Source organism: Dyella sp. PARNA 12/25, from assembly GCF_055702865.1.
In genome coordinates, this window is the sequence record NZ_JBVQCI010000002.1 from 57,672 (window position 1) to 169,689 (window position 112,018).

Sequence of the window (112,018 nt, forward strand, 5' to 3'; positions counted from 1 at the left end):
CGGAATCGTTGCGCGCGTGCGTGCCTGGCTGCGGCGCAGACCAGCAAACCAGGAACCGGCGCCCAATTCGCGCAACGCGCGCTGCATGGGTTCCACCTTGCGCAGCTGGTTGTAGCGGTCGATGCCTGACACGCCCTGCTCCCACAGGCGCCCTTCGCGAGCCTCCAGCCAGGCAGGACTCTGCGGTGCGCTGTAGACCTTCAGGTTCAATGCCAGGCGCTCGCGCAACGTATCGATGAAGTGATACGTCTCGGGAAACAAGTAGCCGGTATCGATCAGCACCACCGGAAGGTCCGGCCGCTGTCGAGTCAACAGGTGCAGCGACACCGCCGCCTGCGCACCGAAGCTGGACGAAAGCACATGCGTGCCGGGTGCGTAGGCCAGTGCCCAGATCACGCGCTGCTCGGCATCCAGGGTGCCCAGCCACGCGTTCAGCACCTCCAGCGCATCGGCATCGTGCTGCGCGTCCTCGAGCAACGCCTGCTTCATGCCACCACCTCTGCGGGAATCCGCCGCGTGTTGGCGGTGATCACACCAGTGCGCACCAGGAAATCGCCGAAATGCTCGCCTTGCGCGCGGCCCGCGGCGTAGTTGGCAAACAACGGCTCGAGCGCTTCGAGTATCGCTGCTTCGTCCACGTTCTCCCGGAATACCTGGTTGAGGCGCTGCCCGCGGAAATCCGCGCCGAGGCGCAAGTCGTATCGGCCGGGCGCGCGACCGACCAGTGCTATCTCACCCAGATACGGACGCGAGCAACCGTTTGGGCAACCGGATAGGCGCAGCAGGATCGGCGCATCCCTCAATCCGTGCACGTCGAGTATTGCCTCCAGCTTGGGAAGCAATGCCGGTACGTAACGCTCGCTTTCCGCCATGGCCAGCCCGCAGGTGGGCAAGGCTACGCAAGCCACTGCATGGCGACGGATGCCGCTCTGTGTGCGATAGCCGTCCAGACCATGCGCCACCACGATGGCATCGATGCGCTCGCGCTGGTTGGCCGCCACGTTGGCGACGATCACATTCTGGTTGCAGGTAAGGCGGAAATCGCCTTGGTGCACGTTGGCAAGCTCACGTAGACCAGTGAGCCAGCGGTGGTCGCCGGTGTCGGCGAGGCGACCGGACTCGATCTGCAGCGTTAGGTGCCAGCGGCCGTCACTGCCTTCGATCCAGCCATAGCGATCGCCGTTGTGATCAAACTGGTAGGCGCGTTCGGGCTGCAGTGCGAAACCCAGCCGCGATTCCAGTTCGGCCTTGAACGCATCCAGGCCGCGATGATCGATGGTGTACTTCAGCCGCGCATGTTTGCGCTCGCTGCGATTGCCCCAGTCGCGCTGTACCGCGACCACCGCTTCGGCAACGGCCAGCAGGCGCTCGGGTTCGACGAAACCGATCACGCTGGCCAGGCGCGGATAGGTGGTGGGATCGCCATGCGTAGCGCCCATGCCGCCGCCGATGGCAACGTTGAAACCCTGCAGCTGGCCTTGCTCGATAATGGCAATCAGGCCGAGATCCTGCGCGAAAACATCGATATCGTTGAGCGGCGGAATCGCCAGCCCGATCTTGAACTTGCGCGGCAGGTAGGTGGTGCCGTACAGCGGCTCCTCATCCTTCGGTTCGCCCACTAGCGCCTCGCCGTCAAGCCAAATCTCGTGATAGGCCCGCGTGCGTGGCGAGAGTTCAAGCGACAAGCGCGTAGCCCATTCATAAGCGAGCGCGTGGGCCTCGGACTCCACTGGATTCGTCGTGCTCACCACATTGCGCACGACGTCGCCGCACGCAGCGATAGTGCTGGCCAGCGCGTCATGGATGGCCGCGATGGTGGGCTTCAGGTGATGCTTGATGATGCCGTGCCACTGAAAGGTCTGGCGCGTGGTAATGCGCAGAGTCCCATTGGCGTGCTCGCGCGCCAGCCGATCAAACACCAGCCACTGGGCGGGTGTGACCACGCCGGATGGCAGGCGCGCACGCAGCATGAAGCTATAGGCCGGCTCCAGCTTCTGTTTGCGGCGCTCCTCACGCAGGTCGCGATCATCCTGCAGATAGCTGCCGTGGAATTTCAGCAACTTGTTGTCATCGTCACTGATGGCGTTGGTGACCGGATCGCGCAAGCCTTCCACGATGGTGCCGCGCAGATAGCGGCTGTTGGCCTTGATGCGTTCGAGATCGGAAAGCGGTGTCGTCATATCAGTACACGTCGCGGGCGTAGCGGCCCTGCTGCAGAAGCCCGGACAGCCATTCCTTGGCCTGTTCCGGCGTTTGACCACCATGCGTCACGGCCACGTCGATCAGCGTCGCGTGCACGTCCTTGGCCATCTGGCTGGCATCGCCGCAGACGTACAAGTGCGCGCCGTTCTGCAGCCAGTCGTACAGTTCGCGCCCCTGCTCGCGCAGGCGCTGCTGCACGTAGATCTTTGAGGCGCCATCGCGGGAGAAGGCCAGATCGATACGGTGCAGCGAGCCATCGCGCAACGCCGCCTGCCATTCGACCTGATAGAGGAAGTCGTTGGTGAAATGACGGTTGCCGAAGAACAGCCAGTTGCGGCCGCTTGCGCCGGTTTCGCGCCGCTCCTGCACGAAGGCACGGAACGGCGCCACGCCGGTGCCGGGACCAATCATGATGATGTCCCGGTCGTTGTCCTTCGGCAGGCGGAAGCGCTCGTTCGATTCAATGAAGATCGGCAAGCGATACTCGTCACCCGCCACCGCAACGAACGACGACGCGGCGCCCCAATGGCGTTCGCCGTGCGCCTGGTAATCGACGACCGCCACGGTGAGATGCACTTCGTCGCCAACAGCCTTCTGGCTGGAAGCAATCGAGTAAAGGCGTGGCGTTTGCGGGCGAAGCGCCGCAACCAGTTCCTCCGCCGACCACATGGCGGGGTGGCGACGCCACAGATCAATCGGCTGATCTTCGGCGAGCAATGCGGCCAGACGTGGGGACTGATCCGGCCGCAACAGACCTGCCAATGACTCGTCGCCGCTGGCATCAGCCACGGCGGCAATCAGTGGCCGGCTCAGCCGCGTCAGCTCACGCTCATGGGTCAACCATTGGCGCAAAGGCAGCTCCCTGCCCTCGTGGCGTACGGCCTGCTCGCCGTCCAGTCGCAGCAACGACAGCCATTTATTGACCAGCACGGGCGGGTTTTCCGGCCACACGCCCACGGCATCGCCGGGTTCGTAACTCAAGCCGGAACCGTCCAGCGAGAGTTCGACATGGCGCACATCCCGCCCGGCGTCGCGCGCGACGATGGTCTGGTTGTCCAGCACCGCCGCGGCGTAGGGGCGCTCTCGCGTGTAACTCACGCGTGACGGTACGGGTTGCAAAGTGGTGACGCGCGCAGGGGTTGTCGTACCCAGCGCTTGTCGTGCTTGTTCGAGCGCGCGCTCTGTCCATGGCGTCGCGACGGCGTCGACATCGACATCCGCTTCGCCCAACGGTGCCAGGCGCGACGCGCCCAGTTCCGCAAAACGTTCATCGAGCTGGCGACCGATGGCGCAGAACTGGGGATAGCTCGAATCGCCGAGACCAAGTACGGCATAACGCAGGCCCGGCACTTTGGGTGCACGCTTGCCCAGCACAAATTCCACCCATCCGCGCGCATCATCCGGCGGCTCGGCGTCACCCTGGGTGCTGATCACCACGACGAGATGGGTTTCTTTGGCCAGATCCCGCTGCGGATAGCTGTCGGCGCGCACCAGGCGCACGGCAAGGCCGGCCGCCTCGGCACGCGCACTCAACTGCGTAGCCACGCGTTTGGCCTGGCCCGTCTGGCTGCCATAGAGAATAGTCAGACGTTCGCCAGCTGCCTTGGCAAGCTGCAGCGGTAGCTCGCCGCGCTGTACCTGTTCCGCTCGTGCGGCGCTCCAAGCGGCAATCCAGTACAGCTCGGCGGGACCCAGCCCATCGGCCAGCCGCTCCAATGTCGACAGCCTTTCGCCGCTCAGCACTGTCAACCTGGTTTCTGTTGCGGCGACCGCATTCACATCGATGTCCTTTGGACGTCCATCCGTCTGAACACCGAAAGTAATCTTCGCGTTATGCCGTGTGAAAGGACGTGTTGGCATAACCTTATGTCCGAGCGCTTATTTCCTATAAGGAGTGCCCCTCCCTTACACTGGCCCCATGCCCACGGATTTTCTTACGTCCGCCGTCATTGGCGTCCTTGCCCAGCTCGTCGATGGCGCGCTGGGCATGGCCTATGGCGTCACCTCGGCGGCGTTGCTGCTCACACTGGGCGTGCCGCCTGCGCTAGCGAGCGCCAGCGTGCATTACGCCGAGACGTTTACCTGCGGCGCTTCCGGCATCAGCCATCTCGCAGCGGGCAATGTGTTGCGCAAGCTGTTCTGGGCCCTGGTCATTCCAGGCGCGATCGGGGCCACCATCGGCGCCTACGTGGTCAGCCACGTGCCGCCGACCTGGATGAAAATGGCCCTCACCCCGTACCTCATCGGCATGGGGTTGTTCCTGCTGCTGCGCCCGGCCCGGCGTCAGCGGCTCCACGACGAGACGCCGCGCTTGACCCGCCCGCTGGGCCTGGCTGCCGGTTTCGCCGACGCAGTTGCAGGTGGTGGCTGGAGCGCGCTTACCGTCACCGCGCTGGTGGCCCGCGGGGTGCGGCCGCGCATGGTTATCGGCACGGTGCATCTGGCCAAGTGCGTGGTCAGTGCTGTGGCCTCCATCAGTTTCTTCATCCAGGTGGGGCTGCCACATGGCGCATCAGTGCTCGGCCTGATCGTCGGCGGTGTAGTGGCCGCCCCCTTCAGCGCGCTGCTTGCCCGCAAGATGCCGCCGCGCGCGGCCACTGTCCTGGCCGCGCTGGCGGTGCTGGCCATTGGGTTCAATAACGTGGCCCACGCGTTCTTCACGCACTGACGACGATCAAACGGGAGCATCGCCACATTCGCTTAGAATGGGCGAATGACGACATCACGCTCCCTCCCCATCGAAGTCCGCGGCAGCGCCAAGCAGCCGCTGGGCATGAGCCCCGTGCAATTCCTTCGCGACTACTGGCAGAAACATCCGCTGCTGATCCGCCAGGCCTTTCCCGACTTCGAACCGCCGATCCAGCCAGACGACCTGGCCGGCCTCGCGCTGGAGGAGTCGGCGCTGTCACGCCTCATCATCCATAACGAAAGCCGCGACCGCTGGAAGGTGAAGAGCGGCCCGCTTACGGAAAAAGACTTCGCCACCACGCCGGACAGTAACTGGACCCTGCTGGTGCAGGATGTCGATAAGTGGGACGCGGATGTCGCCGGCCTGCTCGAGCACTTCAACTTCCTGCCGAGTTGGCGGCTGGACGACATCATGATCTCGTACGCCGAGCCCGGCGGCGGCGTGGGGCCACATGTGGATCAGTACGACGTATTTCTGCTGCAAGGCATCGGCCAGCGCCACTGGGCCATCAGCACCGACCCGGATGCGCCGAAGGATTTCCGCCCGGATGTGGAGCTGAAGCAACTGCAGGTGTTCGAGCCTACCCATGAGTGGTTGCTGGAACCTGGCGACATGCTTTACCTGCCGCCCGGAGTGCCGCATGACGGCATCGCCTTCGGCGGTCCGTGCATGACCATTTCGGTGGGCCTGCGCTCCCCGTCACAGGCCGAGCTCACCGGCGATCTGGCCGACTATCTGGCCGAACGACTGCCGGATGAGCTTCGCTACAGCGACCCCGATCTTGCCCCGGCCAAGACCGCCGGCGAAATCGACCGCGCCGCGCTGGCCCGCCTCAAGCAGGCCCTGCCGTTTGCCGCCGGGATGGACGAAGCCACCCTGATCGACTGGTTCGGTCGCTTCATCACGCGCTATCGAAATGCCCGGCTGCCGGTACCGCCCGAGAAGGCCTCGACCGAGGCAGCCCTGCGCAAGCAACTGGAAGGCGGCGCTCAGCTGCTGCGCCACCCGTGGGCACGCATGGCATGGGCCAAGCGCAAGGGCGGCGCCACGCTGTTCGTCAACGGTCACGCCTACCCCACGTCGCTCGAGCTGGCCGAGCGCATCTGCGGTGAGCGCTCTTTGCAGCCGGGCAAGTCAGTTCCGGCGGCGGAGGCCGAACTGCTGGTCGCGCTGGTCAATGACGGCCACCTGGTGGCTCACAAGAGCAAGCGCCGATGAGCTTGCCGGACGACAGTACCGAGCACGCTGATCGGGCTGCGCCCGACAGTGGGCTGGCGTCGTCCGCTCACGACTCCCCGGCCTTGCCGGCCGCCAGCCGCAGCGAGATCGCGGACGCCCGGCTGCAGTTGCTGGCCGGGGCGACCCGCCGCGTCGCGATCTACCAGCCCGTGCTGTCCAGCGACACGTACGCCAGCCCGGCCGAGCTGGACGAACTGCGCCGCATCGCCATTGCCGGTCGCGGCGCGGAGATCCGGCTGTTGCTGCATGACCCCGCTAGCGCCCTGCGAGAGGGACATCGCCTGATCGCCCTCGCCCAGCGCCTGCCCAGCAGCGTTCTGGTGCGTACGCCGATCGAAGAGCTGGACCTGGCCTACGCCTCGTCCTTTTTGCTCACCGATCAGGGCGGCTACCTGTTTCAACCGGACGCGAGGCGCGCCGAGGGTCGCGCTTCGCATCACAACCGCGCCGCGCAGGCGCCACTGCTGCAGTACTTCAACGAGGTCTGGGAACGCTCGGCACGCGCCACCGCCTGGCAAGCGCTCGATATCTAGCGATCGACGGCGTGACCTTAGCCCGTGGCTGAACGGCTAGTCGCGCGTCGACGCCGTGACCGTCTCCTTACAAAACACCACGTTGCCGCGAAAAAACCGCACCCTTCGACGATGGTCGGTACCTTTGAGGTCGAAATTTCCTGTCGAGACCCCATCTCAAGGGAGCTTTTTGGGTTGCCGCGTCGCAGCACCCAAGGGCTATAATTAACGGGATTTTTCTCAGCCAACCGGCCATCCCCGGCCGGAACCGCTGCAAGCCTCCCTTCCTCACCGGTGGTGACGTGAGCACTAATCTGATCCGCGAGTTTTTCGAATCCTCCCAACTCGCCGGCGGCAACGCCGATTACGTTGAACAGCTCTATGAATCGTGGTTGGCAGACCCTTCGTCGGTCGACGCTACCTGGAGCAAATATTTCGAGACTTTCAAAGGCCGCGAGTCGGGGGATGTGCCCCACTCTGCGGCCATTGCGCGTATAGAGGCCGCGCAAAAGCAGCGCCGTAACGGCGTCGCCGTTGCAGGCCCTGTCGATGACGCCCACGCCCGCAAGCAGGCCGGCGTACTGCGCATCCTTACCGCGTACCGTTCGCGCGGCCACCTGGCCTCGAACCTCGACCCGCTCGGCCTGGCCGAGAAGCTGCCGGCTCCGGATCTGGAACCCTCGTTCCACGGTCTGTCCGACGCCGACCTGGATACCGAGTTCGACTGCGGCAACTTCGCCGGTGGCGGCCAGCGCCTGAAGCTGCGCGACCTGCTGGCTCGACTGAAGAAGGTGTACACCAACACCCTCGGCGTCGAGTTCATGCACATCAGCAACCATGAGCAGCGCAACTGGCTCTATACCCGTATGGAGCAGGCCGCCGGCAGCGCCGGCCTCGACGCCGCAGGCAAGAAGCGCGTGCTCGCCGAGCTGACCGCCGCTGAAGGCCTTGAGCGTTACCTGCACACCAAGTACGTCGGCCAGAAGCGCTTCTCGCTGGAAGGCGGCGACAGCCTGATCCCGATGGTGGATGACGTGGTCCGTGCTGCCGGCGACAACGGGATCAAGGAAGTGGTGATCGGCATGGCCCACCGTGGCCGCCTCAACATGCTGGTCAACATCCTGGGCAAGCCGCCGCGTACGCTCTTCAACGAATTCGAAGGCAAGTGGGACCATCCGGACGATCCGGCGCACTCGGGCGATGTGAAGTACCACATGGGCTTCTCCGCCGACGTCAAGACGCCGAACGGCGGCACCCACGTGGCGCTGGCGTTCAACCCATCGCACCTGGAAATCGTCAACCCGGTGGTGGCCGGCTCGGTGCATTCGCGCCAGATCCGCCGCCGCGACACCGAGCGCAAGCAGTCCATGGCCGTGCTGGTGCACGGCGACGCAGCGCTGGCCGGCCAGGGCGTGAACATGGAACTGTTCAACATGTCCCAGGCCCGCGGCTTCAAGATCGGCGGCAGCCTGCACATCGTGGTGAACAACCAGGTGGGCTTCACCACCTCCAACCCGCAGGACACCCGCTCCACGCTGTACTGCACCGACATCGCCAAGATGGTGAATGCGCCGGTGTTCCACGTGAACGGCGATGACCCGGAAGCAGTGATCCAGGCTACCCGCCTCGCCTACGACTTCCGCAAGCAGTTCCGCAAGGACGTCGTAATCGACCTGGTGTGCTACCGCCGCCACGGCCACAACGAGGCCGACGAGCCGTCCGCCACCCAGCCGGTGATGTACCAGATCATCCGCAAGCGCCCGACCACCCGCGACCTGTATGCGCAGGAGCTGGTCAAGCAGGGCGTGATCGCCGATGGCGACGCGCAGAAGATGTTCGAGGACTACCGCAGCCGCCTCGAGGCTGGCGAGCCGATGACCGAGCTCACCACGGCCCTGATCAAGGACATCGAAGTCGACTGGGACAAGTTCATCGGTGGCAAGCTGTCTACCGAGACCAACACCGGTATTGCCAAGCAGCGCCTGGTCGAGCTGGCCAACCAGATCCTGGTGGTGCCGAAGGACATGACGCTGCAGTCGCGCGTGGCCAAGATCTATGACGACCGCGCCAAGATGGCCGCTGGCGAACTGCCGGGCGACTGGGGTTTCGCTGAGAACCTGGCCTACGCCACGCTGATCGACGAAAACTACAACCTGCGCCTGGTCGGCCAGGACGTGGGCCGTGGCACGTTCTTCCATCGCCATGCCGTGCTGCATGACCAGAAGACCGGCTACACCTACATGCCGCTCGCCGACGTGCGTTCCGGCGCCGACGTCGAAGTGATCGATTCGCTGCTCAGCGAAGAAGCAGTGATGGCATTCGAGTACGGTCACGCCACCACCGACCCCTACACCCTGCACATCTGGGAAGGCCAGTTCGGTGACTTCGCCAACGGCGCGCAGGTGGTGATCGACCAGTTCATCAGCTCGGGCGAAGCCAAGTGGAATCGTCTGTGCGGTCTGGCGTTGTTCCTGCCCCACGGCTACGAAGGCCAGGGTCCGGAGCACTCCTCCGCTCGCCTTGAACGCTTCCTGCAGCTGTGCGCGCTGGACAACATGCAGGTCTGCGTGCCGACCACGCCGGCCCAGGCGTTCCACATGATCCGCCGCCAGATGGTCCGCCCGACCCGCAAGCCGCTGATCGTGATGACGCCGAAGTCGCTGTTGCGTCACAAGCTGGCTGTGTCCACGCTGGACGAGCTGGCCAATGGCAGCTTCCAGCTGGTGATTCCCGAGCACCGCGAAGTGGCCGCCAAGAAGGTCAAGCGCGTGGTGTTCTGCTCGGGCAAGGTCTACTACGACCTGCTGGAAGACGCCGAGAAGCGGGGCCTCAACGACGTCGCCATCGTGCGCGTGGAACAGCTCTATCCGTTCCCGCGTCCGCAGGTCACGGCCGAACTGGAAAAGTATCCTTCCGCCAAGGAAGTGATCTGGTGCCAGGAAGAGCCGATGAACCAGGGCGCATGGTTCCAGATCCGCCACCACCTGCAGGCCTGCATCGGCAGCAAGCAGAGCCTGTCGTACGCGGGTCGCTCGCGTTCGCCAGCACCGGCAGCGGGCCATCTGAATACCCACGTCGCCGAACAGGCGGCTCTGGTCGAGCAGGCACTGGTCGCACCGGTCGGCACCGACCACGCAGCCGAATAAAAAATCCTGAAAAGTGCGGCCATGGACGGCCGCTTTTCCACTTTTGCGTTCAGGGATGAATGCGCTAATCCAAGGAATCCACATGTCGATCGAAGTCAAAGTTCCCGTCCTGCCCGAGTCCGTCTCCGACGCCACCATCGCTACCTGGCACAAGAAGGCCGGCGAAGCGGTCAAGCGCGACGAAAACCTGGTCGACCTCGAAACCGACAAGGTTGTGCTGGAAGTGCCCTCGCCGGTTGACGGCGTGCTGAAGGAAATCAAGTTCCAGTCCGGCGACACCGTGAACAGCCAGCAGGTCATCGCGGTGATCGAGGAAGGCGCCGTGGCCGCCGCACCGGCTGCTGCTCCTGCCGCAGCCGCTCCGGCTCCGGCCGCTGCTGCCCCGGCCGCTCCCGCTGCCGCCAAAGCTGGCAACGCCGATCTGTCGCCGGCCGGCCTGCGCGTGGCCACCGAGCAGAACATCGACGCATCCAAGGTCGCAGGCACCGGCCGCGATGGCCGCGTGACCAAGGAAGACCTGGTCAACTACGGCAAGGGTGGCGCTCCCGCCGCCGCTGCGCCGGCCGTCAAGCCGACCCCGGGTTCGCGTCCGGAAGAGCGCGTGCCGATGACCCGCATGCGCGCCCGCATCGCCGAGCGCCTGATGCAGTCGAAGAACTCCATCGCCATGCTCACCTCGTTCAACGAAGTGAACCTGGCCGAAGTGGTGAAGATGCGCAAGGCGCTGGGCGAGTCGTTCGAGAAGACCAACGGCGTGAAGCTGGGCTTCATGAGCTTCTTCGTGAAGGCTGCCGCCGAAGCGCTGAAGCGCCACCCGATCGTCAACGCCTCGGTCGACGGCAACGACGTGATCTATCACGGCTACCAGGACATCTCTATCGCCGTGTCCACCGACAAGGGCCTGGTGACCCCGGTGCTGCGCGATGTGCAGGACATGGGCTTCGCCGATGTCGAGAAGGGCATTCTCGATTACGCCAAGAAGGCACGTGACGGCAAGCTGGGCCTGGACGACCTGCAGGGTGGCACCTTCACCATCACCAACGGCGGCACCTTCGGTTCGCTGCTGTCGACCCCGATCGTGAACCCGCCGCAGAGCGCCATCCTGGGCATGCACGCCATCAAGGAGCGCGCCATCGTCGAGAACGGCCAGGTGATCGCCGCCCCGATGATGTACCTGGCGCTGTCCTACGACCACCGCATCATCGACGGCAAGGACGCGGTGCTGTTCCTGGTCGACATCAAGAACCAGCTGGAAAACCCGCAGCGCATGCTTCTTGGTCTCTGACGCATGTGAGCGCCCCGCTCACATGCATTAAGTAACGAAGCTCTGGCGGTGAGCGTTGGCATTGAATCCGCGCTCGCCGCACACATCTCCCGCTTTACATGTGACGCGCTCCCCTAGCGCGTCGCACAGCCAGGAACAACCATGAGCGAAAAATTCGACGTCATCGTCATCGGCGCAGGCCCTGCCGGCTATGTGGCCGCGATCCGCGCCGCGCAGCTGGGCCTGAAGACCGCCTGCGTCGACGCCTTTGTCGGCAAGGACGGCAAGCAGGCCCTCGGCGGTACATGCCTCAACGTGGGTTGCATCCCGTCCAAGGCGCTGCTGGACTCGTCCAAGCAGTACTACAACATCGCGCACAACCTGCCGGTGCACGGCATCACGGTGGAAGGCGCCAAGGTTGACCTGGGCACCTTCATCGGCCGCAAGGACAAGATCGTCAAGCAGTTCACCGGTGGTATCGGGCAGCTGTTCAAGGCCAACAAGGTCACCCCGTTCTTCGGCAAGGGCAAGCTGCTCAAGAACAACGAAGTCGAAATCACCGGCAATGATGGCGCCAAGCAGACCATCAGCGCCACCAACGTGATCCTGGCCTCGGGTTCGGTGCCGATCGAGCTGCCGTTCGCCAAGTTCGACAACAAGTTCATCGTCGACAACGCCGGCGCGCTGGACTTCACCGAAGTGCCGAAGCGCCTGGGCGTGATCGGCGCCGGCGTGATCGGCCTGGAGCTGGGCAGCGTGTGGAAGCGCCTGGGTTCGGACGTGACCGTGCTTGAAGCCCTGCCGGACTTCCTCAGCGTCGCCGACGCGGACATCGCCAAGATCGCGGCGAAGGAATTCGCCAAGATGGGCTTGAACATCAAGCTCAGCGCCAAGCTGACCAAGGCCGAAGTGAAGGGCAACGAAGTCGCCCTGACCTATGAGGACAAGGACGGTTCGCACGAACTCACCGTCGACAAGCTGCTGGTGGCCGTGGGCCGCCGCGCCTACACCGACGGCCTGCTGGCTGCCGACACCGGCGTGAAGGTGGACGAGCGCGGCCGCATCGTGGTCGACGAGCACAACCACACCGGCGTCAACGGCGTGTGGGCCATCGGCGATGCCGTGCGCGGCCCGATGCTGGCGCACAAGGGTTCCGAAGAAGGCGTGGCCGTGGCCGAGTGGATCGCCGGCAAGGCAGGCCACATCAACCTCGACACCGTGCCGTGGGTGATCTACACCGAGCCGGAAATCGCCTGGGCCGGCAAGACCGAGAAGCAGCTGAAGGAAGAAGGCGTCCCCTACAAGGTCGGCACCTTCCCGTTCGCCGCCATCGGCCGCGCCGTGGCCATGAACGAGGCCATCGGCCAGGTGAAGATGCTCGCCCACGCTGAGACGGACCGCATCCTCGGCGTGCACATGGTGGGCCCGGGCGTGTCCGAGCTGATCGCCGAGTGCGTAGTCGCGATGGAGTTCAAGGGCTCCTCCGAAGACCTGGCCCGCATCGTCCATGCGCACCCGACGCTGTCGGAAGCCGTGCACGAAGCCGCTCTGTCGGTCGACAAGCGCGCGATCCACAAGGGCAATTGATCGAGATCAGGTCCACAACGGCCCGCTCGTGGCGACATGAGCGGGCCGTTTTGTTTTATGGCACGTGCCGAAGTACAACACATAGTCGTCATTCCGGCGTAGGACGGAATCCAGTAGCCACATCGTATGCTTGTCGCGAAAGAGCTAAATCAGCTTGCCGTATCGCGACAGTCCCATCGCGCGGTTACTGGATTCCGGCCTACGCCGGAATGACGACCGTCTCAACCTCCCGTCATTTTGTTCCTATGCCCAAACCCACCGCCCTTTGCGTCTACTGCGGCTCCAGCAGCGGCAATCACCCGGAATACATCGACCAGGCTCGCGCCTTCGGCACGGAAATGGCCCGTCGCGATATCGCGCTGGTCTACGGCGGCGGCAAGGTGGGCCTGATGGGCACCGTGGCCGATGCCGTCATCGCGGGCGGCGGGCGCGTCATTGGCGTCATTCCTCGCCAGCTGGTTGACCTGGAAGTGGCGCACGTCGGTCTTACCGAACTGGTGGTGGTGGAAACCATGCACCAGCGCAAGACACGCATGTATGAGCTCTCCGACGCCTTTGTTGCTCTGCCCGGCGGCTTCGGTACCATGGACGAAATGTTCGAGATGCTGACCTGGGCACAGCTCGGCCTGCATCGTTATCCCTGTGCCTTCCTCGATGTACGCGGCTATTACACCCAGTTGCGCGCGATGATGGATCACATGGTGGCCGAGCGTTTTGTGAGGCCGGAACAACGCGACTGCATCTGGTTCGGCAAGGATATGCAGCAGCTGTTCGACTGGATGGAACAGTACGAAGGCGTCTATACGCCCAAATGGATCGATCGCAGCAGCGTCAAGGCCTGAATCCGGCCCCGCGTGCACTAAGACAGGATCTGGCATGAACACTCCCCAAGCCTTTCGCGCCTTTCGCATCCACAACGACGACGCGGGCTACCGCGGTGGCATTGAGACGATCAGCACCGACGCGTTGAGTCCCGGTGAAGTGCTGGTTCAGGTCGCCTACTCCTCGGTCAACTACAAGGACGCACTTGCCGGCACCGGCAAGGGGAAAATTCTCCGGCAGTACCCGCTCAATGGCGGCATCGACGCCGCCGGCCGGGTGGTCGCCTCGACCGATCCAGCGTTCAAGGAAGGTGACGCGGTGTTGTGCACCGGTAGCGGTCTTTCCGAAACCCGTGACGGCGGCTACGGCGAGTACATCCGCCTGTCGTCAGCCTGGACCATTCCGCTGCCGAAGGGTCTGAGCCTGCGCGAAAGCATGATCCTGGGCACCGCCGGATTCACCGCCGCGCTCGCCTTGCTGCGCATGCAGGACAATCGCCAGACGCCGGCACTGGGCCCAATCGCCGTGACCGGCGCTACCGGCGGCGTGGGCATGCTGGCCGTCGATATCTTTACTCGCGCCGGTTATGCCGTGCATGCGATCAGCGGCAAGGCGGCGCATTTCGACTTCCTCCGCGATCTCGGCGCCGCCGAGTGCATCGACCGGCATCAACTGGGTTTCAGCGGCAAACCGATGGACTCGGTGCGCTTCGGTGGCGCGCTGGACAACGTCGGCGGTGCCATGCTCGCCGGCCTGCTGCCCTTGATCGCGCCCTACGGCAATATCGCCATCTGCGGCAATGCTGGCGGCATCACTTACGAAAGTACCGTGATGCCCTTCATCATTCGTGGCGCCAGCGTGCTGGGTATTGCTTCCGCGGGCACGGCGCGCGACATTCGTGACCGTGTGTGGCAACACCTTGCCACCGACTGGAAGCCGCAGCATCTTGAGCGTATCGCCACGCGAGAGGTGACGCTGGAACAGCTGCCAGAGGTGTTCAACCGCATGCTTGAGGGCGAGTCGTTCGGACGCACCCTGGTGCGTGTGAGTGAGGCGGTGTGACCGCTGTGCTTGGAAGCGCCGCAACAGCGTCATAGAATCCATGGGAAACAACAAGGGGAATTCCACCTTATGGCACGCATCCTGATCGTCGACGATTCGCCGTCGCAGTTGCTGGGCATCAAGCGTATCGTCGAAAAGCTCGGGCACGAGGCCTTGACCGCGGAAGACGGCGCGGCAGGTGTCGAAGCGGCCAGGCGTGAACGCCCCGACCTGATCCTGATGGACGTGGTGATGCCGAACCTCAATGGTTTCCAGGCTACTCGCACCATCAGCAAGGATCCGGATACCTCGCACATCCCCGTTGTGCTGGTCACCACCAAGGACCAGGAGACCGACAAGGTTTGGGGCCTGCGCCAGGGTGCAAAGGCTTATGTCACCAAGCCGATCAAGGAAGAGGAACTGGTGGTCACCTTGAAGGAACTGCTGCCGGCGTAACGGTCAGCGAGCGGTTTCACCAAGAGAAACGGCGCCTTTCGGCGCCGTTCTTTTTTTGCCGCGCGATGATGGTCAGCGCCTCGGATCGTAACCGTCGAACTGTTCGCGCAACGCCTCATAAGCCTGGCGCTGCTCGTCGGTATCCGCCAGTGGCGCGCGGATCGAAAGCTCCACCAGTTGATCACCGGGATGGGCGCCCGGCAGGCCACGCCCCTTCAGGCGCAGCTTGCGCCCCGACTGGGAGCCCGCAGGGATACGAAGGTCCACCGTTCCCGCCAGGGTGGGTACTGGCACGGTGGCGCCCAATGCCGCCTCCCACGGGGCAAGCGGCAGCACATGCAGCACGTTGCGACCATCCAAACGGAAACGCGCATCGTCGCGAATACCCACTTCCAACAGCAGGTCGCCGTTCGGGGCGCCACCCGAACCACTATGGCCCTGCCCTCCCAGGCGGATGACCTGTCCTGGCTGGATACCCGCAGGGATCTTCACCTCCAGCACGCGCTCGCCACCGCTGCCATCCTGCAGGGCAAGTCGAGTCTTGCCGCCGTCGAAAGCGGTCTGCAGATCGATCTGCACGTGCGCATGCACGTCGCCACCGCGACGTGCCCGCGGCGCGCCGCGGGGGCCGGCAGCGCCGCCACGCCCGAACAGACTCTCGAAGAAATCGCTGAAGTCGCCGCCGCCATCGCCGCCAAAATCGAAGCCATGGCCCTGACCCCAGCCCGGCGGCGGCCGAAACTGCTCGCCGCCGCGGTATCCGCCAGCACGCAGCTCGTCGTAGGCACGGCGCTTTTCCGTGTCACGAAGCACTTCGTTGGCTTCGTTGATTGCCTTGAATTTGTCTTCCGCCCCGGCGTCCTTGTTCTTGTCCGGGTGATATTTCTTGGCCAGCTTGCGATAGGCCGCCTTGATCTCAGCCTCGGTGGCCTCCGGCTTTACGCCAAGGATGTCGTAATAGTCTTTGAATTCCACAGCTACTCCCCGGCGAACCGCCCGCCCCCGCCAGCATGCGGGAAAACATCGTCCCCGCAAGCCCGCAGGCAAGGCAAGGCCCGCCCAGTACGATACGGTCATGCATGGCGACGCGGCGCCACCCTCTCTATGGTGTTGCAAATGGGTGCGAAAGCCGCGTGATTCAAGGCGACAAGCGCCCCTCACCAGCGCTAGCATTTGTAATCCCTTCCCACTCTTCAGGCACCCACCCATGACCATCCAGGTCGGCCAGACCCTGCCAGACATCGAGATCCGCACCATCGGCGCCGACACCGCATCGGCCCAGACCGGGCAGCTGTTCGCTGGGAAAAAGGTGGTGATGTTTGCCGTGCCCGGCGCCTTTACCCCGACCTGCTCCAACCGTCATCTCCCGGGCTACGTGGAGCACTTTGCGAAGTTCCGCGAACGTGGCCTCGAGGTGATGTGCCTGGCTGTCAACGATGCCTACGTGATGCAGGCCTGGGCCGCATCGCAGAAGGTACCGCCCGAACTGCTGATGCTGGCTGACGGCAATGGCAGCTTCACTCGCGCACTGGGGCTGGACCTGGACGGAAGCGCCTACGGCATGGGCCTGCGTGCACGACGCTTTGCCTTGTATGCCGAGGATGGCGTGGTGAAGCTTTTGCAGGTGGAAGCACCCGGCGAGTTTCGCGTATCGACCGCCGAGGCAATACTCGAAGCCATCGGTTGACGATGATCGGCTGTGATCGGAATGCGCGCTTTGCGTTCTGCACCATTCCTTACCACGCGCCGTAGTACGGTCTGGGCTCGCGCATCCATCCATCGGGAGCCACTGCATGTCCAGCCGAGAACAACGCCTACCCGGGCCTGACCACCCCATCGACATCACGCCCAGCCGTGCGCACATCGTGGTGCGCGTGGCTGGACGCATCGTCGCTGATACGCGGCGTTCCCTGAGCCTGAGTGAAGCCTCCTATTCGGCCGTGCATTACATCCCTCGCGACGACGTGGACATGTCGCTGCTGGAGCGCACTGATCACCAAACGTACTGCCCGTATAAGGGCGAGTGTTCGTACTTCAGTATTCCCATCGGCGGCGAGCGCTCAAAGAACGCCGTTTGGACGTATGAACATCCGTACGATGCCGTTGCTCCGATCAAGGAGTATCTGGCGTTCTATCCCACACGCGTCGACGCCATCGAAGATTCTGAGGGCTGACGTCACCCAAAAAAAACCCGGCATAGCCGGGCTTTTTTTTTATTGCTCTACAACGAGGCATCACTCGCCGTCGGTCGGCGTTTCCACAGCGGATTCGGCGGAGCCTTCTTCGCCCTCACCGTTCTCTGCTTCAGCATCCAAACGCACCACGCTGACCAGCTTCTCATCCGCTGGCAGACGAATGAGCGTCACGCCCTGAGTGTTACGGCTCAGCTGCGAAACTTCCGCCACACGCGTGCGCACCAAGGTGCCCTGATCCGAGATCAACATCATCTCGTGGGCTTCCGTCACCTGCGTGGCAGCGACCAATGCGCCGTTACGCTCGGAACACTGGATGCCGATCACGCCCTGCGTGCCACGCCCCTTCTTCGGGAACTCCTCAAGCACCGTGCGCTTGCCGTAGCCACGCTCGGTTGCGGTGAGGATGTCACCCTCGGCGGCCACGATCAGCGACACCACTTCAGCGTCATCGGCCAGCTTCATACCGCGCACGCCGGTGGCGGTACGGCCCATCGAACGCACTTCGGACTCGTCAAAACGCACCGTCTTGCCGTTGGAAGCGAACAGCAGCACATCGCTATTGCCATCGGTCAGCGCAACATTGACCAGTGCATCACCCTCATCGAGGTTGATGGCGATCTTGCCCTTCTGCAGCTGGTACTCGAACTCCTTCAGCGGAGTCTTCTTCACCGTACCCTGCTTGGTGGCGAAGAACACGAAACGGTCTTCCGTGTACTCGCGTACCGGCAGCACGGCCTGCACCTTCTCGCCCTCGCCCAGCGGCAGCAGGTTCACCATCGGCTTACCGCGTGCATTCGGGCCGGATTCCGGCATCTGGTACACGTTGAGCCAGTACACGCGACCGGTGCTGGTGAAGGTGAGCAGGGTGTCATGGGTGTTGACCACCCACAGCTGCTCGACGAAATCCTCGTCCTTCAGTGCGGAAGCCGAACGGCCCTTGCCGCCGCGACGCTGCGCGCGATAGGTGCTGGCCGGCTGGCGCTTCACGTAGCCGGTGTGCGACAGCGTGACCACCACGTCTTCCGGCGCGATCAGGTCGAGAACGTTGAGGTCTTCCTGCGAGTGCTGGATCTCGGTGCGGCGATCGTCGCCGAACTCTTCCTTGACCGCGATGAGCTCATCGCGAATCACCGCGAGCAGACGCGCAGGATCTTCCAGGATCTCGATCAGGCCACGAATGGTTTCGAGCACCTGGCGATACTCGTCCGACAGCTTGTCCTGCTCCAGGCCGGTGAGGCGATGCAGGCGCATCTGCAGGATTTCCTGGGCCTGCACTTCGGACAGCTGGTAACCGTCGGCCTTCAAGCCATCACGCGGATCCATGTCTTCCGGACGCGACGCCTCGGCACCAGATGCAGCGAGCAGCGCGGACACCATGCCCGGCTCCCACTTGCGGGCAAGCATGCGCTCGCGTGCTTCCTGCGGCGACGGCGAGGTGCGGATCAGCTCGATCATCTCGTCGATGTTGGCGAGCGCTACCGTGAGACCTTCCAGAATGTGGGCGCGGGCGCGAGCCTTGCGCAGATCGAAGATGGTACGGCGCGTCACCACTTCTCGGCGGTGACGGATGAACGCCTCGAGGATGTCCTTGAGGTTCAACAGACGCGGCTGGCCGTCCAACAGGGCAACCATGTTGATGCCGAAGGTCACCTGCAGCTGGGTCTGCTGGAACAGATTGTTGAGCACCACATCGGCCATCGCATCGCGACGGATCTCGATGACCATGCGCATGCCGTCCTTATCGGACTCGTCGCGCAGTTCGCTGATGCCCTCGAGCTTCTTTTCCTTGACCAGCTCGGCGATCTTCTCGATCAGGCGAGCCTTGTTCACCTGGTACGGCAGCTCGTGGACGATGATCGTCTCGCGGCCATTCGACTCGGTTTCGATCTCCGCACGTGCACGCACCAGGATGCGGCCGCGACCGGTGCGGTACGCCTCGACGATGCCCGACGAACCATTGATGATGCCCGCCGTCGGGAAATCCGGACCGGGGATGTAATGCATCAGGTCGTCGATCGACAGCGACGGCTCGTCGATCAGCGCGATGGTGGCGGCGATGACTTCGTTGAGGTTATGCGGCGGCACGTTGGTGGCCATGCCCACGGCGATACCGGCCGAGCCGTTCACCAGCAAGGCCGGCACGCGAGTGGGCAACACCAGCGGCTCGTGCTCGCTCTCGTCGTAGTTGGGACCGAAGTCGACGGTTTCCTTGTCGATGTCGGCCAGCATTTCATGCGTGAGGCGCGACATGCGCACCTCGGTGTAACGCATGGCTGCAGCGTTGTCGCCGTCGACCGAACCAAAGTTACCCTGGCCATCGACCAGCATGTAGCGCAGCGAGAACGGCTGGGCCATGCGCACGATGGCGTCGTAAACGGACGAATCGCCGTGCGGGTGGTATTTACCGATGACGTCACCGACCACGCGGGCCGATTTCTTGTAGGGCTTGTTCCAGGCGTTGCCCAGTTCGTTCATGGCGAACAGGACGCGGCGGTGCACCGGCTTCAAACCATCGCGGACATCCGGAAGGGCGCGTCCCACGATCACGCTCATGGCGTAATCGAGGTAGCTCTGGCGCATCTCGTCTTCGATGTTGACGCGGATGACTTCTTTGGCGAGTTCTGCCATCAATCGGCTTCCCTGATGATGAAAAGGGTCGCTCGGCACGCGCGATTCAGCACGTGCACCGGCGACCTAAAGACAACCCACGAAGTGTAACACGTTTGGCGCCGGATTCACACTATTTTCACATGTAAAATCAATGGCTTACGTTATCGTTTTGGCGCGATTGAAAAGCACGCCGCGCGCTGTCGCAAAATTGACCAGCGAGGCTGCCGCCGAGCTTGCGGCCACAGCCAGTGAGGGCCACTCGTGCAGCCACGGATAAAGGAAAAGAATGGCCGCGTAAGCGCCGTAGTTGACCACGGCACCCACGCTCATCAAGGCGATCCAGTGGGCCCACTCGGTCAAGAGCGAGCGCCCACTGTGGCGATGCGAGAAGGTATAGCGGCGATTCCACAGCCAGGTCGACGTGGCAGCGGCCAGAAACGACACGACGCGCGCCAGGTACGGGTTCCAGCCACCCCAGCTGACCAACGCCTGCACTACGCCCGCATCGACCACCAGGCCGATGACGCCGCCGACACCGAAAAGCAAAACCTGGCGACGAAGACTCATCGACCAAACATCGCCTGCATGGCCAGCGTGGTCGGGCGCTCGATCACTCCGCGCTCGGTGACGATGGCGTCGATCAGGTCGGCCGGCGTCACGTCGAACACCGGATTCCACGCATCGGCCCCATCCACCACGGTACGGCGGCCAGCCACCGACAACAGTTCGGCCGATTCGCGCAGCTCGATCTCGATGTCTTCGCCCGAGGCAGTCGCCATGTCCACCGTCGAGGACGGTGCCACCACCATGAACCTCACGCCGTGATGGCGTGCGGCAATGGCGAGCTGGTAGGTGCCGATCTTGTTGGCGGTGTCGCCATTGGCGGCAATACGGTCCGCGCCCACGATCACCCACTGCACTGCGCCCGAACGCATCAGGTGCGATGCCGCCGAGTCGGCAATGAGCTTTGCGGGAATGCCGTCACGAACCAGCTCCCACATGGTGAGGCGGGCGCCTTGCTGCCACGGACGGGTCTCGCCTGCGAACACGTGCTCGATGCGGCCACCAGCCACACCTGCTCGGATGACACCCAACGCGGTGCCAAAACCTGAGGTGGCCAACGAACCGGTATTGCAGTGGGTCAGCACACCCGAGTGGGGCGCGATCAGCGAAGCGCCCAGCTCACCCATATGGCGATTGGCGGCCAGATCTTCGTCCTGGATGGCTTGTGCTTCGCGCTCCAGCGCTGAAGCGTCGGCACCCGCGTCGATACGCGCCTTCATGCGGTCCAGCGCCCACATCAGGTTCACCGCAGTGGGGCGCGCGGCACGCAACATGGCCATGGCCGGCACCAGCGGCTCGCCTTGTTTGGCGGCAAGCACCACACCCCATGCGGCTGCGATACCGATGGCGGGCGCACCACGAACTGCCAGGTCCTTGATGGCCTGGGTCACATGGGCGGCGTTGCTGCAGTCGATCCAACGCTCTTCCTGCGGAAGGAGGCGCTGATCAAGCAGGCGAAGATAATCGCCCTGCCACTGCACGGCACGAATGCGGTCGTAACGGTCGTAATCCATAAACTGCTTTGCTACTCGATGAAAGCGGAAAGCGACGGGACGTTGTGCCCGTCGCGGAAATCAAGGGCCATCAGGCATCACGAGCCAGAGCACCAGGTAAGCAACCACACCGGAGCCACCGAGGAAGGTAAGCACTAACCACAGGATGCGCACCAACGTCGGATCCCAGCCGAGGTACTCGGCGATACCGCCACAGACACCGGCAATCTTCCGGTCCGTGAGCGATCGGTGCAGACGCTTCTCCATAACCCTACCCTCCAGTGGAATGGCTCAGTTTCGCGTACTAAGCCACTGATGGATAGCCGGCGGGACCTCACGCTGCGCGCGCCCGGACACATAAATGCCAATATGGCCGCCCTTGAAGGCCAGCTGCGTGTAATCGGTGGTGCCGACATGGCGGCCCAGTGCGCGCGAAGCGTCCGGCGGTACCAGATGATCCTGCTCGGCGAAGATGTTGAGCACAGGCTGCGTGATCATGCCCAGGTCGACTGGCTTGCCACCGATCACCACGTCGCCCTTGATCAGCTTGTTCTGCTGATAGAACTCCTTGATGAACTCGCGGAACGCTTCGCCTGCCTGATCCGGGGAATCGAAGATCCAGCGTTCCATACGCAGAAAGTTCTGCAGCTCTTTCGGGTTGTCGAGAATGTCGACCAGGCCCACATACTTTTGCTGATTCAAGCGCACCGGCTTGAGCGTGAGATACACCCAGTTGAGCAGCTCGGCCGGAATATTGCCGATAGTGTCGACGAACAGATCCACGTCGATGGCCTGTGCCCAGCTCGACAGCATGTTGTCCGGCGTCTGGAAATCCACCGGCGTCACCATGGTGATGAGGTTCTTCACTTTCTCCGGATGCGTGGCCGCATAGCACAGCGAGAACGTACCGCCCTGGCAAATACCGAGCGTGTTGATGGCCTCGACGTCGGCATGCTTGCGCACCGCATCCACGCAGCGGTCGAGATAGCCGTTGATGTAGTCGTCCAGCGTCAACCAGCGATCAGTGCCATCGGGATAACCCCAGTCGAGCAGATAGATGTCTTCGCCCTGCTCCAGCAGATTACGCACCAGCGAACGATCGTCTTGCAGATCCGTCATCCACACCGTGTTGACCAGTGCGTAGACGATCAGCGTCGGTGTTTTTGCCGTGGGCTTGCCCTGCCCCTTCATGTGCCAGAGCGTGAGCTTGTCTTCGCGATACACGACTTCGCGCGGCGTGTTGGCGTACTCGGGCTCACGCTGGTGCTTGAGGTTGCCCAGGCCAGCGGAAAGCTTGCGCTGGAAGGCAGTGATCTCGCCCATCAGTGCAGCCGGATCGAGGCGTAGCGGTGAGTACATGATCGCTCCTTACTTGCGCGTGCGCGTGGCGCCGCGAGAGACGGACTTGCGGGCAACCACGGCCGCGGCCGGCTTGGCGCGGCGCACGCCAGCCTCTTCCTCGTGTTCGCGCTTGCCGCTGCGCGCCGGTGCCTTCTTGGCGGCTTTTGCCTCATCCGGCTTACCAGCCAGCTGTCGTTTCAGCGCTGCTACTTCCGCGCGCAGGGCCGCCACTTCATCTGCGCCGCCTGACGCTGCGTTGGCGCGCATCTCGCGACGCAGTTCATGCATGCGCTTGCCGAGAGCCGTGACTTCGCTGCGAGTTGGGATACCCATCTCGCTGCACATCGCCTCCAGCTGCTCCTGCTGCAATTGGCGTACGCGACTCTGCGCGTTGACCATGTCGCCGTAGGCCTGACGAAATTCCTCGGACAGCGCGATCTGTGCGTAGGCTTCTTCCACACCGTCGACCCAAAGATCGTAGAGCCCCTTGAGCGACTCCACTTGTCGCTTCGCATCGGCAAGCTCGGTCAGCTTGGCCTGCAGGCGCTCGAAACCTTCGTTGTTGGCACGTTGAATCAAGGCCTGATACTTGCCCGATCGCGCGACGTATTCCTGCATCGCGGCCATCAGTGCCTGATGCTGCAGCTGGCGTTCGCGTGTGTAGCCAAACGCCGCCATGTGTTCCACATCGAACTGGAAGCCACCCGCCACCGACGGATTGGCCTGCAGCCACGTCTGCCACATCTGCGTAAAACTGCGCGCCGCTTCGCTGTCGATGCTGGCAAAGGCGTGACCGAAAGGTTGGCCACCAAGGTTGGTGAACAGGTGTTGCAACGACTGTTGCCAGTCTGTCGGCGTCTGCCCCAGGCCGCTGCCGACGGCACCTTGCAGCCATTCGCCGTAGCCCTTCAACGCCGCCATGCTGCGAGCGAGCACATCGTCTCCCCCGCCGTAGTGCGGGGTTGATGTGGCGAACGGATGGGAGGGGGGAGTTTGCTGTTGCAGATAACGGGTCCAGGCATCCCAGGACTGCTGTGCCAGTACCTGGTAACCCTTCAAGAAATCACTTGCCTGATCGGCCATACCCACGCCCTCATCATGTCCGGGCATCCTAGCAAAAGCAGGTTGCAGCGAACGCAAAAAGCCCATTAGGGCGTCCCGATTCGGTGTGCCGGAAGTTGATGCAGTGCGGAAAAACGAAAGCCCGGCACAGGGCCGGGCTTTCGCGACTTCTTGCAGCCTTGGAGGCTTAGGCGTTGGCGCCTTCGTCCTCGGCCACGGCCTTCATGGACAGGCGGATACGGCCCTGCTTATCCACTTCCAGCACCTTGACCTTGACGATATCGCCTTCCTTCAGCTTGTCGGAGACCTTCTCCACGCGCTCGCTGGAAATCTGCGAGACGTGAACCAGACCGTCCTTGCCCGGCATGATGGTGACGAACGCACCAAAGTCCATCAGCTTGGCGACCTTGCCCTCGTAGATGCGGCCCGGCTCGACGTCGGAAACGATCTGCTCGATACGCGCCTTGGCGGCGTTGGCCGCTTCGCGGTTGACCGAGGCGATCACCACCGTGCCGTCATCGCTGATGTCGATGGTGGTACCGGTCTCTTCGGTGATCGAACGGATGGTGGCGCCACCCTTGCCGATGACTTCGCGGATCTTGTCCGGATGGATCTTGATGGTGAGCAGGCGCGGGGCGAACTCGCTCATCTCGGTGCGCGCAGTGCTGATCACCTTGGCCATTTCGCCGAGGATATGCAGACGACCACGCTTGGCCTGATCCAGCGCCGTGCGCATGATCTCTTCGGTGATGCCGTCGATCTTGATGTCCATCTGCAGCGCGGAGATGCCATCGGCACTACCGGCCACCTTGAAGTCCATGTCGCCGAGGTGATCTTCGTCACCCAGGATGTCGGACAGCACGACGAAGTCGTTGCCTTCCTTCACCAGGCCCATGGCGATACCCGCCACCGGAGCCTTCAGCGGGATGCCGGCGTCCATCATGGCGAGCGACGAACCGCACACCGAAGCCATCGACGAGGAGCCGTTGGACTCGGTGATTTCCGAGACCACGCGGACCACGTACGGGAACTCTTCGATGGTCGGCTTGACAGCCTGCACGCCACGCTTGGCGAGACGGCCGTGGCCGATCTCGCGACGCTTCGGCGCGCCGAAGCGACCAGCCTCACCCACCGAGAACGGCGGGAAGTTGTAATGGAACAGGAAGGCATCCTTCGATTCGCCTTCCGGCGCGTCGATGATCTGCGCATCGCGGGTGGTGCCCAGCGTGGTCACGACCAGCGCCTGCGTTTCGCCGCGGGTGAACAGCGCCGAACCGTGGGTGCGCGGCAGCACGCCGACACGGACGGTGATCGGACGGATGTCGTCCAGGTTGCGACCGTCGATGCGGACCTTGGTCTTCAGCACGCCGTCGCGCATGGTGCGGTACTCGAGCTCGGCGAATTCCTTCGACAGCTCGGCCTTGTCCCAGCCCTTGGCTTCGGCATCGGCAGCCAGCGAGGCCAGCACGTCCGACTTGATGGCGGCGATGGCGTCGCGGCGCTGCAGCTTGTCACGCACCTGGAAGGCGGCTTCCAGCTGGCCGCCGACGGCGCCCTGCAGTGCAGCGACCAGCGACTCGTTGCGGGCCGGAGCCTGCCATGCCATGGACGGGCGGGCAGCTTCGGTGGCCAGCTCGGCGATGGCGCGGATGGCCACCTGCATCTGCTGGTGACCGAACACCACGGCGCCCAGCATCACGTCTTCCGACAGCAGCTGTGCTTCGGACTCGACCATCAGCACGGCGTTGGCGGTACCGGCGACGACCAGGTCCAGCTTCGAGCTCTTCAGCTCGGAAGCGGTCGGGTTCAGCAGGTACTTGCCATCGGCGTAACCGACGCGGGCAGCGCCGATCGGGCCCTTGAACGGGATGCCGGCGAGACTCAGCGCGGCGGACGCGCCCAGCATGGCCGGGATGTCACCGTCGATTTCCGGGTTCAGCGAAACGACCTGTGCGATGACCTGCACTTCGTTCTTGAACTCTTCCGGGAACAGCGGGCGCACTGGACGATCGATCAGACGCGAGGTGAGCGTCTCCTTCTCGGTCGGGCGGCCTTCGCGCTTGAAGAAACCACCCGGGATACGACCGGCGGAGTAGAACTTCTCCACGTAGTCGACCGTGAGCGGGAAGAAGTCTTGACCTTCCTTCGCCTTGGCATTGGCCACCACGGTGACCAGCACAACCGTGCCGCCCATGCTGACCATGACGGCACCGGAAGCCTGGCGGGCGATTTCGCCCGTCTCCAGTGTGACTTCGTGATTACCGAACTGGAATGACTTGGTTACTTTCGCCACTTTATGTGTCCTAGTGAGGATTAGCGACGGAGGCCGAGGCGCTCGATGAGGCTCTGGTAACGAGCCAGGTCACGATCCTTCAGGTAGCCAAGCAGACGCTTGCGCTGGTTGACCAGCTTCAGCAGGCCGCGGCGGGAATGGTGATCCTGCTTGTGAGCCTTGAAGTGATCGGTGAGGTGGTCGATGCGGGCCGACAGCAGGGCGACCTGCACTTCCGGCGAACCGGTGTCGTTCGCCACGCGGCCGAAGTCAGCAATGATCTTGCCGGTCTGTTCTGCGGTAAGGGACATGGGTATCTCTTCCTAAATAAAACGGGTGCGAAGCTTGCGCAACGTCACAGGATGACGTTGCGCAAGCTTCGCCTTGATGGATGAAAATTCTTGAACAAGCTCCGTATTGTAGCGAGCGGAGCCCTATGACAACAAGACCGTCATGGTCAACTGCCAAGCTGTGGGGTCGTCGGCAGGTTAAAACCGCGCACGATGTGCAGCTTCCCGCCCACCGCTTCGCCCAGCACCAGCAGGCGACCGTCCTCGCCGAACACGGCCAGCCGCCCGCTCATCGCTGGATCGAGCGCAATCTGCTGCCCCTGTGAGACAGCGGTGGTGCGCTCCGCATCCAGGTGCAGCTCTGGAAGGTCGGCCAAGCCGGCCGATACCGGCAACAGCAACGCCAGCAAGGCATCGTCGCCCTGATTTGCCGCCGCCTCAAGCTGCTCCACGGTCACCATGGCCGGCTCCCTGAACGGGTCGACCCAGAGCCGACGTAAGGCCGTCAGGTGGGCGCCGCAACCCAGATCTTCGCCAAGGTCCACCGCCAGGCTGCGCACGTAGGTACCCGAGCCGCATTCGACGTAGAGGGTGAGGCTGTCGTCCGAACGGCTAACCAGGTCCAACCGATAGATATCCACCTCGCGCGAGGGCACATCCACGGCTTCGCCACGCCGCGCCTTGACGTAGAGCGGCTCGCCATCGAGCTTGATCGCCGAATAGACGGGCGGCACCTGGGTGATGCGTCCGCGGAGCTTTGCCAAAGCGGTTTCGATAGCCGCGTCGGAGAGTGCAGGGATCGGCCGTTCCAATACGACCTCGCTCTCGAGATCGCCCGTCGCAGTGGTGGCGCCCAGCTTGCACTCGGCCAGGTAAGCCTTGCGCGAGCCCAGCAGCATGCCGGCAAGCTTGGTGGCCTCGCCGAAGCACAAGGGCAACAGCCCCGTGGCGAGCGGATCGAGTGCGCCGGTGTGGCCGCCCTTCTCCGCCCTGAAAATGCCTTTGCGAACGACCTGCAAGGCCTCGTTGGAGCTCAGACCCAAGGGCTTGTCCAACAGGACGATGCCATGGAGGTCGCGAAAGCGGATGCGGCTTTTCTTCTTACTCATGAGGTCGTGCCAGCCCGCTGCCCTGGTCAGGCCGCACGAGCCATCTCGTTACGATAGACACGCCCTCAGTCCTCGGCGGCATCCTCGGCCTCGTCGGTGGACGGCGCCGGGTTGCGCGCACTGTCCTGGCGGAGCAGCGTTTCAATGCGCTCGCCCTTGTCGACCGAGTCGTCATACTTGAAGCGCAGCTCCGGCACCCGGCGCAGGCGCATGGTGCGCGACAGTTCGCGGCGGAACTCCACCGCCAGCTCCTTGAGCGCCTTCATGGCCTCCACGGAACGCTCCGGCTGCAGCGCGGTGACCCAAACCGTGGCCCAATCGAGGTCACGAGTGACCTCGACGTCCGACACGCTGACAGACGGCAGACCGTGATCGCGCACGGCAGCATGGACCAGCAAGGCCAGTTCGCGGCGCAGTTCCGCGCCGACGCGGTCGGTACGCTTGAAATCGCGTGAAGGCATGACGCACTCCTTGGTTCTTGCGTTCATCCATGAACGCGACTTCAAAAAGCGGCCATCCATGGCCGCACTCTTCAATGGATCTTGCGTTCATCCGCGAACGCGAAGGTCAAAAAGCGGCCACCCAAGGCCGCACTGTTCTATCTGGGGCCCGTCCACATGGCCGGCCCCGAAAAAACGAAGCGAGCGATGTGGTTGTCCACACCGCCCGCCGATAAAACCACCACTGGGGTGACGACCCGATGGACGGGTCCGTCACCGTTACAGGGTGCGGGCCACCTCGATACGCTCGAAGCATTCGATCTGGTCGCCGACCTTGACGTCGTTGTACTGCTTCACGGCGATACCGCATTCCATGCCGTTGCGTACTTCGTCGACGAGATCCTTGAAGCGACGCAGCGACTCCAGTTCGCCCTGGAAGACCACGGTGTTGTCGCGAAGCACGCGGATCGGCTTGCTGCGCTTGACCGTGCCTTCGATGACCATACAACCGGCCACCGCACCGAACTTGGAGCTGCGGAAGACTTCGCGCACCTGAGCGACGCCGATGATCTCTTCGCGCACTTCCTTGCCCAGCAGACCGGAGGCTGCCTGCTTCACCTGGTCGATCACGTCGTAGATGATCGAGAAGTAACGGACGTCGAGGCCCGAGGTATCGATCACCTTGCGTGCCGAAGCATCGGCGCGGACGTTGAAGCCGATGACCAGCGCCTTGGAGGCCGCTGCCAGCGTTGCGTCGGACTCGGTGATGCCGCCGACGCCGGCTGCGATCACGTTGACCTTCACATTCTCGTTGCCGATCTGGCTGAGCGACTCGCGCAACGCCTGCACCGAACCCTGCACGTCGGCCTTGACCAGGATGTTGAGCGTCTGCTGCTGGCCCTGACCCATCTGGGCCATGATGTCCTCAAGGCGGTTGGCCTTGCTGACCATGCGCGTTTCACGGCGCTTGAGCTGACGCTCGGCCGCGACTTCGCGGGCGAGGCGCTCATCAGCAACCACCACGAAGTCGTCACCCGATTCCGGCACGCCAGACAGACCCAGCACCTGCACCGGAATGGACGGACCGGCTTCCTGCACGGTCTTGCCGCTCTCGTCGATCAACGCGCGCATGCGGCCGTACTCGATGCCGCAGACGACGAAGTCGCCGCGCTTGAGCGTGCCCTGCTGCACCAGCACCGTCGCTACCGGACCGCGACCGCGATCCAGGCTGGACTCGATCACCACGCCGGACGCCGGGCCGTCTTCGACCGCCGTCAGCTCCATCACTTCGGCCTGGACCAGGATCGCGTCGAGCAGGTCGTCGATGCCCATGCCGGTCTTGGCCGAGATCGGAATGAACGGCGTGTCACCACCCCACTCTTCCGGAATCACTTCCAGGTTGCCGAGGCCCTGCTTGACGTGGTCCGGGTTGGCGTCGGACTTGTCCATCTTGTTGAGCGCCACGATCAGCGGCACCTTGGCGGCACGCGCATGCTGCACGGCTTCGGCCGTCTGCGGCATGACGCCGTCGTCGGCAGCCACCACCAGCACCACGATGTCCGTGGACTGGGCACCGCGGGCACGCATGGACGTAAACGCCGCGTGGCCCGGGGTGTCGAGGAACGTGATGACGCCCTTCGGCGTTTCCACGTGGTACGCACCGATGTGCTGCGTAATGCCACCCGCTTCACCCGACGCCACCTTGGTGCGACGGATGTAGTCGAGCGTGGATGTCTTGCCGTGGTCGACGTGGCCCATGATGGTGACCACCGGCGGACGCGGCTTCTTCTCGCCTTCCAGCTCTGCGTTCTGCGTGTGGGCAGCCAGCGCGGCTTCGGCGTTGTTCTCGCTCACCGCCACAGCCTTGTGGCCGAGCTCTTCGACCACCAACACCGCGGTGTCGTGGTCGATGGTCTGGTTGATGGTGGCCATCACGCCCATCTTGAAGAGGGCCTTGACCACTTCCGAACCCTTGACCGCCATCTTGTTGGCAAGATCGGCGACCACGTTGTTGTCGCCAATCACGACCTCCCGCACAACGGCGGCGGTCGGACGGGTGAAGCCGTGCGGGCCGCTGGACGCCGGCGAACCGCCGCGCGGCACATCACGGCCCTGGCCCTTGCCAGGCTTGCCACGCTTGCTGGAGCGACGGGCACGATCGGCATCGGACAGATGCAGTTCGCCACCGGCGAAGCGCTTCCCGCCCGGCGAATCGTCACGATCGCGGCCGTACTTGGCTTTGTTGTCGCGGCCGTTGCCGCCGGCTGCGCCAGCGCTAGCCGGCGCGGCGCCACCCGGGGTACCGGGTGCGGGCCGAGCCGCACCGGGTGCGGGTCGGGCGGTGCCGGGTGCAGGCCGGGCCGCTGCGGGCGCTGCCGGCGCAGGCTTCGGCGCCGGTGCGGCAGGGGTGATGACCACCTTCTTCTCACGGCGACGAGGCTCGTGGATGCGCGGCACGATCATGCCGAGCGAGCTGTGGTCGATTCTCTGCACAGCCTGTTCGACCGGCGCCTGCTTCTCAGCCGCCGGCTCAACCTTTGCCGGCTCGCTGACCACGGGCTGCTCCACGCGTGCTGCGGCCGCTTCTGCGGCTGCCTCACGCTCCTGCTGTTCCTGGGCGCGCGCGGCCGCTTCAGCCACCGCCTGCTGACGGCGGTGCTCTTCTTCGGCCTGGCGCTGGCGCTCAGCTTCTTCCGCGCGCTGCTCGGCTTCTTCCTGGCGGAGGCGGTCGGCTTCGATACGCTCGTTTTCTTCATGCTCGCGCTGCTGCTGCGATTCGTGCAGCTTGCGCGCGGCGTCTTCGCGCTCGACGTCGCCACCGGCTTCCTCGGCGATGACGCTGCGCTTTACGTAGGTGCGCTTGGTGCGCACTTCGACGTTGACCGTCTTGGCACCACCGGTCGCACCACGGCCGCCTGGCGTGGAGAGCTTCAGTTCACCGCGCGTGCTGCGCTTGAGGGTGATCTGGCGCGGCGAGGCGCTTTCGCCTTCGGCGGGCGCGTCCTTGCCGTGACTGCGCCGCAGGAAGCCAAGCAGCTTCATCTTTTCAGTGCTGCTGATGATCTGCTCAGGATCTGAGAAGGACATGCCGGCCTGACTCAGCTGCGTCAGCAGCTTGTCGACGGGCACCTTCATGCTCTGGGCGAGTTGTTTGATCGTTTCACCGGACATCGTGTTCTTTCTCCGCCGTTCCCGCGCTTATCGTCCGTGCGGCCTTGCCTGCACGGCCACCCCCATCCCTGGTGGAGAGCCTTGTGAGCTCTCCTCGGCGCGCCCATCCAGGGCGCTGCCGCCCGCGGTTAGCCACCCTTCTCCAAGCGCGCAATCATCGGCGCACGTGCAGCCATGATCAGCGCCGCTGCGCGATCTTCATCCATACCATCGATATCGATCAGGTCGTCGACGGCCAGGTCGGCCAGGTCGTCCACCGTCACGATCTCTCGAGAAGCCAGCGCGAACGCAGTGGCCTCGTCCATACCCGGCAGGTGCAGCAGCTCTTCCGACGGCTGATGCTCGTCGATGCTCTCTTCCACTGCCAGCGCCTCGGTCAGCAGCGCGTCGCGGGCGCGGGCGCGAAGTTCCTCGACGATATCTTCGTCGAAGCCTTCGACCGCCAGCAGCTCGGCGCTGGGCACGTAGGCAATTTCTTCGACACTGGAGAAGCCTTCCTGCACGAGGATGTTGGCGATCTCCTGGTCCACTTCCAGCTTGTCCATGAACAGCTGACGAGCGGCTTCCTGCTCGGCTTCGCTCTTGGCGGCCACCTGGTCCTGCGTCATCACGTTGAGCTGCCAGCCGGTCAACTTGCTGGCAAGGCGCACGTTCTGGCCGCCGCGACCGATGGCCTGGGACAGCTTGTCCTCAGCGACGGCGATATCCATGGAGTGCTTTTCTTCGTCCATGATGATGGACTGCACTTCCGCCGGCGCCATGGCGTTGATGACGTACTGTGCCTGGTTCTCGTGCCACAGGATGATGTCCACGCGCTCACCGTTGAGCTCGTTGGACACGGCCTGCACACGCGAGCCGCGCATGCCGATGCAGGCGCCGATGGGATCGGTACGCGAGTCATGGGCCACCACGGCGATCTTGGCGCGATCGCCCGGATCGCGGGCGCAACCCTTGATCTCGACCAGGCCCTGGCCCACTTCCGGCACTTCGAGCTTGAACAGCTCGATCATGAATTCCGGTGCGGCACGCGACACGAACAGCTGCGGGCCGCGGGCTTCCGAACGCACTTCGTAGAGGTAGCCACGAACGCGGTCGCCCACGCGAGCCGACTCACGCGGAATGGTCTTGTCGCGCGGAATGAAGGCTTCGGCGTTGCTGCCCAGGTCGAGGTAGACGTTGCCGCGCTCGACGCGCTTGACGATGCCGGTGACCAGCTCGCCCACGCGCTCTTGGAAAGCATCGACCACCTGCTGGCGCTCGGCTTCGCGCACGCGCTGCACGATCACCTGCTTGGCGGCCTGTGCGGCGATACGACCAAATTCGGCGTTCTCGATCTGCGTCTCGATGTACTCGCCGACCTCGGCGCCTTCGCGCTCGTCGACGGCATCCATGAGACGCACCTGGTGGAACGGCGACTCCATCTCACCGTCGTCTGCGATGATTTCCCAACGACGGAAGGTCTCGTAGTCGCCAGTGTGGCGATCGATGACCACGCGGATATCCGGATCTTCGTCCGGATAGCGCTTCTTGGCAGCGGACGCGAGGGCGGCTTCCATTGCCTGGAAAATCACTTCACGCGGTACGCCCTTTTCGTTGGCAACCGCGTCAACCACCAGCAAAAGTTCTTTGCTCATTGCAGCAACTCCGTAGACGCTGCCTGCGTCCGATCGGTTTCGATTGATTTAGTTCTTCGACGTTTTCTTGGCTGGACCCTTGCCCGGCTTAGGCTGCGGCGCATAGCCGAGCGCCACCCAGTCAGGCACCACGCGCGCGCTTTCCACCGCGTCATGGTCGAACTCGAAGGTCTTGCCTTCGGCTTCCAGCGAAATATGTTCGCCTTCCACCGCCGTTACCTTGCCGCGAAGACGACGCCGGCCTTCCAGCGGCGCCTTCAGCAGAATCTTCACTTCCTTCCCGGCCACCTTGGCGAATTGCGCCGCGGTGAACAGCGGGCGATCTATGCCCGGCGAGGACACTTCCAGGACGTAATGACCGGGAATCGGGTCTTCCACGTCCAGCATCGCCGACAACTCGCGGCTGCCCGCTTCGCAATCGTCCACGGTGACTTCGCGCCCTTCGGCGTCGATGTAGACACGCAGGGTACTCTGCCCCTGCGACGGATTGAACTCCACGCCAATGCATTCCAGCCCGAGATCGGCCAGAACTTCCGTAAAGCGTTGAGCCAGTGCCTGCGTATCCATGATTCGTCTACCGTTACCAGTCGCCAGAAACAAAAAATGGGCTCAAGCGGCCCATTCCATGCTCTAAACAAGAGCGTCCACGCCGATGTCCCGACCCATCCAGACTCTTCCGGGGCACCGCACAGCCAGCTTCGAAGCGGCTTGTGACATACGTGCGACGCTTCCTTGCGCCCAACAAAAAAGCCTCACGAGGAGGCTTTCTTGTTCTAAGAAAGATCTGGTAGCGGGGGTAGGATTCGAACCTACGACCTTCGGGTTATGAGCCCGACGAGCTGCCAGACTGCTCCACCCCGCATCAGAGTCCGCAAATATTAGCGAGATGGCCGAATTCTTGCAAGCCTTTTCGCTAATTTTTTTCACAAATCTTTCAAAGTGCGCATGACGGAACGGCTCCGCCAAGGCGCGCATCAACCTACAAAAACGCTCTGGCACCAGCCAAACAGCGGGCCCCAGCCGAAGCCAAGCACCAGCAGTGCCAGCACGTTCAACGACAACACCACGCGCAGCGATACATCGCCCTGCAGGTGAATTTCGGTGCCTTCTACAGGCTTGTCGAAATACATCACCTTGACCACGCGCAGGTAGTAGTAGAGACCGATGATGGCCGCCACGGCACCGACGATCGCCAGCCACATGAAACCGGCATGGATCGCAGCCTGGAACACCAGCAGCTTGGCGAAGAAGCCGAACAGCGGCGGCACGCCAGCCATCGAGAACATCACCAGCATCATCAGGAACGCGGCCCAAGGTGAACGCTGGTTCAGGCCCTTGAGGTCATCGATTTCTTCGCACTCGAAGCCCGCACGCGCCAGCGCCAGGATCACACCGAAGGCTGCCGCACTCATCAGCGCGTAGCTGATGGCGTAGAACAGTGCCGCGGCATAACCTTCCGGACCGGCATTGACCAGACCCAGCAACAGGTAGCCCATGTGGGAAATGGTCGAGTACGCCAGCAGACGCTTGAGGTTGCTCTGCACAATGGCCAGCAGGTTACCGATCGCCAGCGACAGCACCGCAAGGCAGGCCAGCATCAGCTGCCAGTGCGGCGCCAGATCCGCAAGACCAGTGCCCAGCAGGCGGTAGGCCATACCGAAGGCCGCCAGCTTGGGAGCCGAACCGATGAAGATGGTCACGGCCGTCGGCGAACCCTGGTAAACGTCCGGGATCCACATGTGGAATGGTGCGGCGCCAATTTTGAAGCCGATGCCCACGATCATGAAGATCAGGCCGAACACCAGCAGGTGCGGCATGCTCGTCTGCCCTGCTGCCATGTGCAGGCGGGCCAGATCCAGCGTGCCGGTGGCGCCGTAGACCATCGACATGCCGTACAGCAGCATGCCCGAGGCCAGCGCACCCAGCACGAAGTACTTGATGGCCGCTTCAGAGGACAGGCGCGAATCGCGGTTCAGGGCGACCAGCGCGTACGACGACAGCGTCAGCAGTTCCAGGCCCAGGTACACGGTGAGCAAGTTGCCCGCCGACACCAGGATCATGATGCCGATCACCGCGAAGATGGTGAGCGTGTAGAACTCGCCCACGAACAGCTTGCGGTCGACCAGGTACGGCCGTGCGTAGAAGAACACCAGTACCGTGCTCAGCAGGGCGAAGACCTTGAGGACCTCGGCCACGCCGTCGCGCACGAACATGCCGCTGAACGCGGTCACCGGCTGGCTTGGCTGGCCGGCAATCACCAGGTAAGCACCCACCAGCAGCACCGCGATGGACAGCCAATGCAGCATCGGGCGCTGCTCGGGCTTCATGAAGGCATCGAGCAGCAGCAGCAAGCACGCCGCCGCCACCAGATAGAGCTCCGGCAACAGGATCAGAATGTCATTGAGATTCGGCATGATCGGTCCTGCTTAGATCTTGTGGTTGCCAAGCTGCGTGACCAGCTGCGTGATCGACGAATCCATCAGATGGATCAGCGGCTGCGGCCAGATACCCAGGGCCAGCACGGCGGCAGCGAAGGCACCCAGCACAAACCACTCGCGACCGTTGATGTCCTTCATCTCTGCCACATGCGGATTGGTGATGTCGCCCCACAGCACGCGCTTGACCATGTACAGCGTGTAGGCCGCACCGATGATCAGGGTGAACGCTGCGAAGAACGCGATCCACGGGTTGGCCTGGAAGGCAGCCAGGATCACCTGGAACTCGCCCACGAAGCCGCTGGTGCCCGGCAGGCCGCTATTGGCCATAGCAAACAGCACGTAGAAGAAGCCGAACCACGGCATCACATTGATGACGCCGCCGTAATCCTTGATCTGGCGGGTATGCAGGCGGTCATACATCACGCCGATGCACGAGAACATCGCGCCCGACACGAAACCGTGCGAAATCATCTGCACCATCGCACCCTGCATGCCCAGCTTGGCCGCATCCAGGTTGTTGGCGCCGCGCACCAGCATGAAGGCAATGAAGATACCCAGGGTGACAAAGCCCATGTGTGCCACGGACGAGTACGCCACCAGCTTCTTCATGTCCTCCTGCACCAGCGCGATGTAGCCGATGTAGACCACCGCGATCAGGCTCAGGCCGATCACTACCCAGGCGTACGCTTCAGCGGCGTCCGGCGTGATGGGCAGCGAGAAGCGCAGGAAACCGTAGCCACCGATCTTCAGCATCACCGCGGCCAGCACCACTGAACCACCGGTCGGCGCTTCCACGTGGGCATCGGGCAACCAGGTGTGTACCGGCACCATCGGCACCTTCACCGCGAAGGCGATGAGGAAGGCGAAGAACAGCCAGCTCTGCTCCTTCATCGTCAGCGGCAGGGCCGCCAGCGTGTTCAGGTCGAACGAGCCAGCCTTCAGGTACAGGTAAATCAGACCCACCAGCATGAAGATGGAGCCAAAGAACGTGTAAATGAAGAACTTCAGCGTGGCATACACGCGACGCGGACCACCCCAGACACCGATGAGGATGAACATCGGGATCAGCATGGCCTCGAAGAACACGTAGAACAGCAACGCGTCGGTGGCGCAGAACACGCCGATCATCAGGCCTTCGAGCACCAGCATGGCAGCCATGTACTGGTGCGGGTTGGTCTGGATGACTTCCCACGCGCCCACGATCACCAGGATGCCGACGAAGGTCGTCAGCAGGATCAGGGCGACCGAGATGCCGTCCACCGCCAACGAGTAATGCACGTTGAGGCCGGCGATCCAAATGTGGTCTTCCACTAGCTGCTTGGCAGCATCGCCCGCGTTGTATTGCGGCAGCAAGTAGAGGCTGAGCACGAAAGTGGCGATAGCCACCAGCAAGGCGATCCAGCGCGCAGCGTTGGGACGGCCAGAGCCGGCAAGCAGCACCGGGATGGCACCCACGACGGGAAGCCAGATAAGCAGGCTGAGCAAATGATTGAACATGGAGCAGGTTCCCTTATTGCCCGACCAGCCAGTACCCGCCAAGCAGCAGGATCAGGCCGAGAATCATCGCGAAGACGTAGTGGTAGAGGTAGCCGGACTGCAGGCGGCGCATGCCAGTTGCAATACGGTCCACCATGCTTGCCGAACCATCGATCAACACACCGTCGATAACAGCAGCGTCACCGCCCTTCCACAGGGCACGACCCAGCGCCATACCGCCACGAGCGAAGACGATGAAGTACACCGCGTCGAACCAGTACTTGTGGTTGAGCATGTTGTAGATCGGCTTGAGCGCATTCTTGATGCGATCGGCCACTGCGGGATTGAACAGGTAGATGTAGGTCTGGATAGCAAAAGCCGCAGCCACCAGCCAGAACGGCAGCTGGGTGAAGCCATGCAGTGCCATGCCGGCCCAGCTGTGGAACTCCTTGCCGACCTCGCCGAGGACGTTGTTCGCCTCGTTGACGTGGATGGCCTGGCCGAACCATTCGCCGAAGAGCATCGGCTGGATAGCCATGGCGCCGACGATGACCGACGGGATCGCCAGCAGAATCAGCGGCAGCGTCACCACCCACGGCGACTCATGCGGTGTCTCGTGCATGATGCCGGCCTCATGATGGCCATGGTCGTCCTTGTGCTCGACATGGTGACCATGGCCATGGTCGTCGACCACGGTGAAGCGTTCCTTGCCATGGAAGGTCAGGTACATCTGGCGGAAGGTGTACAGCGCCGTCACGAAGGCACCGGCCATCACGCAGAAGTAAGCGTAGTTGGCACCCCAGCGATGGGATTCACCCACGGCCTCGATGATGGCGTCCTTCGAGTAGAAGCCCGCGAAGAACGGCACGCCGCACAGCGCCAGCGAACCGATCCACATGGTGATCCAGGTGATCGGCATGTACTTGCGCAGGCCGCCCATGTAGCGCATGTCCTGCTCATGGTGCATGGCGATGATCACCGAGCCCGCGCCGAGGAACAGCAGCGCCTTGAAGAAGGCGTGGGTCATCAGGTGGAACACAGCGCCGGCGTAAGCCGAGACGCCCAGCGCCACCGTCATGTAACCCAGCTGCGACAGCGTGGAGTACGCGACGACGCGCTTGATGTCGTTCTGCACGATGCCGATCAGGCCGGTGAACAGCGCGCCGGTGGCACCGATGATCATCACGAAGCTGAGCGCGGTCTCCGACAGCTCGAAGATCGGCGACATGCGAGCCACCATAAAGATGCCGGCGGTCACCATGGTCGCGGCGTGGATCAGCGCCGAGATCGGGGTCGGGCCTTCCATCGAATCCGGCAGCCACACGTGCAGCGGCACCTGGGCGGACTTACCCATCGCGCCGATGAACAGCAGGATGCAGATGACGGTCGCAGCGTCCCAATGAGTGTTCTGCGTAATCTGCAGGGTCTTCCCCACCAGGGTCGGCGCAGCGGAGAACGCGGTGGCGTAGTCCAGCGTACCCAGGAAGTACAGGATGCCCGCGATACCCAGCAGGAAGCCGAAGTCACCCACGCGATTGACCAGGAACGCCTTGAGGTTGGCGAAGATCGCCGTGGGGCGCTTGTACCAGAAGCCGATCAGCAGATACGACACCAGACCCACGGCTTCCCAGCCGAAGAACAGCTGCATGAAGTTGTTGCTCATCACGAGCATCAACATCGAGAAGGTGAACAGCGAGATGTAGCTGAAGAAGCGCTGGTAGCCCGGATCTTCGGCCATGTAGCCGATGGTGTAGATGTGCACCAGCAGCGACACGAAGGTCACCACCACCATCATCATGGCGGTGAGGCGATCGATCAGGAAGCCAACGTGAGCGCTGTAGTTTCCGATCTCGAACCAGGTGTAGATGTTCTGGTTGTAGACCGGTGCGCCACCCGCGGTGAGCTGGTACAGCACGTAGAACGACAGGCCACAGGCAATCGCAACGCCGAGAATGGTCGCCGTGTGCGAACCTGCGCGGCCAATGAACTTGCCGAGGAACCCAGCGAGCAGGCATCCGACAAGCGGAGCCAGCGCGATGGTCAGCAAAATGGAGGTAGACAGTTCCATCGGGTCAGCCCTTCATGCTGTCGATTTCGGCGATGTTGATGGTGCTGCGGTTACGGAACAGCAGAACCAGAATCGCCAGGCCGATGGCGGTTTCCGCCGCAGCCACAGTGAGAATGAAGAACACGAACACCTGCCCTGCCACGTCGCCCAGGAACCGGGAGAACGCGACGAAGTTGATGTTCACCGCCAGGAGCATCAGCTCGATCGACATCAACAGCACGATGACGTTCTTGCGGTTGATGAAGAGACTGGCCAGGGCAATGCTGAACAGCACCGCGCCGAGCACGATGAAATGGGCGAGCGTGATCATGGGGTGGTCTCCTTGCCCGGTTCCGGCTGGGGTGCGGCGGGAACAGTCGCCGCCATCTTCACCACGCGCACGCGGTCACGCGGATTGACAAGCACCTGCTGCGAAGCCTGCTGATGACGGGAACCGGTGCGATGACGCAACGTCAGCACCACAGCCGCCACCACGCCAACGGTGAGGATCAGCGCCGCAATCTCGAACGGCAGCAGGAACTGGGTGTAAAGCGCATGGCCCAGCCACTCAGTGTTGGACACGCCGGCGACAGCCGCCGGGTTGGCGCCCATCACCTGCGCGTGCATGGCACGCACGCCGATCAGTGCGAGCATTTCGCCCAGCATGACCATGGCCACGATGATGCCCACCGGCAGAAACTTGATGAAGCCTTCGCGCAACCGTTCCTGGTTGATGTCGAGCATCATCACCACGAACAGGAACAACACCATCACCGCGCCGACGTAGACCACGATGAGTGCGATGGCGAGGAATTCCGCTTCGGCCAGCAGCCAGATGCAGGCGGTGCTGAAGAAAGTCAGCACCAGCGCAAGTACGGCATGCACCGTGTTGCGCAAGGTGATGACGCCCATCGCCGCCACCACGGTGACCGTGGCGAACGCGTAGAAGCAGATGAGTTGGAACATGGACGGATCAATCATGATGTTCCTTCCTCAGCGATACGCAGCGTCTTGAGCGCGAGCGGCCGCGATTTCCGCCTCGAAGCGGTCACCAATCGCGAGCAACTTCGGCTTGGTCACCACATTCTCGCCGCGCTGCTCGAAGTGGTACTCGTGGATGTGGGTTTCGACGATCGAGTCGACCGGGCAGCTCTCTTCGCAGAAACCGCAGAAGATGCACTTGAACAAGTCGATGTCGTAACGCGTGGTGCGACGCTGACCGTCGCTTTCACGCGGGGCCGAATCGATGGTGATGGCCAAAGCCGGGCACACCGCCTCGCACAGCTTGCACGCGATGCAACGCTCTTCGCCGTTGGCGTAGCGACGCAGGGCATGCAGGCCACGGAAGCGGTTCGACTTGGGGATGTGCTCCATCGGGTAGCGCATCGTGTACTTGGGCCTGAACATGTAACGCATGGTCAGGGCCAGGCCCTTGAGCAGCTCGATCAGCAGCAGGCTTTTGAAATAGTGAGTAACGCGGGACATGGTTCTCTTCAGCCTCCCGTGCCGACCGTGACCCAGCCGAAGTACTTCATGCAGCCGGCGACGAGGACCCAGACGATGGTGATGGGAATGAATACCTTCCAACCCAGACGCATGATCTGGTCATAGCGGTAACGCGGGAAGCTGGCGCGGAACCACAGGAACATGAAAGCAAAGACGAACACCTTCACGAGCAGCCACACGATGCCGTCGTGTCCCAGGAAACCCCATGAGGCGGGGAACGGGGACAGCCAGCCGCCCATGAACAGGATCGGAGCCAGGAAGCTGATCAGGATCATGTTGGCGTATTCGGCCAGGAAGAACAGCGCGAACGCCGAGCCGGAGTACTCCACGTGGAAACCGGCGACGATTTCCGATTCGCCTTCCGCCACGTCGAACGGTGCGCGGTTAGTTTCGGCCACGCCCGAGATGAAGTAGATGACGAAGACCGGCAGCAGCGGCCACATGAACCAATCGAGGATGCCCTTGGTGCCGCTCTGAGCATGCACGATGTCGGTGAGGTTCAGCGAACCGGCGAGCACCAGCACGCAGACCAGGCACAGGCCCATCGCGAGCTCATAGGAAATCACTTGCGCCGCCGAACGCATGGCACCGAGCAGTGCGTAGCGCGAGTTGGAGGCCCAGCCGGCGAGGATGATGCCGTACACACCCAGCGAGGTCATGGCCAGCAGGTAGAGCACGCCGGCGTTGACGTTGGCCAGCACCATCTTGTCGCTGAAGGGAATGACCGCCCACGCTGCCAGCGCCGGAACCAGCGCCAGCATCGGCGCCAGGTAATACAGCGCCTTGTTCGCGCTGGTCGGAAGAATCACTTCCTTCAGCAGCAGCTTGACCACGTCCGCGAAAGCCTGCAGCAGGCCGAAGGGGCCGATCTTGTTGGGCCCCATGCGCACGTGCATCCAGCCGATGACCTTGCGCTCCCACCACACGTACATGGCCACCGCGATCACCAGCGGCAAAACGATGCACATGATGTAGATGACCGGCCAGACGATCTGGTTGAGAATCTGTTCGCCCATGTGCTTACGCCTTGCTCAGGGTGAGGGCCGCGCCGTAAGGCGGCAGCGTGACGGTGTCGGCGTGCGCCGCTTCGATCCATGCAGCGCCATCGGGCACCGTCACGTCGATCACCAGCGGCAGCACGGTATCGGCAACGCGCACGGCGGTGCCTTCGCTCAGACCAAGACGCTGTGCTTCAGCCGCATTCACACGCACGGCCGGTGCGCGATTCAGCGGATGCTTGCTCAGTGCGGTGGCGCGGCGGAGGACGGCGTCGGTGCGGTAGATCGGCCAGGTGGCCAGTCGGCTCAGGCCGCTGGCGGCCGGACGCGTAGCCAACTCGGCACGCGGCTGATGCGCGCGCTCGTTGATGCCTTCGCGCAGGCCGGCCAGATCGTCGAACTCGAAACCGGCAAGCTTCAGCACGCCACCAAGCGCACGCAGCACCTTCCAGCCCGAACGCGCCTCGCCCGGTGCCTTCGCACCTGCCGCCACGCTCTGCGACAGGCCGTCGACGTTGACCAGCGTGCCGTCGGTTTCGGGAAGCAATGCGATCGGCAGGATCACATCGGCCACTTCGCGCAGCGCCGGGCTGGCGAAAGCAGAGAACGCAACCACGCGCTCGGCGCCCTTCACCGCCTTGAGGAAAGCAGCGCCATCGGCCACGTCCTGCGGCTCCACGCCGTACAGCACATAAGCCTTGCGCGGCTGCGCCAGCATGGTCTGCGCATCGAGACCGCCATTACCCGGCAGCACGCCCACGCGAGCCAGACCGATGGCGTTCGCGCCGACCGGCAGCTCGTTGTAGGCGGCACCGGTGGCTTCCGCGATGAAGCGGGCCACGGCGCGCAGCCACGATGCCTGCGGATGCGTGACGGCGGCTTCGCCGAGGATGACCACGGCGCTGCCACTCTTCAGATCGGCGATCGCGTCCTTGTCACCCTGATCGGACGAGGCGCCGTTGATCGCGGCAGCCAAGGCGGACGGTGCCGAAGCACCGGCCTCGACGGCTGCCTTGGCCAGCGACAGCAGCGCGTCGACCAGCGCCTGCGGCGCGACGATGGCTTCGCCAGCCAGCTTGTAGTTGAAGTTGAAGCTCGCCGGGTTGACGGCGTAGACCTTGGCGCCCTTCTTCACCGCCTGATGGATGCGGTGATTGACCAGCGGCAGTTCGTGACGCAAGTCGGAGCCAACCAGCAGCGCCGCCTTGACCTTGTCCAGCTCAGCCACCGGCTTGCCGAAAGTGGCCGCCACGGCGTTGTCGGCGAAATCGAGCTGACGCACGCGGTGATCCATATGGGCGCTGCCCAGGCCACGCGCCAGGCGCACCAACAGATCGCCTTCTTCATTCGTCGTTGCCGGATGCACCAGCACGCCCAGGTCGCTGCCCGGCACGGCCTTCAGTGCTTCAGCGGTGGCGCCCAGGGCGTCTTCCCAGGTGGTGGTCTGCCACTGGCCGTTGCGCTTCACCAGCGGGGCGTTCACGCGATCTTCCGCGTAGAGGCCCTGATGGCTGTAGCGGTCACGGTCGGACAACCAGCACTCGTTGATCGATTCGTTATCGCGCGGCACCGTGCGCAGCACCTCACCGCGGCGCGTGTGCAGCCACAGGTTGGAACCCAGCGCATCGTGATAGGCGATGGACGGCTTGGCGATCAGCTCCCAGGCGCGGGCCTGGAACTGGAACGGCTTGTTGGTGAGCGCACCCACCGGACAGACGTCGATGATGTTGCCCGACAGTTCCGTCTCGATGGTCTTGCCGATGTAGGTCCCGATCTGCAGGTTGTCGCCACGGCTCATGCCGCCGAGCTCGTACGTACCGGCGATTTCGCTGGTGAAGCGCACGCAGCGCGTGCACTGGATGCAGCGGGTCATCTCGGTGGCAACCAGCGGGCCGAGGTTCTCGTCCGCAATGGTTCGCTTGCGCTCGGTGTAGCGCGACACGCTGCGGCCATAGCCCAGCGCGACGTCCTGCAGTTCGCACTCACCACCCTGATCGCAGATCGGGCAATCCAGCGGGTGGTTGATCAGCAGGAATTCCATGACGTCCTTCTGATACTTCAGAGCGACGTCGGTACGGGTCTTCACCTTCATGCCTTCGGCCACGGGCGTGGCGCAAGCCGGCTGCGGCTTGGGCATGGGCTTGCCACCCATTTCCACTTCCACCAGGCACATGCGGCAGTTGGCGGCAATGGGAAGCTTGCGGTGATAGCAGAAACGCGGGATCGACACGCCAATGGCGTCGGCCGCTTCGATGATCATGGCGCCCTTGCGGATCTGCGTGGGCTTGCCGTCGATCTCGACGTTCAGCAGGTCAAGGTTCGGCGTAGTGGGCTGCGCACTCATGCGGCGGCTCCAAGCTTGTCGTCGACAATGGAGCGACCATTGACGATGTAGTACTCGAATTCATCCCAGAACTGGCGCAGGAAGCCCTGCACCGGCCACGCAGCGGCTTCGCCGAATGCGCAGATGGTGTGGCCTTCGATCTGGCCGGCAATGGCCTTGAGGCGGTGCAGGTCGTCCATGGTGCCGTTGCCTTCCACGATGCGATCCAGCACGCGGTGCATCCAGCCGGTACCTTCGCGGCACGGCGTGCACTGACCGCAGCTTTCCTTATGGAAGAACTGCGAGATGCGGCGGGTGAAGCGGACCGTGCAGACGGTGTCGTCAAGCACCACGATGGCGCCCGAACCCAGACCCGTCTTGAGGTCGCGCAGAGTGTCGTAGTCGAACGGCAGGCCCTTCAGCTGCTCGGCACGCAGCACCGGCATGGACACGCCACCCGGGACCGCACCCTTCAGCGTGCGGCCCGGACGCAGACCGCCGGCCATTTCCAGCAGCTCATCGAAGGTGGTGCCAAGGGGCACTTCAAAGTTGCCGCCCTTCTGCACGCAGCCGGAGACCGAAAAGATCTTCGGACCGCCGTTCTTGGTCTTGCTCTGCGCCAGGAACCAGTCAGCACCCTTGCGCAGGATGGCCGGCACCGAGGCGTAGGTTTCGGTGTTGTTGATGGTGCTGGGCTTGCCGTACAGACCGAAGTTGGCCGGGAACGGCGGCTTGAAGCGCGGCTGGCCCTTCTTGCCTTCCAGCGATTCCATCAGCGCCGTTTCTTCGCCGCAAATATAGGCACCGGCGCCGAGCGCGCCATAGATGTCGATATTGAGGCCAGTGCCCTGGATGTTCTTGCCCAGCAGGCCAGCAGCGTAGGCTTCCTTCAGGGCCTCTTCGAAATGCTCGAAGGGCTCGTGATGGAATTCGCCACGCAGGTAGTTGTAGGCAACGGTCGAGCCCGTGCAGTAGCACGCGATGGCCATGCCTTCGATCACCGCGTGCGGGTTGAAGCGCAGGATGTCGCGGTCTTTGCAGGTGCCCGGCTCGGATTCGTCCGAGTTGCAGAGGATGTACTTCTGCATGTCGCCCTTCGGCATGAAGGACCACTTCAGGCCAGTCGGGAAGCCTGCGCCGCCGCGGCCGCGCAGGTTGCTCTTCTTGATCTCTTCGATCAGCGTGTTCGGATCGGGCTTCTCGGCGAGGATCTTCTTCCACGCTTCATAGCCACCCACCTGTGTATAGCTGTCCATCGCCCACGGCTTGTCAAAATGCAGCGTGGTGTAGACGACCTGATGTTCTTTGGGTGCGGGTCCGTAAGCCATTGCGCCCTGCCCTTACTTGAGACCGTCGAGAATCTCGTCGATCTTTTGGATCGACAGACGCTCGTGGTAGTGACCATTGACGGTCATCGCCGGCGCACTGGCGCAAGCGGCGATGCATTCTTCTTCGCGCTTCAGATACACGCGACCATCGGCGGTGCTTTCACCGAGCTTGATGCCCAGCTTCTGCTCGCAATGTTTCACCAGATCTTCCGCACCGTTGAGCCAGCACGAGATGTTGGTGCAGATGGCGACGTTGTTTCGGCCGACCGGCTTGGTCTCAAGCATCGAGTAGAAGCTGGCAACCTCGTAGGCCCACACAGCGGGCAGCTCGAGGTACTTGGCAACGGCGGTGATCAACTCATCGGTGAGGAAGCCGTGGTTCTGCTCCTGCGCTGCGAACAGCGCCTGGATCAGCGCCGATCGCTTGCGGTCTGGCGGAAAACGGGCAACCCACTCCTCGATGTGATGACGAGTGTGTTCGTTGAGGACGACGAGCGGGTCGACGTTCTTGACCTGCTCGTAATTTCCGGTCGCTTTCATGTGTGCTTTCCTCCGGGCTCAGCGATCGACTTCGCCGAACACGAGGTCATAGGTACCGATCATCGCCACCACGTCGGCCAGCATGTGGCCGCGCACGATGGCATCCATCGACGAAAGATGGGCAAAACCCGGCGCGCGCAGATGCACGCGGAACGGCTTGTTGGCGCCGTCCGAAACCAGGTAGCAGCCAAACTCGCCCTTCGGTGCTTCCACCGCGGCATACGTCTCGCCTGCCGGCACGCCGTAGCCTTCAGTGAACAGCTTGAAGTGGTGGATGAGGGCTTCCATGTCCTCCTTCATGCCTTCACGGTCCGGCGGTGCGACTTTGTAGTTCTGCACGATCACCGGGCCCGGGTTGGCCTTCAGCCACTTCACGCACTGCTGGATGATGCGGTTGGACTGGCGCATTTCTTCAACGCGCACCAGATAACGGTCATAGCAGTCGCCACCCGAAGCCACCGGGATGTCGAAATCCACTTCGGCGTACTTGGCGTACGGCTGCTTCTTGCGCAGATCCCACTCGATACCCGAGCCGCGCAGCATCACGCCGGTCATGCCCCAGGCCTGGGCCATCTCCGGCGAAATCACGCCAATGCCGACGGTACGCTGCTTCCAGATACGGTTATTGGTGAGCAGCTCTTCGTACTCATCCACCTTCGACGGGAAGTCGCTGGTGAAGGCTTCGAGGTAATCGAGCATGGAACCTTCGCGCCAGCTGTTGAGGCGCTTGAGGTCCTGACCCTTATGCCAGGGCGACTCACGGTACTGCGACATGTGGTTCGGCAGATCGCGATAGACGCCGCCGGGACGGTAGTAGGTCGCGTGCATGCGCGCGCCCGACACCGCCTCGTAGACGTCCATCAGTTCCTCACGTTCGCGGAACGCATAGAGGAACACCGCCATCGCGCCCAAGTCGAGCGCGTTGGAGCCGAGCCACATCAGGTGGTTCAGGATGCGGGTGATCTCGTCGAACATGGTACGGATGTACTGCGCACGCTCCGGCACCTCGATACCCAGCAGGGTTTCGATGGCGCGCACATAGGCGTGCTCGTTGCACATCATCGACACGTAGTCGAGACGATCCATGTAGCCGATCGACTGGTTGAACGGCTTGGACTCGGCCAGCTTTTCGGTGCCGCGGTGGAGCAGGCCCACGTGCGGATCGGCACGGACGATGGTTTCACCGTCCATCTCCAGCACCAGGCGCAGCACGCCGTGCGCAGCGGGATGCTGCGGGCCGAAGTTCATCGTGTAATTGCGGATCTCTTGCATGATCAGTTGTTCCGCCAGTTATCGGCCGCTTCGGCCTTGGCCTGCAGCAGGTCGGCATCGTCACGGATGACGCGCGGCACCAGCACGCGCGGCTCGATCGACACGGGTTCGTACACCACGCGCTTCTGCTCGGGGTCGTAGCGCACTTCGACGTTGCCGATCAGCGGGAAGTCCTTGCGGAACGGATGACCCACGAAGCCGTAGTCGGTGAGGATACGGCGCAGGTCCGGATGGCCTTCGTAAACGATGCCGAACAGGTCGAACGACTCACGCTCAAACCAGTTCACGCCCGGGTAAATGCCCGTCAGCGACGGCACCACCGGCAGCGAGTCGTCTTCGCAGAACACGCGCAGACGCAGGCGTTGGTTGTTCTCCAGCGACAGCAGGTGCACAACGGATGCAAAGCGGCGCGGCGACGCTTCCGGACGCGGGCGGTCGGACCACGTGAAGCGGCCCATGGCCTCGCCTTCCACACCGCGCGAGAAGCCGGTACCGGTGACGGTCTCGGTGTCCCATTCGGTCTGGCCGTAGCCGAGGTAGTCGATGCCGCAAACGTCAATCGGCACGCCGAAACGGAACGGTGCTTCGTCACGCAGCGCAACGGCCACCGCGAGCAGGTCAGCGGCTGCCACTTCAGCAGTGACTTCGTTGCGAACGATGCTGATCTTCAGCGTGTCGCCGAATCGCGCAGAGAGGCGCTCGGCCAGCGAGTTGATCGGTGTATCAGTCATGGCTCAGCAGCGCCTTTAGGAACGCGCGATGGTGTTGGTGCGACGAATCTTCTTCTGCAACTGCAGAATGCCGTGGATCAGCGCTTCGGCCGTCGGCGGGCAGCCCGGCACGTAGATGTCCACCGGCACGATGCGATCGCAGCCGCGCACCACCGAATACGAATAGTGGTAATAGCCGCCACCATTGGCACAGCTACCCATCGAGATGACCCACTTCGGCTCAGGCATCTGGTCGTAGACCTTGCGCAGCGCCGGGGCCATTTTATTGACCAGGGTGCCGGCCACGATCATCACGTCGGACTGACGCGGGCTCGGACGGAAAATCACGCCATAGCGGTCAAGGTCCAGGCGCGCAGCGCCGGCGTGCATCATTTCCACGGCGCAGCAGGCCAGACCGAAGGTCATCGGCCACATCGAGCCGGTGCGCGCCCAGTTCATCAGCGCATCGACGCTGGTGGTGGCGAAACCGCGCTGGATGACGGGGTTGTCCTCGGCCGGACGCAGGATGTCGTCCACCAGGTTCAACGGCTGCGGGTTGTGCATCACCCGGTCAAGGGACGAGATCACTCCCATTCCAGTGCTCCCTTCTTCCACACGTAAGCAAAACCAATGACCAGCAGCAGCAGGAACAGCGCCATTTCAATCAGCGCGATGATGCCGATCTTCTGGAACACCACTGCCCACGGGAACAGGAAGGCGATTTCCAGGTCGAAAATGATGAAGAGGATCGCCAGCAGGTAGTAGCGCACGTCAAAGCGCATGCGGGCGTCTTCGAAAGCTTCGAAGCCGCACTCGTAGGGCGAGAGCTTTTCCGCTTCGGGGCGACGGGGGCCAGCCAGCAGGCCAATGGCCAGCAGCACCACGCCAAGGCCGGCAGCAACGCCGATGAACAGCAGGATGGGCCAATATTCGGCAAGCACGGTGAAACGTACCTCCGCGCCTTCATTGGCGCATCAGTGACCGTCTGGGGAAACGGTCCGGAACCGGATTCAGCAGGCCGATGAAGGCCACGGGTTATGCAGCGCGATCACTTGCCAAGGCAGCAGCGAACGTCCGACTTTCCACGATCAGAGTCGGGAATCGCGACATTGTATCAGCGCGCTTAACAACAACAAGCCTTGACGGGTACTTCCAACGCGATTTCAAGGCGCTCGCATCAGCCTCTTTCGTGGGCTGCGCAATCTATTACTACCAAGGTCTTACAGGTGATGGCATGCCCCACCCGAGGGAGGACGCTCACATGGTGTGCGTCGGGCGCTCGGACCCGCTTATGCCGGCCAGGAGGTTTTCGATGCGGGTACGGGCCACTTCGCCGTCGGAGGACTCATTGAACTGCACGCCGATGCCGGCAGTGCGATTGCCCTGGGCACCTACCGGGGTGACCCAAACGACCTTGCCAGCCACCGAGAGGCGCTCACCTTCATCGGTGAGGTTGATCAGCAGCACCACCTCATCGCCCAGGGCGTACTTTTGGGCGGTAGGCGCGAACAGGCCACCGTTCTTCAGATAAGGCATATAGGCGTTGTACAACGACGCCGCGTCCTTGATCTTCAAAGAAATAATGCCCTGGCGGGCGGCAATGACCGGATTCATGGCTGCTCCTGCAAACCCCACGGGGCAAGCGCCCCGGCAAGGCATCGTAACGAGCGTGACGGCGGGGCGACAAGCGATCTGTCGAGAGAATGTGACGGATGCCTAAGGCATCAGAGCTCGCACCAGCCCCAGCGATCGAAGATCCAGGGCGACGGGAAGTCCATATGGAGCTTGGCGAAACGGGGGCCCGGCACATCGTCCGCCAACCCGTGCAGCACGTAACGCCCCTGCCCATCCCGCGCCAGCGGCGCGCGACGCCATGGCCAGCTGTGCACCCCGCCCTGGCCAGCCACGGTCAGGTACATGCATGACTGCAGGACCGATGAAGGCTCCCAAGGTAGAACGGCGGTGCCACGATCGACACTCTTAACCCACTGGTAGCGCTCGGCCCGGTCCGCCAGCCGCCGCATGCGCTTGCCGCTGAGCGCCATCTGGCTCTGATGACAGGCCAGCGCCGCCAGCTTGTTGGCGTGCAGTCCCACGGAGGAATCCAATTTGACCCTGCCAGTCACCTGCTCTTCACGACCATGGACCAGGTAGGCCAGCAACTTAGGTGCCTCTCCCTGCCACTGGTCGACCGCCAAACGGGTGATGACATGAGCCGCGCTGTGATCCGGATGGTGATCCCCTAGCGATGGCAGGGCGAGCAGATTCGGCTGACAGGCGTCCAGGCTGGCCGTTACGGCAGCCAAGGTTGGCGCGAAGTCATCACGCAAGCGATCGGTGACCCCCATATCGGGCCAGCCCAGTGCCTGCAAGGAGGAAGCCTCCACCCCCAGCTGCGCCAGGGATTTGGTCACTTCGCCACGGCGCCGCTCACCCCATCGACGTCGTTCATCCTCGCCAATATGCAGGCGTCGCTCTACCCATCGCTGCGGCCACGGGTTGTTATCGCCATTGGTGAGCAACAGGATGTTGACCTCGCCTCCGGCCTGACGGACCTGCTGAATCAGTTCGCCGGTGGCAATCGACTCATCATCGGGATGCGGGGCAATCACTAGCAGGCGCGTGCCCGCGTTCAGGCTCAGCGCCATCTCACTGAGCCTCCGGAGACTGAGGGTGCCAGCCACGGTCGAAGGCCTGGGTCCAGACCAAAGCCACCGGCACGCCGGCACTTACCGTCAGGTGATGAACACCCGGTGTCAGCTCCCAGTGATCGGCCGTGGGCCCGCCATCGAGGCTGCCACTCAACCGTTGATGCCCATCCGTCACGACGTAATCCCCTGGCACACTCATTTCGATGGTCTGATCGCCGACCGCACCGGGAAGCATACGGCCAGCCACCATCACCTCGCCGCCAGCAGGCACGTAGTTATGCATGACAAAGCTGGCCGCGTCGCGCGGAAGGCGGCGCGCCACCACCAGCATGGTTTGGTGCTTTACCAGATCGTCGGCAATGGTGTCGGCCATCTGGCCGCGCCGCAGCCGGAGCATGGCCAGGCTTTCGATGACGGGATAGAAGGGACGCGTGCGGAAAATCGTGTCGCCCTTGGGATCCATCACGGTATCGCCCGGGTCGGTGTAATGCAGCACCATCGCCAGTTCGGCACGCTGAGCGGCCAGTTGATCCTGCCACGGCGGCGCATAAGCGATCAGAACCACCAGCTCGATAGCTAACACCAGCGCCACGAAGGAAGCGCGAAGTGTCGGCCGTTGCTGAAGCCAGCGCCAAGCCGACAAAGCCCCCACGATGGCGATGGCCAGTGTGGGCAACACCGGCAGGAAATCCTGCTTGGTGATCAGCGGCCACACGAACCAGATCAGCAGCAGATACAGACCACCCTGCAAGACGAAGAAGAGCGTCCAGTCGAACGCCGGCAATGCGCGACGCCGCACCTGGCGCACGCAGAACGCGATCAGCAATGCAGCAAGTATCAGGAACCACAACCACTGCTGTGCCGCATGCCGCTTGGTGGCACCGCCACCCACGTTGTAACCGGCCAGCCCGTACCATGCATCGCCCAACACGCCATGTGCGGCCAGCCAGAGCGTGAAGATGCCCGGCACCAACAACAACCCGGCCAGCGCCGCCATCCAGCACCGAATACCTGCACGCTGCACACCCGATGGGCGCAGCAGGCTAATGACCACGGCCGCCGTCAGCGCCGTACCAATCAGCACCAGCGTCTTTTGCGATACGGACAGCGCGCAGCCGACGAACAGGCCGGTCATGAAATAACGCCAGGAGCGCGGTGGTGCCCCCACGACAAAGGCGAGGCCCAGCAGCCACATCGCCATCCACATGTCGTCGGTGCGGAACTGGCCGCTCACGATAAAGAAGCGAGGAAAGATGCCGGCCACCAGCATGGCCACCACGGCCACGCGCCAGCCATAAAGGCGATGAGCCATCCAGCCTGCGGCGGCCAGAGCAACGGCGTACCAAACCTGCATGGCCAGCCGCAGCCAGGTCAGCACATCGGCGCGTCCGTCCAACCAACCCAGTAGAGGGGAATGCAACCAGCTAAAAAGCGGGCCGTGGTTGTCGAACACGTCGCGATACGGCAACAGCCCTTGCGTCCAGGCCCATGCGACGTGCGCGTGCTGGGCTTCGTCGGAATTGAGCGTATACGCGTTGAGCCAGGCCAGTCGCATGACCAGCAGGATGAGAAGGGATGCCCAGGTCCAGACAGGAAGGCGACGTTGCTGAAAAAAAGTCATCCCGCCAGCGTAGGCGGATGGCCTGTCACAAGGCTTTCCCGGCGTATCAAGGGACATTCGAGCATTCCGCGCGAGGTACGGCTCAACGCCAGGAGGCCAACAGTTCCAGCAATACCAAATCGCCGCGCAACGGACCACGCAATGATTCGCGCGCACGGTTGGCGGCCATGTACCACTGGTCCAACTTTTCGGCATCCAGTTGACTGGCCAACGGCCCCGTGCCTGTCGCCGCGCGCACCTTGGCCTCATCAGCCACAGCCTGGGCCGCGAACCACAAACGCTGTCCCGGCTCGTTGTCGAGCCAGCGCTTAGCCACCTCCATCGCTTCGCCCCGGCCGGCGGCAAGCGCCCCCAGATCCTTGCGAACTTCCTGGCGGCGCGCCAACGCCCCCTCTTCACCCCAGGCGCGCGCAAGCCCAGGGTTGCCACCGGCAGCATCAAGCGCAGCAGCGGCGTCCTTCACGCCTTGCTGCTGCAGCCAGTCGAGCGCTTCGGCGCGAGCAGGCAAGTGGAATTCGATGCGCTGGCAGCGGCTACGTATGGTCTGCGGCAAGCGCCATGGCGCATCGGCAACCAGCAGCAACAAGGTCTGTGGCGACGGTTCTTCCAGGGTCTTGAGCAAGGCGTTGGCCGCCGCAGCATTCATCGCATCGGCGGGATCAATGCACACGATTTGCCAACCGCCAAACTGGCTGGCCATAGCCAAACGTGCCGAGAGCTCGCGAATTTGATCAACCACGATCTCGCTGCGCTGCACGCCATCTTTGCGTAGACCGAACGACAGCACGGCGTAATCCGGATGAGTGCCCGCGACGAACAACAGGCAGCTGCGGCACGTGCCGCACGGCTCACCATCTCGCGCCTGCGTGCACAGCAGACCTTGCGCAAAGCGATGCATGAAATCGCGTTTGCCGAGGCCGGCCGGCCCGCACAGCAACAAGGCGTGCGGCATGGCATCGCGCGCGCGGCGCGCCTGCAGCCGCGACCAATGCTCGGCGTGCCACGGCATGGCGTTCACGCGATAGCTCCAAACAAATGACGGGTGGCTTCGATGGCTGCAGCCAGCACTTCAGCCGGTGTCTGACTGGCATCGATGATACGGAAACGGTCAGGCTCCGTCGCCGCACGCGCACGATAGGCCGCACGCACGCGCTCGAAGAAACCATCCGCCTCGGCCTCGATGCGATCCGCCTCACCGCGGCCCGCAGCACGCGCACGCCCGGTGGCCACGGGAAGATCAAGCAGCAAGGTGAGGTCCGGAGTCAGGCCGTGGGTCGCCCATTGCTCAAGCGTGGCGATGCGCTCCACCGGGATGCCGCGACCACCACCCTGGTAGGCATAGCTGGCATCGGTGAAACGATCGCACAGCACCCATTGACCAGCTGTCAGCGCCGGCTCGATGCATTCGCGCACCAGCTGCGCGCGGGAGGCGAACATCAGCAGCAGTTCCGTCTCTGCGCTCATGCTCCGAAGCGCCGGATCGAGCACGATGGCACGCACGGCTTCGCCCAGTGGCGTGCCGCCCGGCTCTCGCGTCTGCACCAGATCAACACCCTGTTCCACCAGATGCTGACGCAACCCGGCGAGCAAGGTGCTCTTGCCAGCCCCCTCGCCGCCTTCCAGCGTGATGAGTTTTCCTCTCGGTGTCCTTGCCGGTGATGTCATTGGCAGCGCTTCAACTGGTAGCAGGCGACGTTGTGATTGTGCTCGTCCAGTGTGGTGGAGAACACATGGGTACCGTCGCCCTTCGCGACAAAGTACAACTCCGTGCCTGCCGCCGGGTGCAGCGCCGCATCGATGGCCGGTTTGCCGGGCATGGCGATAGGCGTCGGCGGCAGGCCGGAGCGCGTATAGGTGTTGTACGGCGTATCCGTGGTGAGATCCGACTTGTGGATGTTGCCGGCGTAGGAATCCCCCATGCCATAGATCACCGTGGGGTCCGTCTGCAACAGCATGTGGGTCTGCAGACGACGGGTGAACACGCCGGCAATCCGCGCGCGCTCGTCCGCCCTGCCCGTCTCCTTCTCTACGATGGAGGCGAGAATCAGCGCATCGTAAGGTGTGGCCAGCGGCAAATCTTTGTCGCGCTGCGCCCACATGGCGTCGAGCGTCTTTGCCATCGCGGCATGCGCGCGGCGCAGGATATCCAGGTCACTATCGCCCTTCACATAGGCGTAGGTTTCGGGAAGAAAGCGGCCTTCAGGCATTTCACCTTCGGCACCGACCTTGGCCATCAGCGCGGCATCGTCCAGGCTCGCTCCATCCTGGCGCAGCCTGTCGGCTTTGGCCAACGCTTGACGCAGATCGCGGAAACTCCAGCCATCCACGATGGTGAAGTTGCGTTGCAGCACCTTGCCGGCAGCCATGTTGAGCAACAGGTCGCGCGGCGTCATGTCTGCGGTCAGCGCGTACTCGCCTGCGTGCAGGCGACCCGCCACGCGCAACTGCTCGGCCAGCACACGCCAGTAGAGCGGCCCTGTGTTGGTGACATGCTGCTCACGCAGCTGACCCACCACCTCGCGCAGGTTGCTGCCCTTTGCCACGTCGACGCTTGGCGTCTGTGCCGTGACCGCCAGGGGCGTGCTTACAAAACGGCGATAGTCCATCCAGCCGTAGACCAGGCTGCCCGCCACGGCCAGCAAGACCAGCACGATCAGGCCACGCCAAAGCGCGCGCCCCTGCATCTTTTGTCGACTCATGCCTGCTCCATCGGGAAACCCAACCCGCGCCAATGCTGCTGCAATGCGCGGGTGACCGGGCCGGGACCATACACGGTATTGCCCACGGCCTGAACAGGCAGAATGCCCCGGACGCTGGAGCTGAGAAAGACTTCACTTGCCCGCGCCAGCGCTTCGTCACGCAAGGCCATAATTCGAGCTTCGCTCCGGACCGCCAGCACTTCGGCCCGGGCTACCCCGGCGACGCCGCACTGATCCAACGCCGGTGTCACCAGAGCACCGTCGATCACCGCAAACAGATTGGTCATAGTGCCGGAGATCACCAGGCCGTTTGTGTCGCACAACAGCCCTTCCATGACCGCAGAGTCCGACCACTCCGCCCGCGCCAACACCTGCTCAAGGCGGTTGAGATGTTTCATGCCCGCCAGCAAGGGCTGTTGCGCCAGACGCGTTTCGCACCAGCGCACGCGCACGCCGGACTGGTAGGCGGTGCCATTCATGGGCGGCGCGTCGAAACCCGCCACGATGCGGGTCACCGCAGGTGACGCCGGGGGTGCATAGCCCCGCTCGCCCAGGCCCCGCGTGAGCGTGATGCGCACCACGGCATCATCCAGATCCGCGGTCACGGCCATTGCTTCGTCGAATAGCTGCGGGACATTCGGCTCAGGAAGGCGCAGTCGCGCGCAACTTTCCTGCAGGCGCTGCATATGCCTTGGCCACAGCGGCGCTTCGCGGCGCACAAAGCGGATGGTTTCAAACAAGCCGTCGCCGTAGGACAGGCCCCGGTCAAAGACGGACACTGTCGCCGCCAGTGCGCCGTTGACCAGCACAAGGCCCGACATCAGCCCTGCACTCCTAGCGCGCGCAACAGGCCGCGCGCCTTCGCACGCGTTTCGTCCAGCTCTTTCTCCGCTATCGAGTCGGCCACGATGCCGGCGCCCGCGCGAAGCGTCACATCGGAACCCGCAACTGCGAACGTGCGGATAAGAATGTTCAGATCGAGATCGCCACAGCGATCCAAATAACCCATCGCGCCGGTGTAGGCGCCACGCGGCGCATCCTCGAGCGCTGCGATGATTTCCATGCAACGCACCTTGGGGCAACCGGTGATGGTGCCCCCGGGGAACGTCGCGGCAATCACCTGGCCCGGTGTCACATCGTTGCGCAGGCGACCCCGCACGTTCGACACGATGTGATGCACGTGGGTGTAGCTCTCCACCACCATCAGCTCATTGACCTCGACCGTACCCGGCACGCAAACGCGGCCCAGGTCGTTTCGCTCGAGATCGATAAGCATCACGTGCTCGGCACGCTCCTTGGGGTGCGTGGTCAATTCGCGAATGCGCGCTAGATCATCATCGCCCGGTGTGCGCGGTCGCGTGCCCGCGATAGGGCGCGTCTGGGCCAGGCCATCACGCACTTCGACCAGCCGCTCCGGCGATGAACTCACCACCGCCCATTCGGGCTGCTGCAGTAGGCCGGCGAATGGCGCAGGGTTTGCCTGCCTGAGCGCGTGATAAAGCTGTGCTGGCTTCGGTGGTGTTGCGTAATGTGCACGCCACGCACGCGACAGGTTGACCTGGAAGATGTCGCCGGCGTGCAGATGATCGTGGATACGCGCCACACCATCGAGGAACAGTGTGGGGTCGTCTTCTTGGATGGCATCCGGCGACGGGAGTGCTGGCACGGACGCTTCGATATGAAGGTCCGCCTCCATCACATCCAATAACGTCTCATGCCCTTCTTCAGCGATCAGCACCGTGCAAGCACGCGCGTGATCCACGATCACCGCCGCCGGGCAGCGCAACGCCAGCGCAGCCGGCAACGGAGCAGGAGGACGAAGCCGAAGTCGCGGCTCGATTTCACCGACGAGTTCATAGGTGAGCAACAGCAGCCAACCGCCATGGAATGGCAATTCGTCGGCATGATCGCGTGGCTGGCGAACGGCACGCCACGCGTCATCGAGTGCATCGAGAAAGCGCCCCGGACGCTCTACGCCCTGCCCGTCCACCAACCGACCATCCGCATGCAGCGTCAGGCTTTCCTGTGGAAATGCGAACAGAATGTCGTAGCGAGATTGCGGCGTGCCGTGCGTCACGCTCTGCAGCAACCCGGGATAGCGCTCCGGAAATGCAGCGGCCGGCGCGAGTAGATCGCGCCGGCCGTGCAAGGTACGACGATGGAACAAGGGATGCTCTGGCCGATTAAACAAGGGTGTCACCGCTTCTGTTTGCCCGCAGATGTGTGTTGCGCCAGCGAAGGCAGGCTGGCCGCCTGTCGAGATGGCGCGACGCGCAGCTGTGGGCAAACAGAAGCGGCCCTTCGGGTGAAGTCCAGCAAGCGCGCAGGCCGCGGTGCGCGGCTTGCGCAGGCAACCAGCCTGCGCTGCGCCACACCCCACACCCTGCGCGCTGGCTGGACATCATGCCACCCTTGTTTAATCGGTCAGAGCATCCCCCTCACGTCGCTCAAACGCGACGGAATGCCAGCGTGCCGTTGGTGCCGCCGAAGCCGAACGAGTTGGAAATGGCCACGTCGAACTTGGCTTCGCGCGCGGTGTGCGGCACGAAATCGAGATCACAGCCTTCACCCGGCTCGTCCAAGTTGATGGTCGGCGGCATCACCTGGTCGCGCAGCGCCAGGATGGTGAAGATCGCCTCCACGCCACCGGCCGCACCCAGCAGGTGACCGGTTGCGGACTTGGTCGAGCTCATCGCCAGCTTATAGGCGTGGTCGCCAAACACGCGCTTGGCCGCCAGCACTTCGCCGAGGTCGCCCAGCGGCGTCGACGTGCCGTGCGCATTGACGTACTGCACGTCGGTCGGATTGAGGTGACCGTCCTTCAGCGCGGTCTCCATGCTGCGAGCCGCGCCCTCACCACCTTCGCTCGGCGCGGTGATGTGGAAGGCATCGCCGCTCATGCCGAAGCCCACGAGCTCGGCATAGATCTTCGCGCCGCGCGCCTTGGCGTGCTCGTACTCTTCCAGCACCAGCACACCGGCGCCGTCGGACAGCACGAAGCCGTCGCGGTCCTTGTCCCACGGACGGCTCGCCTTGGTCGGCTCGTCGTTGCGGGTGGACATGGCCTTGGCCGAGCAGAAACCCGCCATGGCCGTGCCGGTGGTGGCGAATTCGGCGCCGCCGGCGATCATCACGTCGGCATCGCCGTACTGGATCATGCGCGCGGCCAAGCCGATGTTGTGCGTACCGGTGGTGCACGCGGTCACGCAGGCGATGTTCGGGCCTTTCAGGCCGTTCATGATCGACAGGTGGCCCGACACCATGTTGATGATCGAGCTGGGCACGAAGAACGGCGACACGCGACGCGGACCCTTGTCGTGCAGTTCGATCGAGGTGTGTTCGATGGTATGCAGACCGCCAATGCCGGCAGCCACGGCCACGCCGATACGCGGGGCGTTCGCTTCCGTCACTTCCAGGCCGGAATCGCGCAGGGCTTGCGTGCCCGCGGCAATGCCGTAATGAATGAACGGATCCATCTTCTTGATCTCTTTCGCGGCAATCCACTGTGCCGGATCGAAATCACGCACCTGGCCGGCAATGCGCGTGGCATAGGTGGTAGCGTCGAAATGGGTAACTTCGCCGATGCCGCTGACGCCCTTGAGAATGTTGCCCCAGGCGGTAGCGATATCGTTGCCGACCGGCGAAATAATGCCGAGACCGGTAACAACTACACGTCGTTTGCTCATGCTGACTTTCCTCGTGTTCCCGTGGCGCTGCCGCTGACGGCAAGCATTACGCGCTAGCGTGGCCACATCATCCGGGCCGTGCGGTACGCATTCGCGCACCATACGGGATCGGACGTTGCAAAATGCAGAAACGAAAACTGCGCCAATGTGGCGCAGCTTCCGGTATCGCTAGTGGACAGACGCATCATGCGATGGCGTCAGTCGCAACGGAGCGATCACTCCTTGGTGTGGGCCTTGATGTAGTCAACAGCCTGCTGCACCGTGGTGATCTTCTCGGCTTCTTCGTCCGGAATCTCGGTCTCGAACTCTTCCTCGAGAGCCATCACCAGCTCAACGGTGTCCAGCGAATCAGCGCCCAGATCGTCCACGAACGAAGCGTTCGCCGTGACTTCATCCTCCTTCACGCCCAGCTGCTCGATGACGATTTTCTTGACGCGCTCTTCGATGGTGCTCATGTTGCCAATACCTCCCAAGGAGTAGTTACCTGATCAACGCCGGCCGTGGCCGACATATGGCCGGCGGATTGTAGTGGCTAAGCCTCAGGCCTGCCATGGTCCGCCAGCGATGGTGATACGCAGGCCACGGGACCAGCGCGAAAGAAGCAATTGTCGCCTAAAACGAGACCGCGTGCGACAACTCCTTGTTAAACCGGCCCGTGCCGGCGCGCCGGGCAGCCCCTCCAGCAAGGCTGGAGGCCGCCCGAGCGTTTGAAACAATGCGTTAAATGCCGGTGAGTTGCGACACGATGTGCCGACCCCGCTGCATGTTTTACGGCATGTACATGCCGCCGTTGACGTGCAGGGTTTCGCCGGTGATATAGGCCGCCGAGGGGGATGCCAGGAAGGCCACAGCCTTGGCAATGTCGCTCGCCTCGCCCAGTCGACCCAGTGCAATCTGACCCAGCAGCGCCTGCTTGGACTCCTCAGGCAGCGACCGCGTCATGTCGGTGTCGATAAAACCCGGCGCCACCACGTTGACGGTGATGCCGCGCGAACCGATCTCGCGCGCCAGCGACTTTGAGAACGCGATGATGCCGGCCTTGGCCGCCGCATAGTTTGCCTGGCCGGGGTTGCCGGTGAGACCGATCACCGATGCGATTGAGATGATGCGACCCTTGCGCGCCTTCATCATGCCGCGCATCACGGCCTTGGAGGTGCGATAGACCGACGTGAGGTTGGTATCGAGGATGGCCTGCCAATCGTCTTCCGGCATGCGCATCAGCAACTGGTCGCGGGTGATGCCCGCGTTGTTGACCAGGATCGACACCGCGCCGAATTCCTTGGTGATGTCGCCGATCAACGCATCGACTGCAGCGCTGTCGGTCACATTGAGCGCACGACCGTGGCCGCCGTGCGGGGCCAGTCGCTCACCGATCGCTGCTGCGCCACTTTCGCTGGTGGCGGTGCCGATAACGGTGGCGCCCATGGCGGCCAGTTCGTCGGCAATAGCAGCACCGATGCCGCGGCTGGCGCCAGTGACGAGGGCGATTTCACCTTGCAGTGTCTTGCTCATCTGTCATGTTCCTTTGGATGGCTGGACGTCGATCCATCCAGTCGAATGATTGGTAAGAACTGGCTCAGACCCACTCGGCGCGAGTGGCATCCAGCTCGGCCGGCGTACCGATGGCGCGAGCCTCGACGCTCTTGTCGATGCGCTTGATCAGGCCTGCAAGCACCTTGCCCGGGCCAGCTTCCGCCATGCGCGTCGCACCGCCTGCGACCAGCGCCTGCACGCACTCGGTCCAGCGCACCGGCAAATAGAGCTGGCGTTGCAGCGCACCGCGGATCTCTTCCAACGTGCTGTAGCTGCGAGCCTCGGCGTTCTGCACGACGGGAATCGACGGCAGCGCCCACTGGATCACGGCCATGCGCTCACCCAGACGATCCGCTGCATCACGCATCAACGCGCAATGCGAAGGCACCGATACGGCCAGCTTGATGGCCTTCTTCACGCCCTGCTCGGCCAGCTTGGCGAGTGCCCGATCCACGGCTTCCGCATTACCTGCAATCACCAGCTGGCCCGGCGAATTGAAGTTGGCGGGCGAAACGACCTGCCCCTGAGCTACTTCTTCGCACACGGCAGCAATCTGCGCATCGTCGCCACCGAGAATGGCAGCCATGGCGCCCACGCCCGGCGGAACAGCGGCCTGCATCAGGCGACCACGCTCAGCCACCAGTGCTGCGGCGTCATGCAGCGACAGCGCGCCAGCACAAACCAGCGCACTGTATTCGCCAAGACTGTGACCCGAGAGCTGCGCCGGGCGTGCACCGCCCAGCTTCTGCCATACGCGCCACACCGCCACGCTGGCGGCAAGCAGCGCAGGCTGTGTGTTCTCGGTGCGATTAAGCGCTTCCTCCAGTCCTTGCTGGCTGAGTGCCCACAGGTCAACGCCAGCACCCTGCGACGCTTGGTCGAAGGTAGCTTTCACTTCCGGGTGGGCCGCGGCCAATTCAGCCAGCATGCCTACCGACTGCGAGCCCTGGCCCGGGAAAACGAAAGCGAGATTGGCAGCGGTCTGGGTCATGGAGCGAGGACTTTCCGGAAACGAAAAACGGAATGGTGCCAGTAATGGCGGCCATACGCAGCTGTATTCGCTTCAGAAATGGGGTCCCGAGCACCTTTCAGTGGTGCGTCATTCCAGCGCGGGCGGCAATGACGGGCAAAAAAATACCGCCTCCAGGGCGGTATTTTTCTTGAAGCGGCTGAATGCAATCAGTAACGCAACAGTGCCGACGCCCAGGTGAAACCACCACCAAAGGCCTCCAGCAGCAGGTTCTGACCGCGCTGCACCTTGCCCGAACGCACGGCGTAATCCAGCGCCAGCGGCACCGAGCCCGACGAGGTGTTGGCATGCTCTTGCACAGTCACGATGACCTGCTCCATCGGCATGTTCAGGCGCTTGGCCGTCGCTTCGATGATGCGCAGGTTGGCCTGGTGCGGGATCAGCCAGTCGATCTGCGAAGCCTCCATGCCGGCGGCCTGCAGCGTTTCGTCAACCAGCGAGTCGAGCGTCTTCACCGCGACTTTGAACACTTCGCGGCCGGACATGTTGATGCGCACACCGTGATTGGGCTCGTCCTTGAAGCCGACGGACACACCCACGGGGTTGTACAGCAGGTGCTTGAAACCGCCATCGGCGTGCAGCAGCGTGGCGTAGATGCCCGGCTCTTCCGAGGCCTCCAGCACCACAGCGCCCGCGCCGTCACCGAACAGCACGCAGGTTTCGCGCTCGTTCCAGTCGATCATGCGGGTCAGCGTTTCCGCACCGATCACCAGCACCTTCTTGGACTGGCCGCTACGAATGAATTTGTCGGCAATGCCGAGCGCGTAGACGAAGCCCGAACAGGCGGCATTGACGTCGAACGCGGCGCAGCCGTTGGCACCCAGACGGTGCTGCACCAGGCACGCGGTGGACGGAAAAATGATGTCCGGCGTCGTGGTGCCGAGTACGATCAGATCGAGCTCGGAAGCCTTGACACCCGCCGCCTCGAGCGCACGCAGTGCAGCCTCGGTGGACAGGTCGCCGGTGGTCTGCCCTTCAGCGGCGATATGGCGCTTCTGGATACCGGTACGGGTACGAATCCATTCGTCACTGGTCTCGACGATCTTCTCGAGATCGGCGTTGGTCACCACTCGCTCGGGCAGCGCGCTGCCGGTACCAGTGATGCGGGCGTAGATCTGGGCCATTAACTTTCCATGCGACGGGTTGTGACAAAGAGGCTGCGCGTACGCTGCAACCGTCTTTCAAACCGCCAACGTTACGTGGGTGATCGCATAAACGCAAAGCGGCGCGAAATCGCGCCGCCATGCGGAACCGTATCCCTTGCGGGAACGATTAATCCTCTTCGACCACCGAGGTGTTGGTGTCGATGACCTTCTTACCGCGGTAGTAGCCATCCTTGGTGACGTGATGGCGCAGGTGCACCTCGCCACTGGTCGGATCGGTGGCCAGCTGCACGGTCTTCAGCGCATCGTGCGAACGACGCATGCCGCGGGTGGACGGGGTCTTGCGGCTCTTGGCAACGGCCATGGCGAATCTCCAGCTAAATCAACGTTTCTTGAGTTCGCGCAAAACCGCGAACGGGTTATCGGAACGCCCTTCGCTGGAGGTTTCCTCCGGCCCGGGGCCTACTACTTCTTCTGGCAGCGTGCTGTCCGGGTTTACCGGAACCAGCGGCAGCGCCAACAACAATTCGTCTTCGATGACATCCAGCAAGCTCAGCTTGCCGTCGTCAGCAACCAGCAACGGCTCGACATTCGGCGGCAAGGCCGCTTCTTCGCGCTCGAGGCGGATCAACCCGAGCCGGCTATCCACCGTCACGGGCAGTACAAACGGCTCCAACGTGCGCTGGCAGGTCAGCGTGAGCGGGGCCTGGACGCGAACGTCGAGGTACGACGTACCAAACTCGTCACGACCAAAATCCAGCTCGTATTGCGCCGTCCCTTCCATATCGGCCAGGGCCTCGCCGAGTCGCTTCATGGCGACCACGGGCAATACCCCCTGGAACGAACGCCGCGCCGAGACCATGCGCCAAGCGTCCACGGACTCTGGCAGTGTCACGGACATAGACGCGAAATCTTAGGATTACAACACCTTGAAGTCAACGGGTTGGGCACACCGAGACAGTCGATTCGGGCTATTTTGCCTGAATGCTTCCGGTACGGCAGACTTTGTGACTCTTACTACGTCGCGAGCCGGCCGATCCCGTGAACTTCTATCTGATGCTCGGCCTTGGGGTCGTCGCACTGTTGGCTGCGACCCTGATCGGCGTGGCCCTGGTCTACCGTGGCCGCGCCGACCGACGCTCGGGCAGCATGCGCCAACTGCTGGAGCTGGCCGACCGGCTTGAGCTGGATCTCAAGACCTGCCGGACAGGTCTGCAACAGGCCCATGCCGTGATGTCGCTCAACCCCGACCAGCCCGCCAACGGTGAACAGGAAGCCCGTCAGGCCATCGACGCCGGCTTGCGCTCGCTGCTGAAGCAACGCATCTGGATTCGCGACGAGGCCCCGAAAGCCAGCCAGCAGCAGCTGGACCATGCAGTGGCCACCATGAACGATACACGGGACCGGCTGCGCCCCCTGCTGGCGGCTCTGGACCGCGCCCAGCACGACCTGGACAGCGCCATGCGGGATCACCTGCGGCGGGAGCACGATGCATGAGCCTGCCGACCCTGGTGCTTGGCTCCACCTCTCGTTATCGCGCCGAGCTGCTGAAGCGGCTCTACGCTGACTTCGAGCAACGCTCGCCCGGCACCGATGAGAGCCCGCTACCGGGCGAAAGCCCCCGGAACCGCGCGTTGCGGCTGGCCGTAGCCAAGGCCCATGCCGCCGCAGACGGGCTGGAAGACGCCCTGGTGATCGGCTCCGACCAGGTAGCCGAACTCGGCGGTCTGGTGCTCGACAAACCCGGCACCGTCGAACGGGCCCGCGCGCAGCTGACGGCCTGCTCGGGGCACGAGGTGCAGTTCCATACGGCGCTTTGCCTGCATGACACCCGCACGGGACAAGACCTCGTCCACGTCGATCACACGCGCGTACATTTCCGCAGCCTCGATGGTGACGAAATCACTCGCTACATCGAGCGGGAGCAGCCGCTTGATTGTGCCGGCAGCTTTAAGTGCGAGGGCCTGGGCATCAGCTTGTTCGAGCGCATCGACAACGAAGACCCCAGTGCACTGATCGGCCTGCCGCTGATCGCGCTTGCACGGTTGCTGCGCGAGGCGGGTATCCGCCTGCCCTGATAACAAGTCTTAGCATCCCGTCACCCGACCATGACGGCCTGTCGGCAAGCATCCGCCTGACACGTCACAACCTTGCCATAGCCATCCAGAAGATGGCTCGCCAGTGCGCGAGAGCCAAAGCTACACTGCCGGCGTCACCCGCGAGCGCTGTTTCCCCTTCCCCGCTGCCGGAAAGCCATGTCCGTCATTACTCCGCTGCACGATGAATCGTTGCGCACGCGACTGGAAGCCGCCATGGCTCAAGTCAATCGCGTACTGCTGGGCAAGCCCCGCCAGGTCAAACTCGCCTTTACCTGCCTGATCGCCGGCGGTCATCTGCTGCTGGAAGACGTACCCGGCGTCGGCAAGACCACGCTGGCGCATGCACTGGCTGCGAGCTTTGCGCTCGATTTCCAGCGCGTGCAGTTCACCAGCGACCTGCTGCCTTCCGACATCATCGGGGTCAGCGTGTACGAGCGCGAAACCAGCCAGTTCCGCTTTCATCCCGGCCCGATCTTCACCGGCCTGCTGCTGGCCGACGAGATCAATCGCGCGACGCCCAAAACCCAGAGCGCGCTGCTGGAATCCATGGCCGAGGGGCAGGTCACGGTCGACGGCAAGACCCATGTGCTGCCGCAGCCGTTCTTTGTGGTTGCTACGCAGAATCCACTCGACCTGGCAGGCACCTTCCCGCTACCTGATTCGCAGTTGGATCGCTTCATGCTGCGCGTGTCGCTGGACTACCCGGACGCCGCAGCCGAACGCGCCCTGCTGACCGGCAGCGACCGCCGAGGCCTGCTGGCGCAACTGACACCGCAGCTCGACGTGGCCAGCCTGTCCGCACTCTCGCGTCAGGCGCAAACCGTCACTGCAAGCGGCGCGTTGCTGGATTACCTGCAGGCACTGCTCGCCGCCAGCCGCCGCCATGCGGATGTGCGCGTCGGCCTCTCACCCCGTGCAGGCCTGGCCTTGCTGAGCGCGGCACGCGCATGGGCATTGCTGAGTGGACGACAACACGTGCTACCGGAAGACATCCAGGCGCTCTTTGTACCTCTCGCCGCTCACCGCCTCGTCACGACACGCGGCGCCAGCGGCGACAGCCTCGCCCGCAGCTTGCTCGCTGACGTCGCGGTGGACTAATGGCGGCGGTCCTTCGCCGCTGGCAGGCCTGGGCCGAGCGACGCCTGCCCGCACTGACGCGCTACAAGCGCCCAGAACCGCTGCCCATCGTTCTGCACCGTCGCCGCGTCTATATCGTGCCCACCGGTTTTGGTGCGGCGTTTACGGTGTTGCTGTTAGTGATGCTGGTCGGCTCGCTCAACTACAACAACAACGCCGCCTTGCTGCTTACCTGCCTGGTGGGTTCGGCCAGTGTGGCGAGCATGTTGTCAGCCTTCCGCAGCCTCAATGGCTTGCGCCTCACGGCGGTGCGACAAGGCCATGCGATGGCGGGCGAACCACTGGTACTGCAACTGGTCTTTGCCGGCAGCGATCACCCGCATACCTCCGTACGTATCACTATGCATGATCAGGTCGACGCGATTGCCGTTCCCGCACGCGGCGAAGTGATGGCCAGCATGAACCTGCCCACCTCGACGCGAGGCTGGCAACCTCTGCCTCGCATCAAGCTGTGGAGCCATTGGCCGCTAGGTTTGTTCCATGCGTGGAGCTGGATCCATCCGGGTCAGGCCGTGCTGGTGTGGCCGCACCCGGAAACCAGCGGGCCGTCGCCGTTTCATGCTGGCGAGTCCGGGCAGCGCCAACGCCTGCACCAGGGTGAGGACATCGCCGCTTTGCGCGATTACCGCATCGGCGATCCGCAACGGCACATCGCGTGGAAGCAGAGCGCCCGCCATCCCAACTTGCTGGTCAAGGATTTCGAGGAGCCGGAATCGCAAGAGGAGTGGCGTCTGGACTGGCGGCAGCTGACGACGTTGCCTACCGAAGCGCGCATCGCACGACTGGCGCGCTGGCTGGGCGAAGCCGAGGCCGTGGGGCGTCCCACCAGCCTGTGGCTGCCAAACGATGAGATCGGCCTGGGCCATGGTCGCAGCCACTACACGCGCTGCATGGATGCGCTGGCCAGCCTGCCGTGATCCGACTCTCGTTCTTTCGACGCAAGCCACGGGCAACGATCGGCACCCGTCCGTTTGACCTGCTTTGCCTCACCGTGGCCGTCGTGCTGGGTGTCCATGCACCGCACCTCCCGATATGGCTCACGGCCGCGCTTGCCGCCACGCTCGCCTTGCGCTGGTGGCAGCGCCGAACGCGCAGTGGTCGCGCACCGCTGTATCTGAAGGTGCCGCTGGTGGCGTTGCTGTCGGCCGCAGTGATCTTTCACTACGGCACTTTGTTTGGGCGTGCGCCGGGAGCGGCGCTCGCCGTTGGCCTGCTGATCCTGAAACTGCTGGAAACAGAAACGTCCCGCGATGCGCGCGTCGGCGCCGCCTTCGCCTGCTTTGCCTTGATGGCCGCGCTGCTGTTCGACCAGGGCATGGTGGCCACCGCACTGGTGGCATTGGGTTTGTTGCCCGCCATGGCGACTTTGCGCGCACTGGAACCTGAACGCCCCGCCACCACCTTGCCGCGCGAGCTGTTGCCCGCACTGGGACTGCTTGGCGCTTCACTTCCGCTCGCCCTGCTGGCGTTCGTGTTGGTACCGCGGCTGAGCTCTCCCCTATGGGGCGCGCCCAACGCATCGCAAGCACGCACTGGGCTTAGTCCCGACATGTCGCCGGGCGACATGACCGAACTGCTCACCGATGACCGGCCCGCCATGCGTGTCAGCTTTGAAGGGACGCCACCGCCGAACGAGCAGCGCTACTTTCGTGCCTACGTCATGTGGGGCTATGACGGGCGGCGCTGGAGCACGCACGATACCGGCGTGGCCACCGTCAGCACCGAACACGGCGCGACCATCGACTACACCGTCAGCCTTGAAGCCAACGGGCAGCGCGTGCTGCCAGCGCTCGACGTGCCAGTGAGCATTCCCAGGCAGGCCCAGTTGACCGTAGACGGTCAGGTGCTTGCTGAGCGCCCCGTCAACGACCCCTATGTCTATGCCATGCGCTCCGCGCCGGGCTACCACCTGCAGGCGCAGCTCGATGCACGCAACCGACGCCTAGGCCTTGAGCTGCCAGCGGGGTTCAACCCGCGTAGTCGCGCTCTGGCCGAGCGCTGGCGGGCGACTTACGGCGACAACGATGCGGCCATCGTCGAAGCGGCACTAACGCTGTTTCACAATGGAGGTTTCAACTACACGCTTGCACCTGCCCCACTCGGCCGCGATGCCGTCGACGACTTTCTGTTCGCCACCCATGAGGGCTTTTGCGAGCACTACTCGTCCGCCTTCACCGTGCTGATGCGTGCAGCGGGCATTCCCGCGCGCGTGGTGACCGGCTACCAGGGCGGTTACTGGAGTGCTGTCGGCCATTACCTGCTAGTGCGCCAGGCGGATGCCCACGCCTGGAGCGAAGTATGGTTGCCCGGACGCGGCTGGGTGCGCGTCGACCCCACTGCCGCCGTGCGACCCGAGCGTGTCAGTCTGGGTGCGGCGGCGGCCAATGCGACGTCCGAGTGGTCACCCAATAGCTGGTGGCTGGGCGCGCGCAATCATTGGGATATCGTCAACCGCTGGTGGAACCAAGGCGTTATCGGGTTCAGCCAGCTTCAACAGCGCGGACTGCTGACGCCCTTCGGCATGAATGACACCAACGCGGGCACGTTGGGATTGCTGTTGGTCTTGGGCGGCTCGTTGCTAGCCGCACTGGGATTGTCATGGGCCCTTTGGAAACGCCCATCGACCGATCAGGCACGCGCAGCGATGCAATTGCTCGAACGAAGGCTGGCAGCGGTGGGCGTAGCCCGTCGCCACAGTGAAGGACCACAGCATTACTTCAACCGGGCAGTGCGCGCCCTCCCCCGCGAGCGCGCCGCATTGGAGCAGTTGATGAGGACATATCTGGAACTGCGCTATGCGCATGAAACGCCACCGGCCGACCTGCTGAAGAACTTTCGTCAGGCTGCGCGGGACTTTCGGCCGCGTCGCGTGGTCAAATGATATGGAACCGTGGATGCACCCCATCCACCACACGATGGAGAAAAGCGTCATGTCCATGTACAAGCCGTTGATTCTCGCGACCGCCGTGGCAACACTGGCCGCCTGCGCAACGGTGCCGCAACCGCTGCAAGGCACGTACACCGATATCACTTCGGTCACCGCCCAGCAGGGTGGTACCGGCGGTGCCGTGCAGGTGCGCTGGGGCGGCCAGATCATCAAGACCGAACCGGGGCCGCAGGAAACCTGTTTCTACATCCTTCAGCGTCCTCTCGACAGCCAGGCGCGCCCGACAGCATCGAGCAACAACAGCGAAACCCAGGGTCGCTTCGTGGCGTGCCGTGCAGGCTTCTACGATCCAGAGGTGTTTACCAAGGGTCGCGACATTACCGTCACCGGCGTGATGCAGGGTTCCATGCCGGAGAAGGTGGGCGAATACAGCTATGCCTACCCCCGCATCGAAGCCAATGTGGTCTACCTCTGGCCCGAACGCGTGATCGTCAATTACCCACCGGGCTATTACGACCCGTTCTGGGGGCCGGGCTGGGGTCCTTATTGGGGTCCCTACTGGGGACCGTGGGGTTATTACCCCTCTCGCGTCATCGTCGTACCTCGAGCAGTACCGCCGCCGCGGCGCGGGTGATCGCTCTCAAAGAAAACGCCGGCTTCAAGCCGGCGTTTTTTTGTCCGTCAGTGGTTGGCCGGACCGGATCAACCCGGCGGCCAATGCATCTGGCGGCCACCCAGCAAATGCACATGCAGATGGAACACCGTCTGCCCACCATGCTCGTTGCAGTTGATAACGGTGCGGTAGCCCTCGTCGGCCAATCCTTCGTGACGCGCATAGGCGGCTGCTGCCAGCAGCAGCTTGCCAAGCAATTCGGCATCACTGGCCGTCGCACCATCGAGCGTGGCAATCGGCCTCTTCGGCACGAACAGCACGTGCACCGGCGCCTGCGGATTGAGGTCGCGAAACGCCAGCACGTCGTCATCTTCATAAACGATGTCGGCCGGAATTTCGCGACGGATGATCTTGCCGAAAATGGTATCGCCCATGATGAAACTCCGTTGATTCAAAGACGCAGCAGCATACCGTGCGCAGCCGGCGCCACCAGTTTGAAACCGAACTGCTCGTAGAGGCGATGCGCCGTGCCATTGGCGACCAGGCTAACCATGGCGCCAGCGGGTACACGCGTACGCACCTCATCCATCAGCGCCTGCATGATGCGCTGTCCCCAGCCTTGCCCCTGCCAGGCCGGCGCCACCGCAATATCCACAATGAACAAAAACAGGCCGCCATCGCCCACGACGCGCCCCATGCCGATCAATTCGTCACCGTGACGCACGCAGACCGCACACCAGCTGGCGGGCAGCCCGATGGCTGCTCCCTCGGCCGACATCACGCTCAGGCCGGCGGCAGTCCGCAACGTGCGGTATTCCTCGTTCGCTGGAATTTCGAGCGAAAGTGTCGGTGTCATGGCGCTCATTCGGCCGACTGCCTGCTGCCGAATGCATGCGCGAGCGTGCCGCGATCGACGTATTCGAGTTCACCGCCCAATGGCACACCGTGCGCGAGACGGGTTGGCCTGACGTTCGCTGCACGCGCCAATTGCGCCAGGTAGTGGGCAGTCGCTTCGCCTTCGACGGTGGGGTTGGTGGCGATGATCATTTCCTCGATCTCGCCTTCGCCCAGCCGCTCGGCCAGCAAATCCAGCCCCAGCTCTTCCGGGCCGAGGCCATCCAGCGGAGACAGCCGTCCCAGCAACACGAAGTATTGCCCGCGATAACCCGTCGCCTGCTCGATGGCGGCTAGTTCCATGGGCGACTCCACGATGCAGAGCACCTGACGATCCCGGCTGCTGCTGGCGCACAGCATGCACACCGGCGTCTCGCTGAAATTGCGGCAGCGCGAACAGTTGCCGATCTGGCGCATGGCCTGATCGAGAGCCTGGGCCAGCCGCAAGCCTCGTTCGCGATCGCGCTCCAACAGATGGAAGGCCATCCGCTGGGCGCTCTTGCCGCCAACACCTGGCAGGCAACGCAGCGCTTCGATGAGGTCGGTGAGTAACTTGCTCATGGATCGAATATCACTGTAGGAGCGCACCTTGTGCGCGACCGCGAAGATGTGTCGTTACCTCTGTCACCGGCTTTCGCCGCATGGCCACACCAGCATCTTCGCTCCGTAGGCTGTCGCGCACAGGGTGCGCTCCCACAGGTCGACATCAGAACGGCATCTTGAAGCCAGGCGGCAGATTCAGCCCTGAGGTCACGCCACCAAGCTTGTTCTTGCTGACGTCCGCCACCTTGTTTACCGCATCATTGACGGCGGCGGCCACCAGATCCTCAGCCATTTCCGGGTCATCGGCGAACAGTTTGCGATCGATCTGCACGCGACGTACCTCGTGCGCACCGGTCATCAGCACGGTGACGAGCCCACCACCGGCGCTGCCCGTCACTTCAAGTTTGGCAATCTCTTCCTGCGCACGCTTCATGTCTTCCTGCATGCGCTGGGCCTGCTGCATCAGCTGACCGATCTGTCCTCTCATGGCGTCACTCCGCTATCTCGTTTCAATTCTCAAATGGCTTGATCGACTGGGGCACCACACGCGCGCCGAATTCGCGCTTGAGTGACTGCACCAGGGGGTCTTCTTCAATGGCCTGCTCAGCAGCCGACTGCGCCGCCTCGCGAGCGTTGGCAGCGCGCGCGGCCGGGGTTTCTGCGACGGCGCCGCGTTCTTCGACGAAACGCAGACGTACACGCTCACCCATGACCTGGCTGATGCGCTCTTCCATCTGGCTCGTCATCGGCTCGACCGCCAGATGCATGTGCGCCGGCTGCAAGGCCAGCACCAGGGTCTGACCCTCGCGATCACGCAAAGCAGCGTTCTGCGCCAGCTGACCCAACGGACCGCGCAGGTTGGCTTGTTCAATCAGGCTGTCCCAATGCGGCAGGCCGCGGGCATCCGTGGCCACCGGCGCGCGAGGTGGCGCGGCGGCGGCGGGTGCCTGCGATGGCGCTGGTGCGGCGTATGGCGCGGAGCGCTCAGCCACGCTGGCCACGTGCATGCGCTCATTCGCCACCGGCGCAGCCGCCCGAGTCGGCACCGTTGGCGCGCGCGATGTGGCACCCGGCACGGCGCGCTCGGTGGACGAACCGCCGCCATCCGCCGGGCGGAACGCCAGCATGCGAAGCATCGCCATTTCGAAGCCAGTACGCGCATCTGGCGCGATGGCAAGGTCGCGACGCCCCGTGGTGGCGATCTGGTAATAGAGCTGCACGTCCTCGGGCGCCAGTTGCTGCGCCAACGTCACCAGGGCGGCATCGTCGCTGCTGTCCTGGTCCGGGCGGTAACCCGGCACCAGCTGGATCAACTGAAGGCGGTGAAGCACGCTGGCAAGGTCGTCCAGCACGCCGCCGAAATCCGGCGAGAACGACGCGATGCGCGCGCATTCGGCCATCAGCGCTTCGCCGCTGCCTTCGGCCAACGCCTGCAACAAGCCAAGCACCTGGCCGCGAGCCACGCTGCCCAGCATGGCGCGCACGTCATCCACCCGCAGCGAGCCACCACCGTAGGCAATCGCCTGATCCAGAAGCGACAGGCCGTCACGCAACGAACCATCCGCGCCACGCGCCAGCTCGGCGATGGCCGCATCCTCGTAGGGAATGTTTTCGGCGCCCAGTATGTGGCGCATCTGGCCGGAAATCTGCTCCGGCAGCAGCCGCTTCAGATTGAACTTGAGGCAGCGCGACAGCACCGTCACCGGCAGCTTTTGCGGGTCGGTCGTCGCCAGCAGGAATTTCACGTGCGGCGGCGGCTCTTCCAGCGTCTTGAGCAACGCATTGAAGGCCGGCTTGGAAAGCATGTGCACCTCGTCGACCAGGTACACCTTGAAACGACCGCGCGCCGGAGCGTACTGGGCGTTCTCAATCACTTCGCGCACATCGTCCACGCCAGTGTTGCTGGCCGCGTCGATCTCCAGCAGATCCACGAAACGGCCCGCATCAACTGCGGTGCAGACGGCACACTCGCCACAGGGATCGGCCGATTCGCCGCGCTCACAGTTCAGCGACTTGGCGAAGATGCGCGCGATGGTGGTCTTGCCCACACCGCGGGTGCCGGTGAACAGGTAGGCGTGATGCATGCGCCCCGTGTCGAGCGCATTGGTGAGCGCGCGTACGACGTGCTCCTGCCCAACGAGTTCAGCGAACTTGCGAGGGCGCCATTTGCGCGCGAGTACCTGGTAGGACATTCCGGTATACCTTGGGGCGAATGCCGATTGTGCCAAGTCGACCGTAGCAAGTCAGTAAGGCCGCGACAGCCGTGGATTCCGACTCCTGAAAAGGCGGCGGCCCTGCCAGCCACACCCCGGCACCCGAATCATTCGCTACCGTTGCTCCCTTCCGGGCCTGGCGGAGTTTACGAACTATCGTCGCGGGGGGACCGACAGGGCCACCATAGACGTGGACGGGGCCAAAACACCCTTCGTCCCGATTTTCGCGCCGAATCAGATCGTCGCGTTTTTGAAACTGGCGGAGAGAGAGGGATTCGAACCCTCGATACGGGGATAAGCCGTATACACACTTTCCAGGCGTGCTCCTTCAACCACTCGGACATCTCTCCGCACGCAAAACCTCAACTGCAACCATCCACGCCGGGCGGGATGGTTCGGCCCCTCCTGGGCCTCACCCCTCACTTACGTTCGGGGCCAACCTCCGGTTGTCCAAATTCGTTCCAGACGATTTTGTCGAACCCAATGCGATACGGGGATAAGCCGTATACGCACTTTCCAAGCGTGCTGCTTCAACCACTCGGACACCTCTCCGCAATGGTGAAACCGCTCACCGGGCCATCAAGCCCCGGCAAAGAGGCGAAAGGATAACGGCACAGGGCCATTCACACAAGATAGGCCTGGGCTCAAACCTCGTCCTGCGGCACATCGCGCAGAAAGACCGGCAGGTCGGTAGCCGGCGGCTTGGCGGGCACTTGATAGAACATATCGGCCACAAAACCGCGATGGTAGGTGGCGTGATTGACCACGTGCAGGATCATGTCCTCCCGCGCCATGCGCCCTTCCCCGCCCCCGATGAACTGGAACGAGACCACCTCGGCCGCCTGTTCCACCGAAAGCACGGCCGCGTAGTCGCGGTACCACGCATTCATGGCCTGCTGCCGCCGCCACAACTCATCAAACGTCAGCGGCTCGGGCGTGTTGCGACTGGTGTAACCGTGAGCACGCCCCTGCAGATGGGCCTTGAAGATGTCGTCGACAACCCACGTGTGGCTCAGCGTGCGCAGCATGTTGCCGAAAATGGTGGCGCGCGGCGCACTGGCTGCACCTTCGGGCAGAGCGGCCACCGCCTCGTAGATCAGGCTATCCGCCCAGGTGCGGTAGTGGAGCAATTTGCGCAGATAGCTGGAAGACATGGCGTCAGCGGCGTCTCAATAGGGATGAAAAACTATCCGGCCTCTGGCCGTGTCGGTGCAGGCATCGGCAGCGCCACTCGCTCACCTGGCCGCGCGATCGCGTAGCCACGCGCCGCCAGCGCAGCACCATCCGCCTCGCTACCGTAGTGATAGAGCCGCAGCCGCTGTCGCATTGACGCTGGATATTCGCGTTCGATGTCGTCGATACCCGTGTGGGAAGGATTACCCACCAGGCCACAGTCGTGGGCGACAAGTTCCCTACCGCCCGCCACACGCTCAAGCACCTCGGGAATCGGTCGCGTATCACCGGTATACGCAAAGCATCCCGCCAGCGCGACGCCGTACGAGGTGCCAGCCATGTGGTGGCGTGTGCCAAATACGTCGAACCATTGGCCGTCCAGCCAGAATCCACGCGTACACGGCACCAGGTGGAAAGCCTCCCAGAAATTCACGCCACCTTCGGCCAGCGCATTCGGGTAATCCGCTACACGGCCCTGCAGCCAGGTCATCAACCCTGCATGCAGGAATACCTTGGTGCGGCCACGCCACTGTTCATCGAACCACAGGCGGAAGAACAAGCGCTCCATACCGCCCACGTGATCCATATGGGTGTGCGTGATGAAGAGCGCGCGTGGCGGCTCACCGTAGGCCGCCACGTAGCGGTCAAGCGTATCGGGGCCGCAATCGATCAGTAGCACCGGCTTGCCGTCGCGCTCCAGCACGACAGCGGACGAGCCCAGTTCAACGGCGTGCGCCGCACCGACCCCTAGAAAATGCAGATTCCAGTTCATGCGCGAAGCGTACGCTCGTAGCGGTATAGGAGGGGCTTCCAAAGCTGCTCTTCGAACGCCGCCTCACCCTGGGCTGACGCCCCGAGCTTCACCAGCGAACGACGCAACCGCTGCAGATTCGCCTGCTGCCAGCTTTCGGCCGGTGAACGCCGCTGGCCGCGATCAAAGTCGATCAGATAGAGCTGTTCCGTCGTCACCAGCACGTTGTGGGCGTTGAGGTCGGCGTGCCATATGCCGGCGCGATGAAAACGGGCCACCAGTGCTCCCACCAGTTCAGCCATCTCACTGTCCAACTGCCCTGCAACCAGAAGCTCGGCCAGCGTCTGCGCATGCGCAATGCGGCGAGTGATCAGGTCTGCGGTATAGAACAAGCCATGCCGGCGATAGCGGCAAGCCACCCCTTGAGGTCCAGGGAGGCCCAGGGAAGCAATGGCACCGAGCAGGCGAAACTCACCAAAGCAACGCGTCCGGTCCGCCCCTTTCCAGAGGTAATGATCCCCCATCAGCCTGGCCACCATGCCGCCACGCCGATAATGGCGCAGCACGCATTCACCGGCGGGCGTTTCGATGATGGAAACACCGCCGCGCCCCCCGGTTTGCTGCCGCAGGGCCCCGAGCAGACGCCATGTCTCAGGCTCGAACCAGTCATCCTCGACTTGTGACGACACCGCGGCGTCGAACAGAATCGCACCGTTGGCGTTTTCGAGGATTCGTTCCTGCATCGCCATATCCTGTGCTGTCCAAGCCCGCCCCAAGCCCTAAGTCGGTTGATTCTAGCCCAGGGATGCTCTGATCTATTCAACGTGGGTGGCATGATGCCCCGAAGGCTCGCAGAGTGTGGCGCGAGGCGCCGCGCAGGCTGGCTGCCTGGGCAAGCCTTGCGCCACACTCTGCCAGCCTTCTTGGCATCACCCGAAGGGCCGGCTTTGTCTGCCTGCCAGTACGCGCCGTACCGTCTCGACAGGCAGCCAGCCTACCTTCGACAGCACAACACGCACTGGCAGGCAGACAAAGCCGGTGACACCTAAGTTGAATAGATCAGAACATCCCCATGCCTACGCCCACCTCGATCTGCCTGCTGCGCACCTCCGCCATTGGCGACGTCACTCATGTCGTGCCGTTGGTGCACACGCTGCAAGCGGCCTGGCCGCAGACGGAGCTGACCTGGATTGTCGGCAAGCTGGAGCGAAAGCTGGTGGGCGACCTTCCCGGGGTGAACTTCGTGACGTTCGACAAAGGGGCTGGCTTTGCTGGCATACGCGCCGTGGGCGAAGCGCTGCAAGGCCATCGCTTTGACGCGTTGCTACAGATGCAGGTGGCGCTGCGTTCCAATCTGCTCAGCCTGTTCATCAAGGCACGCCAGCGCGTCGGCTACGACCGTGCACGTGCCAAGGATGGTCATGGCCTGGTGATCAATCAACGCATCCCTGCCCGCACTGGCGAGCACGTACTCGATGCCATGGGCAGCTTCTGCGAGCCGCTGGGGCTCAAGCAGACACAAGTGCGCTGGGATATCCCCATCCCCGAAGAAGCTCACGCCTGGGCGGCCGAACAACTGCCTGGCGACACACCGACCTTGCTGGTCAGCCCCACCTCCAGCCACACGCTGCGCAACTGGCAGCCCGAACGCTATGCCGCCGTGATGGACCACGCCAGTACGCGCGGCTGGCGCATCGTGTTGGTGGGTGGTCCTTCCGCATTGGAACGCGGCATGGCCGACGCCATACTGCGCCATTGCCGTCACACGCCGCTCGACCTGACCGGCAAGGACACGCTCAAGCAGATGATGGCCATGCTGGTACGCGCGCCGATGCTGCTCACCCCGGATTCGGGCCCGATGCACATGGGCAATACGGTCGGCTGCAAAGTGCTGGGCTTGCATGCCGCCAGCAATCCAAACCGCTCCGGCCCCTACTCCGATCGCCGCTGGTGCGTGGACAAGTACGACGAAGCCTCGCGCAAATACTTCGGCAAACCCGCCAGCGAGATCCCCTGGGGCAGCAAGATCGAAAAGCCAGGCGTCATGGATCTGATCGGAGTGGACGACGTGATCGAACGATTCGAGGCGTGCGCGCAACACCTCGGCCTTGCCTAAACCAAAAAAACTGTAGGAGCGCACTTGTGCGCGACTGCATCGCACCAACATGGTCGAAAGGCGGTCGCGCACAAGTGCGCTCCTACAAGGCGTTATACCGCGATTATCTTGCGCGGTAGTTCCGGCGCTACGATATAGCCCCTTATACGCATGAGTGCTGCAGGGCCGGTGTCGAACGCTACATGAGTGACCTCACTCGCCATCAGGCAGATCACTCGGGTTGCCTTAGCACTACGAATGATCGGTGCATCATGGGTATCCATGGCGCTCCAGTTCGCTCTTAAGCAAGTTCAGCCGTGTCTTGCCATCCGGGAAAAATTGCGTCCCATATCGCACAAGTCCGGCCTGATGCAAGTGGCAGGTCATCATGAAACTCAGCAATATGCCTGGCTCCGCCTCGTCGATCTCGATATCCACCGCCTTCAGTCGCGGCTCGTACAGCAACAGCGTGTGCTCCATCACCCGCTTGAGGCGCAGTGTGGAGGCCGGCAGATCCCGGTACACCTCAGTCAAATCATCGAGCCCGTAATCCGGCAAGTGCAGCAACCCGTGACGACGGCTATTGAGGATGCGCTGGATGTTGTCCTGCACCGACAGAAAGGTTTGTGTCGCCGGATCGACGTCGTCGACCGCCACGCCATTGGCAAAGTGGCCAGTGATCTTCTCGAACAAGCCCGGCCCACCGCGACTCACGTCGCCGACACCATGGCCATCTCACCAAAATCGACCGTGACGCCCTCGTCATCGGCGTAGCTCAACCGAATGCCACGCGGCAACTGATGCTGGACGCTGCGTACAAGCAACTCGCGTGACAACACCGGCAGGATCTGCTGATCGAGCAGGCTATCGATGTTGCGCGCACCTGAGTCGGGCAGCTGACAGGCGCGGACCAGCTCGGCCACCAAGGCGTCGTCACAGGTCATCAGGACGCCAAAGCGCTGCGTGATGCGCTTGCCCACCATGGCCAGCTTCATCCGCACGATGGTGGCCAACGCATCGGCGGATAGAGGGCGATAGACGATGGTTTGGAAGCGTGCGAGCAAGGCCGGTTGGAAGTGCTCCACCAGCATGGGGCGAATCGCCTCCATCAGCATGCTGTTCGTCGCCTCAGCGCCGGCATCCCGGATCGCATCGGTGGTCGCGAAGATGGCTTCGCTGCCCAGATTCGACGTCATCAGGATCACCGTATTGCGGAAGTCGATCACTCGCCCTTCCCCATCCCGCATGAAGCCGCGATCGAACACCTGATACAGCGCGCAGGCGGCTCTTGAGATGCACGTTCGCCCGGACTTGATGCCCTCGCCCGTGCTTGAAGCGAACGCGGTGAGCCTGGGCTACACCACGATGCTCGCCAGGCGCGACACAACGTCGCGCGATATCCCGATCCGGGTGCAGTTGGGTTCATGGAATCTCCCAACCCGCCAGTAATGCCTAATCGGCCAACGCCAAGGAACACCCATGTTATCGCTATGCGTCGTTCGCACTAGCATCGTCATGATCGTCGTGCTGGGCACCACCGCCTGCGGTGCAACGCAGGCGATTCATGACAGAACGGTGGAAGCGGCAAAACGTGTTTTCACCACGCCAATCCCGACCATGAATCTGGACATCGTCGATCAGGCGGCGGGCAACACAGGCACAACCATCGTGCGGATTTACCAGCTGACGTCAGCACATGGGTTTGAAGCGCTGACCGAAGCGCAATGGATGTCCAACGATCTGACGACGTTGCAACCTGACTTGCTGGATTCGGACAACGTCGTACTGGCGACAGGCGCCAGTGAGAGTCTCCGGTCGCCCATGCAGGAACGCACTCAGGTAGTGGGCATCGTAGCCTGGCGGCCTGACGGCGATGGCAAGCCCACCAAGCTGTTGATCCAAAGGAAACAGTGGGCAGCCACCGATCCTGTCAGGGTCGTGATCGACCCTGCCCAACGGCTATTTCGGGATGTGCCCAGACAGCGCTCCACCCGATAGGTCGCGCGCAACCCAGATTTCGGCTATCCAGCCCCCCATCGACCGTTTCCCACATCACCGTGCATGGCATCCGCGCAAACGTAGATCAACCTGCGCCATCTGGTACCGCCAACCAGGCCCCTGCCCTGCGACATGTCAGTGCGCGGTAGTTTCCGCTGAGGTTTTCACCAGGTCTCTGGGATCATCGCTGACATGCCCAAAGGCGACTCCGGAGCCAGTTCGCCCCCCACGAGGACTGTTGGCAACCGGAAGATCAGGTATACGGCTGGTACGACTTCTCTTCCACCAGCTGCGAACCCAGCTTTAGGTTGATCTCGCGCTTCACTGCTGCACGGTCGTCGTTCTGGAAGTACACGGCACGTGCCAGTTCAATGAACTCGGCATCGAACGCCTGCGCCTTCTCCTTGAGGCGAATACGGTCTTCGATATCCCACAGCGCTTCATTCACCGCCAGCAGGCGGGCGCGTTCGGCGGAGATGTCCGTCTTCGAAGCCGGATGTGCCGCCCAGGTGGTATTGAGCAGATCCAGCTCGGTGCGCACATTGGCCAGCTTGGACGGGTCGGAGATCTGCTTGGACTTGATTTCGAGAATGGTGATCTTGTCGATCAGCTCACCGTAGGAAACAGGGACTTGGACCAGGCTCATGAGGACTCCAGAGGATGGGACCGGCGCGACATGACGAGGTTGTCACGACATCGGGGCCCCAGAACGCACATCATAATTAAGGCAACGCTGGATAAGTATCACCTCAACTGCCTTGTCCTGTGGTTCAGCCTTCAGGATTAGACTTGTCGCGCAACCGACCCCATGGAGAGAGTCAATGCTTCACTCGCGTATTTTTGTTCTACCCCTGGCTGCCCTGCTCGCCGTCAGCTCGTTTGCCGCCCAGGCGCAAACGACGCGCGGCAACAGTAACGTATTGATCCGTAACGACGGAATCTTCGTGCGTTGCGACCAGTGCGGCACGGTGGAATCGATCGGCCAGAACATCACCCAGGGCAACGACCACAGCATGGCTGGCACCATCATCGGCGGTATCGCCGGTGGCGTGCTCGGCAATCAGGTTGGCAAGGGCAAGGGCAACACGCTGGCCACCATCGCCGGCGCCGTGGGCGGCGGCTATGCGGGTAACCGCATCGGCGCCAACAGCGGCGCGCCCCAGCAGAGCTCCACTGTTCGCATCAAGATGGGCAACGGCAACTACGCCAGCGTGACCGTGCCGGACGCGAGTGCGATCCGCGTGGGTGACCTGGTGCAGGTCGACCAGAATGGTGCCATCACGCGCATCCAGTAAGCGAACGCCGTAGCCGCAACACCTAAGCCGACCCGCGAGGGTCGGCTTTCTTGTGCCTAAGAGCCCTTCGGCACCCGGGCTTTTCGCACACGGGCTTCAAGGTCATCGAAAAAAGCAGGCGGTAGCACAGCCCGTACCGGCACTGCCCACCAATGTGGTTGGGCGAAGCCCGTGCATTTCACCGCATCCTTTTCGGTCATCAGTACCGGGTGGCAGTCGGCAAAGGTCAGATCGCTGGCTACGAAGGCGTGATGATCGGGAAATGCATGCTCGATCACCTGCAACCCTTGTGAGCGCAGGCTGGCAAAGAAGCGTAGCGGGTTGCCGATCGCCGCTACGGCGTGTACGACTTGACCCGCAAAATCTGTCAGCGGCTTGATATGACCGTCGGCCAGCGCCCGCACGGAACCGCCCTGCAATTGCATCGGCACGTCACCAGGACCGAGCACACCTCCGTTGCAGATACGGAAGTCCACCCGCTGCAACCGCGATAACGGTTCGCGCAGCGGACCTGCCGGTAACAAACGGCTGTTGCCGAAGCGACGCACGCCGTCGATCACGCAGATTTCCACATCCCGCGCGAGGGCGTAGTGCTGCAATCCATCGTCGGCGATGACGACATCGCAACCGGCATCGATGAGAAGCCTGGCCGCCGCGGAACGCTCGCGCCCCACAGCTACTGCGACACCACTGGCCTTGATCAGGCAGGGCTCATCGCCAACGACAGCAGGGTCAGGAGAGCTACCCAAAAGCATGGGTGTTCTCTGAGTACCACCATAGCCACGACTTACGATCCCGGGCTTGTATCCACGGCGGCGCAGCGCTTCTGCGACCGCGATAGTTACAGGCGTCTTGCCGGTACCACCAACACTTAGGTTGCCGATGACCACCACCGGCACGGAAAGGCGCGTGCTGCGCAGCACGCCAATCCGATACAAGCCGCGCCGCAGGCTGGTCAACGCACCGTACAGGGCGGCCAGCGGCCCGGTCCACCAAGGGGCACGGCCAACGCCATACCAGGCCGATTCAAGGCGGTCGGCCAGGGCCATGGCGCTTCCTCAGTCGTCGCTCTGATGGTGGAACTGCATGCGATGCAAGGCGGCGTACTGCCCTTCCAGCGCCAGCAACTCACTATGCGTGCCACGCTCGACGATGCGTCCCTGATCCATCACCGCGATCTGGTCGGCATGCTCGATGGTGGACAAGCGATGGGCGATCACCAGCGTCGTGCGATCGCGCATCAGGTGATGCAGCGCTTGCTGGATCAGGCGTTCGGATTCAGTATCGAGCGCACTGGTGGCTTCGTCCAGCACCAGGATCGGCGCGTTCTTGAGGATGGCGCGCGCAATGGCGATGCGCTGGCGCTGACCACCGGAAAGCCGGTTGCCGCCCTCGCCGATCTGGCTCTGGATGCCCTCGGGCAACTTGACGATGAACTCCATTGCATGCGCCGCCTCGGCAGCAGCGATGATGTCCTGCTCGCTGGCGCCGGCCAGTTCGCCGTAAGCGATGTTCTCCGCCACCGTGCCATCGAACAGCACCACGTTCTGGCCGACCCACGCGATCTGGTGACGCAGCGATGCCAGCGTATAGCTCTCGTAGTCTTCGCCATCGAGCAGGATGCGCCCGCTGGAGGGTTCGTTGAAGCGCGGCAACAAACTGACAAGGCTGCTTTTGCCGCTGCCCGAGCGCCCGACCAATGCGGTCACCGAACCTGGCGGGCAATGCAGGTCGACGGCGTTCAACGCCTCGAACTCACCCAGCGGATAGACCAGGCCCACCTTGTCGAAACGCAGGTCGCCCTTGGTACGTTCGAGCACCTTGGTGCCGTGGTCCACCTCCGGCGGCAGATCCATGACGGCAAAAAGGTTCTCTGCCGCCGAGATGCCCGTCTGCATATTGGACTGCACATTGGTCAGTCGCTTGAGCGACGACAGCATGCCGCCCATGGCGGTCAGCACGGCGATGAACACGCCCGGGGAAATATTGTCGATCTGCGACGGCCGCGAGGCCAGGAACACCATGCCTGCCAGTGCCAGCGAGGCCACCGTCTGGATCGACGAGCCGGAGATGGCGCTGGTGGCGATGATCTTCATGTTGAGATAGCGCGCGCGGTCGGAGACCTGCTTGAAGCGATCATCGGCCTGCTTCTGCCCGCCGTAGATGCGCACCTCACGGTTGGCCTTGATCATCTCGTCGACCGTGCCGGTGACCGAGCCCATCATGCCCTGGATGCGCTTGCTGACTACGCGATAGCGACGGCTCACCGCCGAGGCGATGAGCACGATGGCAGGCACCAGGACCAGCAGGGCCATGGTGAGGTACACGCTGTTGCGTAGCATGACCACGATCATGCTGATGACGGTGATGCTCTCGGTCACCGCTACTTTCAGCGCATCGGTGGACGCACTCGCGACCTGCTCGCTGGTATACGTGATTCGCGAGACTTGATGGCCCGAATGCTCGCTGCCGAAGAACGACGCAGGCAAGCGCAGGTAGGCGCCGAACACGTCGCGCTGCATGGATTGCACCACGTTGCGCGCCACGTAACCCATGCCGTAGTTGCTGATCAGGATGGCGACACCACGAACCGCGAAGATGCCGATGATCCACCAGGGCATCCAGCGGATCAGGTACGGATCCTTCTGCTGCAGCAGCGTATCCATGATCGGCTGCAGCGCGTTGGTGAAGATGGCCAGCGCGCCGCCGTCCACGGCAAAGCCGATGATGGCAATCAGGATGATTGGCCAATAACGGGCCGAGTAACCAAGCAACCGCTTATAAACCTGTCGGCTTTTTGCGTCCCAAAGCGCGACCTTCTGCTTGCCTTCGCTCATTGCCCCTTTTCTTCCTGACTGGGCGTGGTGGCAATGGAAAGCTTGGTGAAGCCGAGCTGGCCCAACGCATCCATGGCGATCACTACATTCTGGTGTGGCGTCATGGCATCGGCGCGAATGGTGACCTGACGTTCGCGGTCGTCGCCGGCCGCGTTGGCGATGGCCTGCTTGAGCGGATCGATGCCCTCGCCCATCACTTCATCGCTGCCCACGTAGAAATGGCCATCGCGATCCACCACGACGGTGATCGCGGGGGCCTGCATGTCGCGCTCTTCCGCGCTGGCTTTGGGCAGGGTTACCTGCATCCGGGAATGCTGGATGAAGGTAGTGGTGAGCACGAAAAACATCAGCAAGGTCAGCAGCACGTCGATCAGCGAGATCACGTTGATCTCGAAATCGTCCTGCCGACGGTCGTTACCGATACGCATGCGTCAGCTCGCGCTCGACTCGGTGGTAGTGGCACGCGGCGCGCGGGTGCGCGGGGCGGGTGTCGGCTGATTCACGGTCAGTTCGTCGAGCAGCTCGGTGGCCTGCTTCTCCATCTCAACGCAGTAGCCAGCCACCTTGGAACGGAAGTAGCGGTGCAGCACATAGGCCGGAATCGCCACGATAAGGCCGGTGGCGGTGCAGATCAGCGCCTCGCCGATACCACCCGCCATCTTCATGGGGTCGCCCACGCCACCGCGCATCACTTCCATGAACATGCGGATCAGGCCGATCACGGTACCCAGCAGGCCGAGCAGCGGGCCAATGAGCGCGATGGTGCCGAGCGTATTGAGATAACGCTCCATGCGATGCACCACGTGGCGACCGGTGTCCTCGATGCGTTCCTTGATCAGCTCACGCGGGCGATTGCGCACCGCAACCGCCGAGGCCAGCAACTCGCCCAGCGGGGAGCCGCTTGCCAGCGTCGCAAGGTGATTGGGATCCAGCTGGCCGGAGCGAGCCCAGTTGCGCACTTCCTCGCCCAGACCGGGCGGGAGCACCGAGCGACGGCGCAGGGTCCAGCAACGCTCCAGCACGATCGCCAGCGCGACCGCCGAACAGATCAGGATGGGCAGCATCGCCCAGCCACCAGCCATCAGGATTTCCAGCACAACGACTCCGCGCCACTTCGATCGTTTAGGAAGGGCGCATCATAACAGTCTCGCCGGATCGTTCCGCGGCACCCGTGGCAGTTGCGAAAAGCCCGGGATGCCACCCCGCCCGTTCATTTTTATGCACGCCCGGGCCCGGCAACTCATTCGCGCCAATAGCGGGCCTCGCGCTGGCGCCACTTGGCCGCCACGCTGGGCGGCCCGTCTGGCGGGAAGTCCACCTGGAGCCCTCCCGTCACTGCAGTATTGAGCCAGGGGACCCCAGCCTCGTCATAACGCTCCATCACCCGTGGATTCGGGTGGTGGAAGCGATTACGCCAACCGGACGAGACCAGCGCCAACTGCGGCTGCAGGGTAGAAATAAAGGGCGCACCCGACGATGTCTTGCTGCCGTGGTGTGGCACCGACAGCACCAAGGGTGGCCCCGGCGGAACCGCCTCGGCCACGGCGGGTTCGGCCTTAGTGGTGATATCGCCCGTCAGCAAAGCCCGGCCGCCCTTCCCTTCAATCAAAAGCACACAGGACCGGTCGTTGGCCGGCCCGACCGCCTCGCTGGAGGGCGGCAGCACATGCACGGTCACGCCATCCCAGGACCACGACTGGCCCGCCATGCAGGGCTTCATGGCAATCGGCATCCGCTCCGGTTCGCCGGAATACCGTTCGGCGCCGGGATACGCGGCAGCCACCGCAGGGATACCACCGGCGTGATCGTTGTCGGCGTGGCTGGCGATCAGCACATCAAGGCGATGGATACCCAATGCATGCATGGAAGGAAGCACGACAGCCTCGCCCAGGTCGAACTCGGAGGGATATCGCGCCCCGGCGTCATAGAGCAACGCGTGATGCTGGGTGCGCACAAGTATCGACAAACCCTGACCCACATCGAGCATCCACAGCTGAAAGCCGCCTTGCACGGGTATATCGCGCTGGGGCCACAGCAGCGGCAAGAACAACAGCCCTGCCATCCACCGCATTGGCATGCCACGCGGCATGAACAGCCACAACGCCCCGAGCGTGGCCAACAACAGCGCCCACCAGGTGATCTCCGGCAAATACCAGTGCGCACCTGGCCAGGTAGCCATGTGCTCCAGCAACCACCACTGCGCGTGGGACAACCATCCCGCCAACTGGAACACCGGCCCAGCCAGCGGCGGATACATCCCGAGCATGATCATGCCCACCAAGGTGACGGGCACGATCACGAAGCTCACAAACGGCACCGCGATGAGGTTGGACAGCGCCCCCACCAGCGACGACTCACCGAAGAACCACATGGTCAACGGCATCAGTGAGAGCGTCATCACCATCTGCCCCGCCGACAGCTCATGCAGGAAGCCCCGAAAACCCCGGCTTCGCTCGGTCATGCAAAGCATGAGAAACGCCACACCGATAAACGACAACCAGAAACCCGCCGTAAGCACACTCAAAGGATCAACCAGCAACACCGACACCAAGGCAAGCGCCAGCGATTGCGGTCCGGTTGGTTGGCGGCGGCAGCAGCGTGCACACGCCACCACCGTGATCATCAACAGCGTGCGCACCGTTGGAAGTCCGAAACCAGCCAATGCGCTGTAGGTACCCGACGCCAACATGGCCATGGCCGCCAGCATCTGTGGTCTTGGTAGACGCAAGCCCAAGCCCGGCCACAGGGCGTAAAGCAAGCGCGCCAGCCAAACGCCGAATAGCGCGGCCACGCCGACATGAAACCCGGAGATGGCGATGAGGTGAGGGATGCCATTGGCGCGCGCTACTTCCCAGTCATGCTGGCTCAGTCCTCGGATATCGCCGACCGAGAACGCGCGCAGCAGCGCCACGTCATGCTCGTCGGAAACGCGCGCCGCAATGCCGCGACTGATCGCATCGCGCACCCGATCAATACAAAAGCCCGGGTGCGAAAGCAGCGCATTCGATGTGTCGTTGCGTACGTAGCCCACGGCAACGATGTGGCGCTCAAGCGCGCTGCGTTCGCTGTCGCTGCCGCCGGGATTGACCAGTCCACGCGGGCGCCTCAGACGCAGGGTCACAGACCATCGGCTGCAAGGTGCTACGTCAGGCGCATCGTTGTACCAGCTCACACGCACTCGCCCGTTCAACTCGAGCGGCAATCCGTTCAATGTCGCCTGCTCTACGGAAAGCAGAAAACCCGTGGCATCGTCGCGGACCAGGGGCAAACTCACCACCTGTCCAACGACACGCACATCCTGCCCTTCCAAGTCGCGAGGCAAGCGCGCATCCATGCCTATGCTGCCACGCCAGCAAGCCCAGGCTGCGCCGAGAAGGCACCATGCGAGTGCGCGCCAGGAACCACCTCGCCAGATCAAGGCTAACGCCACCAACGACAACGCCACGCATGACCAGCGCGGCGGGAGTACGACCAACCATTGCACCGCGAGTACGCCAAGCAACAGCATGACGCCGGGCACGAGCGCCCCATCCTTACGCACCATCCATCCCCTTGCGAGTGGAGAAGGACAGGTTAGTGCCCAGGCATCAGTGGCGAGGCCGAAATACGTGTAGGGATAGGATCAAAAAGGCCGCCTTGCGGCGGCCAGCGTGATCAGGCGTGAACCTTTTCGATCAGCACGCCGTTGTGCAGTTCGAGCGTGCGATCCATACGCGCGGCAAGTCGGTTGTCGTGCGTAACCAGGATGAAGCTGGTGCCGATCTCCCGATTGAGTTCCAGCATCAGCTCATACACGTGTGCTGCATTGCCTTCGTCCAGGTTGCCGGTCGGCTCGTCACCCAGCACCACCGCCGGTCGCGTCACCAGGGCTCGCGCCACCGCACAACGCTGACGCTCACCACCAGAGAGTTCGGACGGCTTGTGATCCACTCGCTTGCCCAAACCGACGCGACCCAGCAGATCCGCCGCCTGCTTCTCCGCTTCGGCAATGGCGACGCCGCGAATCAGCAGCGGCATACACACGTTTTCCAAAGCGGTGAATTCGGGCAGCAGGTGATGAAACTGGTAGATAAAACCCATCGACCGATTGCGCACGCGACCGCGATCCGCATCGGAAAGGCTGGACAGGTTTTGCCCTTCCACTTCCACTTCGCCACGCGTCAGCGTGTCCAGGCCGCCAAGAATGTGCAGCAAGGTGCTCTTGCCTGAGCCCGACGCGCCCACGATGGCAAGTGTCTCGCCACGGTTCAACGTAAAACTGACGTCGGACAGCACGTCGGTCTTCAGATCACCTTCTTCGTAGGTCTTGGCAATATGACTGGCGCGCATCACCACGCCGCTATGGGTGTTCATCGGCTTATTCATAACGCAGCGCCTGCGCAGGCTGGGTGCGCGACGCACGCCAGGCGGGATAAAGGGTGGCCAACAGCGAGAACAGGAAGGTGATGAGCGCCACCCAGGCCACGTCGCCGCCGTCGAGTTTGCTCGGCAGTTCGCTGATGTAATAGACGTCCGGCGACAGGAAAGTCACACCCGTGACGTGTTCGATCCACTTCACGATGCCCGGCAACTTCCACGACAACAGTGAGCCCAGCGCGACGCCGAAGCCCATGCCGACGAAACCGACCAGCACACCTTGCACCATGAACATGCCCATGATGCTGCGTGGCGTCGAACCCAGTGTACGCAGGATGGCGATGTCGGCCTGCTTGTCCGTCACCAGCATCATCAACATCGAAATGAGGTTGATCACCGCCACCAGGATGATCAGGGAGAGAATGATGAACATCACCTTCTTCTCCATCGAAATGGCAGAGAAGAAGTTGGCGTGACTGTCCATCCAGGTTTCCACGCGATAGACCTGCCCCAGTTGGTCCGCCAGTTCACGAGCGACTTCCCGCGCATTGAACATGTCGTCGAGTTTCAGGCGGATGCCGGTCGGGCCACCCAGGCGATTGAGCCGTTGGGCATCGGTCATGTTGACCAGTGCCAGGCCGGAATCAAACTCCTGCATGCCCATTTCGAACACACCGGACACGGTGAAGGTGCGCAAGGCGGGCACGCTGCCGGTGATCGGCGAGGACTGGAACGAAGGCACGGCGACAATGACCTTGTCACCCACCGTCACGCCCAATTGCATCGCTAGCTCGCGGCCCAGTACGACATTCCAGCTACCCGGCGTCAGGTCGGTGAGTTTGCCTTCGACCATGTGCTGGTCGAGGTCCGACACCCTGGGTTCCTGGTCGGGTTCGATGCCGCGCAACAGGCCACCGGTGGAGCGACGAGCCTGCAGAAAGGCCTCACTTTCCACATAAGGCGCAGCACCCTTCACGTGCTGGTTGGCCTCGGCAATCTTCACGGCGCGAGGCCAATCCACGACCGCCTGCCCCGGCATGCCTGAGACGGTGGCATGCGAGATGGCACCCAGGACTCGCGTGCGCAGCTCGTCGCCGAAGCCGTTCATCACCGACATCACCGTGATCAGCGCGGTCACGCTGATGGCGATGCACACGATGGAAACGGTGGAAATAAACGAGATGAACTGATTGCGACGCTTGGCACGCGTGTAGCGCAGGCCGATGAAAAGCTCTAGCGGTCGAAACATAGGGCGGTCGCTTAGTGAGGTCGAAAGGGCTGGCCGCCCGAAGATTGCCGATTATCGCCTGATACGCGGCTAAACCGTAGGACCACGTTTTTCGGGAAGAGTGCCCGCTACTTGCAGGCCTGCCGGCGCAGGCAACGCCAGGCGCATGCGTAGACGGCGGCGGATATCCGCGTCGCTGTTATCGGGTGCCAGCAACAGCGACAAGCCGCCACGACCTGGCGTCTGGAGCCTTAGCCAGACGACCGAAGCCCCGAATGCACGAGAAGCCTGCAGCGTGGCCGCCACATCGTCGTCGCCGGCCAGACGCAGGCTCCAGCCACCGTCCCGGCTCCAGCCTGCGGCTGTTACTGGCGAACGGGCCACACGCTTGATCGTGCGCCACGTTGCAGCTACGAGCACCAGGGTCAGCGATAACCTCAACGACCCGTGGAGCCCACTGAGCCAGATCGCCAGCATGGCGAGGACCGACACCGTCCAAAGCAGACGGCCTAACCCATTCGAGGGGCGATATTCAAAGCCGATGGCGGGCGCGGATGTCATCGATGATGGCCTGCCAGTCCGGGCGGGTCGCCTTGGCGTGCCCCATCACCCAGTCCCACAGGTCCGGGTCCTGCACGTCCAGCAATTCATCGAATGCCTGGCGCTGGGCTTCGTCCGCGCCGGCGAAACGTTCGTCCAGCCAGCCGCCAAACAGGGCGTCCAGTTCACGGGTGCCGCGGCGGGTGCGCCAGCGGAGGCGTTTGATGCGGGCTTCGTCCATTGCGGAATGCCTTCTACCTGCTTCCTCTCCCCTCCGGGGAGAGGACTGAGGTGAGGGGTCAATATTGCCGCGGTCTGGCAAGTGGCAACTCTTTCGCGAGCACCCACCCCTCACCCTAACCCTCTCCCCGCAGGGGAGAGGGAACAAGGTGCATCGCTTACGCGCGACGCTCGACGATCAGCTTCTTGATCTCCGCAATCGCCTTGGCCGGGTTCAGACCCTTCGGGCAAGTGCGCGCGCAGTTCATGATGGTGTGGCAGCGATACAGCTTGAACGGATCTTCCAGATCGTCCAGGCGAGCACCGGTGTCCTCATCGCGACTGTCCACGATCCAGCGGTAAGCCTGCAGCAGAATGGCAGGACCGAGGTAACGGTCGCCATTCCACCAATAGCTCGGGCAGCTGGTCGAGCAGCACGCGCACAGGATACACTCGTAAAGACCATCAAGCTTCTTGCGGTCTTCCGGCGACTGCAGGCGCTCCTTGTCGGCCGGCGCCGGGCTCTGCGTACGCAGCCAGGGCTTGATCGAGGCGAACTGCGCGTAGAAGTGCGTCAGGTCGGGCACCAGATCCTTCACCACCGGCATGTGCGGCAGCGGATAGATCTTCACGTCGCCCGAGGCGCAGTCTTCGATGGCCTTGGTACAGGCCAGCGTATTGGTGCCATCGATGTTCATCGCGCACGAACCGCAAATGCCTTCACGGCACGAACGGCGCAGCGTGAGCGTCGAATCGATTTCGTTCTTGATCTTCAGCAGGGCGTCCAGAACCATCGGGCCGCACGAAGCCATATCGACTTCGTACGTATCGATGCGCGGGTTCTGACCGTCGTCCGGCGACCAGCGATAGATGCGGAACGTCCGCGGCTTCTTCGCGTCCTTGGCCGGAAAGTGCTTGCCCGGCTGGACCTTGGAATTCTTGGGTAGCGAAAACTCTGCCACAGTGGCTCTCCAGTCCGGGTATCAGTAAGTGCGCTTCTTGGGCGGCACGACTTCGACGTCGTTCGTCATGGTGTACATGTGCACCGGACGGAAGTCGAAGCTGGCCTTGCCCGTCTCGTCGACGGACACCATGGTGTGCTTCTGCCAGGTGGCGTCGTCACGATCCGGGAAGTCCTCGCGGGCGTGAGCGCCGCGGCTCTCGTGACGCTGCTCGGCCGAGTACATAGTGGCCACGGCCTGGTCCAGCAAGTTCGCCAGTTCCAACGTCTCGATCAGGTCGGAGTTCCACACCAGCGAGCGATCGCTGACGCCGACGTCCTTGAACGACTCGCGGACCATGGAGATCTTCTCGCAGCCTTCCTTGAGCGACTCGCCGGTACGGAACACGGCCGCATCCGACTGCATGGTGCGCTGCATTTCGGCGCGGATCTTCGCGGTCGGCAGGCTGCCCTTGGCATTACGCAGACCGTCGAAGCGTTCCAGTGCCTTGTCCAGCACGCTGGCCGGCAGATCCTTGTGCGGCGTTTCCGGTTTGATGATTTCGGCGCAACGGTGCGACACGGCGCGACCAAACACCACCAAATCGAGCAGCGAGTTCGAGCCCAGGCGGTTGGCGCCATGCACCGACACGCAAGCCGCTTCGCCGATGGCGAACAGGCCCGGCACGACGGCGTCGACATTGTCGCCGCGCTTCTGCACCACTTCGCCGTGATAGTTGGTGGGGATGCCGCCCATGTTGTAGTGCACGGTCGGGATGACCGGGATCGGCTCCTTGGTCACGTCCACGCCAGCGAAGATGCGCGCCGACTCGGCAATGCCCGGCAGGCGTTCGTGAATCACGTTCGCGCCAAGGTGCATCAGGTTGATGTGGATGTGGTCCTTGTGCTCGCCCACGCCACGGCCTTCGCGGATTTCCATCGTCATGGCGCGGCTGACCACGTCACGCGAAGCGAGATCCTTGGCGTTCGGCGCATAGCGCTCCATGAAACGCTCGCCGTTGGAGTTGGTGAGGTAACCGCCCTCGCCACGCACGCCTTCGGTGATCAGGCAGCCCGAACCGTAGATGCCGGTCGGGTGGAACTGCACGAACTCCATGTCCTGCAGCGCAAGGCCCGCGCGCAGCACCATGCCGCCACCGTCGCCGGTGCAGGTATGCGCCGAGGTGGCGCTGAAGTAGGCACGGCCGTAACCACCGGTAGCAAGCACCACCGAATGTCCGCGGAAGAAGTGCAGCGTACCCTCGTTCATGTCCAGCGCGAGCACGCCGCGGCACACACCCTCTTCGTCGAAGATGAGGTCGATGGCGAAGTACTCGATAAAGAATGTGGCGTCATGCGCCAGCGCCTGCTGGTACAGCGTGTGCAGAATGGCGTGGCCGGTACGGTCGGCCGCTGCGCAGGTGCGCTGCGCGGTGCCTTTGCCGTAGTGCGTGGTCATGCCACCGAACGGACGCTGGTAGATCTTGCCTTCCTCGGTACGCGAGAACGGCACGCCGTAGTGCTCCAGCTCGATGATGGCGGGAATCGCCTCACGGCACATGTACTCGATCGCATCCTGGTCGCCGAGCCAGTCGGAACCCTTGATCGTGTCGTAGAAGTGGAAGCGCCAATCGTCTTCGCCCATGTTGCCGAGCGCGGCGGAGATACCGCCCTGCGCCGCCACGGTGTGCGAACGCGTCGGGAACACCTTGGTGATGCACGCGGCCTTGAGGCCCTTCTCGGCCAGGCCGAAGGTGGCGCGCAGGCCCGCGCCACCGGCGCCGACCACAATCACGTCGTACTTATGCTGTTGGATCTTGTAGCTTTCCATGGAATCAGGCTCCCAGCGCCACGTGCAGCACGGCCATCAATGTGGCCAGCGTGCCGAGCACTGCAATGAACTTCACCAGCACCAGGAGGGCAACTTCCTTCCAGCGCGTATGCACGTAGTCTTCGATCACGATCTGCAGGCCCAGCACCGCGTGCCAGCACACCGTGAGCACGAACGCCACCAGCAGCACCGCGTTCCACGGCTTGGCAACGATCGCCCGCGCGGTCGCGTAGTCGGCATGCAGCAAGCCGAGCACGGTTACCACGAACCACAGGCCAAGAAACACCAGCGCCGTGGCGGTGACTCGCTGAGTCCACCAATGGCCGACACCGGATTGCGCCGAGCCGAGGCCGCGGGCGCGCTTGAGGGGATTGCGCATCAGGTTGCGCACGTCGTGCTGCTGACCGTTCGCACTCATGCCGCACCTCCCGACGTCAGCACATAGGCCCACACGATGATGGTCAGCAGGATGCTGACGATGATCGAGAGCCAGCTGGAACGCACGAATTGCGGAATGGCGTAGCCCATGCCGCCGTCCTGGAGCAGGTGACGGATGCCGTTGCACAGGTGATAGAAGAGCGCCCACGTCCAGCCGAACATCAGTACGCGGCCGATCGGGCTGCCGATGCAGGTCTTGAACTGGTTATAGCTGTCTTCGCCATTGGCGAGGGAGAACACCCCCCACAGCACCAGCAGGGTTCCTACGGAAAGGGCGATGCCGGTAGCGCGATGCACGATGGAGCTCACCATCTGCACTTGCCACTTATATATGCCCATGTGTGGGGAGAGAGGTCGTTGCGTATCTGCCATGGCGGCTATCCTGGGTGGAATCGCTGATGCCCTTTACCGCCCTTCCCTATCTCCGTCACACCGGCGCAATGAGCCGGCGCGGCGGATCAGAAGTCGATACAGCGCCCGTTCTTTTCCCAATCGCCGTAGCGGGTGGGATCTGGGGCCGGCCGCTCCACCGGGGTCTTTTCCGTTGCCGGAACGGCAGGCACGGTCGCTTGCTCCGAGGGAACGGATGCCGGCGAGGACTTAGGTTGGGAGGACGTATCGGACATGGTATGTGAAAGCTGTAAAAGCGTAATACTTGCGTAAATTCAGCACAACCTTGACAGCCGGGCGATCGTCGGCCAGTGGGGCCTCCACACTTGTGCAACTGCCGGCCCGCCCCCAAGCTCGTTCGCCTATGACCACTGACTACTCCGCAGAAACGCTGCTCATCGAAGGCGCCGACGCCCTGACGTTTGCGCAAGGCCAATTCAGCAGCAACGTCAAGGCATTATCTGTCGGGCAATGGCAGTTTAGCGCCTGGCTCGACGCTCAGGGCAGAGTGTGCGCCCTGTTTCATCTGGCGCGTATCGCGGACGATGCTTTTCTGTTGCTGCTGCGCGGCGGCGAAGCTGCGTCGCTGGCACAGTCGCTGCAGCGTTTCGTGTTTCGCGCCAAGCTCAAACTGTCCACACTGCCCGCTCGCACTCTCGGCACCGGATCTGCACTCGACACCTACACCTTCCGTCGTGAAGGCGATACCTACGTCTACGGGTGCGGCACACACAGCCTCGTCATAGGCAGTGCGCATGACGATCACTGGCGGTCGATGCAGCTACGCGAAGGCTGGCCATGGCTTCCAACCGACGCCATCGGCGAATTGCTGCCACAGGCCATTTCCCTGGAGCGATTGCAGGCAGTCGCATTCGACAAAGGTTGCTACCCGGGCCAGGAAATGGTGGCACGCCTGCACTATCGCGGCGGCCTCAAGCGGCATATGCACTGCGTCGTATTGTCGCCATCGCTCGCCGGGGGCACCGTCCTGCGCCAGAACGGCAAGATCATTGGCCAGTTGCTCGATGCAGTCACCGATGAACACGACAGCATGGCACTTGCCGTCGTCGATGATGATGTCGTCCATCTGCCGGAAAACCAGACGTCCATACATATCGACGAAGACATCACACTGCGAGTTGTACACAGCTGGTCGGCGTAAGAAACAATGTCGCAAATCACCACGCTCAGAAGTATCAATGTGAGCGTGACGTGAACAAAGGCACTTGCCAGAAGCGGAACCGGCCACTAGGCTCCGCCAACCAAATCGAATGGCACCCACCGCCCGAGGTGCCAATATTACGCGACGAACCGGAAGGGTCCGGATCAGCGCGACCCGACAGAAATGTCGGAGTACATGCCGCCATAAGCGCGGATGCAGTTGCAGGCAACGTGGTCTTTAGTACCCGAGCATCGCTTTGCAGCACAACACAATCTGAGTAGCGCCGGACCGCTGCTCGACTGGCCACAATCCCGTGGCGAACCGCCTGACCACAAGTTTCGGTGCAGGCGTTTAATCCAGGTGGAACGGCCTGCCCGCCCGTCCACCGCAACGGCGCACCGAAGTCAGCAGTAACGACCTCGTCGCGTACAGCACGTTGGAGGCAGATTATGAAACTTTCCATGCTGTTGTGGCTGGCGTCCGTGCTACCCCAACCCCTCGCGGACCAGACCTGCCTGGCCACGACGGTGTATCTCGAGGCACGCAGTGAGTCGACCATCGGTCAATACGCCGTGGCCGAGGTTGCTCTTCGTCGTCGCGATCGCGGCACCTGGGGCGATAGCGTTTGTGAGGTTGTCACCTCACCGCGTCAGTTTGCACTAACGACAACTGCAAGCAGTTTTGAAGTGACCGACCTCAACTCCTGGACCAAGGCCTGGAAGATTGCTGGCGACTCGATCAGCAACTGGAGCCTGCCAACCGGAGAGCGCACGGTGTACGTGCCGCAGGCAGATCATTTCGCAACGCTTGCATCATCGCCCGCCTGGTCGACCAAGCGCGTCAAGACCATTGGCGATCACGCGTTCTATGCTGTAAGCAACTAAGCACAGCAATAAGTCATAAAAAAGGCCCTCGCGAGAGGGCCTTTTCATTTGGACGTCTATACGCCTATTTATCAGAGGCGATAAACCAGGTTATTGCGGATCTGCACATAGTCGCCAGGGCGAACCTGCGGATCGGCTGCCTGCGTCACGGTGGCGTAACGACCATCATCAAGCTTGACCGTCACCTGCCACGCCACATCCGGGCTGCTGTTGTTCTTGCCAACCTGGTTGCCGATGGCACCACCAGCCACCGCACCAGCAACCGTCGTGAGGGTCTTACCGGTACCACCGCCGAACTGGTTGCCAATCACACCACCGGCGATACCACCGATGACCATGCCCAGCGGGGACGAACCCTTCTGCGTCTCGATCTGACGAATGTCACTCACCACGCCACACTGCTCACAACGATTGGAAGCACCGCTATAGGTCACCTGACGTTGCGGCGGTGTTTCACATCCCGAAAGAAGCGCTACAGCGGTTACAAGTCCTAAGACAACCAAATGTCTAAGCAGTGTCTGCATGGCGTGAATCCTCAGTGAGCGTCAGAGACGGCTACCACACCTTCCTGTACCTGCAGCCTGTCGCCCGGATCGTGATCCATTCGTACAGTGCGGGTTACACCGTTGTACTCGTAAGTCACGTCATACGCCACCACCCGGTCTCCCGAGCTGCCAGCCACGGTATTACAGCGTCGCTGCGTGCTCTGCTGCGTGGCGTTCTCTTGGTGATTCTTCTGGATTTCGTGACCGGCATAACCGCCGCCCACCGCACCCGCCACGGTGGCGAGCGTGCGACCCTTGCCGCCGCCGATCTGGTTACCCAACAGGCCACCTGCGACCGCACCGATGGCGGTACCGGCGATCTGGTGCGTGTCCTGCACCGGCTTGTGCGTGGTGACCACCTCGTCATGGCACACCTGCTGCGGCGCGCCGGCAGCCTCACGCACCGGGGTCACACGGACCACACGTGCGTACTTGGCTCCGTTAGAACCGCCTTCCTGCTGCGCCATGGCACCCACGCCACCGTCAGCATTCGCGTCCCGATTGCACGCCGAAAGACCAAACACCAATACACCGGCAAAACCGACGTGCAGCGCCGAAACAACCAACCTGTTCATAATGCTCTCCTGTCTGGACCGGCGGAGCGCCCCCGCTCCTGCTCGAATTCGATCCCAGCATAAACATTGAACCTCTAGGTCACTGAATGTTTGCTTAGATCGAGACCGCCCATTTTTTCAAACTCAGGACGCCTGAAACTGTGCTCGAACTCACCGACAGCCATGCGCATATCGACGATGAGAGCTTCTCAGCCGATCGACAGGCCATGTTTCAGCGTGCTAGCGATGCCGGCGTCCGCCATATCGTGGTGCCGGCCATCGACCAGACCTCATGGGCGCGCATCACTACCCTTTGCGCAAGCTACCCGCAAGCCCACCCCGCCTATGGGCTGCATCCGATCTATCTGGACCAGCACCAGCCCGGCCACCTCGACGCGCTGGTGGCCCAGCTTCAAACGCATCACGCGGTGGCCGTGGGCGAGATCGGCCTGGATTTCTTTCTGCCCGAAATCGACCCGCAGCGCCAGCGCGAGTATTTCCAACGCCAGTTGCGCATTGCGCGCGACTTCGACCTTCCCGTGATTGTGCACGCGCGTCGCGCCATGGATGAAGTCACCTCCACCATGAAGCGCATGGGCGGATTGCGCGGCGTCGTACACAGTTTCTCGGGCAGCCTGCAACAGGCGCAACGGCTGTGGGACATGGGCTTCCACATCGGCATCGGCGGCCCGGTGACCTACGAACGGGCTCAACGACTCCGCGCCATTGTGGCCAGCATGCCCCTTGATCGGCTGCTGCTGGAAACGGATGCGCCCGACCAACCCGGCGCCTGTCATCGCGGGCAGCGCAATGAGCCAGCTCATCTCGATGAAGTGCTGCAAGTGATTGCACAGCTGCGTCACGAAAGCGAAACATCTGTGGCGGCAGCCACCACTCAGAACGCGAAGAACCTGTTTCAGTTTGCCTAGAGACTTGTGGGTGCCACAAAGGCGGTGTTAGCCTAATAGTTCACCAGCGAACTATTCTCTGATGAAATGAGCAGCCTTAAAGAATGTCTGGATCACATGGATGCCGGTATCGCTCGCGTGGGCGAGATGCTGCCGGACGTTCCTCAGCAGGAAGTGCGGCTCACCCGCCTTCTGCTGCTCACTGGCGTCACCATGCTCACCGAGCTGGAGCGCGACTTGAAGCCGTACGGCCTCAACGACAGTGACTTCCGCACGCTGATGATTCTCTACAGCTCGCCGGAAGGCGCCTCGCCCAGCGAGCTGTGCGATTTCGCGCAACAAGGCGCAACCAACATGACGCGTATCGGCAATGTGCTGGTGAAGGCTGGACTCGTCACCCGCGCGCCAAGCGCGGAAGACCGTCGACGTATCGTTCTCACCATCACGGCGGCAGGCAAGCGCCTGGTGCGAAAGATTCTTCCGCCCCTATTCCCGAAAGTACTCGGCTCCTTTGCATCGCTGAATGCCGGCGACAAGCGCACGCTGGAGCGTCTGCTGCGCCGGGTGCTTCTCGACATCGATTCACTCCATCTCTCGGACCCCAGTCCATGACTTCACGTGTCCCGATTCGCCACGGAATGGCCCAACGCGCGGCACTCGCCTGCGCGGTGGCGTTGGCCGTGGCCGGTTGTTCGATTCCCGCCAAGCTGGGCCATCCCGCCATTCGCGATGATGTGCCGCTGGCAGGACTGCAGACCACTACGCGCGCCGGCTGGCCGGATGCGGAGTGGTGGCGCCAGTACAACGATCCACAGCTGGATCAGCTGATCGACATGGCGATGCAAGGTTCGCCCGATCTGGTCGAGGCGCGTTCGCGTGTCGACTCGGCCGAGCAATCGATTCGCGCAGCCACCGCACAAGCCGGCCTCAGCGTCAACGGCAGTGCGCAGGTGGCGCGTCAACGCCTCAGCGAAACCGGGCTGATTCCGCCGAAGTTCCTCGGCTTCACCTGGTACAACCAGGGAGACATCGGTGTGCAGGCGCAGTACGACTTCGACTGGTGGGGCAAGAAGCGCAACACCATCGAGTCCGCGGTCGATCAGGCCCACGCCGCCGAGGCGCAGCAAAGCGCCGCTGCGCTCGCCATTCAGAGCACTGTGGCTGACACCTACTTCGGCTGGCTGGCCGATGAGGCGCGCATCGACATCGCAAAACAGGCCGTGCAGACGCAGGAACAACTGCTGCGCATCGCCGAACTTCGCGTGCGCCAGGGTGTGGATCGTCCGGACACCGTGCAGTCGGCACAGGCCCAGCTGGCGGCCACGCGCCAGATGCTGGTGACGCTGGAGAGTTCCGCCCGCATCCGCCAGGCGGCCCTCGCCAGCCTGCTGGGTGTCTCGCCGGCTCAACTGCCACCGCTGCAGCCGCGCGCCCTGCCGGCCGTCAACAGTGGCCTGCCGGACAACGTGGGCGTCGATTTGATGGCGCGCCGGCCGGATATCGCTGCCAGCCGCTGGCAGGTCGAATCGGCATTGCGCCAGACGGATGTAGCGCGCGCCGAGTTCTATCCCGATATCAGCATCAGCGCCATGGCGGGCTTGTCCAGTATCGATCTCGACAAGCTGTTCAACGCCGGTAGCCGCGTGTTTGCGCTCACCCCTGCCCTGCACTTGCCGATCTTCACGGGCGGCCTGCTGGAGGCGAATTACGGCGTGAGCAAGGCGCAACTCGACACGGCCGTCGCGCAGTACAACAGCACGGTACTCAGTGCCGCGCGCGATGTCGCCACGCAGAGTCTTACCGCTCAGCAACTGGAAGGCCGGCGCAAGGAACAAGCGCGCGAGATTGCCGCCAATCAGCAACTGCTCGACAACACCCAGTCGCGCGTGAAGCGCGGCGTCAGCGACATTCGCGAAACACTTGGCGCCAGGTCGCAACTGCTGCAGCAGCAAGACGACGATGTCAGCCTGCATGCGCAAGCGCTGTCCACCGATGTTTCGCTGATCAAGGCCTTGGGCGGCGGTTATCGCGCCAGCGCGCCCGATCAGGTCTCCAGCACACCCTCTTCCACTTCCCCTGCAAACCTTTCCGGAGACGCTGCCCATGAGCGCCACTGATTCCGCCGTCACCCAGAGCGACAACGACAGCGGCCTGGCCGCGAAGGATCCTGCCAAGCGCCGCCGCGCACTGCTCACCGTAGCCCTGCTGTTCGTTGCTGCCGGTGGGTTGTGGGTGTTGCTGTGGCTGTTTGTGTTATCCACCCGAGAGACAACTGACAACGCTTATGTGGGCGGCAATCAGGTCGCGATTTCGGCCCAGGTGCCTGGCATCGTGGTATCCATCCTCGCTGACGACACGCAGCGCGTCGAAGCCGGCCAAGTGCTGGTGAAACTCGACAGCACGGATGCCGACGTGCGCCTGCAGCAGGCCAGCAGCCAGCTCGCGCAGACGGTGCGCCAGGTGCGCCAGCAGACCGACTCGGCCACCAGTGCCGACGCCCAGGTCGCGAAGGCCAGGGTCGACCTGAAGAAAGCTCAGGCCGATCTTGCCCGTCGCCAGCCGCTGATCGCCGAACAGGCGGAAGCAACGGAGACGGTGCAACATCTGCGGGACAGCGTCGATCAGGCACAGGCCTCGCTGGACGCCGCCGTAGCGCAAGCAGCCGCCACGCGCGCCGCTATCGAAGGCACGCAGATCGCCAACAACCCGGCGGTGCAACAGGCCCGTGCCAACTTCCACGCCGCCTGGATCGCGGCGCAACGCAACTACATCTATGCCCCGGTCACCGGCTACGTGGCTCAGCGCAGTGTGCAGCTTGGCAACAGCGTGCAGACGGGCCAGCAGCTGATGACCGTGGTGCCGCTGCACGATCTCTGGGTGGACGCCAACTTCAAGGAAAACCAGTTGCGTCATATCCGCGTCGGCCAACCGACCAAGGTGGTGGCGGATGTGTACGGCAGCGGCGTCGAATATCACGGCAAGGTGATCGGCCTTGGCGCCGGCACCGGTAGCGTGTTCTCCCTGCTGCCCGCGCAGAACGCCACCGGCAACTGGATCAAGGTGGTGCAGCGCGTGCCCGTGCGCATCTCGCTCGATGACAAGGAGCTGGATCAGCATCCACTGCGCGTCGGCCTGTCGACCGAAGTCACGGTCGATATCTCAAGCGACAAGGGCGCGATGAATGCGGCCCCCGGCAGCGGTAAGCCCATCGCGCAAACGGACGTCTATGAGCAAATGTCTGCCAAGGCCGATGTGGAAGCCGAAAAGATCATTCAGGCCAATCTGAGCAAGCGCAGCGCGAACTAATCTGCCCAACGAGCCCGATATGGCCTCCACACCCAACGACACCAAGCCGCTGCCGCCATTGCACGGCACCGCGCTGGTCATGCTGACCATCGCGGTCGCTTTCAGCACCTTCATGGAGGTGCTGGACATGACCATCGTCAACGTCGCCGTACCTCACATTGCCGGCAGCCTGGGCGTGAGCGCCAGCGAAGGCACCTGGACCATCAGTTCCTACTCGCTCGCCAGCGCCATCATGCAGCCGCTGACCGGCTGGATCGCACGACGCTTCGGTGAAGTGCGAACGTTTGTGGTGTCGGTCGCCCTGTTCGTGGTGTTCTCCATGATGTGCGGCCTGGCCACATCCATGCCGATGCTGGTATTCGCCCGCTTGATGCAGGGTGCGGGTTCCGGCCCGATGGTGGCGCTGTCGCTCACGCTACTGCTCGCCAGTTACCCGAAGACCAAGCAAGGCATTGCGCTGGCGCTGTGGGCGATGACGGTGGTGGTAGCGCCGATCTTCGGCCCCATTCTCGGTGGCTGGCTCACCGACAATTTCTCCTGGCCGTGGATCTTCTACATCAACCTGCCGGTAGGTGTGCTGGCCGGCGTGATCACCTGGACCCTGCTGCGCAAGCGCGAAACCAAAACCTTCCAATCTCCGATCGACGCGGTTGGCCTGGTGTTGCTGGTCGTGGGCGTGGGCACCCTGCAGTTCATGCTCGACAATGGCAATGACCACGACTGGTTCTCCTCGCCGTTGATCGTCACCCTGGGCCTGACCGCCCTGATTTGCCTGGTCTTCCTGGTGGTGTGGGAGCTACACGCCAAGCACCCGGTGGTGGACCTCAGCCTGTTCCGCAAGCGCAATTTCACGGCGGGCGTGACTGCCCTCTCACTGGGCATGTTTGCGTTTTTCGGAATCAACGTGGTGTTCCCGCTGTGGCTGCAGATCACGCTGGGTTACACCGCCACCTGGGCTGGCCTTGCCACGGCGCCAGTGGGCATTCTGGCCTTCCTGCTGTCCCCGATCCTGGGCCGCAACATGCACCGGTTGGAGTTGCGTGCGGTGGTGACGTTTGCTTTCGTGGTGTTCGCCGGTACGTCCTACTGGTTTTCCATGTTTGACAGCTCGGCCTCCTTTTCAACGCTGGTGTGGCCGCGCTTTATCATGGGCATTGCCATCCCTTGCTTCTTCATCCCGCTCAACCAGATTTACCTGGCCGGGTTGCCGGCTGAAGAAATCGCCAGTGCCAGCGGCTTGGCCAACTTCTTCCGTACGCTGGGCTCGAGCGTATCCACCGCCGTCACCGTGACCCTGTGGCAGCACCGGGGCATCCTGCATCACGCCACCCTGACCGAGAGCGTCGTCCCGGCCAGCCCCGCCGCCACCGGCGTGATCCAGACCCTTACCCGCGGCGGCTTCAGCCCAACCCAGGCGCTAGGCGTCACGGATCAACTGGTGAACCGGGAGGCGCTCACCCTGGCCGTAAACGACATTTTCTTGCTGTGCGCGGTGCTGTTTGTGCTGTTGATCCCGGTGATCTGGCTGGCCAAACCGCCGTTTGGCAGCGCGGGAGGCGCCGCAGGGCACTAGGGCCTGATTGCCCTAAAGCCTGTTGCAGCAGGTGGTTGATCCCATGGGCATTGCTGCGCCAACCAGTGCAGCAACGGATACCACTTGGGCGACTGGTGCGGCGCAATACGTTCTGCTAGCTTGTGCCGCATGGCACAAACTATCCGCATCATCAAGAAGTATCCGAACCGCCGGCTCTACGACACGGAGATCTCCAGCTATATCACGCTGGAGGAAGTCCGACAGCTGGTGCTGGATAGCGAAACTTTCGAGGTCCGCGACGCCAAGAGTGGGGAGGACCTCACTCGCTCGGTGCTGCTGCAGATCATCTCCGAGCATGAGGAAAAGGGGCAGCCGATGCTGTCGCCCCAGCTGCTCAGCCAGATCATCCGCTTCTACGGCGACTCGTTGCAGGGCTTCATGGGCCCGTATCTGGAACGCAGCCTGCAGGTCTTCCTTGACCAGCAGCAGCAGTTCCGTACGCAGCTCAACAGTCTGCTGGGCCAGACGCCCTGGTCCATGCTCAACGACCTGACCGAGCGCAACATGGAAGCCTGGCGCAACATGCAGCGCGGCCTGCTCGACACGGCCACGCAGGCGCAGACGCCGCCGCGCACCGGCAAGAAGCCGGGCTAAGCCTCCCGCCGGCGCTGCCGCAGCGCCGGCCTTTTCCATCCATTCGCCGCTGCAGCACAACACGTGCTGCCGTGCGGCATGTGCACGAGTCCTTCACATGAGTCTGTCTGCCCGTAAGCCGCGCGTTGCCATCGTGACCGGCGGCATTGGTGGTCTGGGTACGGAGATCTGCCGCCAGCTGGCGCTGGCCGGCCGCCAGGTGATTGCGGTGGACCTTCCGGCACGCGAAGAACGGCTGCATGCCTTTCAGCGTGAAGTAGCAGACCTCAATGGCGCGATTCGCTTCGAACCCGTGGATGTGAGTCAGTTCGAGCACTGCGCCGAACTGATTGGCCGGGTGGAATCGGAGCACGGCAGCGTGGACATATTGGTCAATGCCGCCGGTATCACCCGCGATGCCAGCCTGCGCAAAATGACGCCACAGCAGTGGCACGAGCTGATGCGGGTGAATCTCGATGGCGTGTTCAACATGTGCCGCAACGTGGTCGAGGGCATGAGCACGCGCAGTTTCGGCCGCATCGTCAACCTCAGTTCGGTGAATGGGCAGACCGGCCAGTTCGGCCAGACCAACTATTCGGCAGCCAAGGCAGGCGTGCATGGCTTCGGCATGGCGCTGGCCCGCGAAACGGCGCGCAAGGGCATTACGGTGAATACGGTTTCGCCGGGCTACTGCGATACGGCGCTGGTGGCTGCCGTACCGCAGGATATTCGCGAGCAGATCATTGCGGATATTCCGGTGGGCCGCCTGGGTTCACCGGGGGACATCGCACGCGCGGTTGCCTTCCTTACTGCGGATGATGCGGGCTACATCACGGGTGCGAACCTGCCGGTCAACGGCGGGTACTTCATGAGTTTCTGAGGAAGCCACCCCGCACTTCTCCGCGAGCCCGCATCGGAAAGTCATCCCCGCAAAGGCGGGAAGCGCCTTACAACAGCGAAGCTGGTCATCCGGCGACTTTGTTGTGCCCAAAAGACACTGGATCCCCGCCTTCGCGGGGATGACGAATTGGAAAAGGTACAGTGGCGTGTTGTGCCGCACTGCGCATCGCCCCACCACCCTCTGACCCGCTACTCTTGGCACCTTACGTGTTGCCAACTCATAGCGGAGCTCCATGGCGAAGCACATCACCCTTATCGGCGGCGGCCTGGTTGGCGCGCTGCTTGCCCAGCAGCTCGCTGGACGTGGCTTTGCGGTAGATGTCTACGAGAAGCGCCTTGATCCGCGCATCGCCGGTTTCGTCGGCGGCCGCTCAATCAACCTCGCGCTGGCCGAACGTGGCCTGCACGCACTGCGGCAGGCAGGGTTGGCGGATGACGTACTTCAACGCGCGGTGATGATGCGCGGACGCATGGTGCACACCCGCGACGGACGCTCTGGCCTGCAACGCTACGGCGTGGACGACAGTGAGGTCATCTGGTCAGTCTCGCGCGGCGCCCTCAACATGTTGTTGCTGGATGCCGCGGAAGCCGCCGGCGTACGCTTCCATTTCGGCCAGTCACTGGTCAGCGCAGACTTCGATGGGGGCCGCATCCGCCTTGCCGATGAACAGGGTGCAGAACGCGATATCGATGCCCCGGTGGTGATTGGCGCCGACGGTGCCGGCTCCGCGCTGCGGGCCGCGATGGACAAGCATGCGCCGCTGGGCGAGCGCATCGAGGGCCTGGGCCACGCCTACAAAGAGCTGGAGATTCCATCGGCAGGTACGCTGCCGGCAGCTCTCGTGACCCACAGCGGTGGGCACGATCAGTTCGGTATTGAGCCACATGCCCTGCATATCTGGCCGCGTGGCGGCTATATGTGCATTGCACTGCCCAACACCGAAGGCACGTTCACGGTCACGCTGTTTCTGCCGGCGCAAGGTCCACACCCCAGCTTCGCCACGCTGCCCGATGCTGCCGCCGCGCGCGCGTTCTTCCAGGACGACTTCCCTGATCTGCTGCCGTTAATTCCCGATTTTGCGGGGGATTACGACGGCCATCCTGTCGGCACCTTATCCACGCTTTATCTGCAACGTTGGCATCTCGAAGGACGCGCCTTGCTGGTCGGCGACGCTGCCCACGCCATCGTGCCGTTCCACGGTCAGGGCATGAACTGCGGCTTCGAAGACACCGTGGTGTTGGCCTCACTGCTGGCCGAAACGCCGAACGACACGGCCGAGGTATTCGCCGAATTCCAGCGCATCCGTCAGCCCAACAGTGACGCGATCGCGGCGATGGCGCTGGAGAATTACATCGAGATGCGCGACTCGGTGGCCGACCCGCACTATCTCGCCAAGCGCGAACTCGGCGCCCTGCTCGCCGAACGCGCGCCGCAACATTTCATGGCGCGCTACCGCATGGTCACCTTCACCCACCTGCCCTATGCCTACGCCTACGAGCGCGGGCGCGCGCAGGACCAGTTGCTTGAACAGCTACTGCGGGGGTCTACGAAAGCGGGCTCGGTCGATCTGGAAGCGGCGGCCGCCGCACTACGCGCCACCCTGCCGCCGCTGCCCGACGATCTGCATGGATGAAGCGCTGCTCGCCGCCTATCGGGCCACCGATTATCGGGTGCGCCTGGTCAGCGGCGGCTGGGCCAGTATCCGGGTCGATGAGCCGCTGCCTGACGCGCTGCATGACTTGGTGGGTCTCCACCATTGGGGATTCATCACGGCATGGAACCCCCGTTCGCAGCCTATGGCGCTGCCGCAAAACCGACTCACCCAACGGCAATTGCTGCAGCATTTGAAGCAATACTCAGGGATTCGCGCCGTACGTGCGGCTGTCGGCGTGGGTCGCGACGGGTGGCATGAGCGCAGCCTGCTTGTCGTTGGCCTATCGACCACCGATCTCGATGCCCTGGGCCGCGCGTTCGGGCAAAACGCTTATGTATACGGTGATAGCAAGGGGGTCGCTCATCTGCGCCTGATCCCCTCGCGGGGATGACCAGGACCTGCTCCGAAACAACCCCAACTCAACCCGGCTGACTCACCCGCCCACGCCCCATCTCCTTGGCGGCACCGCGCCGCATGGACAAGCCCGTCGGCCATTTCGGACAATCGCGTCATGAATGCCCTGTCAGCCACCGCCCCGACGCCGCAGAACCTCCTGCTGGAAGCGCGGGCGCTGTCGTTCTTCCGCCAGGACGAACCGGTATTCGGCCCCCTGGACTTCAGCCTGTGCGAGGGCGAAATCGCGTTGGTCGAAGGCGACAACGGCAGCGGTAAGACCACTTTGCTGCGCATCCTGGCCGGTTTGCTGCACCTCGATGAAGGCGAGCTTCGCTGGCGTGGCCTGCCATGGCGGCGCATCGAACATCTTGGAGACACCCTGTTTCTCGGCCACCACCTCGGGCTGAAATCCGATCTCAGTGCGCGCGAGAACCTTGCGGTTGCTGCAGGCACTTATGGCATGCGCCAGGGTCGCGACGTCGCCAGTGCGCTCATCGATATCGGCCTGACGGGTTACGAGGACGAACCGGTGCGCCGCCTTTCCGCCGGCCAGAAGAAACGCGCAGCTCTTTCCCGCCTGCTCCTGCTGCCTGCCACGCTGTGGTTGCTGGACGAGCCTTACGCCAATCTCGACCGCACTGGCATCGAGCTGGTCAATCGCCTGCTGCGCGAGCATGCCGCGGAAGGTGGCGCCGCACTGGTGACCAGCCACGGCGCAGTGAGCTTTCTCAACGGCGAACCAAAACGGGTACGTATGCACGCATGAGCCACGCGACGCTTGCCTCCGCCTGCGCCGCCGTATTGCGCCGCGACCTCACCCTGGCCTGGCGCCGCCGTGGCGATATCGTCATGCCGGTGCTGTACGCCCTGATCGTCATCACCCTGTTCCCATTTGCCTTGGGCCCGGAAGATGCCTTGCTGCAGCGCATTGCCGGTGGCATCGTGCTGGTGACCATGTTGCTGGCGATGCTGCTCGCGCTGGATGCCATGTTCCGCAGCGATATCGAAGACGGCTCGCTGGAACAGCTGATGATGGCGCCGCAGCCCCTGGCACTGATGCTGGGCATGAAGATTCTGGCGCACTGGGTCACCACGGCGCTGCCGCTCATCGTGGTGGCGCCACTGCTCGCCGGCATGCTGCACCTGCCAACTGCCGTGATGCCGGTGCTGGTGTACTCATTGCTGCTGGCCACGCCGCTGCTGAGCCTGCTCGGCGCCGTGCTGGTAGCGCTCACGGCCGGCACGCGACGCTCTGGTATGCTGCTGGCGCTGATGCTGCTACCGCTTTGCGTACCCGTGGTGATCTTTGCCGCCGGCGCTGTCGCCGCGGCTCAACAGGGGCTGCCGTGGCTTGCGCCCATCGCCTGGCTGGGCGCTGCGCTGGTCATGGCGCTAGTGCTGGCCCCCTTGGCCTGTGCCGCCGCCCTCCGCATTGCTTTGGACGCATAAGATGGCTAACTGGATCCCCTTGTGGGTGCACAAGCTCAGCTCACCGCCTAACTTCTATCGTTTCGCTGGCGTGTTGCGTCCCTGGGCCCTTGGCCTCGCCCTCCTGCTTGGCGCCATCGCCCTGTACGGCGGCCTGGTACTCGCGCCCGCTGATTATCAGCAGGGCGACGCCTACCGCATCATCTTCATCCACGTGCCTTGTGCATGGATGAGCTTGTTCATTTACGGCGTGATGGCGGTCGCCTCCTTCATCTCGCTGGTGTGGCGCATCAAGCTGGCCGAAGTCGTCGCGATGGAATCGGCGCCGATCGGCGCGGCCTTCACCTTCATCACCCTGGTCACCGGTTCGCTGTGGGGCAAGCCCATGTGGGGCACCTGGTGGACGTGGGATGCGCGACTCACCTCGGAACTGGTGTTGCTGTTCCTCTACCTCGGCGTGATCGGTCTGTACCATTCGTTCGAAGATCGTCGCCAGGGCGCACGCGCCGCTGCGTTTCTCGCCATCATCGGCATCATCAACGTGCCCATCGTGCACTTCTCAGTGAACTGGTGGAACACGCTGCACCAGGGTTCCACGGTGCGCATTCTCGGCCCCTCGAAGATGAGCAGCGACATGCTGTGGCCGCTGTTGACCATGATGATGGCCACCAAGTTCTATTACATCGCGAGCCTGTTCGGTCGAGTGCGCACCGACTTGTTGTCGATGGAAAGCGGCAAAGACTGGGTGCGTCAGATCGCCGACGCATACGGAAATGCTAGTGCCGCGAGCGCAGGACGCGCAGGAGCGGCAGAGCAGGAGGCTGGCCGATGAGCCCGTTCTCGTGGGATCACTTCCTCGCCATGGGTGGTTACGCCGCCTATGTATGGCCCTCCTTCGCGGTGTTCTTCATCGTGCTGGCCGCCGACTATCTCAGCCCCGGCCTGCGCCGCCGCCGCAACCTGCGCGAGCTTCGCGCACGGATGGCGCGACAGAGCGCGCGCCAGCAACAACGTACCCCTGCGTCGCCTTGAGCGATTCCTGCACGAGCTCTCTATGAACCCGACTCGCAAACGCCGGCTCACCATTGTTCTTCTCGTCGTCGCAGCGGCTGTTGTCGCGGTGGGTCTGACGGTGTTCGCCTTGCAGCAGAACATGAACTACCTGTTTACCCCGAGTCAGGTGCAAACCGGCCAGGCCAACAGCTACAAGACGTTCCGCCTCGGCGGCATGGTCAAAGCGGGCTCCATTCAACGCAGCACCGATTCGCTCAAGGTCACCTTTACCGTCGTCGACGCCAGTGGCTCGATGCCCGTGGAGTACACTGGCATTTTGCCGGACCTTTTCCGCGACAACCAATCGGTGATCGCCACCGGCCATATGGATAACGCACGCTTTATCGCCACCGAAGTGCTGGCGAAGCATGACGAAACCTATATGCCGAAGGAGTTGAAGGACGCCATGGCCAAAGCCCACCAAGGCAAGCCGGTTGACGAAGCTGCCGGACAGGACAAGCCGCAATGACACCGGAATTCGGCCAACTCGCCCTGATCCTTGCCCTGCTGTTGGCTTTTGCGCAGGGCGTGCTGCCGCTGATCGGCGCCTGGCGCGGCAATCGCGCGCTGATGGCCGTGGCACGCCCGGCTGCCGCGGGACAGGCCGTGTTCGTCTCGATGGCCTTCGTCTTGCTGGTGTGGTCGTTCCTGCAATTTGATTTCTCGGTGCAGTACGTCGCCGACAACTCCAATCTTGCCCTGCCCTGGTACTACCGCATTGCGGCGGTGTGGGGCGCGCATGAGGGTTCACTGCTGTTGTGGATCTTCATCCTGAATCTGTGGACGCTCGCGCTTGCAGCGTTCAGCCGGCACCTTCCCGAGGTGTTCGTCGCGCGCGTGCTAGGTGTACTCGGGCTGGTTGCTGTGGGCTTCCTCGCCTTCATCATCTTCACCTCCAATCCGTTCATGCGTTTGCTACCCATGCCGGTCGATGGCGCGGACCTAAATCCGGTACTGCAAGATCCAGGCATGACGTTCCACCCGCCGGTGCTCTACATGGGCTACGTGGGCTTCTCGGTGGCGTTTGCGTTCTCCATTGCCGCCCTGCTCGGCGGCGAACTGGAACAGGCCTGGGTGCGCTGGGCGCGGCCGTGGACCAATGTGGCGTGGGGCTTCCTCTCGGCCGGCATCGTGGCAGGCAGTTGGTGGGCTTATGCCGAACTGGGCTGGGGCGGCTGGTGGTTCTGGGATCCGGTGGAAAACGCCAGCTTCATGCCCTGGCTGGTGGGCGCGGCGCTGATCCATGCACAGGCCGTGACGGAAAAACGCGGCGGCCTGCGCGCGTGGACCATTCTGCTTTCCATCTTCGCGTTCTCGCTTTCGCTGCTCGGCACCTTCCTGGTGCGCTCGGGTGTGCTGACCTCGGTGCACGCGTTTGCTTCGGATCCGAAGCGCGGCCTGTTCATTCTGTGCTTCCTCGCGGTGGTTGTCGGTGGCTCGCTGTTGCTGTACGCGTTGCGTGCGCCAAAGGTGGCAGGCGGCAAGCCCTTCAGCGTGGTATCGCGTGAAACCGCCATCCTGATCGGCAACCTCATGCTCACGGTTGCGGCCGCCATGGTGCTGCTGGGTACGCTGTTCCCGCTGATTGGCGACGCACTAAACCTGGGCAAGATCTCAGTGGGCCCGCCGTACTTCGGCTTCCTGTTCACCCTGCTGATGTTGCCGATAGTGGCGCTGCTGCCATTTGGCCCGTACTTGCGCTGGGGCAAGGGCGAAGTGTCCGTACTCAAGAGCGTGTTGTGGCGCGCCGGCCTTGCCGCTGTGGCGTGTGCCATCGTTGCGGCGTTTCTTACCGACGGCGAAACCAAGGCGATCGCTGGCACCGCGGCAGCGGTGTGGTGTGGCTTTGGCACCCTGCTCTACGTGTTCAAGCGCTGGCGCGAGATGCCGGCGGGCCGCCGCTATCCGGCAGAAATGGCCGGCATGCTGCTGGCCCACTTCGGCGTGGGCGTGTTCCTTGCTGGCGTCATGCTCACCAACGCGCTGAGTGTTGAGCGCGATGTGCGCATGTCGCCGGGCCAGACGGAAAGTGTCGGCGGCTACGACTTCCGCTTCGACGGCGTGCACGAGACGCAGGGGCCGAACTGGCAAGGCGATCAGGGCACGGTGACGGTGATGCGCAATGGTCGCGAAGTAGCTGTGATGCACCCGCAAAAGCGCACTTACACACGCGGCCAGGTGCAAACCGAGTCGGCCATCAACCCGGGCATCACGCGCGACTTGTACGTGGCGCTGGGTGAACCGATGGATCGCAAACAGCCGGATGGCGCGTGGGCGCTGCGCCTCTACGACAAGCCCTTCGTGCGCTGGATCTGGGCGGGTGGCCTGTTCATGATGCTCGGCGGTTTCTTTGCCGCTGCGGATCGCCGCTTCCGCGCCAAGCGCGTTGCAGAAACTGAGGCCACACCCGCCGCCGGCCTGCAGGAGACGCGTGCATGAGTCGCCTGGTGCCGTTTTTCGGTTTCATGCTGCTGGTGGTGCTGTTCGGCTTTGGCATCTGGTGGAACACCCAACATGACCAGCGCGAAGTGCCTTCGCCGCTGATCAACAAGCCCGCGCCCGCCTTCGTGCTACCCAAGCTGGACGATCCCACCCAGACGGTCAGCCGCGAGGCGCTGATGGGCAAGCCGTATCTCATCAACGTGTTCGCCAGCTGGTGCATCGCTTGTGGCGAAGAGCATCCGGTACTGATGACCCAGGGCAAGACCATCGGCGTGCCGATCATCGGCTACAACTACAAAGACGCGCCGGAAGACGCCAAGGCGTGGCTGGCAAAGCACGGTGATCCATACGACATGGTCATCGTCGATCAGGAAGGCCGCACGGCCATCGACTTTGGCGTGTATGGCGCGCCCGAAAGTTTTCTGGTCGATGGCAAAGGCGTGATCCGCTACAAGCGCATCGGCCCGCTGACCCCTGAGGTGATTGAGAAGGAACTCAAGCCGGCTATCGCCGCGCTCGCCAAGGAGGCGCCGTGATGCGACGCTTTTTTGTAGGAGCGCACCTTGTGCGCGATAACCCGACGAAGCGGCAAGCACGGGGTCGCGCACAAGGTGCGCTCCTACAGATTGCGCTGCTGTTCCTTGTTGCCGGCCTCGCTTTCGCTCAAGCCATCGAGCCGTTGCCCTTCAAGGATCACGCGCAGGAAGTGCGCTTCCAGAACCTCACGCGCGAACTGCGTTGCCTGGTTTGCCAAAATGAAAACCTTGCCGACTCCAATGCCGACCTTGCGCGCGATTTGCGCCACGAAGTATTTGAGCAGATGCAGGCCGGCAAAAGCGACGACGAGATCAAGCAGTATCTGGTCGACCGTTATTCCGATTTCGTGCTGTACGACCCGCCGGTCAAGACAAGCACGATGCTGCTGTGGTTTGGTCCGCTGCTGATCCTGCTGGCAGGTGCAACCGTGGTGGTGGTGACCGTACGTCGGCGCAGCCGCGTGGCCCCCACTAACACGGTGGACGAGAAGGCGGCCGACGAAGGGGACGACTGGTGAAGCTTGGTTTTTATCTGATCGCTACGGCGATGATCGCCGTGGCGCTGCTCCTGTTGCTACTGCCGCTGGTGCGCCATGGGCGCATGCAAGGTCGACCGCGCGGCATCTTCGCACTCGCCATGTGCGTATCGATGGTGGTGCCCATGGCAGCCGTGGGGCTTTACCTCATCGTCGGCACGCCGGCAGCGCTGAATGGCGTGCAGCGCGCCGAAGCCAACCTCAGCATCGACCAGGCCGTCGACCAGCTGAAAGCCCATCTGGCACAGCAGCCGGATGACCTGCAGGGTTGGATGCTGCTCGGACAAACCAGCGCTGTAATGCATCACTCCGCCGACGCACGCACCGCTTACGAACAAGCCTTGCGCATCGACGCCAACAACAGTGGCGCCATGGTGGGTTGGGCCGAGGCCGATTCACTGCTGCGCGACGATCACCTCATTGAAGGGCGCGCGCGGGATCTGCTGGAACGCGCGGTGAAACTGGATCCACAAAACCAGCATGGTCTGTGGCTGCTCGGCATCAGCCAGTTCCAGCACGACCAGTACGCTGAAGCCGCCGCCACCTGGCGCCAGCTGCAGCCGCAACTTGAACCCGGCTCTTCGGTAGCCAAGGCCGTCGCCCAACAGATCGCTGTCGCCGATGCGCGTGCCGGCGGTGGCAGCAAACCCGAGACCGACAGGCCCGCCCAAAGCGCCGGCGAGTCCAAGCGCGCTGCACTGCAGGTGCAAGTCACCCTCTCCCCTGATCTGAAGAGCAAGCTCGCGCCGGGCGACACCTTGTTCATCTATGCGCGCGCCGAACAAGGGCCGCCCATGCCGCTGGCCGTGGCCAAGCTGGATGCCGCCGCCCTGCCCGCCACCGTGACGCTGACGGACGCGATGGGCATGACACCCCAATTCAAACTATCCTCCGCGGCACGTGTGTTCGTCGGCGCCCGCATCAGCAAGAGCGGCCAGGCCATCGCCCAGGCAGGTGATCTGGAAGGCGATGCTGGCGTGGTCGATGTCAACACGCCCACTCTCATCAAGATCAACATCGACAAGGTTCATTTGTGACCCACGACGCGCGCCGTTACTTTGCGCTTCCCTCGCCCTTTGCGATGAAGCGCGGAGGCGAACTCCACGGCGCCAGCGTCGCGTATGAAACCTGGGGCGAACTCAGCCCGGCACGCGATAACGCCGTGCTGATCCTCACCGGTCTGTCGCCCAGTGCACATGCGGCCGCCAACGCGGAAGATCCCTCGCCCGGTTGGTGGGAGGCCATGATCGGCCCCGGCAAAGCCATCGACACCTCGCGCTGGTTCGTCATCTGCGTGAACTCGCTGGGCAGCGACAAAGGTTCCACCTGCGCAGCCTCGATCGACCCCGCCACTGGCGAGCCTTATCGCCTGGCGTTTCCCGAACTCTCACTGGAAGACGTGGCCAACGCCGCGCATGCCACCGTGAGCAGCCTCGGCATCGACCAGCTGGCCTGCCTCATCGGTTGTTC

The 112,018-nt window shown here is 63.1% G+C and carries 114 protein-coding genes, 2 tRNA genes and 1 other RNA gene (2 of these 117 only partly in view); 41 read left to right on the forward strand and 76 right to left on the reverse strand.

Annotated features, from left to right (window positions below; genetic code table 11):
* The 3 genes in view from AC0GUR_RS04770 to AC0GUR_RS04780 are tightly spaced (at most 1 nt apart) and all read right to left on the reverse strand, a layout consistent with a single transcriptional unit that may run on beyond the window.
* Nucleotides 1-489, reverse strand: the 5' portion of a protein-coding gene (locus tag AC0GUR_RS04770; RefSeq protein WP_472876336.1) for a phosphoadenylyl-sulfate reductase. The gene continues 234 nt to the left of window position 1, outside the view; 489 of the gene's 723 nt are visible here — the first part of the coding sequence; the start codon lies at nt 487-489; its stop codon lies off the left edge, out of view.
* Nucleotides 486-2,180, reverse strand: coding sequence for an assimilatory sulfite reductase (NADPH) hemoprotein subunit (gene cysI / locus AC0GUR_RS04775; protein ID WP_472876337.1), 1,695 nt, complete (start codon nt 2,178-2,180; stop codon nt 486-488). The genes AC0GUR_RS04770 and cysI overlap by 4 nt, the downstream gene beginning before the upstream one ends.
* A 1-nt stretch (nt 2,181) precedes the next feature.
* Nucleotides 2,182-3,945: an assimilatory sulfite reductase (NADPH) flavoprotein subunit gene (locus AC0GUR_RS04780; RefSeq protein ID WP_472876858.1), complete on the reverse strand. Its 1,764-nt coding sequence runs from the start codon at nt 3,943-3,945 to the stop codon at nt 2,182-2,184.
* Between the two features lie 175 nt (nt 3,946-4,120).
* Between AC0GUR_RS04780 and AC0GUR_RS04785 the strand changes: the two genes are divergently transcribed.
* The 9 genes from AC0GUR_RS04785 (at nt 4,121) to pilH (ending at nt 14,958) form a co-directional block, all read left to right on the forward strand.
* Entirely contained in the window at nt 4,121-4,870 is a 750-nt protein-coding gene (locus tag AC0GUR_RS04785) for a sulfite exporter TauE/SafE family protein (protein WP_472876338.1), read from the forward strand.
* Nucleotides 4,871-4,915: 45 nt separating this feature from the next.
* Nucleotides 4,916-6,109, forward strand: a complete 1,194-nt coding sequence (locus tag AC0GUR_RS04790; protein ID WP_472876339.1) for a JmjC domain-containing protein — start codon at nt 4,916-4,918, stop codon at nt 6,107-6,109.
* Nucleotides 6,106-6,663, forward strand: a complete 558-nt coding sequence (locus AC0GUR_RS04795) for a DUF7931 domain-containing protein (RefSeq protein WP_472876340.1) — start codon at nt 6,106-6,108, stop codon at nt 6,661-6,663. The genes AC0GUR_RS04790 and AC0GUR_RS04795 overlap by 4 nt, the downstream gene beginning before the upstream one ends.
* A gap of 281 nt (nt 6,664-6,944) precedes the next feature.
* Nucleotides 6,945-9,788 carry a 2-oxoglutarate dehydrogenase E1 component gene (locus AC0GUR_RS04800; protein ID WP_472876341.1) on the forward strand — a complete coding sequence of 948 codons (2,844 nt, stop codon included), beginning with the start codon at nt 6,945-6,947 and terminating at the stop codon, nt 9,786-9,788.
* An 82-nt stretch (nt 9,789-9,870) separates the two neighbouring features.
* A complete protein-coding gene (gene odhB / locus AC0GUR_RS04805) occupies nt 9,871-11,073 on the forward strand; it encodes a 2-oxoglutarate dehydrogenase complex dihydrolipoyllysine-residue succinyltransferase (RefSeq protein WP_472876342.1) in 1,203 nt (400 codons plus the stop codon).
* Between the two features lie 141 nt (nt 11,074-11,214).
* Nucleotides 11,215-12,639 (forward strand): dihydrolipoyl dehydrogenase, encoded by a 1,425-nt coding sequence (lpdA, locus tag AC0GUR_RS04810; protein ID WP_472876343.1) that lies wholly within the window; start codon nt 11,215-11,217, stop codon nt 12,637-12,639.
* Nucleotides 12,640-12,884: 245 nt separating this feature from the next.
* Nucleotides 12,885-13,481 carry an LOG family protein gene (locus AC0GUR_RS04815; protein WP_472876344.1) on the forward strand — a complete coding sequence of 199 codons (597 nt, stop codon included), beginning with the start codon at nt 12,885-12,887 and terminating at the stop codon, nt 13,479-13,481.
* A 34-nt stretch (nt 13,482-13,515) separates the two neighbouring features.
* Nucleotides 13,516-14,523: a YhdH/YhfP family quinone oxidoreductase gene (locus AC0GUR_RS04820; RefSeq protein WP_472876345.1), complete on the forward strand. Its 1,008-nt coding sequence runs from the start codon at nt 13,516-13,518 to the stop codon at nt 14,521-14,523.
* 69 nt (nt 14,524-14,592) lie between these two features.
* Nucleotides 14,593-14,958 carry a twitching motility response regulator PilH gene (pilH, locus tag AC0GUR_RS04825; protein ID WP_430389549.1) on the forward strand — a complete coding sequence of 122 codons (366 nt, stop codon included), beginning with the start codon at nt 14,593-14,595 and terminating at the stop codon, nt 14,956-14,958.
* Between the two features lie 72 nt (nt 14,959-15,030).
* On the opposite strand, the gene AC0GUR_RS04830 is transcribed toward pilH, so the two are convergent.
* Complete coding sequence (locus AC0GUR_RS04830; RefSeq protein WP_472876346.1) at nt 15,031-15,933, reverse strand: DnaJ C-terminal domain-containing protein; 903 nt, start codon at nt 15,931-15,933, stop codon at nt 15,031-15,033.
* 232 nt (nt 15,934-16,165) lie between these two features.
* Between AC0GUR_RS04830 and AC0GUR_RS04835 the strand changes: the two genes are divergently transcribed.
* Complete coding sequence (locus AC0GUR_RS04835; RefSeq protein WP_472876347.1) at nt 16,166-16,645, forward strand: redoxin family protein; 480 nt, start codon at nt 16,166-16,168, stop codon at nt 16,643-16,645.
* Nucleotides 16,646-16,751: 106 nt separating this feature from the next.
* Nucleotides 16,752-17,132, forward strand: coding sequence for a DUF427 domain-containing protein (locus AC0GUR_RS04840; protein ID WP_472876348.1), 381 nt, complete (start codon nt 16,752-16,754; stop codon nt 17,130-17,132).
* 60 nt (nt 17,133-17,192) lie between these two features.
* On the opposite strand, the gene gyrA is transcribed toward AC0GUR_RS04840, so the two are convergent.
* From gyrA to AC0GUR_RS05055, 43 genes are all read right to left on the reverse strand, one after another.
* Complete coding sequence (gene gyrA, locus AC0GUR_RS04845) at nt 17,193-19,781, reverse strand: DNA gyrase subunit A (RefSeq protein ID WP_472876349.1); 2,589 nt, start codon at nt 19,779-19,781, stop codon at nt 17,193-17,195.
* A gap of 138 nt (nt 19,782-19,919) precedes the next feature.
* Nucleotides 19,920-20,330: a GtrA family protein gene (locus AC0GUR_RS04850; protein ID WP_472876350.1), complete on the reverse strand. Its 411-nt coding sequence runs from the start codon at nt 20,328-20,330 to the stop codon at nt 19,920-19,922.
* Nucleotides 20,327-21,340, reverse strand: coding sequence for an S-methyl-5-thioribose-1-phosphate isomerase (mtnA, locus tag AC0GUR_RS04855; RefSeq protein WP_472876351.1), 1,014 nt, complete (start codon nt 21,338-21,340; stop codon nt 20,327-20,329). Before mtnA ends, AC0GUR_RS04850 begins: the two co-directional genes overlap by 4 nt.
* Nucleotides 21,341-21,400: 60 nt before the next feature.
* On the reverse strand, nt 21,401-21,586 hold the full coding sequence (locus tag AC0GUR_RS04860; protein WP_472876352.1) for a PspC domain-containing protein: 186 nt from the start codon (nt 21,584-21,586) through the stop codon (nt 21,401-21,403).
* A 24-nt stretch (nt 21,587-21,610) separates the two neighbouring features.
* Complete coding sequence (locus AC0GUR_RS04865) at nt 21,611-22,678, reverse strand: class III poly(R)-hydroxyalkanoic acid synthase subunit PhaC (RefSeq protein WP_472876353.1); 1,068 nt, start codon at nt 22,676-22,678, stop codon at nt 21,611-21,613.
* A 9-nt stretch (nt 22,679-22,687) separates the two neighbouring features.
* Complete coding sequence (locus AC0GUR_RS04870; protein ID WP_472876354.1) at nt 22,688-23,743, reverse strand: poly(R)-hydroxyalkanoic acid synthase subunit PhaE; 1,056 nt, start codon at nt 23,741-23,743, stop codon at nt 22,688-22,690.
* A 166-nt stretch (nt 23,744-23,909) separates the two neighbouring features.
* Entirely contained in the window at nt 23,910-26,015 is a 2,106-nt protein-coding gene (gene pnp / locus AC0GUR_RS04875; protein ID WP_472876355.1) for a polyribonucleotide nucleotidyltransferase, read from the reverse strand.
* Between the two features lie 20 nt (nt 26,016-26,035).
* Nucleotides 26,036-26,305 carry a 30S ribosomal protein S15 gene (rpsO, locus tag AC0GUR_RS04880; protein WP_114823341.1) on the reverse strand — a complete coding sequence of 90 codons (270 nt, stop codon included), beginning with the start codon at nt 26,303-26,305 and terminating at the stop codon, nt 26,036-26,038.
* Between the two features lie 146 nt (nt 26,306-26,451).
* Complete coding sequence (truB, locus tag AC0GUR_RS04885; RefSeq protein WP_472876356.1) at nt 26,452-27,393, reverse strand: tRNA pseudouridine(55) synthase TruB; 942 nt, start codon at nt 27,391-27,393, stop codon at nt 26,452-26,454.
* 65 nt (nt 27,394-27,458) lie between these two features.
* On the reverse strand, nt 27,459-27,854 hold the full coding sequence (gene rbfA / locus AC0GUR_RS04890; protein WP_472876357.1) for a 30S ribosome-binding factor RbfA: 396 nt from the start codon (nt 27,852-27,854) through the stop codon (nt 27,459-27,461).
* Between the two features lie 258 nt (nt 27,855-28,112).
* Nucleotides 28,113-31,004, reverse strand: a complete 2,892-nt coding sequence (gene infB / locus AC0GUR_RS04895; protein WP_472876358.1) for a translation initiation factor IF-2 — start codon at nt 31,002-31,004, stop codon at nt 28,113-28,115.
* Between the two features lie 128 nt (nt 31,005-31,132).
* Entirely contained in the window at nt 31,133-32,638 is a 1,506-nt protein-coding gene (nusA, locus tag AC0GUR_RS04900) for a transcription termination factor NusA (protein ID WP_472876359.1), read from the reverse strand.
* A 48-nt stretch (nt 32,639-32,686) separates the two neighbouring features.
* Complete coding sequence (locus AC0GUR_RS04905) at nt 32,687-33,205, reverse strand: ribosome maturation factor RimP (protein WP_472876360.1); 519 nt, start codon at nt 33,203-33,205, stop codon at nt 32,687-32,689.
* Nucleotides 33,206-33,423: 218 nt separating this feature from the next.
* A tRNA-Met gene (locus AC0GUR_RS04910) sits at nt 33,424-33,500 on the reverse strand.
* A gap of 112 nt (nt 33,501-33,612) precedes the next feature.
* On the reverse strand, nt 33,613-35,052 hold the full coding sequence (gene nuoN / locus AC0GUR_RS04915; protein ID WP_472876361.1) for an NADH-quinone oxidoreductase subunit NuoN: 1,440 nt from the start codon (nt 35,050-35,052) through the stop codon (nt 33,613-33,615).
* A 12-nt stretch (nt 35,053-35,064) separates the two neighbouring features.
* Nucleotides 35,065-36,573: an NADH-quinone oxidoreductase subunit M gene (locus AC0GUR_RS04920; RefSeq protein WP_472876362.1), complete on the reverse strand. Its 1,509-nt coding sequence runs from the start codon at nt 36,571-36,573 to the stop codon at nt 35,065-35,067.
* Between the two features lie 13 nt (nt 36,574-36,586).
* Entirely contained in the window at nt 36,587-38,620 is a 2,034-nt protein-coding gene (nuoL, locus tag AC0GUR_RS04925) for an NADH-quinone oxidoreductase subunit L (protein ID WP_472876363.1), read from the reverse strand.
* A gap of 4 nt (nt 38,621-38,624) precedes the next feature.
* Nucleotides 38,625-38,930 (reverse strand): NADH-quinone oxidoreductase subunit NuoK, encoded by a 306-nt coding sequence (gene nuoK / locus AC0GUR_RS04930; RefSeq protein ID WP_472876364.1) that lies wholly within the window; start codon nt 38,928-38,930, stop codon nt 38,625-38,627.
* Nucleotides 38,927-39,580, reverse strand: a complete 654-nt coding sequence (locus AC0GUR_RS04935) for an NADH-quinone oxidoreductase subunit J (protein ID WP_472876365.1) — start codon at nt 39,578-39,580, stop codon at nt 38,927-38,929. The genes nuoK and AC0GUR_RS04935 overlap by 4 nt, the downstream gene beginning before the upstream one ends.
* A gap of 12 nt (nt 39,581-39,592) precedes the next feature.
* The gene (gene nuoI, locus AC0GUR_RS04940) at nt 39,593-40,084 is read right to left on the reverse strand and encodes an NADH-quinone oxidoreductase subunit NuoI (RefSeq protein WP_472876366.1); all 492 of its coding nucleotides are present in this window, start codon (nt 40,082-40,084) and stop codon (nt 39,593-39,595) included.
* 8 nt (nt 40,085-40,092) lie between these two features.
* Nucleotides 40,093-41,121: an NADH-quinone oxidoreductase subunit NuoH gene (gene nuoH / locus AC0GUR_RS04945; protein ID WP_472876367.1), complete on the reverse strand. Its 1,029-nt coding sequence runs from the start codon at nt 41,119-41,121 to the stop codon at nt 40,093-40,095.
* 4 nt (nt 41,122-41,125) lie between these two features.
* On the reverse strand, nt 41,126-43,447 hold the full coding sequence (gene nuoG, locus AC0GUR_RS04950) for an NADH-quinone oxidoreductase subunit NuoG (protein ID WP_472876368.1): 2,322 nt from the start codon (nt 43,445-43,447) through the stop codon (nt 41,126-41,128).
* On the reverse strand, nt 43,444-44,754 hold the full coding sequence (nuoF, locus tag AC0GUR_RS04955; protein ID WP_472876369.1) for an NADH-quinone oxidoreductase subunit NuoF: 1,311 nt from the start codon (nt 44,752-44,754) through the stop codon (nt 43,444-43,446). The genes nuoG and nuoF overlap by 4 nt, the downstream gene beginning before the upstream one ends.
* 12 nt (nt 44,755-44,766) lie before the next feature.
* On the reverse strand, nt 44,767-45,294 hold the full coding sequence (nuoE, locus tag AC0GUR_RS04960; protein WP_111983558.1) for an NADH-quinone oxidoreductase subunit NuoE: 528 nt from the start codon (nt 45,292-45,294) through the stop codon (nt 44,767-44,769).
* Nucleotides 45,295-45,312: 18 nt separating this feature from the next.
* Nucleotides 45,313-46,566 (reverse strand): NADH-quinone oxidoreductase subunit D, encoded by a 1,254-nt coding sequence (locus AC0GUR_RS04965; protein WP_472876370.1) that lies wholly within the window; start codon nt 46,564-46,566, stop codon nt 45,313-45,315.
* Nucleotides 46,567-46,568: 2 nt separating this feature from the next.
* Nucleotides 46,569-47,297, reverse strand: coding sequence for an NADH-quinone oxidoreductase subunit C (locus AC0GUR_RS04970; protein WP_472876371.1), 729 nt, complete (start codon nt 47,295-47,297; stop codon nt 46,569-46,571).
* Between the two features lie 15 nt (nt 47,298-47,312).
* A complete protein-coding gene (locus AC0GUR_RS04975) occupies nt 47,313-47,870 on the reverse strand; it encodes a NuoB/complex I 20 kDa subunit family protein (RefSeq protein ID WP_472876372.1) in 558 nt (185 codons plus the stop codon).
* A complete protein-coding gene (locus tag AC0GUR_RS04980; protein ID WP_267224260.1) occupies nt 47,861-48,217 on the reverse strand; it encodes an NADH-quinone oxidoreductase subunit A in 357 nt (118 codons plus the stop codon). Before AC0GUR_RS04980 ends, AC0GUR_RS04975 begins: the two co-directional genes overlap by 10 nt.
* A gap of 316 nt (nt 48,218-48,533) precedes the next feature.
* Nucleotides 48,534-48,890, reverse strand: coding sequence for a PilZ domain-containing protein (locus tag AC0GUR_RS04985; protein WP_472876373.1), 357 nt, complete (start codon nt 48,888-48,890; stop codon nt 48,534-48,536).
* Between the two features lie 110 nt (nt 48,891-49,000).
* Complete coding sequence (locus AC0GUR_RS04990) at nt 49,001-49,924, reverse strand: PIG-L deacetylase family protein (protein WP_472876374.1); 924 nt, start codon at nt 49,922-49,924, stop codon at nt 49,001-49,003.
* A gap of 1 nt (nt 49,925) precedes the next feature.
* Entirely contained in the window at nt 49,926-51,548 is a 1,623-nt protein-coding gene (locus AC0GUR_RS04995) for an ArnT family glycosyltransferase (RefSeq protein WP_472876375.1), read from the reverse strand.
* Between the two features lie 82 nt (nt 51,549-51,630).
* The gene (holB, locus tag AC0GUR_RS05000) at nt 51,631-52,566 is read right to left on the reverse strand and encodes a DNA polymerase III subunit delta' (protein WP_472876376.1); all 936 of its coding nucleotides are present in this window, start codon (nt 52,564-52,566) and stop codon (nt 51,631-51,633) included.
* Complete coding sequence (tmk, locus tag AC0GUR_RS05005) at nt 52,563-53,213, reverse strand: dTMP kinase (RefSeq protein ID WP_472876377.1); 651 nt, start codon at nt 53,211-53,213, stop codon at nt 52,563-52,565. The genes holB and tmk overlap by 4 nt, the downstream gene beginning before the upstream one ends.
* On the reverse strand, nt 53,210-54,247 hold the full coding sequence (mltG, locus tag AC0GUR_RS05010) for an endolytic transglycosylase MltG (protein ID WP_472876378.1): 1,038 nt from the start codon (nt 54,245-54,247) through the stop codon (nt 53,210-53,212). Before mltG ends, tmk begins: the two co-directional genes overlap by 4 nt.
* A complete protein-coding gene (pabC, locus tag AC0GUR_RS05015) occupies nt 54,244-55,068 on the reverse strand; it encodes an aminodeoxychorismate lyase (protein WP_472876379.1) in 825 nt (274 codons plus the stop codon). The genes mltG and pabC overlap by 4 nt, the downstream gene beginning before the upstream one ends.
* Nucleotides 55,068-56,414 (reverse strand): aminodeoxychorismate synthase component I, encoded by a 1,347-nt coding sequence (locus AC0GUR_RS05020; protein ID WP_472876380.1) that lies wholly within the window; start codon nt 56,412-56,414, stop codon nt 55,068-55,070. The genes pabC and AC0GUR_RS05020 overlap by 1 nt, the downstream gene beginning before the upstream one ends.
* Nucleotides 56,415-56,694: 280 nt before the next feature.
* A complete protein-coding gene (gene fabF / locus AC0GUR_RS05025) occupies nt 56,695-57,933 on the reverse strand; it encodes a beta-ketoacyl-ACP synthase II (protein ID WP_472876381.1) in 1,239 nt (412 codons plus the stop codon).
* A gap of 215 nt (nt 57,934-58,148) precedes the next feature.
* Nucleotides 58,149-58,388: an acyl carrier protein gene (acpP, locus tag AC0GUR_RS05030; protein WP_114823364.1), complete on the reverse strand. Its 240-nt coding sequence runs from the start codon at nt 58,386-58,388 to the stop codon at nt 58,149-58,151.
* A 313-nt stretch (nt 58,389-58,701) separates the two neighbouring features.
* On the reverse strand, nt 58,702-59,445 hold the full coding sequence (gene fabG, locus AC0GUR_RS05035) for a 3-oxoacyl-ACP reductase FabG (RefSeq protein ID WP_472876382.1): 744 nt from the start codon (nt 59,443-59,445) through the stop codon (nt 58,702-58,704).
* Between the two features lie 64 nt (nt 59,446-59,509).
* Entirely contained in the window at nt 59,510-60,457 is a 948-nt protein-coding gene (fabD, locus tag AC0GUR_RS05040; protein WP_472876383.1) for an ACP S-malonyltransferase, read from the reverse strand.
* 188 nt (nt 60,458-60,645) lie between these two features.
* Complete coding sequence (locus AC0GUR_RS05045; protein ID WP_472876384.1) at nt 60,646-61,620, reverse strand: beta-ketoacyl-ACP synthase III; 975 nt, start codon at nt 61,618-61,620, stop codon at nt 60,646-60,648.
* 148 nt (nt 61,621-61,768) lie between these two features.
* Entirely contained in the window at nt 61,769-61,963 is a 195-nt protein-coding gene (rpmF, locus tag AC0GUR_RS05050) for a 50S ribosomal protein L32 (protein WP_019466219.1), read from the reverse strand.
* 18 nt (nt 61,964-61,981) lie between these two features.
* Nucleotides 61,982-62,461 (reverse strand): YceD family protein, encoded by a 480-nt coding sequence (locus tag AC0GUR_RS05055; RefSeq protein WP_472876859.1) that lies wholly within the window; start codon nt 62,459-62,461, stop codon nt 61,982-61,984.
* A 179-nt stretch (nt 62,462-62,640) separates the two neighbouring features.
* Between AC0GUR_RS05055 and AC0GUR_RS05060 the strand changes: the two genes are divergently transcribed.
* The 6 genes from AC0GUR_RS05060 (at nt 62,641) to AC0GUR_RS05085 (ending at nt 68,356) form a co-directional block, all read left to right on the forward strand.
* Complete coding sequence (locus AC0GUR_RS05060) at nt 62,641-63,096, forward strand: hypothetical protein (RefSeq protein WP_472876385.1); 456 nt, start codon at nt 62,641-62,643, stop codon at nt 63,094-63,096.
* Nucleotides 63,093-63,677 (forward strand): Maf family protein, encoded by a 585-nt coding sequence (locus AC0GUR_RS05065; RefSeq protein ID WP_472876386.1) that lies wholly within the window; start codon nt 63,093-63,095, stop codon nt 63,675-63,677. Before AC0GUR_RS05060 ends, AC0GUR_RS05065 begins: the two co-directional genes overlap by 4 nt.
* A 177-nt stretch (nt 63,678-63,854) precedes the next feature.
* Nucleotides 63,855-64,796 carry an AAA family ATPase gene (locus tag AC0GUR_RS05070; protein ID WP_472876387.1) on the forward strand — a complete coding sequence of 314 codons (942 nt, stop codon included), beginning with the start codon at nt 63,855-63,857 and terminating at the stop codon, nt 64,794-64,796.
* Nucleotides 64,796-65,752 (forward strand): DUF58 domain-containing protein, encoded by a 957-nt coding sequence (locus tag AC0GUR_RS05075; RefSeq protein WP_472876388.1) that lies wholly within the window; start codon nt 64,796-64,798, stop codon nt 65,750-65,752. Before AC0GUR_RS05070 ends, AC0GUR_RS05075 begins: the two co-directional genes overlap by 1 nt.
* Nucleotides 65,749-67,716, forward strand: a complete 1,968-nt coding sequence (locus tag AC0GUR_RS05080) for a transglutaminase TgpA family protein (protein ID WP_472876389.1) — start codon at nt 65,749-65,751, stop codon at nt 67,714-67,716. The genes AC0GUR_RS05075 and AC0GUR_RS05080 overlap by 4 nt, the downstream gene beginning before the upstream one ends.
* A gap of 49 nt (nt 67,717-67,765) precedes the next feature.
* The gene (locus AC0GUR_RS05085) at nt 67,766-68,356 is read left to right on the forward strand and encodes a Slp family lipoprotein (protein ID WP_472876390.1); all 591 of its coding nucleotides are present in this window, start codon (nt 67,766-67,768) and stop codon (nt 68,354-68,356) included.
* Between the two features lie 68 nt (nt 68,357-68,424).
* Here the strand turns inward: AC0GUR_RS05085 and AC0GUR_RS05090 are convergent, their stop codons facing one another.
* From AC0GUR_RS05090 to AC0GUR_RS05135, 10 genes are all read right to left on the reverse strand, one after another.
* On the reverse strand, nt 68,425-68,769 hold the full coding sequence (locus AC0GUR_RS05090) for a histidine triad nucleotide-binding protein (RefSeq protein WP_472876391.1): 345 nt from the start codon (nt 68,767-68,769) through the stop codon (nt 68,425-68,427).
* Nucleotides 68,770-68,786: 17 nt separating this feature from the next.
* Complete coding sequence (locus tag AC0GUR_RS05095) at nt 68,787-69,191, reverse strand: GNAT family N-acetyltransferase (RefSeq protein ID WP_472876392.1); 405 nt, start codon at nt 69,189-69,191, stop codon at nt 68,787-68,789.
* A gap of 5 nt (nt 69,192-69,196) precedes the next feature.
* Nucleotides 69,197-69,790 carry a recombination mediator RecR gene (gene recR, locus AC0GUR_RS05100; protein WP_472876393.1) on the reverse strand — a complete coding sequence of 198 codons (594 nt, stop codon included), beginning with the start codon at nt 69,788-69,790 and terminating at the stop codon, nt 69,197-69,199.
* A 145-nt stretch (nt 69,791-69,935) separates the two neighbouring features.
* Entirely contained in the window at nt 69,936-70,259 is a 324-nt protein-coding gene (locus AC0GUR_RS05105) for a YbaB/EbfC family nucleoid-associated protein (RefSeq protein WP_472876394.1), read from the reverse strand.
* A 22-nt stretch (nt 70,260-70,281) separates the two neighbouring features.
* Entirely contained in the window at nt 70,282-71,964 is a 1,683-nt protein-coding gene (gene dnaX, locus AC0GUR_RS05110; RefSeq protein ID WP_472876395.1) for a DNA polymerase III subunit gamma/tau, read from the reverse strand.
* A 100-nt stretch (nt 71,965-72,064) separates the two neighbouring features.
* Nucleotides 72,065-72,161: signal recognition particle sRNA small type (gene ffs / locus AC0GUR_RS05115), an RNA gene on the reverse strand.
* Nucleotides 72,162-72,242: 81 nt separating this feature from the next.
* Nucleotides 72,243-72,335 (reverse strand) — tRNA-Ser (locus tag AC0GUR_RS05120).
* Between the two features lie 294 nt (nt 72,336-72,629).
* A complete protein-coding gene (locus AC0GUR_RS05125) occupies nt 72,630-73,139 on the reverse strand; it encodes a DinB family protein (RefSeq protein WP_472876396.1) in 510 nt (169 codons plus the stop codon).
* 32 nt (nt 73,140-73,171) lie between these two features.
* Nucleotides 73,172-73,930, reverse strand: coding sequence for an MBL fold metallo-hydrolase (locus tag AC0GUR_RS05130; protein ID WP_472876397.1), 759 nt, complete (start codon nt 73,928-73,930; stop codon nt 73,172-73,174).
* Nucleotides 73,927-74,658, reverse strand: coding sequence for a 3-deoxy-D-manno-octulosonic acid kinase (locus AC0GUR_RS05135; protein WP_472876398.1), 732 nt, complete (start codon nt 74,656-74,658; stop codon nt 73,927-73,929). The genes AC0GUR_RS05130 and AC0GUR_RS05135 overlap by 4 nt, the downstream gene beginning before the upstream one ends.
* Before the next feature lie 323 nt (nt 74,659-74,981).
* Between AC0GUR_RS05135 and AC0GUR_RS05140 the strand changes: the two genes are divergently transcribed.
* The gene (locus tag AC0GUR_RS05140) at nt 74,982-76,025 is read left to right on the forward strand and encodes a glycosyltransferase family 9 protein (RefSeq protein WP_472876399.1); all 1,044 of its coding nucleotides are present in this window, start codon (nt 74,982-74,984) and stop codon (nt 76,023-76,025) included.
* Between the two features lie 249 nt (nt 76,026-76,274).
* On the opposite strand, the gene tssE is transcribed toward AC0GUR_RS05140, so the two are convergent.
* Complete coding sequence (gene tssE, locus AC0GUR_RS05145; RefSeq protein WP_472876400.1) at nt 76,275-76,718, reverse strand: type VI secretion system baseplate subunit TssE; 444 nt, start codon at nt 76,716-76,718, stop codon at nt 76,275-76,277.
* Nucleotides 76,715-77,269 (reverse strand): AAA family ATPase, encoded by a 555-nt coding sequence (locus tag AC0GUR_RS05150; protein WP_472876401.1) that lies wholly within the window; start codon nt 77,267-77,269, stop codon nt 76,715-76,717. Before AC0GUR_RS05150 ends, tssE begins: the two co-directional genes overlap by 4 nt.
* A 250-nt stretch (nt 77,270-77,519) precedes the next feature.
* Between AC0GUR_RS05150 and tssJ the strand changes: the two genes are divergently transcribed.
* Complete coding sequence (gene tssJ, locus AC0GUR_RS05155; RefSeq protein WP_472876402.1) at nt 77,520-78,002, forward strand: type VI secretion system lipoprotein TssJ; 483 nt, start codon at nt 77,520-77,522, stop codon at nt 78,000-78,002.
* 253 nt (nt 78,003-78,255) lie between these two features.
* Here the strand turns inward: tssJ and AC0GUR_RS05160 are convergent, their stop codons facing one another.
* Nucleotides 78,256-78,648, reverse strand: a complete 393-nt coding sequence (locus tag AC0GUR_RS05160) for a DUF6165 family protein (protein WP_472876403.1) — start codon at nt 78,646-78,648, stop codon at nt 78,256-78,258.
* Nucleotides 78,649-78,823: 175 nt separating this feature from the next.
* Between AC0GUR_RS05160 and AC0GUR_RS05165 the strand changes: the two genes are divergently transcribed.
* The gene (locus AC0GUR_RS05165; RefSeq protein WP_472876404.1) at nt 78,824-79,297 is read left to right on the forward strand and encodes a glycine zipper 2TM domain-containing protein; all 474 of its coding nucleotides are present in this window, start codon (nt 78,824-78,826) and stop codon (nt 79,295-79,297) included.
* Nucleotides 79,298-79,353: 56 nt separating this feature from the next.
* On the opposite strand, the gene lpxK is transcribed toward AC0GUR_RS05165, so the two are convergent.
* The 14 genes from lpxK to AC0GUR_RS05235 all read right to left on the reverse strand — a co-directional run bounded on the left by lpxK (nt 79,354) and on the right by AC0GUR_RS05235 (nt 92,312).
* Nucleotides 79,354-80,346, reverse strand: a complete 993-nt coding sequence (gene lpxK / locus AC0GUR_RS05170) for a tetraacyldisaccharide 4'-kinase (protein ID WP_472876405.1) — start codon at nt 80,344-80,346, stop codon at nt 79,354-79,356.
* Nucleotides 80,347-80,355: 9 nt separating this feature from the next.
* Nucleotides 80,356-82,134, reverse strand: coding sequence for a lipid A export permease/ATP-binding protein MsbA (msbA, locus tag AC0GUR_RS05175; RefSeq protein WP_472876406.1), 1,779 nt, complete (start codon nt 82,132-82,134; stop codon nt 80,356-80,358).
* Nucleotides 82,131-82,562, reverse strand: a complete 432-nt coding sequence (locus AC0GUR_RS05180; RefSeq protein WP_472876407.1) for an ExbD/TolR family protein — start codon at nt 82,560-82,562, stop codon at nt 82,131-82,133. The genes msbA and AC0GUR_RS05180 overlap by 4 nt, the downstream gene beginning before the upstream one ends.
* A gap of 3 nt (nt 82,563-82,565) precedes the next feature.
* Nucleotides 82,566-83,231: a MotA/TolQ/ExbB proton channel family protein gene (locus AC0GUR_RS05185; RefSeq protein ID WP_472876408.1), complete on the reverse strand. Its 666-nt coding sequence runs from the start codon at nt 83,229-83,231 to the stop codon at nt 82,566-82,568.
* Nucleotides 83,232-83,374: 143 nt separating this feature from the next.
* Nucleotides 83,375-85,678 carry a DNA internalization-related competence protein ComEC/Rec2 gene (locus AC0GUR_RS05190; protein WP_472876409.1) on the reverse strand — a complete coding sequence of 768 codons (2,304 nt, stop codon included), beginning with the start codon at nt 85,676-85,678 and terminating at the stop codon, nt 83,375-83,377.
* A gap of 110 nt (nt 85,679-85,788) precedes the next feature.
* A complete protein-coding gene (gene lolD, locus AC0GUR_RS05195; RefSeq protein WP_472876410.1) occupies nt 85,789-86,499 on the reverse strand; it encodes a lipoprotein-releasing ABC transporter ATP-binding protein LolD in 711 nt (236 codons plus the stop codon).
* On the reverse strand, nt 86,492-87,739 hold the full coding sequence (locus AC0GUR_RS05200; protein WP_472876411.1) for a lipoprotein-releasing ABC transporter permease subunit: 1,248 nt from the start codon (nt 87,737-87,739) through the stop codon (nt 86,492-86,494). Before AC0GUR_RS05200 ends, lolD begins: the two co-directional genes overlap by 8 nt.
* A gap of 69 nt (nt 87,740-87,808) precedes the next feature.
* Nucleotides 87,809-88,279 carry a protein YgfX gene (locus tag AC0GUR_RS05205; RefSeq protein WP_472876412.1) on the reverse strand — a complete coding sequence of 157 codons (471 nt, stop codon included), beginning with the start codon at nt 88,277-88,279 and terminating at the stop codon, nt 87,809-87,811.
* Entirely contained in the window at nt 88,251-88,499 is a 249-nt protein-coding gene (locus tag AC0GUR_RS05210; RefSeq protein WP_201315260.1) for an FAD assembly factor SdhE, read from the reverse strand. Before AC0GUR_RS05210 ends, AC0GUR_RS05205 begins: the two co-directional genes overlap by 29 nt.
* 157 nt (nt 88,500-88,656) lie before the next feature.
* The gene (locus AC0GUR_RS05215) at nt 88,657-89,439 is read right to left on the reverse strand and encodes a succinate dehydrogenase iron-sulfur subunit (protein WP_114823391.1); all 783 of its coding nucleotides are present in this window, start codon (nt 89,437-89,439) and stop codon (nt 88,657-88,659) included.
* A gap of 21 nt (nt 89,440-89,460) precedes the next feature.
* A complete protein-coding gene (gene sdhA / locus AC0GUR_RS05220) occupies nt 89,461-91,248 on the reverse strand; it encodes a succinate dehydrogenase flavoprotein subunit (RefSeq protein ID WP_472876413.1) in 1,788 nt (595 codons plus the stop codon).
* Between the two features lie 4 nt (nt 91,249-91,252).
* Nucleotides 91,253-91,666 carry a succinate dehydrogenase, hydrophobic membrane anchor protein gene (sdhD, locus tag AC0GUR_RS05225; protein ID WP_472876414.1) on the reverse strand — a complete coding sequence of 138 codons (414 nt, stop codon included), beginning with the start codon at nt 91,664-91,666 and terminating at the stop codon, nt 91,253-91,255.
* Nucleotides 91,663-92,058, reverse strand: coding sequence for a succinate dehydrogenase, cytochrome b556 subunit (gene sdhC, locus AC0GUR_RS05230; protein ID WP_472876415.1), 396 nt, complete (start codon nt 92,056-92,058; stop codon nt 91,663-91,665). Before sdhC ends, sdhD begins: the two co-directional genes overlap by 4 nt.
* A gap of 86 nt (nt 92,059-92,144) precedes the next feature.
* Nucleotides 92,145-92,312, reverse strand: a complete 168-nt coding sequence (locus AC0GUR_RS05235) for a DUF1674 domain-containing protein (protein WP_472876416.1) — start codon at nt 92,310-92,312, stop codon at nt 92,145-92,147.
* A 128-nt stretch (nt 92,313-92,440) separates the two neighbouring features.
* Between AC0GUR_RS05235 and ygfZ the strand changes: the two genes are divergently transcribed.
* Together ygfZ and AC0GUR_RS05245 are read left to right on the forward strand one after the other, a co-directional pair.
* A complete protein-coding gene (gene ygfZ / locus AC0GUR_RS05240) occupies nt 92,441-93,238 on the forward strand; it encodes a CAF17-like 4Fe-4S cluster assembly/insertion protein YgfZ (RefSeq protein ID WP_472876417.1) in 798 nt (265 codons plus the stop codon).
* 449 nt (nt 93,239-93,687) lie between these two features.
* Nucleotides 93,688-94,122 carry a cell wall hydrolase gene (locus tag AC0GUR_RS05245; RefSeq protein ID WP_472876418.1) on the forward strand — a complete coding sequence of 145 codons (435 nt, stop codon included), beginning with the start codon at nt 93,688-93,690 and terminating at the stop codon, nt 94,120-94,122.
* 71 nt (nt 94,123-94,193) lie between these two features.
* On the opposite strand, the gene AC0GUR_RS05250 is transcribed toward AC0GUR_RS05245, so the two are convergent.
* Both AC0GUR_RS05250 and AC0GUR_RS05255 read right to left on the reverse strand, forming a co-directional pair.
* On the reverse strand, nt 94,194-94,511 hold the full coding sequence (locus AC0GUR_RS05250; protein WP_472876419.1) for a glycine zipper 2TM domain-containing protein: 318 nt from the start codon (nt 94,509-94,511) through the stop codon (nt 94,194-94,196).
* 146 nt (nt 94,512-94,657) lie between these two features.
* Complete coding sequence (locus AC0GUR_RS05255; RefSeq protein ID WP_472876420.1) at nt 94,658-95,242, reverse strand: glycine zipper 2TM domain-containing protein; 585 nt, start codon at nt 95,240-95,242, stop codon at nt 94,658-94,660.
* 140 nt (nt 95,243-95,382) lie between these two features.
* Here AC0GUR_RS05255 and AC0GUR_RS05260 point away from each other — a divergent pair, with 140 nt between their 5' ends.
* The 19 genes from AC0GUR_RS05260 to metX all read left to right on the forward strand — a co-directional run.
* Nucleotides 95,383-96,150, forward strand: a complete 768-nt coding sequence (locus AC0GUR_RS05260) for a TatD family hydrolase (RefSeq protein ID WP_472876421.1) — start codon at nt 95,383-95,385, stop codon at nt 96,148-96,150.
* 66 nt (nt 96,151-96,216) lie between these two features.
* Nucleotides 96,217-96,741 carry a MarR family winged helix-turn-helix transcriptional regulator gene (locus AC0GUR_RS05265; RefSeq protein ID WP_472876422.1) on the forward strand — a complete coding sequence of 175 codons (525 nt, stop codon included), beginning with the start codon at nt 96,217-96,219 and terminating at the stop codon, nt 96,739-96,741.
* A complete protein-coding gene (locus AC0GUR_RS05270; RefSeq protein WP_472876423.1) occupies nt 96,738-98,246 on the forward strand; it encodes an efflux transporter outer membrane subunit in 1,509 nt (502 codons plus the stop codon). Before AC0GUR_RS05265 ends, AC0GUR_RS05270 begins: the two co-directional genes overlap by 4 nt.
* The gene (locus tag AC0GUR_RS05275; RefSeq protein ID WP_472876424.1) at nt 98,233-99,435 is read left to right on the forward strand and encodes an EmrA/EmrK family multidrug efflux transporter periplasmic adaptor subunit; all 1,203 of its coding nucleotides are present in this window, start codon (nt 98,233-98,235) and stop codon (nt 99,433-99,435) included. The genes AC0GUR_RS05270 and AC0GUR_RS05275 overlap by 14 nt, the downstream gene beginning before the upstream one ends.
* 19 nt (nt 99,436-99,454) lie before the next feature.
* Nucleotides 99,455-101,008 carry a DHA2 family efflux MFS transporter permease subunit gene (locus AC0GUR_RS05280; RefSeq protein ID WP_472876425.1) on the forward strand — a complete coding sequence of 518 codons (1,554 nt, stop codon included), beginning with the start codon at nt 99,455-99,457 and terminating at the stop codon, nt 101,006-101,008.
* Between the two features lie 129 nt (nt 101,009-101,137).
* Nucleotides 101,138-101,623, forward strand: a complete 486-nt coding sequence (phaR, locus tag AC0GUR_RS05285) for a polyhydroxyalkanoate synthesis repressor PhaR (protein WP_472876426.1) — start codon at nt 101,138-101,140, stop codon at nt 101,621-101,623.
* 97 nt (nt 101,624-101,720) lie between these two features.
* Entirely contained in the window at nt 101,721-102,482 is a 762-nt protein-coding gene (gene phbB, locus AC0GUR_RS05290) for an acetoacetyl-CoA reductase (protein WP_472876427.1), read from the forward strand.
* Between the two features lie 253 nt (nt 102,483-102,735).
* Nucleotides 102,736-104,136, forward strand: a complete 1,401-nt coding sequence (locus AC0GUR_RS05295; protein WP_472876428.1) for an FAD-dependent oxidoreductase — start codon at nt 102,736-102,738, stop codon at nt 104,134-104,136.
* Nucleotides 104,129-104,548, forward strand: a complete 420-nt coding sequence (locus AC0GUR_RS05300) for a DUF3293 domain-containing protein (protein WP_472876429.1) — start codon at nt 104,129-104,131, stop codon at nt 104,546-104,548. The genes AC0GUR_RS05295 and AC0GUR_RS05300 overlap by 8 nt, the downstream gene beginning before the upstream one ends.
* A gap of 120 nt (nt 104,549-104,668) precedes the next feature.
* Nucleotides 104,669-105,319, forward strand: a complete 651-nt coding sequence (gene ccmA, locus AC0GUR_RS05305; RefSeq protein WP_472876430.1) for a cytochrome c biogenesis heme-transporting ATPase CcmA — start codon at nt 104,669-104,671, stop codon at nt 105,317-105,319.
* Entirely contained in the window at nt 105,316-106,002 is a 687-nt protein-coding gene (gene ccmB / locus AC0GUR_RS05310) for a heme exporter protein CcmB (RefSeq protein WP_472876431.1), read from the forward strand. Before ccmA ends, ccmB begins: the two co-directional genes overlap by 4 nt.
* A 1-nt stretch (nt 106,003) precedes the next feature.
* Complete coding sequence (locus AC0GUR_RS05315; RefSeq protein ID WP_472876432.1) at nt 106,004-106,813, forward strand: heme ABC transporter permease; 810 nt, start codon at nt 106,004-106,006, stop codon at nt 106,811-106,813.
* On the forward strand, nt 106,810-107,013 hold the full coding sequence (gene ccmD, locus AC0GUR_RS05320; protein WP_472876433.1) for a heme exporter protein CcmD: 204 nt from the start codon (nt 106,810-106,812) through the stop codon (nt 107,011-107,013). The genes AC0GUR_RS05315 and ccmD overlap by 4 nt, the downstream gene beginning before the upstream one ends.
* Nucleotides 107,014-107,035: 22 nt before the next feature.
* Nucleotides 107,036-107,503, forward strand: coding sequence for a cytochrome c maturation protein CcmE (ccmE, locus tag AC0GUR_RS05325; RefSeq protein WP_472876434.1), 468 nt, complete (start codon nt 107,036-107,038; stop codon nt 107,501-107,503).
* Nucleotides 107,500-109,473 carry a heme lyase CcmF/NrfE family subunit gene (locus AC0GUR_RS05330; protein ID WP_472876435.1) on the forward strand — a complete coding sequence of 658 codons (1,974 nt, stop codon included), beginning with the start codon at nt 107,500-107,502 and terminating at the stop codon, nt 109,471-109,473. The genes ccmE and AC0GUR_RS05330 overlap by 4 nt, the downstream gene beginning before the upstream one ends.
* Nucleotides 109,470-110,012 carry a DsbE family thiol:disulfide interchange protein gene (locus AC0GUR_RS05335; protein WP_472876436.1) on the forward strand — a complete coding sequence of 181 codons (543 nt, stop codon included), beginning with the start codon at nt 109,470-109,472 and terminating at the stop codon, nt 110,010-110,012. The genes AC0GUR_RS05330 and AC0GUR_RS05335 overlap by 4 nt, the downstream gene beginning before the upstream one ends.
* Nucleotides 110,012-110,530, forward strand: coding sequence for a cytochrome c-type biogenesis protein (locus AC0GUR_RS05340; RefSeq protein WP_472876437.1), 519 nt, complete (start codon nt 110,012-110,014; stop codon nt 110,528-110,530). The genes AC0GUR_RS05335 and AC0GUR_RS05340 overlap by 1 nt, the downstream gene beginning before the upstream one ends.
* Nucleotides 110,527-111,585: a tetratricopeptide repeat protein gene (locus AC0GUR_RS05345; protein ID WP_472876438.1), complete on the forward strand. Its 1,059-nt coding sequence runs from the start codon at nt 110,527-110,529 to the stop codon at nt 111,583-111,585. Before AC0GUR_RS05340 ends, AC0GUR_RS05345 begins: the two co-directional genes overlap by 4 nt.
* A 44-nt stretch (nt 111,586-111,629) precedes the next feature.
* On the forward strand, nt 111,630-112,018 hold the beginning of the coding sequence (metX, locus tag AC0GUR_RS05350) for a homoserine O-acetyltransferase MetX (RefSeq protein ID WP_472876860.1). The gene runs 667 nt beyond the window's last position; the window shows 389 of its 1,056 coding nt (coding positions 1-389); the start codon lies at nt 111,630-111,632; the stop codon falls past the right edge of the window.

What these genes read in the sequence shown, in the direction of transcription:
- cysI (WP_472876337.1), bottom strand. Translation starts at nt 2,180, where the DNA reads ATGACGACACCGCTTTCCGATCTCGAACGCATCAAGGCCAACAGCCGC.
- AC0GUR_RS04785 (WP_472876338.1), top strand. Translation starts at nt 4,121, where the DNA reads ATGCCCACGGATTTTCTTACGTCCGCCGTCATTGGCGTCCTTGCCCAG.
- AC0GUR_RS04790 (WP_472876339.1), top strand. Translation starts at nt 4,916, where the DNA reads ATGACGACATCACGCTCCCTCCCCATCGAAGTCCGCGGCAGCGCCAAG.
- AC0GUR_RS04795 (WP_472876340.1), top strand. Translation starts at nt 6,106, where the DNA reads ATGAGCTTGCCGGACGACAGTACCGAGCACGCTGATCGGGCTGCGCCC.
- odhB (WP_472876342.1), top strand. Translation starts at nt 9,871, where the DNA reads ATGTCGATCGAAGTCAAAGTTCCCGTCCTGCCCGAGTCCGTCTCCGAC.
- lpdA (WP_472876343.1), top strand. Translation starts at nt 11,215, where the DNA reads ATGAGCGAAAAATTCGACGTCATCGTCATCGGCGCAGGCCCTGCCGGC.
- AC0GUR_RS04815 (WP_472876344.1), top strand. Translation starts at nt 12,885, where the DNA reads ATGCCCAAACCCACCGCCCTTTGCGTCTACTGCGGCTCCAGCAGCGGC.
- AC0GUR_RS04820 (WP_472876345.1), top strand. Translation starts at nt 13,516, where the DNA reads ATGAACACTCCCCAAGCCTTTCGCGCCTTTCGCATCCACAACGACGAC.
- pilH (WP_430389549.1), top strand. Translation starts at nt 14,593, where the DNA reads ATGGCACGCATCCTGATCGTCGACGATTCGCCGTCGCAGTTGCTGGGC.
- AC0GUR_RS04835 (WP_472876347.1), top strand. Translation starts at nt 16,166, where the DNA reads ATGACCATCCAGGTCGGCCAGACCCTGCCAGACATCGAGATCCGCACC.
- AC0GUR_RS04840 (WP_472876348.1), top strand. Translation starts at nt 16,752, where the DNA reads ATGTCCAGCCGAGAACAACGCCTACCCGGGCCTGACCACCCCATCGAC.
- gyrA (WP_472876349.1), bottom strand. Translation starts at nt 19,781, where the DNA reads ATGGCAGAACTCGCCAAAGAAGTCATCCGCGTCAACATCGAAGACGAG.
- AC0GUR_RS04850 (WP_472876350.1), bottom strand. Translation starts at nt 20,330, where the DNA reads ATGAGTCTTCGTCGCCAGGTTTTGCTTTTCGGTGTCGGCGGCGTCATC.
- mtnA (WP_472876351.1), bottom strand. Translation starts at nt 21,340, where the DNA reads ATGGATTACGACCGTTACGACCGCATTCGTGCCGTGCAGTGGCAGGGC.
- AC0GUR_RS04860 (WP_472876352.1), bottom strand. Translation starts at nt 21,586, where the DNA reads ATGGAGAAGCGTCTGCACCGATCGCTCACGGACCGGAAGATTGCCGGT.
- AC0GUR_RS04865 (WP_472876353.1), bottom strand. Translation starts at nt 22,678, where the DNA reads ATGTACTCACCGCTACGCCTCGATCCGGCTGCACTGATGGGCGAGATC.
- AC0GUR_RS04870 (WP_472876354.1), bottom strand. Translation starts at nt 23,743, where the DNA reads ATGGCCGATCAGGCAAGTGATTTCTTGAAGGGTTACCAGGTACTGGCA.
- rpsO (WP_114823341.1), bottom strand. Translation starts at nt 26,305, where the DNA reads ATGTCCCTTACCGCAGAACAGACCGGCAAGATCATTGCTGACTTCGGC.
- truB (WP_472876356.1), bottom strand. Translation starts at nt 27,393, where the DNA reads ATGAGTAAGAAGAAAAGCCGCATCCGCTTTCGCGACCTCCATGGCATC.
- rbfA (WP_472876357.1), bottom strand. Translation starts at nt 27,854, where the DNA reads ATGCCTTCACGCGATTTCAAGCGTACCGACCGCGTCGGCGCGGAACTG.
- infB (WP_472876358.1), bottom strand. Translation starts at nt 31,004, where the DNA reads ATGTCCGGTGAAACGATCAAACAACTCGCCCAGAGCATGAAGGTGCCC.
- nusA (WP_472876359.1), bottom strand. Translation starts at nt 32,638, where the DNA reads ATGAGCAAAGAACTTTTGCTGGTGGTTGACGCGGTTGCCAACGAAAAG.
- AC0GUR_RS04905 (WP_472876360.1), bottom strand. Translation starts at nt 33,205, where the DNA reads ATGGATACGCAGGCACTGGCTCAACGCTTTACGGAAGTTCTGGCCGAT.
- nuoN (WP_472876361.1), bottom strand. Translation starts at nt 35,052, where the DNA reads ATGCCGAATCTCAATGACATTCTGATCCTGTTGCCGGAGCTCTATCTG.
- AC0GUR_RS04920 (WP_472876362.1), bottom strand. Translation starts at nt 36,573, where the DNA reads ATGTTCAATCATTTGCTCAGCCTGCTTATCTGGCTTCCCGTCGTGGGT.
- nuoL (WP_472876363.1), bottom strand. Translation starts at nt 38,620, where the DNA reads ATGGAACTGTCTACCTCCATTTTGCTGACCATCGCGCTGGCTCCGCTT.
- nuoK (WP_472876364.1), bottom strand. Translation starts at nt 38,930, where the DNA reads ATGATCACGCTCGCCCATTTCATCGTGCTCGGCGCGGTGCTGTTCAGC.
- AC0GUR_RS04935 (WP_472876365.1), bottom strand. Translation starts at nt 39,580, where the DNA reads ATGATTGATCCGTCCATGTTCCAACTCATCTGCTTCTACGCGTTCGCC.
- nuoI (WP_472876366.1), bottom strand. Translation starts at nt 40,084, where the DNA reads ATGTCCCGCGTTACTCACTATTTCAAAAGCCTGCTGCTGATCGAGCTG.
- nuoH (WP_472876367.1), bottom strand. Translation starts at nt 41,121, where the DNA reads ATGGGCGAACAGATTCTCAACCAGATCGTCTGGCCGGTCATCTACATC.
- nuoG (WP_472876368.1), bottom strand. Translation starts at nt 43,447, where the DNA reads ATGAGTGCGCAGCCCACTACGCCGAACCTTGACCTGCTGAACGTCGAG.
- nuoF (WP_472876369.1), bottom strand. Translation starts at nt 44,754, where the DNA reads ATGGCTTACGGACCCGCACCCAAAGAACATCAGGTCGTCTACACCACG.
- nuoE (WP_111983558.1), bottom strand. Translation starts at nt 45,294, where the DNA reads ATGAAAGCGACCGGAAATTACGAGCAGGTCAAGAACGTCGACCCGCTC.
- AC0GUR_RS04965 (WP_472876370.1), bottom strand. Translation starts at nt 46,566, where the DNA reads ATGCAAGAGATCCGCAATTACACGATGAACTTCGGCCCGCAGCATCCC.
- AC0GUR_RS04970 (WP_472876371.1), bottom strand. Translation starts at nt 47,297, where the DNA reads ATGACTGATACACCGATCAACTCGCTGGCCGAGCGCCTCTCTGCGCGA.
- AC0GUR_RS04975 (WP_472876372.1), bottom strand. Translation starts at nt 47,870, where the DNA reads ATGGGAGTGATCTCGTCCCTTGACCGGGTGATGCACAACCCGCAGCCG.
- AC0GUR_RS04985 (WP_472876373.1), bottom strand. Translation starts at nt 48,890, where the DNA reads ATGAATCCGGTCATTGCCGCCCGCCAGGGCATTATTTCTTTGAAGATC.
- AC0GUR_RS04990 (WP_472876374.1), bottom strand. Translation starts at nt 49,924, where the DNA reads ATGGCGCTGAGCCTGAACGCGGGCACGCGCCTGCTAGTGATTGCCCCG.
- AC0GUR_RS04995 (WP_472876375.1), bottom strand. Translation starts at nt 51,548, where the DNA reads ATGACTTTTTTTCAGCAACGTCGCCTTCCTGTCTGGACCTGGGCATCC.
- tmk (WP_472876377.1), bottom strand. Translation starts at nt 53,213, where the DNA reads ATGACATCACCGGCAAGGACACCGAGAGGAAAACTCATCACGCTGGAA.
- mltG (WP_472876378.1), bottom strand. Translation starts at nt 54,247, where the DNA reads ATGAGTCGACAAAAGATGCAGGGGCGCGCGCTTTGGCGTGGCCTGATC.
- pabC (WP_472876379.1), bottom strand. Translation starts at nt 55,068, where the DNA reads ATGTCGGGCCTTGTGCTGGTCAACGGCGCACTGGCGGCGACAGTGTCC.
- fabF (WP_472876381.1), bottom strand. Translation starts at nt 57,933, where the DNA reads ATGAGCAAACGACGTGTAGTTGTTACCGGTCTCGGCATTATTTCGCCG.
- acpP (WP_114823364.1), bottom strand. Translation starts at nt 58,388, where the DNA reads ATGAGCACCATCGAAGAGCGCGTCAAGAAAATCGTCATCGAGCAGCTG.
- fabG (WP_472876382.1), bottom strand. Translation starts at nt 59,445, where the DNA reads ATGAGCAAGACACTGCAAGGTGAAATCGCCCTCGTCACTGGCGCCAGC.
- fabD (WP_472876383.1), bottom strand. Translation starts at nt 60,457, where the DNA reads ATGACCCAGACCGCTGCCAATCTCGCTTTCGTTTTCCCGGGCCAGGGC.
- AC0GUR_RS05045 (WP_472876384.1), bottom strand. Translation starts at nt 61,620, where the DNA reads ATGGCCCAGATCTACGCCCGCATCACTGGTACCGGCAGCGCGCTGCCC.
- rpmF (WP_019466219.1), bottom strand. Translation starts at nt 61,963, where the DNA reads ATGGCCGTTGCCAAGAGCCGCAAGACCCCGTCCACCCGCGGCATGCGT.
- AC0GUR_RS05055 (WP_472876859.1), bottom strand. Translation starts at nt 62,461, where the DNA reads ATGGTCTCGGCGCGGCGTTCGTTCCAGGGGGTATTGCCCGTGGTCGCC.
- AC0GUR_RS05065 (WP_472876386.1), top strand. Translation starts at nt 63,093, where the DNA reads ATGAGCCTGCCGACCCTGGTGCTTGGCTCCACCTCTCGTTATCGCGCC.
- AC0GUR_RS05070 (WP_472876387.1), top strand. Translation starts at nt 63,855, where the DNA reads ATGTCCGTCATTACTCCGCTGCACGATGAATCGTTGCGCACGCGACTG.
- AC0GUR_RS05075 (WP_472876388.1), top strand. Translation starts at nt 64,796, where the DNA reads ATGGCGGCGGTCCTTCGCCGCTGGCAGGCCTGGGCCGAGCGACGCCTG.
- AC0GUR_RS05085 (WP_472876390.1), top strand. Translation starts at nt 67,766, where the DNA reads ATGTCCATGTACAAGCCGTTGATTCTCGCGACCGCCGTGGCAACACTG.
- AC0GUR_RS05090 (WP_472876391.1), bottom strand. Translation starts at nt 68,769, where the DNA reads ATGGGCGATACCATTTTCGGCAAGATCATCCGTCGCGAAATTCCGGCC.
- AC0GUR_RS05095 (WP_472876392.1), bottom strand. Translation starts at nt 69,191, where the DNA reads ATGACACCGACACTTTCGCTCGAAATTCCAGCGAACGAGGAATACCGC.
- recR (WP_472876393.1), bottom strand. Translation starts at nt 69,790, where the DNA reads ATGAGCAAGTTACTCACCGACCTCATCGAAGCGCTGCGTTGCCTGCCA.
- AC0GUR_RS05105 (WP_472876394.1), bottom strand. Translation starts at nt 70,259, where the DNA reads ATGAGAGGACAGATCGGTCAGCTGATGCAGCAGGCCCAGCGCATGCAG.
- dnaX (WP_472876395.1), bottom strand. Translation starts at nt 71,964, where the DNA reads ATGTCCTACCAGGTACTCGCGCGCAAATGGCGCCCTCGCAAGTTCGCT.
- AC0GUR_RS05125 (WP_472876396.1), bottom strand. Translation starts at nt 73,139, where the DNA reads ATGTCTTCCAGCTATCTGCGCAAATTGCTCCACTACCGCACCTGGGCG.
- AC0GUR_RS05130 (WP_472876397.1), bottom strand. Translation starts at nt 73,930, where the DNA reads ATGAACTGGAATCTGCATTTTCTAGGGGTCGGTGCGGCGCACGCCGTT.
- AC0GUR_RS05135 (WP_472876398.1), bottom strand. Translation starts at nt 74,658, where the DNA reads ATGGCGATGCAGGAACGAATCCTCGAAAACGCCAACGGTGCGATTCTG.
- AC0GUR_RS05140 (WP_472876399.1), top strand. Translation starts at nt 74,982, where the DNA reads ATGCCTACGCCCACCTCGATCTGCCTGCTGCGCACCTCCGCCATTGGC.
- tssJ (WP_472876402.1), top strand. Translation starts at nt 77,520, where the DNA reads ATGATCGTCGTGCTGGGCACCACCGCCTGCGGTGCAACGCAGGCGATT.
- AC0GUR_RS05160 (WP_472876403.1), bottom strand. Translation starts at nt 78,648, where the DNA reads ATGAGCCTGGTCCAAGTCCCTGTTTCCTACGGTGAGCTGATCGACAAG.
- AC0GUR_RS05165 (WP_472876404.1), top strand. Translation starts at nt 78,824, where the DNA reads ATGCTTCACTCGCGTATTTTTGTTCTACCCCTGGCTGCCCTGCTCGCC.
- lpxK (WP_472876405.1), bottom strand. Translation starts at nt 80,346, where the DNA reads ATGGCCCTGGCCGACCGCCTTGAATCGGCCTGGTATGGCGTTGGCCGT.
- msbA (WP_472876406.1), bottom strand. Translation starts at nt 82,134, where the DNA reads ATGAGCGAAGGCAAGCAGAAGGTCGCGCTTTGGGACGCAAAAAGCCGA.
- AC0GUR_RS05180 (WP_472876407.1), bottom strand. Translation starts at nt 82,562, where the DNA reads ATGCGTATCGGTAACGACCGTCGGCAGGACGATTTCGAGATCAACGTG.
- AC0GUR_RS05190 (WP_472876409.1), bottom strand. Translation starts at nt 85,678, where the DNA reads ATGGTGCGTAAGGATGGGGCGCTCGTGCCCGGCGTCATGCTGTTGCTT.
- lolD (WP_472876410.1), bottom strand. Translation starts at nt 86,499, where the DNA reads ATGAATAAGCCGATGAACACCCATAGCGGCGTGGTGATGCGCGCCAGT.
- AC0GUR_RS05200 (WP_472876411.1), bottom strand. Translation starts at nt 87,739, where the DNA reads ATGTTTCGACCGCTAGAGCTTTTCATCGGCCTGCGCTACACGCGTGCC.
- AC0GUR_RS05205 (WP_472876412.1), bottom strand. Translation starts at nt 88,279, where the DNA reads ATGACATCCGCGCCCGCCATCGGCTTTGAATATCGCCCCTCGAATGGG.
- AC0GUR_RS05210 (WP_201315260.1), bottom strand. Translation starts at nt 88,499, where the DNA reads ATGGACGAAGCCCGCATCAAACGCCTCCGCTGGCGCACCCGCCGCGGC.
- sdhA (WP_472876413.1), bottom strand. Translation starts at nt 91,248, where the DNA reads ATGGAAAGCTACAAGATCCAACAGCATAAGTACGACGTGATTGTGGTC.
- sdhD (WP_472876414.1), bottom strand. Translation starts at nt 91,666, where the DNA reads ATGAGTGCGAACGGTCAGCAGCACGACGTGCGCAACCTGATGCGCAAT.
- sdhC (WP_472876415.1), bottom strand. Translation starts at nt 92,058, where the DNA reads ATGGCAGATACGCAACGACCTCTCTCCCCACACATGGGCATATATAAG.
- AC0GUR_RS05235 (WP_472876416.1), bottom strand. Translation starts at nt 92,312, where the DNA reads ATGTCCGATACGTCCTCCCAACCTAAGTCCTCGCCGGCATCCGTTCCC.
- ygfZ (WP_472876417.1), top strand. Translation starts at nt 92,441, where the DNA reads ATGACCACTGACTACTCCGCAGAAACGCTGCTCATCGAAGGCGCCGAC.
- AC0GUR_RS05245 (WP_472876418.1), top strand. Translation starts at nt 93,688, where the DNA reads ATGAAACTTTCCATGCTGTTGTGGCTGGCGTCCGTGCTACCCCAACCC.
- AC0GUR_RS05255 (WP_472876420.1), bottom strand. Translation starts at nt 95,242, where the DNA reads ATGAACAGGTTGGTTGTTTCGGCGCTGCACGTCGGTTTTGCCGGTGTA.
- AC0GUR_RS05265 (WP_472876422.1), top strand. Translation starts at nt 96,217, where the DNA reads ATGAGCAGCCTTAAAGAATGTCTGGATCACATGGATGCCGGTATCGCT.
- AC0GUR_RS05270 (WP_472876423.1), top strand. Translation starts at nt 96,738, where the DNA reads ATGACTTCACGTGTCCCGATTCGCCACGGAATGGCCCAACGCGCGGCA.
- AC0GUR_RS05275 (WP_472876424.1), top strand. Translation starts at nt 98,233, where the DNA reads ATGAGCGCCACTGATTCCGCCGTCACCCAGAGCGACAACGACAGCGGC.
- AC0GUR_RS05280 (WP_472876425.1), top strand. Translation starts at nt 99,455, where the DNA reads ATGGCCTCCACACCCAACGACACCAAGCCGCTGCCGCCATTGCACGGC.
- phaR (WP_472876426.1), top strand. Translation starts at nt 101,138, where the DNA reads ATGGCACAAACTATCCGCATCATCAAGAAGTATCCGAACCGCCGGCTC.
- phbB (WP_472876427.1), top strand. Translation starts at nt 101,721, where the DNA reads ATGAGTCTGTCTGCCCGTAAGCCGCGCGTTGCCATCGTGACCGGCGGC.
- AC0GUR_RS05295 (WP_472876428.1), top strand. Translation starts at nt 102,736, where the DNA reads ATGGCGAAGCACATCACCCTTATCGGCGGCGGCCTGGTTGGCGCGCTG.
- AC0GUR_RS05300 (WP_472876429.1), top strand. Translation starts at nt 104,129, where the DNA reads ATGGATGAAGCGCTGCTCGCCGCCTATCGGGCCACCGATTATCGGGTG.
- ccmA (WP_472876430.1), top strand. Translation starts at nt 104,669, where the DNA reads ATGAATGCCCTGTCAGCCACCGCCCCGACGCCGCAGAACCTCCTGCTG.
- ccmB (WP_472876431.1), top strand. Translation starts at nt 105,316, where the DNA reads ATGAGCCACGCGACGCTTGCCTCCGCCTGCGCCGCCGTATTGCGCCGC.
- AC0GUR_RS05315 (WP_472876432.1), top strand. Translation starts at nt 106,004, where the DNA reads ATGGCTAACTGGATCCCCTTGTGGGTGCACAAGCTCAGCTCACCGCCT.
- ccmD (WP_472876433.1), top strand. Translation starts at nt 106,810, where the DNA reads ATGAGCCCGTTCTCGTGGGATCACTTCCTCGCCATGGGTGGTTACGCC.
- ccmE (WP_472876434.1), top strand. Translation starts at nt 107,036, where the DNA reads ATGAACCCGACTCGCAAACGCCGGCTCACCATTGTTCTTCTCGTCGTC.
- AC0GUR_RS05330 (WP_472876435.1), top strand. Translation starts at nt 107,500, where the DNA reads ATGACACCGGAATTCGGCCAACTCGCCCTGATCCTTGCCCTGCTGTTG.
- AC0GUR_RS05335 (WP_472876436.1), top strand. Translation starts at nt 109,470, where the DNA reads ATGAGTCGCCTGGTGCCGTTTTTCGGTTTCATGCTGCTGGTGGTGCTG.
- AC0GUR_RS05340 (WP_472876437.1), top strand. Translation starts at nt 110,012, where the DNA reads ATGCGACGCTTTTTTGTAGGAGCGCACCTTGTGCGCGATAACCCGACG.